General features: G+C 70.0%; 98 protein-coding genes, 3 tRNA genes and 3 pseudogenes (1 of these 104 only partly in view). 52 read left to right on the top strand and 52 right to left on the bottom strand.

Annotated features, from left to right (window positions below):
* The 4 genes from ACZ56E_RS27235 to ACZ56E_RS27220 all read right to left on the bottom strand — a co-directional run.
* Window positions 1-310, bottom strand: the 5' portion of a protein-coding gene (locus tag ACZ56E_RS27235) for an LppU/SCO3897 family protein (protein ID WP_471218117.1). Its footprint begins 185 nt before the window's first position; only the first 310 of its 495 coding nucleotides appear in the window; it begins with the start codon at window positions 308-310; the stop codon falls past the left edge of the window.
* Window positions 311-424: 114 nt separating this feature from the next.
* Window positions 425-1,681 carry an MFS transporter gene (locus ACZ56E_RS27230; RefSeq protein WP_471218115.1) on the bottom strand — a complete coding sequence of 419 codons (1,257 nt, stop codon included), beginning with the start codon at window positions 1,679-1,681 and terminating at the stop codon, window positions 425-427.
* Window positions 1,682-1,760: 79 nt separating this feature from the next.
* Entirely contained in the window at window positions 1,761-2,843 is a 1,083-nt protein-coding gene (locus ACZ56E_RS27225) for an inositol-3-phosphate synthase (protein ID WP_471218113.1), read from the bottom strand.
* 60 nt (window positions 2,844-2,903) lie between these two features.
* Window positions 2,904-3,590: a PadR family transcriptional regulator gene (locus ACZ56E_RS27220; protein WP_398301818.1), complete on the bottom strand. Its 687-nt coding sequence runs from the start codon at window positions 3,588-3,590 to the stop codon at window positions 2,904-2,906.
* A gap of 384 nt (window positions 3,591-3,974) precedes the next feature.
* On the opposite strand from ACZ56E_RS27220, the gene ACZ56E_RS27215 reads away from it, so the two are divergent.
* Both ACZ56E_RS27215 and ACZ56E_RS27210 read left to right on the top strand, forming a co-directional pair.
* Window positions 3,975-6,761, top strand: a complete 2,787-nt coding sequence (locus tag ACZ56E_RS27215; protein WP_471218111.1) for a transglycosylase domain-containing protein — start codon at window positions 3,975-3,977, stop codon at window positions 6,759-6,761.
* Window positions 6,762-6,862: 101 nt separating this feature from the next.
* Window positions 6,863-8,386 carry a glycosyltransferase family 87 protein gene (locus tag ACZ56E_RS27210; RefSeq protein ID WP_471218109.1) on the top strand — a complete coding sequence of 508 codons (1,524 nt, stop codon included), beginning with the start codon at window positions 6,863-6,865 and terminating at the stop codon, window positions 8,384-8,386.
* A gap of 149 nt (window positions 8,387-8,535) precedes the next feature.
* On the opposite strand, the gene ACZ56E_RS27205 is transcribed toward ACZ56E_RS27210, so the two are convergent.
* The 3 genes from ACZ56E_RS27205 to ACZ56E_RS27195 all read right to left on the bottom strand — a co-directional run bounded on the left by ACZ56E_RS27205 (window position 8,536) and on the right by ACZ56E_RS27195 (window position 11,219).
* On the bottom strand, window positions 8,536-9,567 hold the full coding sequence (locus tag ACZ56E_RS27205; protein WP_398301812.1) for an alanine racemase: 1,032 nt from the start codon (window positions 9,565-9,567) through the stop codon (window positions 8,536-8,538).
* Window positions 9,568-9,633: 66 nt separating this feature from the next.
* A complete protein-coding gene (locus ACZ56E_RS27200) occupies window positions 9,634-10,755 on the bottom strand; it encodes a lipid II:glycine glycyltransferase FemX (RefSeq protein ID WP_471218107.1) in 1,122 nt (373 codons plus the stop codon).
* Between the two features lie 149 nt (window positions 10,756-10,904).
* On the bottom strand, window positions 10,905-11,219 hold the full coding sequence (locus ACZ56E_RS27195) for a hypothetical protein (protein WP_471218105.1): 315 nt from the start codon (window positions 11,217-11,219) through the stop codon (window positions 10,905-10,907).
* Between the two features lie 265 nt (window positions 11,220-11,484).
* On the opposite strand from ACZ56E_RS27195, the gene rpsF reads away from it, so the two are divergent.
* From rpsF to rplI, 4 genes are all read left to right on the top strand, one after another.
* Window positions 11,485-11,775 (top strand): 30S ribosomal protein S6, encoded by a 291-nt coding sequence (rpsF, locus tag ACZ56E_RS27190; protein WP_016644628.1) that lies wholly within the window; start codon window positions 11,485-11,487, stop codon window positions 11,773-11,775.
* A gap of 78 nt (window positions 11,776-11,853) precedes the next feature.
* Window positions 11,854-12,450, top strand: a complete 597-nt coding sequence (locus ACZ56E_RS27185) for a single-stranded DNA-binding protein (protein ID WP_468607240.1) — start codon at window positions 11,854-11,856, stop codon at window positions 12,448-12,450.
* An 87-nt stretch (window positions 12,451-12,537) separates the two neighbouring features.
* Window positions 12,538-12,774: a 30S ribosomal protein S18 gene (gene rpsR / locus ACZ56E_RS27180; protein WP_003949403.1), complete on the top strand. Its 237-nt coding sequence runs from the start codon at window positions 12,538-12,540 to the stop codon at window positions 12,772-12,774.
* An 18-nt stretch (window positions 12,775-12,792) separates the two neighbouring features.
* Window positions 12,793-13,239 carry a 50S ribosomal protein L9 gene (rplI, locus tag ACZ56E_RS27175; RefSeq protein ID WP_150185080.1) on the top strand — a complete coding sequence of 149 codons (447 nt, stop codon included), beginning with the start codon at window positions 12,793-12,795 and terminating at the stop codon, window positions 13,237-13,239.
* A 162-nt stretch (window positions 13,240-13,401) separates the two neighbouring features.
* On the opposite strand, the gene ACZ56E_RS27170 is transcribed toward rplI, so the two are convergent.
* Window positions 13,402-14,748, bottom strand: coding sequence for an MATE family efflux transporter (locus ACZ56E_RS27170; protein ID WP_471218102.1), 1,347 nt, complete (start codon window positions 14,746-14,748; stop codon window positions 13,402-13,404).
* A gap of 451 nt (window positions 14,749-15,199) precedes the next feature.
* On the opposite strand from ACZ56E_RS27170, the gene dnaB reads away from it, so the two are divergent.
* The gene (dnaB, locus tag ACZ56E_RS27165; RefSeq protein WP_471218101.1) at window positions 15,200-16,675 is read left to right on the top strand and encodes a replicative DNA helicase; all 1,476 of its coding nucleotides are present in this window, start codon (window positions 15,200-15,202) and stop codon (window positions 16,673-16,675) included.
* A gap of 122 nt (window positions 16,676-16,797) precedes the next feature.
* On the opposite strand, the gene ACZ56E_RS27160 is transcribed toward dnaB, so the two are convergent.
* Window positions 16,798-17,640, bottom strand: a complete 843-nt coding sequence (locus tag ACZ56E_RS27160; RefSeq protein WP_471218099.1) for a MerR family transcriptional regulator — start codon at window positions 17,638-17,640, stop codon at window positions 16,798-16,800.
* 121 nt (window positions 17,641-17,761) lie between these two features.
* Between ACZ56E_RS27160 and ACZ56E_RS27155 the strand changes: the two genes are divergently transcribed.
* Window positions 17,762-18,370, top strand: coding sequence for a TetR/AcrR family transcriptional regulator (locus ACZ56E_RS27155; protein WP_471218096.1), 609 nt, complete (start codon window positions 17,762-17,764; stop codon window positions 18,368-18,370).
* Window positions 18,367-19,281, top strand: coding sequence for an alpha/beta fold hydrolase (locus ACZ56E_RS27150; protein ID WP_471218095.1), 915 nt, complete (start codon window positions 18,367-18,369; stop codon window positions 19,279-19,281). The genes ACZ56E_RS27155 and ACZ56E_RS27150 overlap by 4 nt, the downstream gene beginning before the upstream one ends.
* Window position 19,282: 1 nt before the next feature.
* On the opposite strand, the gene ACZ56E_RS27145 is transcribed toward ACZ56E_RS27150, so the two are convergent.
* Together ACZ56E_RS27145 and ACZ56E_RS27140 are read right to left on the bottom strand one after the other, a co-directional pair.
* Entirely contained in the window at window positions 19,283-20,026 is a 744-nt protein-coding gene (locus ACZ56E_RS27145; protein ID WP_471218093.1) for a dienelactone hydrolase family protein, read from the bottom strand.
* Between the two features lie 156 nt (window positions 20,027-20,182).
* Window positions 20,183-21,136 carry an SDR family NAD(P)-dependent oxidoreductase gene (locus ACZ56E_RS27140; protein WP_471218091.1) on the bottom strand — a complete coding sequence of 318 codons (954 nt, stop codon included), beginning with the start codon at window positions 21,134-21,136 and terminating at the stop codon, window positions 20,183-20,185.
* A gap of 90 nt (window positions 21,137-21,226) precedes the next feature.
* Here ACZ56E_RS27140 and ACZ56E_RS27135 point away from each other — a divergent pair, with 90 nt between their 5' ends.
* From ACZ56E_RS27135 to ACZ56E_RS27125, 3 genes are all read left to right on the top strand, one after another.
* A complete protein-coding gene (locus ACZ56E_RS27135) occupies window positions 21,227-21,772 on the top strand; it encodes a MerR family transcriptional regulator (RefSeq protein WP_471218089.1) in 546 nt (181 codons plus the stop codon).
* Window positions 21,773-21,835: 63 nt separating this feature from the next.
* Window positions 21,836-22,300, top strand: coding sequence for a carboxymuconolactone decarboxylase family protein (locus ACZ56E_RS27130; RefSeq protein WP_471218087.1), 465 nt, complete (start codon window positions 21,836-21,838; stop codon window positions 22,298-22,300).
* A 58-nt stretch (window positions 22,301-22,358) separates the two neighbouring features.
* Window positions 22,359-23,735: a serine hydrolase domain-containing protein gene (locus ACZ56E_RS27125; RefSeq protein ID WP_471218086.1), complete on the top strand. Its 1,377-nt coding sequence runs from the start codon at window positions 22,359-22,361 to the stop codon at window positions 23,733-23,735.
* A 56-nt stretch (window positions 23,736-23,791) separates the two neighbouring features.
* Here ACZ56E_RS27125 and ACZ56E_RS27120 read toward each other — a convergent pair whose 3' ends face one another.
* Together ACZ56E_RS27120 and ACZ56E_RS27115 are read right to left on the bottom strand one after the other, a co-directional pair.
* The gene (locus ACZ56E_RS27120) at window positions 23,792-24,244 is read right to left on the bottom strand and encodes a GNAT family N-acetyltransferase (protein WP_471218083.1); all 453 of its coding nucleotides are present in this window, start codon (window positions 24,242-24,244) and stop codon (window positions 23,792-23,794) included.
* 111 nt (window positions 24,245-24,355) lie between these two features.
* Window positions 24,356-24,814, bottom strand: a complete 459-nt coding sequence (locus ACZ56E_RS27115; RefSeq protein WP_468091678.1) for a MarR family winged helix-turn-helix transcriptional regulator — start codon at window positions 24,812-24,814, stop codon at window positions 24,356-24,358.
* Between the two features lie 139 nt (window positions 24,815-24,953).
* Here ACZ56E_RS27115 and ACZ56E_RS27110 point away from each other — a divergent pair, with 139 nt between their 5' ends.
* Both ACZ56E_RS27110 and ACZ56E_RS27105 read left to right on the top strand, forming a co-directional pair.
* Complete coding sequence (locus tag ACZ56E_RS27110; protein WP_471218081.1) at window positions 24,954-26,162, top strand: MFS transporter; 1,209 nt, start codon at window positions 24,954-24,956, stop codon at window positions 26,160-26,162.
* A 103-nt stretch (window positions 26,163-26,265) separates the two neighbouring features.
* A complete protein-coding gene (locus ACZ56E_RS27105) occupies window positions 26,266-26,697 on the top strand; it encodes a GlcG/HbpS family heme-binding protein (protein WP_471218079.1) in 432 nt (143 codons plus the stop codon).
* A gap of 87 nt (window positions 26,698-26,784) precedes the next feature.
* Here the strand turns inward: ACZ56E_RS27105 and ACZ56E_RS27100 are convergent, their stop codons facing one another.
* A complete protein-coding gene (locus ACZ56E_RS27100; protein ID WP_471218077.1) occupies window positions 26,785-27,654 on the bottom strand; it encodes a GNAT family N-acetyltransferase in 870 nt (289 codons plus the stop codon).
* A 212-nt stretch (window positions 27,655-27,866) separates the two neighbouring features.
* On the opposite strand from ACZ56E_RS27100, the gene ACZ56E_RS27095 reads away from it, so the two are divergent.
* Together ACZ56E_RS27095 and ACZ56E_RS27090 are read left to right on the top strand one after the other, a co-directional pair.
* Window positions 27,867-28,499 carry an HAD family hydrolase gene (locus ACZ56E_RS27095; RefSeq protein WP_471218075.1) on the top strand — a complete coding sequence of 211 codons (633 nt, stop codon included), beginning with the start codon at window positions 27,867-27,869 and terminating at the stop codon, window positions 28,497-28,499.
* A gap of 391 nt (window positions 28,500-28,890) precedes the next feature.
* A complete protein-coding gene (locus ACZ56E_RS27090) occupies window positions 28,891-30,360 on the top strand; it encodes a globin domain-containing protein (protein ID WP_471218074.1) in 1,470 nt (489 codons plus the stop codon).
* A gap of 7 nt (window positions 30,361-30,367) precedes the next feature.
* On the opposite strand, the gene ACZ56E_RS27085 is transcribed toward ACZ56E_RS27090, so the two are convergent.
* The 4 genes from ACZ56E_RS27085 to ACZ56E_RS27070 all read right to left on the bottom strand — a co-directional run bounded on the left by ACZ56E_RS27085 (window position 30,368) and on the right by ACZ56E_RS27070 (window position 33,722).
* Complete coding sequence (locus ACZ56E_RS27085; RefSeq protein WP_471218072.1) at window positions 30,368-30,847, bottom strand: NUDIX domain-containing protein; 480 nt, start codon at window positions 30,845-30,847, stop codon at window positions 30,368-30,370.
* 59 nt (window positions 30,848-30,906) lie between these two features.
* Window positions 30,907-31,812 (bottom strand): LysR family transcriptional regulator, encoded by a 906-nt coding sequence (locus ACZ56E_RS27080; protein WP_471218070.1) that lies wholly within the window; start codon window positions 31,810-31,812, stop codon window positions 30,907-30,909.
* 240 nt (window positions 31,813-32,052) lie between these two features.
* Window positions 32,053-33,183, bottom strand: a complete 1,131-nt coding sequence (locus tag ACZ56E_RS27075) for a cystathionine gamma-lyase (RefSeq protein WP_471218069.1) — start codon at window positions 33,181-33,183, stop codon at window positions 32,053-32,055.
* A 158-nt stretch (window positions 33,184-33,341) separates the two neighbouring features.
* Window positions 33,342-33,722 carry a phage holin family protein gene (locus ACZ56E_RS27070; RefSeq protein ID WP_468607200.1) on the bottom strand — a complete coding sequence of 127 codons (381 nt, stop codon included), beginning with the start codon at window positions 33,720-33,722 and terminating at the stop codon, window positions 33,342-33,344.
* Between the two features lie 64 nt (window positions 33,723-33,786).
* Between ACZ56E_RS27070 and ACZ56E_RS27065 the strand changes: the two genes are divergently transcribed.
* The 4 genes from ACZ56E_RS27065 to ACZ56E_RS27050 all read left to right on the top strand — a co-directional run bounded on the left by ACZ56E_RS27065 (window position 33,787) and on the right by ACZ56E_RS27050 (window position 36,200).
* Complete coding sequence (locus tag ACZ56E_RS27065; protein WP_471218066.1) at window positions 33,787-34,104, top strand: cupin domain-containing protein; 318 nt, start codon at window positions 33,787-33,789, stop codon at window positions 34,102-34,104.
* Between the two features lie 251 nt (window positions 34,105-34,355).
* Window positions 34,356-34,577, top strand: coding sequence for a DUF5326 family protein (locus tag ACZ56E_RS27060; RefSeq protein ID WP_361719010.1), 222 nt, complete (start codon window positions 34,356-34,358; stop codon window positions 34,575-34,577).
* 368 nt (window positions 34,578-34,945) lie between these two features.
* The gene (locus tag ACZ56E_RS27055; protein WP_468607685.1) at window positions 34,946-35,659 is read left to right on the top strand and encodes an IclR family transcriptional regulator; all 714 of its coding nucleotides are present in this window, start codon (window positions 34,946-34,948) and stop codon (window positions 35,657-35,659) included.
* Window positions 35,660-35,762: 103 nt separating this feature from the next.
* Window positions 35,763-36,200, top strand: coding sequence for an SsgA family sporulation/cell division regulator (locus ACZ56E_RS27050; RefSeq protein ID WP_471218065.1), 438 nt, complete (start codon window positions 35,763-35,765; stop codon window positions 36,198-36,200).
* Between the two features lie 84 nt (window positions 36,201-36,284).
* On the opposite strand, the gene ACZ56E_RS27045 is transcribed toward ACZ56E_RS27050, so the two are convergent.
* Window positions 36,285-37,793: a YibE/F family protein gene (locus tag ACZ56E_RS27045; RefSeq protein ID WP_471218063.1), complete on the bottom strand. Its 1,509-nt coding sequence runs from the start codon at window positions 37,791-37,793 to the stop codon at window positions 36,285-36,287.
* A 219-nt stretch (window positions 37,794-38,012) separates the two neighbouring features.
* Between ACZ56E_RS27045 and thiC the strand changes: the two genes are divergently transcribed.
* Window positions 38,013-39,821: a phosphomethylpyrimidine synthase ThiC gene (thiC, locus tag ACZ56E_RS27040; protein WP_468607194.1), complete on the top strand. Its 1,809-nt coding sequence runs from the start codon at window positions 38,013-38,015 to the stop codon at window positions 39,819-39,821.
* Between the two features lie 216 nt (window positions 39,822-40,037).
* Here the strand turns inward: thiC and ACZ56E_RS27035 are convergent, their stop codons facing one another.
* From ACZ56E_RS27035 to ACZ56E_RS27025, 3 genes are all read right to left on the bottom strand, one after another.
* The gene (locus ACZ56E_RS27035; RefSeq protein ID WP_468607192.1) at window positions 40,038-40,931 is read right to left on the bottom strand and encodes a hypothetical protein; all 894 of its coding nucleotides are present in this window, start codon (window positions 40,929-40,931) and stop codon (window positions 40,038-40,040) included.
* A 180-nt stretch (window positions 40,932-41,111) separates the two neighbouring features.
* Window positions 41,112-42,167 (bottom strand): metallophosphoesterase, encoded by a 1,056-nt coding sequence (locus ACZ56E_RS27030; RefSeq protein WP_468607190.1) that lies wholly within the window; start codon window positions 42,165-42,167, stop codon window positions 41,112-41,114.
* Window positions 42,168-42,409: 242 nt separating this feature from the next.
* Window positions 42,410-43,531: a LacI family DNA-binding transcriptional regulator gene (locus ACZ56E_RS27025; protein WP_362992161.1), complete on the bottom strand. Its 1,122-nt coding sequence runs from the start codon at window positions 43,529-43,531 to the stop codon at window positions 42,410-42,412.
* A 411-nt stretch (window positions 43,532-43,942) separates the two neighbouring features.
* Here ACZ56E_RS27025 and hisC point away from each other — a divergent pair, with 411 nt between their 5' ends.
* A complete protein-coding gene (gene hisC / locus ACZ56E_RS27020; RefSeq protein ID WP_471218060.1) occupies window positions 43,943-45,025 on the top strand; it encodes a histidinol-phosphate transaminase in 1,083 nt (360 codons plus the stop codon).
* Between the two features lie 53 nt (window positions 45,026-45,078).
* On the opposite strand, the gene ACZ56E_RS27015 is transcribed toward hisC, so the two are convergent.
* Window positions 45,079-45,453, bottom strand: coding sequence for a cyclophilin-like fold protein (locus tag ACZ56E_RS27015; RefSeq protein WP_471218058.1), 375 nt, complete (start codon window positions 45,451-45,453; stop codon window positions 45,079-45,081).
* A gap of 246 nt (window positions 45,454-45,699) precedes the next feature.
* Here ACZ56E_RS27015 and ACZ56E_RS27010 point away from each other — a divergent pair, with 246 nt between their 5' ends.
* The 5 genes from ACZ56E_RS27010 (at window position 45,700) to ACZ56E_RS26990 (ending at window position 54,895) form a co-directional block, all read left to right on the top strand.
* Complete coding sequence (locus tag ACZ56E_RS27010; RefSeq protein WP_471218056.1) at window positions 45,700-47,241, top strand: cytochrome ubiquinol oxidase subunit I; 1,542 nt, start codon at window positions 45,700-45,702, stop codon at window positions 47,239-47,241.
* Between the two features lie 19 nt (window positions 47,242-47,260).
* The gene (cydB, locus tag ACZ56E_RS27005; RefSeq protein WP_471218054.1) at window positions 47,261-48,265 is read left to right on the top strand and encodes a cytochrome d ubiquinol oxidase subunit II; all 1,005 of its coding nucleotides are present in this window, start codon (window positions 47,261-47,263) and stop codon (window positions 48,263-48,265) included.
* A gap of 64 nt (window positions 48,266-48,329) precedes the next feature.
* Window positions 48,330-51,860: a thiol reductant ABC exporter subunit CydD gene (gene cydD / locus ACZ56E_RS27000; protein WP_471218052.1), complete on the top strand. Its 3,531-nt coding sequence runs from the start codon at window positions 48,330-48,332 to the stop codon at window positions 51,858-51,860.
* Window positions 51,861-51,969: 109 nt separating this feature from the next.
* Window positions 51,970-53,706 carry a sensor histidine kinase gene (locus tag ACZ56E_RS26995; RefSeq protein WP_471218051.1) on the top strand — a complete coding sequence of 579 codons (1,737 nt, stop codon included), beginning with the start codon at window positions 51,970-51,972 and terminating at the stop codon, window positions 53,704-53,706.
* A gap of 115 nt (window positions 53,707-53,821) precedes the next feature.
* The gene (locus ACZ56E_RS26990; RefSeq protein ID WP_471218048.1) at window positions 53,822-54,895 is read left to right on the top strand and encodes a murein hydrolase activator EnvC family protein; all 1,074 of its coding nucleotides are present in this window, start codon (window positions 53,822-53,824) and stop codon (window positions 54,893-54,895) included.
* Window positions 54,896-54,926: 31 nt separating this feature from the next.
* Here the strand turns inward: ACZ56E_RS26990 and ACZ56E_RS26985 are convergent, their stop codons facing one another.
* Window positions 54,927-55,835, bottom strand: coding sequence for an HAD hydrolase family protein (locus ACZ56E_RS26985; protein ID WP_471218046.1), 909 nt, complete (start codon window positions 55,833-55,835; stop codon window positions 54,927-54,929).
* A gap of 128 nt (window positions 55,836-55,963) precedes the next feature.
* Here ACZ56E_RS26985 and ACZ56E_RS26980 point away from each other — a divergent pair, with 128 nt between their 5' ends.
* Entirely contained in the window at window positions 55,964-56,875 is a 912-nt protein-coding gene (locus ACZ56E_RS26980) for an LLM class flavin-dependent oxidoreductase (RefSeq protein WP_471218044.1), read from the top strand.
* A gap of 174 nt (window positions 56,876-57,049) precedes the next feature.
* On the opposite strand, the gene ACZ56E_RS26975 is transcribed toward ACZ56E_RS26980, so the two are convergent.
* From ACZ56E_RS26975 to ACZ56E_RS26960, 4 genes are read right to left on the bottom strand one after another with little or no spacing between them, the layout of a single operon-like run.
* Window positions 57,050-57,982, bottom strand: coding sequence for a MerR family transcriptional regulator (locus tag ACZ56E_RS26975; RefSeq protein WP_471218042.1), 933 nt, complete (start codon window positions 57,980-57,982; stop codon window positions 57,050-57,052).
* Window positions 57,983-58,028: 46 nt separating this feature from the next.
* Entirely contained in the window at window positions 58,029-58,937 is a 909-nt protein-coding gene (locus ACZ56E_RS26970; RefSeq protein WP_471218040.1) for a metal-dependent hydrolase, read from the bottom strand.
* The gene (locus tag ACZ56E_RS26965) at window positions 58,934-60,715 is read right to left on the bottom strand and encodes an SDR family oxidoreductase (protein WP_471218038.1); all 1,782 of its coding nucleotides are present in this window, start codon (window positions 60,713-60,715) and stop codon (window positions 58,934-58,936) included. Before ACZ56E_RS26965 ends, ACZ56E_RS26970 begins: the two co-directional genes overlap by 4 nt.
* Window positions 60,712-61,563 carry a M24 family metallopeptidase gene (locus tag ACZ56E_RS26960; protein WP_468607164.1) on the bottom strand — a complete coding sequence of 284 codons (852 nt, stop codon included), beginning with the start codon at window positions 61,561-61,563 and terminating at the stop codon, window positions 60,712-60,714. The genes ACZ56E_RS26965 and ACZ56E_RS26960 overlap by 4 nt, the downstream gene beginning before the upstream one ends.
* Window positions 61,564-61,823: 260 nt before the next feature.
* On the opposite strand from ACZ56E_RS26960, the gene ACZ56E_RS26955 reads away from it, so the two are divergent.
* The 4 genes from ACZ56E_RS26955 to ACZ56E_RS26940 are packed head-to-tail and all read left to right on the top strand — an operon-like array spanning window position 61,824 to window position 65,392.
* Entirely contained in the window at window positions 61,824-62,816 is a 993-nt protein-coding gene (locus ACZ56E_RS26955) for an ABC transporter ATP-binding protein (RefSeq protein WP_471218393.1), read from the top strand.
* Entirely contained in the window at window positions 62,806-63,753 is a 948-nt protein-coding gene (locus ACZ56E_RS26950) for an ABC transporter permease (protein ID WP_471218036.1), read from the top strand. The genes ACZ56E_RS26955 and ACZ56E_RS26950 overlap by 11 nt, the downstream gene beginning before the upstream one ends.
* Window positions 63,750-64,661 carry an ABC transporter ATP-binding protein gene (locus ACZ56E_RS26945; RefSeq protein WP_468607160.1) on the top strand — a complete coding sequence of 304 codons (912 nt, stop codon included), beginning with the start codon at window positions 63,750-63,752 and terminating at the stop codon, window positions 64,659-64,661. Before ACZ56E_RS26950 ends, ACZ56E_RS26945 begins: the two co-directional genes overlap by 4 nt.
* Window positions 64,662-64,672: 11 nt before the next feature.
* On the top strand, window positions 64,673-65,392 hold the full coding sequence (locus ACZ56E_RS26940; RefSeq protein ID WP_471218033.1) for an ABC transporter permease: 720 nt from the start codon (window positions 64,673-64,675) through the stop codon (window positions 65,390-65,392).
* Window positions 65,393-65,464: 72 nt separating this feature from the next.
* On the opposite strand, the gene ACZ56E_RS26935 is transcribed toward ACZ56E_RS26940, so the two are convergent.
* The 9 genes from ACZ56E_RS26935 to ACZ56E_RS26895 all read right to left on the bottom strand — a co-directional run bounded on the left by ACZ56E_RS26935 (window position 65,465) and on the right by ACZ56E_RS26895 (window position 75,454).
* Complete coding sequence (locus ACZ56E_RS26935; RefSeq protein WP_471218031.1) at window positions 65,465-66,289, bottom strand: HAD family hydrolase; 825 nt, start codon at window positions 66,287-66,289, stop codon at window positions 65,465-65,467.
* Entirely contained in the window at window positions 66,286-67,563 is a 1,278-nt protein-coding gene (gene serS, locus ACZ56E_RS26930) for a serine--tRNA ligase (RefSeq protein WP_471218030.1), read from the bottom strand. The genes ACZ56E_RS26935 and serS overlap by 4 nt, the downstream gene beginning before the upstream one ends.
* A 617-nt stretch (window positions 67,564-68,180) precedes the next feature.
* Window positions 68,181-69,116: a prephenate dehydratase gene (gene pheA, locus ACZ56E_RS26925; RefSeq protein ID WP_471218028.1), complete on the bottom strand. Its 936-nt coding sequence runs from the start codon at window positions 69,114-69,116 to the stop codon at window positions 68,181-68,183.
* Between the two features lie 57 nt (window positions 69,117-69,173).
* Window positions 69,174-70,418: an iron uptake transporter deferrochelatase/peroxidase subunit gene (gene efeB, locus ACZ56E_RS26920; protein ID WP_471218025.1), complete on the bottom strand. Its 1,245-nt coding sequence runs from the start codon at window positions 70,416-70,418 to the stop codon at window positions 69,174-69,176.
* A gap of 14 nt (window positions 70,419-70,432) precedes the next feature.
* A complete protein-coding gene (locus tag ACZ56E_RS26915) occupies window positions 70,433-72,400 on the bottom strand; it encodes a copper resistance CopC/CopD family protein (RefSeq protein WP_471218023.1) in 1,968 nt (655 codons plus the stop codon).
* A gap of 14 nt (window positions 72,401-72,414) precedes the next feature.
* Window positions 72,415-72,873: a copper chaperone PCu(A)C gene (locus ACZ56E_RS26910; RefSeq protein ID WP_471218391.1), complete on the bottom strand. Its 459-nt coding sequence runs from the start codon at window positions 72,871-72,873 to the stop codon at window positions 72,415-72,417.
* 41 nt (window positions 72,874-72,914) lie between these two features.
* Window positions 72,915-73,601 (bottom strand): SCO family protein, encoded by a 687-nt coding sequence (locus tag ACZ56E_RS26905; protein WP_468607146.1) that lies wholly within the window; start codon window positions 73,599-73,601, stop codon window positions 72,915-72,917.
* 90 nt (window positions 73,602-73,691) lie between these two features.
* Window positions 73,692-74,414, bottom strand: coding sequence for a YcnI family copper-binding membrane protein (locus ACZ56E_RS26900; protein WP_471218021.1), 723 nt, complete (start codon window positions 74,412-74,414; stop codon window positions 73,692-73,694).
* 143 nt (window positions 74,415-74,557) lie between these two features.
* Window positions 74,558-75,454, bottom strand: coding sequence for a hypothetical protein (locus tag ACZ56E_RS26895; protein ID WP_471218019.1), 897 nt, complete (start codon window positions 75,452-75,454; stop codon window positions 74,558-74,560).
* A 250-nt stretch (window positions 75,455-75,704) separates the two neighbouring features.
* On the opposite strand from ACZ56E_RS26895, the gene ACZ56E_RS26890 reads away from it, so the two are divergent.
* Window positions 75,705-76,166 (top strand): ATP-binding protein, encoded by a 462-nt coding sequence (locus ACZ56E_RS26890; protein WP_468607140.1) that lies wholly within the window; start codon window positions 75,705-75,707, stop codon window positions 76,164-76,166.
* Between the two features lie 40 nt (window positions 76,167-76,206).
* Here the strand turns inward: ACZ56E_RS26890 and pdxR are convergent, their stop codons facing one another.
* On the bottom strand, window positions 76,207-77,673 hold the full coding sequence (pdxR, locus tag ACZ56E_RS26885; protein WP_471218015.1) for a MocR-like pyridoxine biosynthesis transcription factor PdxR: 1,467 nt from the start codon (window positions 77,671-77,673) through the stop codon (window positions 76,207-76,209).
* Between the two features lie 47 nt (window positions 77,674-77,720).
* On the opposite strand from pdxR, the gene ACZ56E_RS26880 reads away from it, so the two are divergent.
* Window positions 77,721-78,260 carry a carboxymuconolactone decarboxylase family protein gene (locus tag ACZ56E_RS26880; protein ID WP_471218013.1) on the top strand — a complete coding sequence of 180 codons (540 nt, stop codon included), beginning with the start codon at window positions 77,721-77,723 and terminating at the stop codon, window positions 78,258-78,260.
* 57 nt (window positions 78,261-78,317) lie between these two features.
* On the opposite strand, the gene ACZ56E_RS26875 is transcribed toward ACZ56E_RS26880, so the two are convergent.
* Together ACZ56E_RS26875 and ACZ56E_RS26870 are read right to left on the bottom strand one after the other, a co-directional pair.
* Window positions 78,318-79,781 carry an aminopeptidase P family protein gene (locus tag ACZ56E_RS26875; RefSeq protein WP_471218012.1) on the bottom strand — a complete coding sequence of 488 codons (1,464 nt, stop codon included), beginning with the start codon at window positions 79,779-79,781 and terminating at the stop codon, window positions 78,318-78,320.
* A 100-nt stretch (window positions 79,782-79,881) separates the two neighbouring features.
* Entirely contained in the window at window positions 79,882-81,417 is a 1,536-nt protein-coding gene (locus tag ACZ56E_RS26870; RefSeq protein ID WP_471218010.1) for a PP2C family protein-serine/threonine phosphatase, read from the bottom strand.
* Between the two features lie 454 nt (window positions 81,418-81,871).
* On the opposite strand from ACZ56E_RS26870, the gene ACZ56E_RS26865 reads away from it, so the two are divergent.
* Together ACZ56E_RS26865 and ACZ56E_RS26860 are read left to right on the top strand one after the other, a co-directional pair.
* Window positions 81,872-82,549: a bifunctional DNA primase/polymerase gene (locus tag ACZ56E_RS26865; RefSeq protein ID WP_468607132.1), complete on the top strand. Its 678-nt coding sequence runs from the start codon at window positions 81,872-81,874 to the stop codon at window positions 82,547-82,549.
* A gap of 55 nt (window positions 82,550-82,604) precedes the next feature.
* Window positions 82,605-83,156 (top strand): hypothetical protein, encoded by a 552-nt coding sequence (locus ACZ56E_RS26860; protein ID WP_471218007.1) that lies wholly within the window; start codon window positions 82,605-82,607, stop codon window positions 83,154-83,156.
* Between the two features lie 240 nt (window positions 83,157-83,396).
* Here the strand turns inward: ACZ56E_RS26860 and ACZ56E_RS26855 are convergent, their stop codons facing one another.
* The 3 genes from ACZ56E_RS26855 to ACZ56E_RS26845 form a co-directional block, all read right to left on the bottom strand.
* Window positions 83,397-84,377 carry a DUF5926 family protein gene (locus tag ACZ56E_RS26855; protein WP_471218006.1) on the bottom strand — a complete coding sequence of 327 codons (981 nt, stop codon included), beginning with the start codon at window positions 84,375-84,377 and terminating at the stop codon, window positions 83,397-83,399.
* A gap of 61 nt (window positions 84,378-84,438) precedes the next feature.
* Entirely contained in the window at window positions 84,439-85,056 is a 618-nt protein-coding gene (locus tag ACZ56E_RS26850) for an ATP-binding protein (protein ID WP_468607126.1), read from the bottom strand.
* Between the two features lie 53 nt (window positions 85,057-85,109).
* Entirely contained in the window at window positions 85,110-85,943 is an 834-nt protein-coding gene (locus tag ACZ56E_RS26845; protein WP_471218004.1) for a glycerophosphodiester phosphodiesterase, read from the bottom strand.
* Between the two features lie 308 nt (window positions 85,944-86,251).
* Here ACZ56E_RS26845 and ACZ56E_RS26840 point away from each other — a divergent pair, with 308 nt between their 5' ends.
* Both ACZ56E_RS26840 and ACZ56E_RS26835 read left to right on the top strand, forming a co-directional pair.
* Window positions 86,252-87,808: a S1C family serine protease gene (locus tag ACZ56E_RS26840; RefSeq protein ID WP_471218002.1), complete on the top strand. Its 1,557-nt coding sequence runs from the start codon at window positions 86,252-86,254 to the stop codon at window positions 87,806-87,808.
* A 54-nt stretch (window positions 87,809-87,862) separates the two neighbouring features.
* Window positions 87,863-87,947, top strand: a tRNA-Ser gene (locus ACZ56E_RS26835).
* A 140-nt stretch (window positions 87,948-88,087) separates the two neighbouring features.
* On the opposite strand, the gene ACZ56E_RS26830 is transcribed toward ACZ56E_RS26835, so the two are convergent.
* The 5 genes and pseudogenes from ACZ56E_RS26830 to ACZ56E_RS26810 all read right to left on the bottom strand — a co-directional run bounded on the left by ACZ56E_RS26830 (window position 88,088) and on the right by ACZ56E_RS26810 (window position 93,117).
* Window positions 88,088-88,480, bottom strand: coding sequence for a hypothetical protein (locus ACZ56E_RS26830; protein WP_471218000.1), 393 nt, complete (start codon window positions 88,478-88,480; stop codon window positions 88,088-88,090).
* A 276-nt stretch (window positions 88,481-88,756) separates the two neighbouring features.
* Complete coding sequence (locus ACZ56E_RS26825) at window positions 88,757-89,122, bottom strand: hypothetical protein (protein ID WP_471217998.1); 366 nt, start codon at window positions 89,120-89,122, stop codon at window positions 88,757-88,759.
* 381 nt (window positions 89,123-89,503) lie between these two features.
* Window positions 89,504-89,704: pseudogene (locus tag ACZ56E_RS26820) on the bottom strand (bifunctional DNA primase/polymerase); the annotation flags it as partial.
* Window positions 89,705-89,835: 131 nt separating this feature from the next.
* Window positions 89,836-90,855, bottom strand: coding sequence for a hypothetical protein (locus tag ACZ56E_RS26815; protein WP_471217996.1), 1,020 nt, complete (start codon window positions 90,853-90,855; stop codon window positions 89,836-89,838).
* A 780-nt stretch (window positions 90,856-91,635) separates the two neighbouring features.
* Window positions 91,636-93,117: an MFS transporter gene (locus ACZ56E_RS26810; RefSeq protein WP_471217994.1), complete on the bottom strand. Its 1,482-nt coding sequence runs from the start codon at window positions 93,115-93,117 to the stop codon at window positions 91,636-91,638.
* A gap of 1,171 nt (window positions 93,118-94,288) precedes the next feature.
* Here ACZ56E_RS26810 and ACZ56E_RS26805 point away from each other — a divergent pair.
* Window positions 94,289-95,077, top strand: a complete 789-nt coding sequence (locus ACZ56E_RS26805; protein ID WP_471217992.1) for a hypothetical protein — start codon at window positions 94,289-94,291, stop codon at window positions 95,075-95,077.
* 35 nt (window positions 95,078-95,112) lie between these two features.
* Here ACZ56E_RS26805 and ACZ56E_RS26800 read toward each other — a convergent pair whose 3' ends face one another.
* Window positions 95,113-96,009: a bifunctional DNA primase/polymerase gene (locus ACZ56E_RS26800; protein ID WP_471217990.1), complete on the bottom strand. Its 897-nt coding sequence runs from the start codon at window positions 96,007-96,009 to the stop codon at window positions 95,113-95,115.
* A gap of 408 nt (window positions 96,010-96,417) precedes the next feature.
* On the opposite strand from ACZ56E_RS26800, the gene ACZ56E_RS26795 reads away from it, so the two are divergent.
* From ACZ56E_RS26795 to ACZ56E_RS26765, 7 genes and pseudogenes are all read left to right on the top strand, one after another.
* On the top strand, window positions 96,418-96,729 hold the full coding sequence (locus tag ACZ56E_RS26795) for a hypothetical protein (RefSeq protein ID WP_471217988.1): 312 nt from the start codon (window positions 96,418-96,420) through the stop codon (window positions 96,727-96,729).
* A 233-nt stretch (window positions 96,730-96,962) separates the two neighbouring features.
* Window positions 96,963-97,851 (top strand): annotated as a pseudogene (locus ACZ56E_RS26790) (bifunctional MaoC family dehydratase N-terminal/OB-fold nucleic acid binding domain-containing protein); the annotation flags it as partial.
* The gene (locus ACZ56E_RS26785) at window positions 97,830-98,363 is read left to right on the top strand and encodes a MaoC/PaaZ C-terminal domain-containing protein (protein WP_471218390.1); all 534 of its coding nucleotides are present in this window, start codon (window positions 97,830-97,832) and stop codon (window positions 98,361-98,363) included. The pseudogene ACZ56E_RS26790 and the gene ACZ56E_RS26785, both read left to right, overlap by 22 nt.
* Window positions 98,360-99,526, top strand: a complete 1,167-nt coding sequence (locus ACZ56E_RS26780; RefSeq protein WP_471217985.1) for a lipid-transfer protein — start codon at window positions 98,360-98,362, stop codon at window positions 99,524-99,526. Before ACZ56E_RS26785 ends, ACZ56E_RS26780 begins: the two co-directional genes overlap by 4 nt.
* A gap of 52 nt (window positions 99,527-99,578) precedes the next feature.
* Entirely contained in the window at window positions 99,579-100,415 is an 837-nt protein-coding gene (locus ACZ56E_RS26775; RefSeq protein ID WP_471217983.1) for a glycoside hydrolase domain-containing protein, read from the top strand.
* A 181-nt stretch (window positions 100,416-100,596) separates the two neighbouring features.
* Complete coding sequence (locus ACZ56E_RS26770) at window positions 100,597-101,178, top strand: SigE family RNA polymerase sigma factor (protein WP_471217981.1); 582 nt, start codon at window positions 100,597-100,599, stop codon at window positions 101,176-101,178.
* 117 nt (window positions 101,179-101,295) lie between these two features.
* Entirely contained in the window at window positions 101,296-102,966 is a 1,671-nt protein-coding gene (locus tag ACZ56E_RS26765) for a long-chain fatty acid--CoA ligase (RefSeq protein WP_471217979.1), read from the top strand.
* 35 nt (window positions 102,967-103,001) lie between these two features.
* Here ACZ56E_RS26765 and ACZ56E_RS26760 read toward each other — a convergent pair whose 3' ends face one another.
* The gene (locus tag ACZ56E_RS26760) at window positions 103,002-104,216 is read right to left on the bottom strand and encodes an MFS transporter (protein WP_471218388.1); all 1,215 of its coding nucleotides are present in this window, start codon (window positions 104,214-104,216) and stop codon (window positions 103,002-103,004) included.
* 264 nt (window positions 104,217-104,480) lie between these two features.
* Between ACZ56E_RS26760 and ACZ56E_RS26755 the strand changes: the two genes are divergently transcribed.
* The gene (locus ACZ56E_RS26755) at window positions 104,481-105,059 is read left to right on the top strand and encodes a TetR/AcrR family transcriptional regulator (RefSeq protein WP_468607092.1); all 579 of its coding nucleotides are present in this window, start codon (window positions 104,481-104,483) and stop codon (window positions 105,057-105,059) included.
* A 25-nt stretch (window positions 105,060-105,084) separates the two neighbouring features.
* Here ACZ56E_RS26755 and ACZ56E_RS26750 read toward each other — a convergent pair whose 3' ends face one another.
* Both ACZ56E_RS26750 and ACZ56E_RS26745 read right to left on the bottom strand, forming a co-directional pair.
* Window positions 105,085-109,632 (bottom strand): PAS domain-containing protein, encoded by a 4,548-nt coding sequence (locus tag ACZ56E_RS26750; RefSeq protein ID WP_471217977.1) that lies wholly within the window; start codon window positions 109,630-109,632, stop codon window positions 105,085-105,087.
* Between the two features lie 167 nt (window positions 109,633-109,799).
* Entirely contained in the window at window positions 109,800-110,243 is a 444-nt protein-coding gene (locus ACZ56E_RS26745) for an SSI family serine proteinase inhibitor (protein WP_471217974.1), read from the bottom strand.
* Between the two features lie 281 nt (window positions 110,244-110,524).
* Between ACZ56E_RS26745 and ACZ56E_RS26740 the strand changes: the two genes are divergently transcribed.
* From ACZ56E_RS26740 to ACZ56E_RS26720, 5 genes and pseudogenes are all read left to right on the top strand, one after another.
* Window positions 110,525-110,615: transfer RNA gene (locus tag ACZ56E_RS26740), tRNA-Ser, on the top strand.
* A gap of 204 nt (window positions 110,616-110,819) precedes the next feature.
* A tRNA-Arg gene (locus ACZ56E_RS26735) sits at window positions 110,820-110,892 on the top strand.
* Between the two features lie 71 nt (window positions 110,893-110,963).
* Window positions 110,964-111,857: a DUF2797 domain-containing protein gene (locus ACZ56E_RS26730; RefSeq protein WP_471217972.1), complete on the top strand. Its 894-nt coding sequence runs from the start codon at window positions 110,964-110,966 to the stop codon at window positions 111,855-111,857.
* 113 nt (window positions 111,858-111,970) lie between these two features.
* Window positions 111,971-112,315 carry an antibiotic biosynthesis monooxygenase family protein gene (locus ACZ56E_RS26725; protein WP_471217970.1) on the top strand — a complete coding sequence of 115 codons (345 nt, stop codon included), beginning with the start codon at window positions 111,971-111,973 and terminating at the stop codon, window positions 112,313-112,315.
* Window positions 112,296-113,209 (top strand): annotated as a pseudogene (locus tag ACZ56E_RS26720) (amidohydrolase family protein). Before ACZ56E_RS26725 ends, ACZ56E_RS26720 begins: the two are co-directional and overlap by 20 nt.
* Window positions 113,210-113,217 lie beyond the last annotated feature (8 nt).

The raw sequence follows: 113,217 nt of genomic DNA, 5'->3' as shown, positions 1-113,217 counted from the left end.
CTTCGTTGTGCATGCAGCTGCCGACCGCGGCGGACTCCGCGTCGCTCTTGCCGAGGTACCACTTGCCGACGGCTATGAGGATCGCGACCAGAGCGAAGCCGCCGATGCGCAGGAGCAGCTTCTTGCCGCGCCCGCGGGGAGCAGCCGGCGCCGGGGGAACGGGTCCACCCTGGTTGTAGGGCGTGTACGGCTGCGTCGCGCCGGGCTGACCCTGCTGGGGCGGATAGGGGACCGCCGGGGCCTGCTGGCCATAGGGGTTCTGGCCCTGGGGCGGGTACGGAGCCTGGCCCTGGGGCGGCGGTGTGGTCACTTTGGGGGTCCCCCTCGAACGAGAGCGCGATGGCGCGAATACGACGCCCGTAAGTTATCCGGGTGAGGTGGTATCTCTGAAGCCCAGAGGGGCTCTGTGGCATTGATGTGACACTTATTGCGCGTCAAAACGGGCCATAGCGCCAGCAATTGCTGCGTAGAGCAGGGCCACGCCGACGACCAGCGGAACCGACCGCCCGTCAGGCGGCAGCACCAGCGCGGCCACTCCCGCCGCGCCGACGAACGCGACGTTGAACAGGACGTCGTAGAGGGAGAAGATCCGGCCTCGGAAGCCGTCGGCCACCGCGGACTGCACCACCGTGTCCGTGGCGATCTTCGCGCCCTGGGTCGTCAGGCCGAGGACGAAGGCGGCGATGAGGAGCGGGACGGGCGCGAAGGTGAGGCCGAGGGCCGGTTCGAGGACCGCCGCCGCTCCCGCGCAGGCCACGATCCAGCCACCCGCCCCCAGCCGTCCCACCGCCGCGGGCGTCACCAGGGCCGCCACGAAGAACCCCGCGCCGGAGAACCCCACGGCCAGGCCGAGCAGTGCGAGCCCGTCGGACTCCGTCGACGACCAGGCGTACCGGCAGAGCATCAGGACCATGACCGTCAGCGCGCCGTAGCAGAACCGCAGCACCGTCATCGCGGCCAGCGCGCGGGCGGCCGCGGGACGTTGCAGCAGATGCCGTACCCCCGACCGCAGCCCGCGCGCCGTACCCGCGACGGCCGCCACGAGCCGTGGCTGCACCAGGTCGGGGTCCGGGCCGAGCAGTGCACGGGCCATGCGCAGCGAGGCGAGGGCCGCGCAGAGGTAGAGAACGGCCCCGAGAAGCACCACCGCCGCGTCCGAGTCAGGCCCCACCAGGCGTACGACGAAGGCGAGCCCGCCACCGAGAGTCGCGGCGAGCGTCCCCGCGGTCGGGGAGAGCGAGTTCGCGATGACCAGGCGGTCGGCGTCGACCACTCGCGGCAGCGCGGCCGAGAGCCCGGCCAGGACGAAGCGGTTCACGGCGGTGACGCAGAGGGCGGAGACGTAGAAGAGCCAGTCGGCGACGTCGCTCAGCATCAGCACGGCGGTCACGGACGCCAGGGCGGCCCGCAGGAGATTGCCGTACAGGAAGACCTGGCGGCGCTGCCAGCGGTCGAGGAGGACGCCTGCGAACGGGCCGATCAGTGAGTAGGGAAGGAGCAGCACCGCCATGGCGGAGGCGATCGCTCCAGGTGAGGCCTGCTTCTCCGGGGAGAAGACGACGTAGGTGGCGAGGGCGACCTGATAGACGCCGTCTGCGCCCTGAGAGATCAGCCGTACGGCGAGGAGTCGTCGGAAGTCCCGCAGTCGCAGCAGTATCCGCAGGTCACCGACGACAGCCATGGGGCTAAGCCTCACATACGAGGAGGGTCCCCGGGCGGAATGCCCGGGGACCCTCGACAAGCGACAAGGAGAGAGCTGTTTAGCGCTCGACCTCACCCTTGATGAACTTCTCGACGTTGTCGTAGGCCTCGTCGTCGAAGTACTGGACCGGCGGGGACTTCATGAAGTACGACGACGCGGAGAGGATCGGGCCGCCGATGCCGCGGTCCTTGGCAATCTTCGCGGCGCGCAGGGCGTCGATGATGACACCCGCCGAGTTCGGGGAGTCCCAGACCTCGAGCTTGTACTCCAGGTTCAGCGGGACGTCACCGAAGGCGCGGCCCTCGAGGCGGACGTATGCCCACTTGCGGTCGTCGAGCCACGCGACGTAGTCCGACGGGCCGATGTGGACGTTCTTCTCGCCCAGCTCGCGGTCGGGGATCTGCGAGGTGACGGCCTGCGTCTTCGAGATCTTCTTCGACTCGAGGCGGTCGCGCTCCAACATGTTCTTGAAGTCCATGTTGCCGCCGACGTTCAGCTGCATGGTGCGCTCGAGACGGACACCGCGGTCCTCGAACAGCTTCGCCATGACGCGGTGCGTGATGGTGGCGCCGACCTGCGACTTGATGTCGTCACCGACGATCGGGACGCCGGCCTCGGTGAACTTGTCCGCCCACTCCTTGGTGCCCGCGATGAAGACAGGCAGAGCGTTGACGAACGCGACCTTCGCGTCGATGGCGCACTGCGCGTAGAACTTCGCGGCGTCCTCGGAACCGACCGGCAGGTAGCAGACGAGGACGTCGACCTTGCGGTCCTTGAGGATCTGGACGACGTCGACCGGGGCCTCGGCGGACTCCTCGATGGTCTGGCGGTAGTACAGACCCAGGCCGTCGAGGGTGTGACCACGCTGAACCGTGACGCCCTTGTTCGGCACGTCGCAGATCTTGATGGTGTTGTTCTCGCTGGCACCGATGGCGTCCGAGAGGTCGAGGCCGACCTTCTTCGCGTCGACGTCGAAGGCGGCGACGAACTCGACGTCACCGACGTGATACTCGCCGAACTGGACGTGCATCAGGCCCGGGACCTTCGTGTCCGGGTCGGCGTCCTTGTAGTACTCGACGCCCTGGACCAGCGAGGCGGCGCAGTTGCCCACGCCGACGATGGCTACGCGAACCGAACCCATTCCGGTTGCTCCCTGTGTGATCTCGGTATTTCGGGATGAAACCCCGCGGAACGCTGGGTCTCACTTATTGGGGTCATCGGACGGATCCGGCGGCGGGTTGGTCTCCCGCCGCCGGGGCAGGCCCGTCGACTCCCCAGATGTGCTGTTCTGCTGAGCGGAGCTGCCGGGGGCGGACCGTTGCTGGTCCCGCCCCGCCCGCTCGCTCTCGATGAGCTCGTTCAGCCAGCGCACTTCGCGCTCCACGGACTCCATGCCGTGCCGCTGAAGTTCGAGCGTGTAGTCGTCCAGGCGCTCCCGGGTACGGGCCAGGGAGGCGCGCATCTTCTCCAAGCGCTCTTCGAGACGGCTGCGGCGGCCCTCGAGCACCCGCATCCGCACATCTCGCGAGGTCTGCCCGAAGAAGGCGAAGCGGGCGGCGAAGTGCTCGTCCTCGTACGCGTCGGGGCCGGTCTGCGAGAGCAGGTCCTCGAAGTGCTCCTTACCTTCCGCCGTCAACCGATAGACGATCTTGGCGCGACGCCCCGCGAGCGGAGCCGCCAGGGCGTCTTCGGAGCTGCCGCCCGACTCCTCGATCAACCAGCCGTTGGCGACCAGCGTCTTGAGGCAGGGGTAGAGCGTCCCGTAGCTGAAGGCGCGGAACACTCCCAGCGATGTATTGAGGCGTTTACGCAGCTCATAGCCGTGCATCGGGGACTCTCTGAGCAGCCCGAGGACGGCGAATTCCAGGATGCCGGAGCGCCTGCTCATCTTCGCCTCCCGTCTGCCACGGTCCCTCAGCGGTCCCTCAGTACGGCCTTTATGCCGAGCTGATGTATCGACTCGATACATCGAGACGATAGAACGGCGATCCGGTTGAGACAAGAGGGGGCACGGTGAACGGCGTCACATCACCGATTCGTAGGAAGTAACTTGCCTGTTTTGGGGTGAACTTCGGCTCTACGAGGGTTTTGACGGTGCGTAGTCTGTGCGCCATGCATGCCGCCGGGAACCAAGTGACGCATGAGAGCGTCGTCGTCCCCGGTGTAGTGCGGGTGGGTTCCGGAACGGACGCATCCGCATTTCGGGGGGACCGGAAACCAGCCGCCGTTTCCAGGCGTGGACAGCTGCGCCTGCCCGAGGAGTAATCGTTCGATGAGCGAGCACCGTCGCAAACCGCCGCAGCCGCAGGGCGGCGGACGCGCCGCGGCCAGGCGAGGCGCCCCAGGAGCGCCATCGGGCCGCCGCGCGGCCCCGCGGGGCGATACCGGAGCGCCCTCTTCTTCTTATGGGGCGTCCGGTCCTTCCCATGGGGCGACCGGTTCCGGGTCCCCCGACGAGGGGGGCCGGCCCTACGGCGGCCGCGCCGAGGCCCGGCGTGCCGCGCAGCGCAGCGGTTCCGTCGGCACGGGTGGCAGCCGCCGCAGGGCGCCCGACGGGGGTGGGCGCGGTGCCGGCGGTGGCCGCCGTGGCGGTGGCGGTGCCGGTGGCTCGGGCGGGGCAGGGCGCGGCAGGGGCCGCGGCGCCGAGCCGCCGGGCAAGAAGCGGTTCATCGACTACCCGCGCGCGGGCAAGAGCGGCGCCCGCCGCTGGGTCCCGTCGTGGCGTCTGGTCACCGGCATGTTCATCGGCTTCCTCGGCAGCCTGATGGCCGTCGCCGGCATCGCGTACGCCCTGGTGCAGGTGCCGGAGGTCGACAAGGCGGCCAAGGCCCAGAACAACGTCTACTACTGGGCCGACGGCAAGCAGATGGTCGCGACCGGTGGTGAGCGCAACCGCCAGATCATCGACTACGACGACATCCCGGCGGAGATGCGCTTCGCCGTCATGTCGGCGGAGAACAAGACGTTCGAGAAGGACAAGGGCGTCGACCCGATGGGCATCGCACGTGCCCTGGTCAACATGGCCAAGGGCGGGCAGACCCAGGGTGGCTCGACCATCACCCAGCAGTACGTGAAGAACGCGCGCCTCGGTGATCAGTCGCAGACGTTCAGCAGGAAGTTCAAAGAGCTCTTCATCTCCATAAAGGTCGGCCGCCAGGTCTCCAAGGAAGACATCATGGCGGGTTACCTCAACACCGCCTATTACGGGCGTGGGGCCTACGGCATCCAGGCCGCCGCGCGGGCGTACTTCGGCAAGGAAGCCAGCGAGCTGGACCCCAGCCAGTGCGCTCTCCTGGCGACGGTGCTCAAGGGCGCCACGTACTACGACCCGGCCGGCTATCCCGAGATCGACCCCGCCGCCAACAAGGACGACAACACCGCCCGCGCCAAGAAGCGCTGGAAGTGGATCCTCGACGAGGAGGTCAAGGACGGCCACCTGACCGAGGAGCGGCGGGCCAAGTACACGGCGTTCCCCAAGCTGCAGAACCCGCGCTCGAACGTGGACCTGGCAGGCCAGACCGGTTACCTCGTGGACCTGGCCAAGGCGTACGTCATCAGGAACACCAACATCACCGCCGAGCAGCTCCAGCAGGGTGGATACGAGATCCACACGACCTTCGACAGGACGAAGGTCAAGGAGCTCGAGAAGGCGGTGAACAAGGTCCGCAAGGACAAGATCAAGCCGAAGCTGCGTCCGGAGAAGGACACGCACGTCCAGTTCGGCGGCGCCTCCGTGGACCCGAAGGACGGCGCGATCAAGGCCATCTACGGCGGTGAGGACGCGACCAAGCACTTCACCAACAACGCGGACCAGACCGGTGCCCAGGTCGGTTCGACCTACAAGCCCTTCGTGCTGGCCGCCGCCTTCAAGTACGGCGTGCGCAATCCCGACGGCCCGGAGCAGCAGTCCGAGATCGAGCGCACCATCGTCAACCCGAAGAGCCTGTACAGCGGCAAGAACGAGCTCAAGATCCAGAAGTACAACGGGCAGGTCTGGACGGACCGCGACGGCAAGCAGTGGAACCAGAAGAACGACGGAAACCAGTCGTACAACCCTCCCAGCTACCAGATCGATCTCCGTGAGGCGATGAGGGAGTCGGTCAACTCGGCCTATGTGCAGCTCGGCATGGACGTCGGCCTGGAGAAGGTGAAGGAGGCCGCCATGGACGCCGGCCTCAAGGACGACAGCTCCATGGCCGGTGCCACCTACCCGTCCTTCTCGCTCGGCACCTCGTCGCCGAGCGCCATCCGGATGGCCGGGGCGTACTCCACCTTCGCGGCGAGCGGCAAGCAGAACGAGCCGTACTCGGTCACGGAGGTCGAGCACGAGGGCGACACGGTCTACCGGCACGAGAAGGAGACCAAGCAGGCCTTCGACGCGGAGGTCGCCGACAACGTCACCGACGTGCTGCGCACCGTCGTGGACAAGGGCACGGGTACCTCGGCCCAGCTCTCCGGCCGTCAGGTCGCCGGCAAGACCGGTACGACCGACGGCAACAAGTCGGCCTGGTTCGTCGGCTACACCCCGCAGCTGTCGACGGCGGTGAGCATGTACCGGCTCGACGACGACGAGACCAACAAGAAGCGCAAGTTCCTGGAGATGTTCGGCACGGGCGGCGAGAAGAAGATCCACGGAGCCTCGTTCCCCGCGCAGATCTGGCAGGACTACATGGAGCAGGCGCTCAAGGGCAAGCCCGTGCAGAACTTCCCGGTGCCCGGGCCGATCGGCAAGGTGGTAGGCGAGACTCCGCCCCCGCCGCCGTCCCCGACGGAGACCGAGGAGGAGCCGGAGAAGACGACGTCACCGACGCCCACGGAGTCCGAGTCCTCGAAGCCTCCGACGAAGTCGCCGGACCCCGAGGAGTCCTGTGATCCGCTGGACTGGGACTGCAACGAGGACGGCGGTCAGGAGAACGGTGGTGGTGGTGCCGCCGACGGCGGTGTCGACGGCGGTTCCGGTGGGGAGTCGCCACCGCCGACGGACGACCCGGCCGGTGGCGGAGCCAACCACGGCAACCAGAACGGTGGCGGTGGCTTCATCTCCGGCCCGAGGGGCTGAGCCGGTCCCGCAGGGATGTTTCACGTGAAACGAGGGCCGTCGCACCGATGGGTGCGGCGGCCCTCTCCGTGTTCTCAGTCGCGTACGGCAGGATGGCGGGCATGCCCAGTGCAGACCCCAGCGCAGAGACGCCGCGCACGAGCGCGTACGAGCCTGTGAGCCAGGAGCCGGAGCCGGTACGGCCCACGAGGGAGGACGAGGTCGCCCGGGCCGGCAGCGAGCTGATCGGCGGTCCGGTCGGCCGGAGAGTGCTGTTCGCGGCGACGTGGTGGACTCCCGTGCGCGTCATCGCACTCGTCGCGCTCGGGATGTTCGCACTCGGAATGATCCAGAAAATGCCGTGCTACAACGGCGCGTGGTTCTTCGGAGCGAGCTCGCAGTACACGCACGCGTGTTACTCCGACATCCCGCACCTCTACCAGGGACGCGGCTTCGCCGACGGTCTCGTGCCGTACTTCGACAAGCTGCCCGGCGACATGGAGTACCTCGAGTACCCGGTCCTCACCGGCGTGTTCATGGAAGTGGCCTCCTGGGTCACTCCCGGCAGCGGCTCCATCCAGCACCAGGAAAAGATCTACTGGATGGTCAACGCCGGGATACTGATGGCCTGCACCGCGGTCATCGCCGTGTGCGTCGCGCGCACCCATCGGCGCCGCCCCTGGGACGCGCTGCTCGTCGCTCTCGCCCCGGCCTTCGCGCTGACGGCCACCATCAACTGGGACCTCCTCGCCGTGGCTCTCACGGCCGCCGCGATGCTGATGTGGGCACGCGCGCGTGCGCTGGCTTTCGGTGTGCTCCTCGGCCTCGCGACGGCCGCCAAGCTGTATCCCGTGCTCATCCTCGGGCCGCTGCTCATCCTGTGCTGGCGGGCGGGCAGATGGCGGGCGTTCGGGACCGCGCTGCTCGGGACGGCGGGCGCCTGGCTGCTCGTGAACCTGCCGGTGATGCTGCTCGCGAGCGACGGCTGGTCGAAGTTCTACACGTTCAGCCAGGAGCGCGGCGTCGACTTCGGGTCCTTCTGGCTGATCCTCTCCCAGCGCATGGACTCTCCGCTGACCACCGACACGGTGAACACCCTGGCGGCAGTGATGATGCTCCTCGCCTGCCTGGGCATCGGCGCGCTCGGCCTCATGGCACCGCGTCGCCCGCGCTTCGCGCAGCTCGCCTTCCTGGTGGTCGCGGCCTTCATCCTCACCAACAAGGTCTACTCGCCGCAGTACGTCCTGTGGCTGATTCCCCTCGCCTCGCTCGCCCGGCCGCGCTGGCGCGACTTCCTGGTCTGGCAGGCGTGCGAGGTCGTGTACTTCCTCGGGATCTGGATGTACTTGGCGTACACGACGAGCGGAGACGCCCACAAGGGCCTGCCGACCGAGGGCTACCAACTGGCCATCGCCGTCCATCTCTTGGGAACGCTGTACCTGTGTGCCGTGGTCGTACGCGACATCCTGCTGCCGGAGCGGGACGTGGTGCGGCAGGCCGGTGACGACGACCCCTCAGGGGGTGTTCTGGACGGGGCTCGGGACGTCTTCGTCCTGGGGGCCGAGGGGCGTGCGGCACGGACCGCGATGCGCTCCGCCGATGCGCCCGTCGTGCGGTGGGGCTCGTCGACCGATCTCTCACGCTGAGGCTGTCGAAGGGCGCCCTGTGCGTCCGTTCGCCCTGAGCGAACACGTACGGACTCGGCATACGTCATACGGAAGGGCCGGTACGACTCGTCGTCGTACCGGCCCTTCCGCGTGCCGGATCGGTCCGCCTCAGCGGTCCACGGCGCCGCTCAGCGGTCGACCATGCGGTCGAACTGCGTGGTGGTGTGCCGCAGGTGGGCCACCAGTTCCTCACCGACCTTCGGCTCCGGCGCGTCGGAGGGGACGAAGAGGATCGAGACCTGCATGTGCGGCGGCTCCGCGAACCAGCGCTGCTTGCCCGCCCAGACGAACGGCGAGAGGTTGCGGTTGACCGTCGCGAGACCCGCGCGGGCCACACCCTTGGCGCGCGGCATCATGCCGTGCAGCGCCTTCGGCGCTTCCAGGCCGACACCGTGCGAGGTGCCGCCGGCGACCACGACCAGCCAGCCGTCGGACGCGGCCTTCTGCTGGCGGTAGCCGAAACGGTCCCCCTTCGCGACCGCGGTGACGTCGAGGACGGCACCGCGGTACTCGGTGGCCTCGTGGTCGCCCAGCCAGAGGTTCGTGCCGATGCGGGCACGGAAGCGCGTCTGCGGGAACTGCTGCTGCAGACGGGCGAGTTCATGAGCCTTGAGGTGGCTGACGAACATCGTGTGCAGCGGCAGCCGGGCCGCGCGCAGACGGTCCATCCAGCCGATGACCTCCTCGACGGCGTCCGAGCCGTCGGTGCGGTCCAGCGGCAGGTGGATCGCGAAGCCCTCGAGGCGTACGTCCTCGATGGCGGCGTGCAACTGCGGAAGCTCCTGCTCGCTGACGCCGTGCCGCTTCATCGAGGACATGACCTCGATGACGACGCGGGCGCCCACGAGGCCGTGCACGCCGTCGAGCGACGACACGGAGCGGATGACGCGGTCGGGCAGCGGCACCGGCTCCTCGCCCCGCCGGAACGGGGTCAGGACCAGCAGGTCGCCGCTGAACCAGTCCTTGATCCGAGCGGCTTCGTAGGTCGTGCCCACGGCGAGGATGTCGGAGCCGAAGCGCGTGGCTTCCTCGGCGAGGCGCTCATGACCGAAGCCGTAGCCGTTGCCCTTGCAGACCGGGACGATGCCCGGGAACTGCTCCAGCAGGTGCTTCTGGTGTGCCCGCCAGCGCGCGGTGTCGACATAGAGCGTGAGCGCCATGGCTGGATCCCGGAACCTTTCTCGTGCCTGCGGTGTATCAGAGTTGTGGAAGGAAATTGTGCGGGATCAGCGGCGCGACATGTAGATGTCGAGCGCCTTGTGCAGCAGCTTGTTGAGCGGGAAGTCCCACTCGCCGATGTACTCGGCGGCCTCGCCGCCGGTGCCGACCTTGAACTGGATCAGGCCGAAGAGGTGGTCGGTCTCGTCCAGCGAGTCGGAGATGCCGCGCAGGTCATAGACGGTGGCCCCCATGGCGTATGCGTCGCGGAGCATCCGCCACTGCATCGCGTTCGAGGGCCTGACCTCACGCCCGATGTTGTCCGACGCGCCGTAGGAGTACCAGACGTGCCCGCCGACGACCAGCATCGTCGCGGACGACAGATTCACGCCGTTGTGCCGCGCGAAGTACAGGCGCATGCGGTTGGGGTCCTCGGAGTTGAGGGCCTGCCACATCTGCTGGAAGTAGCCGAGGGGCCGCGGGCGGAACTTGTCGCGCACCGCGGTGATCTCATAGAGCCGCTGCCACTCGGGAAGGTCGTAGTAGCCGCCCTGGACGACCTCGACACCGGCCTTCTCGGCCTTCTTGATGTTGCGCCGCCACAGCTGGTTGAAGCCCTTCTGGACCTCGTCCAGGGAGCGGTTGGCCAGCGGCACCTGGAAGACGAAGCGGGGCTGCACGTCACCGAAGCCGGCGCCGCCGTCCTCACCCTGCTGCCACCCCATCCGGCGCAGCCGGTCGGAGACCTCGAAGGCCCGCGGCTCGATGTACGTCGCCTCGACGTCCCGCAGCCGCTTCACGTCCGGGTTCTGGATGCCGGCCTTGATCGCCGGAGCGTCCCAGCGGCGGATCACGACCGGCGGACCCATCTTCACGGAGAAGGCGCCCTGCTGCTTCAGATGCGCCAGCATCGGCTGCAGCCACTCATCGAGATTCGGGGCGTACCAGTTGATGACCGGCCCCTCGGGCAGGTACGCGAGATAGCGCTTCAGCTTGGGCAGCTGTCGGTAGAGCACCAGGCCGGCGCCGACCAGCTGACCGGTCCTGTCGTCGAACCAGCCCAGGTTCTCCGAGCGCCATTCGCTTTTCACGTCAGCCCATGCCGGGACCTGGCAATGACTCGCCGACGGCAGTGTCTGGATATACGCCAGATGCTGCTCGCGACTGATGGTCCTCAGGGTCAGACTCATTCGGGGCGCTCCTCGGGCTGGTGTGTCCCCATGGGTTCAGGGGCTCCGGCTCACGCGCCGAAGCCTACTGCGCCCTGGGAGCGCCCCGTCTGGGCGTACGGAACTCGGGCTCCCGGCCCGTCCGTGCGGGCCGGGGTGCCACGAGGTCGTCAGCCGACGATTCCGCCGAAGAGTCCGCCGTGTGCCATGCCCAGGAAGAAGCCGATCGCCGAAGCGCCGAGGCCCAGGATCAGACCGAAGCGCTCACGGGTCGTCGCCGAGATGAGCTGGCCGTACGCACCCGTGGCGATCCCGATCAGGCCGGCCCACGAGCTGATCAGATGGAGGTTGTGGAACATCGCCGTCACGAAGGCGATCGCTCCGAGCACCAGGGTCACGCCGAGCAGCGCGTCCTGGAGCGGATGGGGCTTGCCGTCCGTGGCGAAGAGGGAAGTGGCGGTGTTCGGTCGCATTACTTGTGCCATGTGAGGCACCTCCTGCGGAAGCGGCGCATCGTAGCGCCATACACACCCGATGTGTACAGATTCTGCCCGTCCCCCGCCGGATTTCAACCGGAAGCCTCGGTGCGGGTACTCTGTACCGTCTGCACCGGTGTCTGCCCTGGCCACAGCATGAGCCCCCGCTCGCGGGAGCCGATTGTCAGTGGCGGCCGATACCGTTGCGTACGCATCACGACCCTCCTGCCACGGAACGACCGTGGCCGCTGAGTCCAAAGGAGGTGGGTTCCACATGCGTCACTACGAAGTGATGGTCATCCTCGACCCCGATCTCGAGGAGCGCGCTGTCTCCCCGCTGATCGAGAACTTCCTCTCCGTCGTCCGTGAGGGCAACGGAAAGGTCGAGAAGGTCGACACCTGGGGCCGTCGTCGTCTGTCCTACGAGATCAAGAAGAAGCCCGAGGGCATCTACTCGGTCATCGACCTGCAGGCCGAGCCTGCGGTCGTCAAGGAGCTCGACCGACAGATGAACCTGAACGAGTCGGTCCTCCGGACCAAGGTCCTCCGTCCCGAGATGCACTGAGCTTTCTAGCTCAGCAGCACCCGGGAATCGAGTAGCAGCAACAAGCAGCCAGCAGCAAACCCGCCGAGAGGTTCCCCCATGGCAGGCGAGACCGTCATCACGGTCGTCGGCAATCTTGTCGACGACCCCGAGCTGCGCTTCACCCCCTCCGGTGCGGCGGTCGCGAAGTTCCGTGTCGCGTCCACCCCCCGCATCTTCGACAAGCAGACCAATGAGTGGAAGGACGGCGAAGGCCTGTTCCTGACCTGCTCGGTCTGGCGTCAGGCGGCGGAGAACGTCGCGGAGTCGCTCCAGCGAGGCATGCGCGTCATCGTGCAGGGCCGGCTGAAGCAGCGGTCCTACGAGGACCGTGAGGGCATCAAGCGCACGGTCTACGAGCTGGACGTCGAGGAAGTCGGCGCCAGCTTGAAGACCGCCACGGCCAAGGTCACCAAGACCACCGGTCGAGGCGGCCAGGGCGGTTACGGCGGCGGTGGCGGCGGCCAGCAGGGCGGCGGCTGGGGCGGTGGCTCCGGCGGCGGTCAGCAGCAGGGTGGCGGCGGTGCTCCCGCCGACGACCCCTGGGCGACCGGTGCGCCGGCCGGCGGCGGCCAGCAGCAGGGCGGCGGCGGTGGCGGCTGGGGCGGAAGCTCCGGCGGCTCCGGTGGCGGCTACTCGGACGAGCCCCCCTTCTAAGCCTCAGGGCCTGAGCCCCAGGGCTTTCAGGCCTCCGGGCCGAGGGTGGGCCGTAACCCCACTTCTTGATCACACAGGAGAAACACCATGGCGAAGCCGCCTGTGCGCAAGCCTAAGAAGAAGGTCTGCGCTTTCTGCAAGGACAAGGTCACGTACGTGGACTACAAGGACACGAACATGCTGCGGAAGTTCATTTCCGACCGCGGCAAGATCCGTGCCCGCCGCGTGACCGGCAACTGCACGCAGCACCAGCGTGACGTCGCCACGGCCGTGAAGAACAGCCGTGAGATGGCGCTGCTGCCCTACACGTCCACCGCGCGATAAGGGAAGGGTGACCGACTAATGAAGATCATCCTCACCCACGAGGTCTCCGGCCTCGGCGCCGCCGGCGAGGTCGTAGACGTCAAGGACGGCTACGCCCGCAACTACCTGATCCCGCGGAACTTCGCGATCCGCTGGACCAAGGGTGGCGAGAAGGACGTCGAGCAGATCCGTCGTGCTCGCAAGATCCACGAGATCGCGACCATCGAGCAGGCCAACGAGATCAAGGCCCAGCTCGAGGGCGTCAAGGTCCGCCTGGCCGTTCGCTCCGGCGACGCCGGTCGTCTCTTCGGTTCCGTCACCCCGGCCGACATCGCTTCGGCGATCGAGGCTGCCGGTGGTCCGAAGGTCGACAAGCGCCGTGTCGAGCTGGGCGCGCCGATCAAGACCCTGGGCGCCCACGCGACGTCCGTGCGTCTGCACCCCGAGGTTGCCGCGAAGGTTAACGTCGAGGTCGTCTCCGCCTAAGCACTGCGCTTGGCAGAGTTGAAGCAATCGTTGGGCCGTACCCCTCGGGGTGCGGCCCAACGTGTTTCTCACGAGCGGACGTGTTTCTCGTGCCCAGCGTGTTTCTCGAAGAGCCCTGTTTCACGTGAAACAGAACTCAGCGCTGTGCTCAGTGCTCAGCTCTCAGCGCGTGGCGCCCGTGACGATCCAGCGGCCGGAGCGGGAGCGCAGCCACAAGGTCACCATGCGCACCGCCATCATCAGGGTCATCGCTCCCCACAGCGCGGTCAGGCCGCCGCCGAAGGTGGGGACGAGCAGGGCGACGGGGGTGAAGAGCGCCAGCGTGACGATCATCGCCCAGGCGAGGTACGGTCCGTCGCCCGCGCCCATCAGGACGCCGTCGAGGACGAAGACGATGCCGCAGATCGGCTGAGCGAGGGCGACCACGACGAGGGCGGGCAACGCCGCGTCCTGGACGGTGCCGTCGCTGGTGAAGAGCGGGATGAACAGCGGCCGCGCGAGGACGACGAGCAGGCCGAGGACGACACCTGAGGCGATGCCCCACTGCACCATCCGACGGCAGACGGCGCGTGCGCCGTCCGGATCGTCGGCGCCCAGATAGCGTCCGATGATCGCCTGACCGGCGATGGCGATGGCGTCGAGCGCGAAGGCCAGCAAACTCCACAGGGACAGCACGATCTGGTGGGCGGCGATGTCGGAGTCGCCGAGGCGGGCCGCCACCGCGGTCGCGATCATCAGGATCGCCCGCAGCGAGAGCGTCCGGACGAGAAGCGGCGCACCGGCTTGGGCACAGGCCCGTATCCCGGCGGCGTCGGGCCGCAGCGAGGCGCCGTGCCGTTTGGCGCCGCGGACGACGACGAAGAGGTAGACGGCGGCCATGCCGCACTGGGCGATGACGGTGCCCCAGGCGGAGCCGGCGATGCCGAGGTCGGCGCCGTAGACCAGACCGACATTGAGGACGGCGTTGGCGACGAAGCCGCCGATCGCGACGTACAGCGGGGTCTTGGTGTCCTGGAGGCCGCGGAGCACACCGGTGGCGGCGAGCACGACGAGCATGGGCGGGATGCCGAGCGAGGAGATCCGCAGATAGGTGATGGCATAGGGGGCCGCGGTGTCGGACGCGCCGAACAGGTCCACCAGGGCGGGCGCGGTGGGCAGGACCACGGCGATGACCGCGGCCCCGAGGAGCAGGGCGAGCCAGATGCCGTCCATGCCCTGCCGGATGGCGGCCGGGAGATCGCCCGCACCGACTCTGCGGGCGACGGCGCCCGTCGTGGCGTACGCGAGGAAGACGAAGATGCTCACCGCGGTGGTGAGGAGCGCCGAGGCGACGCCGAGACCGGCGAGCTGGGCGGTGCCGAGGTGCCCGACGATGGCGCTGTCGGCGAGGACGAAGAGGGGCTCGGCGACGAGCGCGCCGAAGGCGGGTACGGCGAGGGCGATGATCTCTCGGTCATGCCGTCGCCGAGCGGCCTTGGGCGCCGCGGGAGCCTGTGTCATGGGCACCAATGTAATCTTCCACAGGTAAGAGATGCAACGTTCTTTAGACCCTTACCTGGGCTGTGGCTCGGCGCCCTGTGGGACGCCTTTTGCGACGATCTTGGTCCGAGCGGGAAAGTTTTTCTTCTGCACAGCCGGTGGATGGGAAAGGTGCAGGTCAGGAGGTGTTTCTCGAACTGGCTGAGTGCTTGTTCACAGGGCTGTCCACCGGCCCGTGCACAGGTTTGGCGGAGTTCTCCACAGCATCGGGCCCGTCATCCACACCGCCTGTGGATAACCAGATTGGCTGACGGTGCCCGCAGGCCTACCGTGGTCCGGCGCCCGCCTCGTCGTACGACCTCGGAAACCCCGTAAAACCGACGCGTCAGAACCGGAGTTGGGCCCCCTTATTTGTCAGTGTCGTGCCTTAGGAAAGAGGGGCACGGCGAGGTCCGCGCGGCGGACGGGAGGAGGTGGCCCGGTGAGTATCTCCGAGCCTTTGGACGACCCCTGGGCCGACAGCGGTCCCAGTGATCGTCTGCCCGTCTCCCGCCAGCGCCGCGACGGAGGCCGGGGCCGCGACGAGCAGCACGAGCGCGGTCGTGAGGGCGGCTGGGACGTCGGAGGCTCGTCGTTCGAGCGCGTCCCTCCGCAGGATCTCGACGCGGAGCAGTCGGTGCTCGGCGGCATGCTGCTCTCCAAGGACGCCATCGCCGATGTCGTCGAGGTCCTCAAGGGCCACGACTTCTACCGGCCCGCGCACGAGACGATCTACGCCTCGATCCTCGACCTGTACGCGAAGGGCGAGCCGGCCGACCCGATCACGGTCGCCGCCGAGCTCACCAAGCGCGGCGAGATCACCAAGGTCGGCGGCGCCTCCTATCTGCACACGCTGGTCCAGACGGTCCCGACGGCGGCGAACGCCGAGTACTACGCGGAGATCGTCCACGAGCGCGCGGTGCTGCGCCGACTCGTCGAGGCCGGCACCCGCATCACTCAGATGGGGTACGCGGCCGACGGTGACGTCGACGAGATCGTCAACAGCGCCCAGGCCGAGATCTACGCGGTCACCGAGCAGCGCACCACCGAGGACTACCTGCCGCTCGGCGACATCATGGAGGGCGCTCTCGACGAGATCGAGGCGATCGGCTCCCGTTCGGGGGAGATGACCGGTGTGCCCACCGGCTTCACCGACCTCGACCAGCTCACCAACGGCCTGCACCCCGGCCAGATGATCATCATCGCCGCCCGACCCGCCATGGGTAAGTCGACGCTGGCCCTGGACTTCGCACGCGCCTGTTCGATCAAGCACAACATGCCGAGCGTGATCTTCTCGCTCGAAATGGGGCGCAACGAAATCGCGATGCGCCTGCTGTCCGCCGAGGCCCGCGTGGCCCTGCACCACATGCGCTCCGGCACCATGACGGACGAGGACTGGACGCGCCTCGCCCGGCGCATGCCGGACGTCTCGGCCGCCCCCCTCTACATCGACGACTCCCCGAACCTGTCGATGATGGAGATCCGCGCCAAGTGCCGCCGCCTCAAGCAGCGCAACGACCTCAAGCTCGTCGTCATCGACTACCTCCAGCTGATGCAGTCCGGCGGTTCCAAGCGGGCCGAGAGCCGCCAGCAGGAAGTCTCGGACATGTCGCGAAACCTGAAGCTCCTGGCCAAGGAGCTGGAGCTGCCGGTGATCGCGCTCTCGCAGCTGAACCGTGGCCCCGAGCAGCGCACCGACAAGAAGCCCATGGTCTCCGACCTGCGTGAATCCGGCTCGATCGAGCAGGACGCGGACATGGTGATCCTGCTGCACCGCGAAGACGCGTACGAGAAGGAATCGCCTCGCGCGGGCGAGGCGGACATCATCGTCGGCAAGCACCGTAACGGCCCCACGGCGACGATCACCGTCGCCTTCCAGGGCCACTACTCGCGTTTCGTGGACATGGCACAGACCTGATCCGGCCCTGGCGTACCGCCTCATTTCGTGCCGTTGTACGGCGCAAGATTTACGGCCGAGGACTCCCCGTACCACTCGCTCTGGCGCCAACTCGGGATCCTCACGCGTGGCCACACCAGCGATCAGCTGTCTGCGGAGAGATCCTCGGCAAGGAGCTGTGCCGTGAGTTCCATGCACCGCGTCCGGGCCGCGGAGAAGCCGTAGGGCATCTTGGTCACCGCTTCGAAGGCGCTCATCTGGGCGTCTTCCTCGCCGCTCGCCTCGGCGTCGTAGATCTCGAAGAGCTTCTCCTCGGCCACGTCCAGTCCGTCCGCTTCAATGGCCCGGTGCAGGGCTTTGTGGTGGGCGCAGTGCTGCGCGGCGAGTTCCTCGACCCGCGGATCGTGGGGGTCGACGGTGTCGTCGAGGGCGGCGTCGGCCGCGTCGAGGCGGTCTGCCTCGGCCCGTAGGCCGGGATGGGTCGCCAGGGTGATGAACACGCTGGCCTGAATCGCGGCTCCCAGCGGCCCAAAGATCCGTTCCGTGACCAGCAGGGCGTCCAGGTCGGAGGGGCGCAGTGCGCCAGAAGGCAGGTGGCTGAGCCGGTCCGTGACCAGCGGGGAGAGCAAGCCCAGTGGGCTGCCCACGGCGCGCAGGCGCTGGACTGCCGCGCGCTGACGCTTGATGTCGGCCTCTTTGGCGGCCAGGGTCTCTTCCAGCCGGCCCAGGACGTCCTCGACGTCCCGGGCTGCGTCGAAGGCGGTCCGCATGTCGTCCAGGCCGATGCCGGCCTCGGACATCTTGCGGATCCACAGCAGGCGGATCATGTCGTCGTAACCGTAGCGGCGGCGTCCGTCTCCGCCTCGCTCGGGCTCCGGCAGCAGACCGATCTGGTGGTAGTGCCGAATGGCGCGCGGGGTGGTTCCCGCGAAGGCGGCGGCATCGCCGATCTTGACCTCGCGGGGAGGCGTGGCGGAGGGGTACATCGCAGACAGGGCCTTTCGTGCCGTGGTGCCCTCGACGACAGCACATGCCGCTATGGCATGTGCAAGTACCCTAGGGGCCCTAGGATAAAACTAGGGCCTCAAGGATCTAGGGAGGGTGTGCATGGCGCGGGCCGGGTTGACGGCGGAGCGGGTGACGGTTGTGGGGGCCGAGGTGGCGGACGACGTCGGGTTCGACCAGGTGTCCATGTCGCAGGTGGCGCGGCGGCTGGGCGTGAAGGACGCGAGCCTCTACACGCACGTCCGCGGTCTGGAGGATCTGCGCGGCCGGATCGCGCTGCTTGCGGCGGACGAGAAGACCATTCGCATCGCCGAGGCGACCGCCGGACTGGCGGGCAGGGACGCGCTGGTCGCGTACGCCGACGCCTGGCGGAAGTACGCCCACGAGCACCCGGGCCGCTACGCGGCTACGCAGGCCTCGATCCAGATCGACCCCCAACTGGCCGCGGAGGCGCCCGGATCGCGGCGCGCGGTCGGGCTGACCTACGGCATGCTGCGCGGTTACGGCCTGGCCGAGCCCGACCTGACCGACGCGGTCCGGTTGCTGCGCAGCACGTTCCACGGGTTCGTCGCCCTGGAGGCGGCGGGCGGGTTCGCGCACGAGCGTTCGCCGCAGCAGTCGTGGGTCCGCGCGCTCGACGCCCTGCACACTCTCCTGGAGCACTGGCCTCCGTCCGAAGAACCTACGTGCGGAGAAGGAGACTCCTCATGACCACGCCGACCACCGGCAACCTGCGCGTGAAGGGCGCGACCCTCCACTACGAAGTGCGCGGTCAGGGCCCGCTCCTGCTGCTGATCCCGGGTGGGACGGGCGGCGCGGCCTCCTTCGACGGCATCGTCGACGACCTGGCCACGGAGTACACCGTCGCGACCTATGACCCGCGCGGCATGTCCCGCAGTGTGCTGGACGACCCCGAGGCCGAGCAGCACGTCGCCGATCATGCCGATGACGCGTTCCGGATGCTGGAACTGCTGTCGCCTGCAGAGCCCGCTGAGCTTGGTGGCCCCGCCGGCCCCGCTCGCGTGCTCGGCGTCAGCTCGGGTGCGATCGTCGCCCTGCACCTGCTCACGACTCATCCCGAACGCATCGAACGCGTCGTGGCACACGAGCCGCCGATGGTGGAGGTCCTGCCGGACGCTCCCCGACACCGCGTGCTCCTCGCACGTGTGCAGGAGACCTTCCGCACGCAGGGCCTCATGCCGGCGATGGCCGTGTTCGTGGCCGGGTTGAAGGAGGACGACGACACCAGCGAGCCGAAGGGCGAGACGGGGAGCGAGCCGAAGGCCGAGAGGGAGGCCGAGGTGGAACTGCCGCCCCAGGCAGCGGCGCGGGCCGAGCAGACGATGGCCAACCTCCCGTACTTCGTCGGACGCATCGTGCCGAGCTTCATGTCCTACGTCCCGGACCTCCACCGGCTTGAGGCGCTGTCGGACCGCCTTGTGCTCGCCTGCGGTCAGGACTCACGCGGTGAGTTGCCGTACCGCCCGGCCGCCCTGCTGGCCGAGCGCTTCGGCACCGAACTTCAGCACTTCCCAGGTGGGCACACCGGTCTGACCACGCACCCCGCCGAGTTCGCCGTAAGCCTGCGGAAGGCCCTCCACACCTTCGCCGCCCGCCCCTGACTCACTCCGTCAGGGGCAGGCACTCGGCGAGCAGGCCGACGATGTCGTTCCAGGCCCGTTCCGCGTGCAGCGGGTGGTGACCGACGCCGGGGCGCACGGCCTGGTCCACCGGTGGGTGGTGGAAGGCGTGCAGGGCTCCGCCGTAGACCACGAGACGCCAGTCGACGCCCGCGGCCTGCATCTCGTCGGCGAAGGCGTCCCGCTGTTCGGGGGGCATGATCGGGTCCTCCGACCCGACCCCCGCCCACACGGGGCAACGGATGTGCGCCGCCTCGCCCGGACGGCCCGTGGTCAGTGCGTTGATCGTCCCGATCGCCCGCAGGTCGACGCCGTCGCGGCCGAGTTCCAGGACGATCGCACCCCCGGTGCCGTAGCCGATGCCGGCGATCCGGTCGGGGTCGGTCCGAGGTTCGGCACGCAGTACGTCGAGTGCCGCGTGGCCGATCTCCCGCATCCGGCCCGGGTCGGCGAGCAGGGGCAGCGCGTGCGCCAGCATCTCGTCCGGGTCGGTGAACCAGCGCCCGCCGTTGATGTCGAAGGCCAGCGCCACGTACCCCAGCTCGGCGAGGGCGTCGGCCCGGCGGCGCTGGAAATCGTTCAGACCCGTCCCTTCGGGACCGATCAGGACTGCCGGCCGGCGGTCGTCTCCGGCAGGGAGGGCGAGATGCCCGACCATCGTCCGACCGTCGGCCGGGTACTCGACCGTGCGCGTTGTGACCTTCGAAGCCGTTGAGACCGTCGTCATGGGAGGGGACTGTAGTGATCGTTGACGGCCGGTCGGGCCGATCTCTTCTGTTGGCAGAACCGTGTGGGTTTCGGCCCTGGGGCGGGCACCATGGAGGGCTTTGGTGCGGGATGCGGGATGCGGGATGCGGGATGCGGGATACGGGATCCTCACCGGTCAGAAGGCGTCGAGTCCGGTGAGTTCGCAGGACAGGTCCCAGAGCCTGGCTGCCGCGTCCGGGTCGACGGCCCAGGGCTTGACGCCCCCGATCAGCATGTCGTCGGTGGTGGCCGACTCGGCGATGTCGCAGTCCTGGCAGTACGCCCCGCCACGGCCCTCCAGCAGAGGTGAGGTCGCCGCCCACAGGGCTGTCGCCGCGCCCTGCTCGGGCGTCTTGAAGCCGGCGGCCGGTGTGCCGTCCGGAGTCACCCAGCCCTGTGCGAGCCACTCCTCGCGGGGGATGTGCCGTTGCAGCGGGGTGAGGATGCTGCCGGGGTGTACGGCGAAGGCATGCAGGCCGAGGTCGGAGCCGAGGCGGTCGAGGTGCAGGGCGAAGAGCGCGTTGGCGGTCTTGGACTGGGCGTAGGCCAGCCATCGGTCGTAGCCCGTGCGGAAGTGCGGGTCCGCCCAGCGGATGTCGGACAGGAAGTGGCCGGAGGAGGCGACAGCCACGACGCGGGCCCCGGCAGGCGCGAAGGCCGGGCGCAGGCGGTGGGCCAGCGCGAAGTGCCCGAGGTGGTTGACGGCGAAGTGCGCTTCCCAGCCAGGGCCGACGCCTGTCTCGGGGCAGGCCATGACGCCCGCGCCGTTGATGAGGAGGTCGAGGGAGCGGCCGGTTTCCAGGAAGCGTTCGGCGAAGACGCGGACACTCTCCAGGTCCGCGAGGTCGAGGGCGCGCACCTCCGTCCGGGGAGTGCCGCGCAGAGCGTCCTCAGCGGTTTCGGGGCGGCGGGCGGGGACGACGACGTGCGCGCCCGCGCGGACCAGTGCGTGCGTCGTCGCGAGGCCGAGGCCGGAGTATCCGCCGGTCACCAGAGCCGTGGTGCATGCCAGGTCCCTGCCCGCGAGGACGTCGTCGGCCGTGCTGCGGGCGCTGAATCCGGAGCCGATCTTCTGCTGTTCGGTGATCATGTCGGCGACGCTAGAACCTAGAGCGCGAGCTAGGTCAAGGCCACGAGGCAGGGGCCGGAACGGTCGGGGCATGCCAGATACGGTCGGGGCATGAGCGGGGACGTGGGCGATCCGCCCGGTGAGTGGCCTGATGAGAGACCCGACGCAGGGGTCCATGCATGGCTCGACGAGTCAGCGGTCCGACCGCCGGTGGACCGGGAGACGAATGGACTGTCCATCGGGAAGGTCGCAGAGGCGACCGGCCTGAGCGTGCACGCCCTGCGGTTCTTCGAGCGTGAAGGGCTCTTCCTGCGCGAGATCCCGCGCTCCAGCGGTGGCAGACGCGTCTATGAACAGGCGGATGTGGACTGGCTCCTGCTGTGCGGGCGGCTGCGGGACTCGGGCATGCCGATCGCCACGATCAGGAGGTTCGCGGCACTCGTGCGTTCGGGACCGGGCAACGAGCCGGACCGCCTCGCGCTGCTCCAGGAGCACGAGCGCGCCGTACGCGCGAAGATCGGCGACCTCGACGCCTGTCTGGAGGTCATCCACGGCAAGGTCGCCACCTACGAACAGCACCTGCGTGACGGGACGGCCGCCGGGCTCTGGTCGCCCGCGCCGCTCACATCCCCGCGTCGCGCTTCGTCGGTGCAGTGATGGACCACCACGACGCCACTGCGGCAGACAGCGGTGCCGGGCAGAAGCTTGAGGAGAACACTCATGCAGGCTCGTATGCAGAACCCCGCCCTGCTCATCCCTGAGGCCATGACGGCCTTGCTGTTCCTGTCGAAGGTCATCAGGAAGCAAGGTCTGCCCCAGGCGACCATCGAGCTGGTGCAGCTGCGCGTGAGCCAGATCAACGGAAGCAGCGTCTGCGTGGCCGGGAACGCACGCAGTGCCGCCGCGGCGGGTGCCACCGTCGAGCAGCGCTCAGCGGTGGCCGCCTGGCGGAGCACCCCCTGCTTCACCGATGCGGAACGCTCCGCCCTCGCCCTCGCGGAGGCCGCCACCCGCCTCGCCGACCGGCCTGACCCGGTGCCGACAGCGGTCTGGGACGAGGCCGCGAAGTACTTCACCGAGCAGGAGCTGGCGGCGCTCGTCCTCGCCATCGGAGTGGCCAACATGTTCAACCGCATCAACATCACGACACGACGGGTCGCCGGAGACCATTCCTGGGAGACCTGAGGGGCCGGCACCCTCGAATTCGCTCGACGCACGCGCGTCTCCCAGGTGAACTGGTCCCATGACGACACCCCATGAAGAGTTGCTCCCCTCCACCCGTCGAGCCCTGCTGCACCGCGTCGCCACCGCGCAGACGGAGGGCCGGACCCCGTCACTGGTCGCCGCGGTGGCCAGGGACGGCGCGTTGGTGTGGAGCGGCGGCCGCAGCATGGTGGACGGACACGAGCCGGACGAGAACGTGCAGTACCGCATCGGTTCGATCACCAAGACCTTTACCGCCGTGCTGGTCATGCGGTTGCGCGACGAGGGTGTGCTGGACCTCGGCGACCCGCTGGAGAAGCACCTGCCGGGCACCGGCGCGGGAGAGGCCACGATCGCCGAACTCCTCGCGCACACCGGCGGGCTGGCGGCCGAGACCCCCGGCGAGTGGTGGGAGCGCACCCCCGGAGCGACCCGCCCGGAGCTCGCCGATGTCCTGGGGGACGAGCCCTTCAAGCACCCCGTCGGCCGACGTTTCCACTACTCCAACCCCGGTTATACGTTGCTCGGTTCGCTGGTGGAGGCCGTGCGGGGCGCCCCGTGGGAGGAAGTGCTCCGCCGCGAGGTGCTGGAGCCGCTCGGGCTGAACCGCACGAGTGCTCAGCCGCAGGAACCGCACGCCGGCGGCTGGGCCGTGCATCCCTGGGCGGACGTGATGATGCCGGAGCCCGTCGAGGACCTGGGGCTGATGGCTCCGGCCGGTCAGCTGTGGTCCACGACGGCGGATCTGGTGCGCTTCGGGTCTTTCCTGGTGACGGGCGACGACCGGGTTCTCAGCGCGGATTCCGTACGGGAGATGCGGACGCCGTCGGCTCCGCTGCCGACGGGGGAATGGGACAGGGCGTACGGCCTGGGTGTGGATCTGCTGCGGTGGGAGAGGGGCAGCCTGGCCGGGCACGGAGGGTCGCTGCCCGGCTTTCTCGCCGCCCTGTGGGTGAGCGAGGCGGACGGTATCGCCGCGGTCGCGCTCGCCAACTGCACGTCGGGGCCGCCGGTGGCGGCGCTGGCCGTGGACCTGGTGAAGATCGTGGCCGACGCGGAGCCGCGCATCCCGGAGCCGTGGCGGCCGCTCCCCGAAGTCGATGAGAACGTACTGGAGTTGGCGGGCCCTTGGTACTGGGGGACTCAGGTGCTCGTACTTCGCCTGACGGCCGGCGGCGGAGTGGAGCTCGGGCCACTGTCCGGGGCGGGGCGCCAGGCCCGGTTCCGGCCCAACGGCGACGGCACGTGGACGGGGCTCAACGGGTACTACGCCGGAGAGCTGTTGCGGGCGGTACGGCGGCCGGACGGCTCGGTGAGCCACCTCGACCTGGGTTCGTTCGTCTTCACACGCAAGCCGTACGACGAGGGGGCGCCGGTGCCGGGCGGCGTGGACCCGCAAGGGTGGCGCGGCTTCTAGTTCTTGGGTCTGTTTCACGTGAAACAGTGAGCCGCTGTTTCACGTGAAACAGCGGCTCAGAGCTGCAGCTTGAAGCCCACGTGCGACGCCGAGAAACCGAGCCGCTCGTAGAAACGGTGGGCGTCGGTGCGCGTGGCGTCAGAGGTCAGCTGCACCAACTGGCAGCCCTGGCGCCGGGATTCATCGACGGCCCACTCGATGAACCGCGTGCCGAGGCCGCTGCCGCGCTCGTCGGCGTGGACGCGCACCCCCTCGATGATCGAGCGGGTGGCCCCCTTGCGCGAGAGCCCCGGAACGATCGTGAGCTGGAGTGTGCCGACGACGCGCCCCTGGCGCTCGGCGACGACCAGGTGCTGGTTCGGGTCGCCTGCCAGCCGCTCGAACGCCGTCATGTACGGGGTCAAGTCGTCCGGCGACTCGCGCGCGGCGCCCAGGGGGTCATCGGCGAGCATGCCCACGATGGCGGGCAGATCCGCGGCGACAGCAGGGCGTATCTCAAGATCTCCCATGGCCACAGCCTATTCACACGGCCTCAGCTATTCGCATGGCCTCAGCCAATTCCTACGGGCGCGGCCCCTGCGCGGCCCCTGCAGGCTGTGCCAAGGTCATGGTCCGCGGCCTCATGCCGGTACGCGCAGTGTCTCGACGGCCTTGACCAGTGGAGCGAGCTCGGGATTGCGGGCGGCCTCGTCGAGCGCCTCCCGCAGGGCGGCGTCATTGGTGGGTCGTGCCTCGGCGAGCAGCGCGGCGCCGGCCTCGCTGACGTCCGTGTAGATGCCGCGCCGGTCGGTGGGGCACAGATAGCGGGCCAGCAGGCCGCGCTCCTCGAGCCGGGTCACCAGGCGGGTGGTCGCGCTCTGGCTGAGCACCACGGCATCGGCGACCTGCTTCATCTGCAGATGGCCGCCTTCGCCGTCGTGCTGGCGGTTGAGGACGTCGAGAAGGCTGTACTCCCGCACGCTGAGGCCGTGCTTGGTCTGGAGGGCGCGCTCGACGTGGGCCTCGATCTTCCCGTGGAGCAAGGAGAGGGCGCACCAGCTTTGGGCGAGCGCGGTGAGTGCGGGGTCGGTCGCTGTCATGGCTCTTGTTCCTCCGTCCCGGAGCGGCTGTGCCCAGGGTAGTCCACCGGTGCAATATCCAGCGGTTGCAAGTATCCCGCGTCTGCAACTATTGTGGACGCACGTTAAGCGCACCTGCAATCGTTTGGAAGGTAGATCCATGCCTCTCGCGCTTCTGGCCCTCGCGATCGGGGCCTTCGGAATCGGGACCACCGAGTTCGTGATCATGGGGCTGCTTCCCGAGGTCGCGGGTGACTTCGGTGTCTCCATCCCCACCGCCGGCTTCCTCGTGACCGGCTACGCCCTCGGCGTCGTGCTCGGCGCTCCCCTGATGACCGCCCTCGGCACCCGCATCCCGCGCAAGCGGATGCTGATGTTGCTGATGGGCCTCTTCGTCGTCGGCAATCTGCTCTCCGCCGTGGCCCCCGTCTTCGGCGTGATGCTGGCCGGCCGCGTCGTCGCCTCTCTCGCCCACGGTGCCTTCTTCGGCATCGGCTCGGTCGTCGCCGCCGAACTGGTCGCCCCCGAAAAGAAGGCGGGCGCGATCGCCATGATGTTCTCGGGTCTCACCGTGGCCAACGTGGTCGGTGTCCCGCTCGGCACGCTCGTCGGCCAGGCCATCGGCTGGCGCGTCACCTTCGTGATCGTCGCCGCCCTCGGTGTCATCGGCCTCTTCGGCATCGCCAAGCTCGTGCCGGACCTGCCCAAGCCCGAAGGCGCGCGGCTGCGCGACGAGCTGGGCGCCTTCCGCAACGTACAGGTGTTGCTCGCCATGGCGATGACGGTCCTGGGCTTCGGCGGTGTCTTCGCGGCCATCACCTACATCACGCCGATGATGACGGACGTCGCCGGTTACGCCGACTCGTCCGTCACCTGGCTGCTCGTCCTCTTCGGGCTCGGCATGGTCGGCGGCAACCTCGTCGGAGGACGGTTCGCGGATCGTGCGCTGATGCCGATGTTGTACGTGGCACTCGGCTCCCTGGCCCTCGTGCTCGGCCTGTTCACACTCACCGCGCACAACAAGCTCGCGGCCGCCGTGACCGTCCTGCTGATCGGCGCGCTGGGCTTCGCGACCGTGCCGCCCCTGCAGAAGCGGGTCCTGGACTACGCGTCGGGCGCCCCGACGCTCGCCTCCGCGGTCAACATCGGCGCCTTCAACCTGGGCAACGCGCTGTCGGCCTGGCTCGGTGGCCTCGTCATCTCCGCGGGCCTCGGCTACACCGCCCCGAACTGGGTCGGCGCGGCGCTCGCTGCTTCCGCCCTCGTCCTGGCTCTCGTCTCGGCCGCCCTGGAGCGTCGCTCCGGAGGCCCGAGCCTGATCGTGACGGGCGCGGCACCGGCAGAGCAGCGCACGCCGGTCCACCACTGACCCGCCCCCGGCCCCCGGCCACTCCTCACCCCAGCCACTCCTCCCGCCCCCAGTCACTCCTCCCTCCCCCCTCCAGCACCACCCGCAAGGAGAAAGACCCCTCATGAGCACCACCAGGACCACCACCGCTGTCGCCCCGCTCACCATCGAGGACGCCGAGGCGCTCGTCACCACGGCCCGCCGTGCGGCCGAGGAAGCCGGTGTCGCGGTCAGCGTCACCGTCCTCGACGCGGGAGGCCACCTCCTCGCCTTCCGGCGTGACGACCGGGCTGTGCTGATCTCCGGTGAGACCAGCACCCGCAAGGCGTACACCGCACTCCAGCTGGACGCCCCCACTGCCGACCTCGTCGACGCGGTCCAGCCGGGTGGCCTCTTCCACACCCTGCCCACGGCCCTCGACCGTCCGCTGCTCTTCATCGCGGGAGGGGTGCCGGTCCACCGTGACGGTCGCCTGATCGGCGCCATCGGCGTGGGCGGCGGCGCCCCGCAGCAGGACCACGGCTTCGCCACGGCGGCCGTCGAGGCTCTCGTGTAACGCGTGTGTGGCGCGTACGTGCAACTTCTCTACGGAAAGGCCCGCCCCGGGCGAACCCGGGGCGGGCCTTTCCGCGTTGCTCGGGAATCAGCCCGCTGCGACCGTCAGCGGTGCGAAGCGGCGCGTCCAGTCGCCGGGCAGTTCCGGCGTGCCGTACGCCATCACGGCGTTGAAGGCGATGGGCTCGAGGCCGTTCTCCTTCACCCACTCCAGAAGTTCGGTGTGCCGTACGTCGATGTCGGTGCGCAGAGGGCGGTCGGTACCGGCGCCGAGCGAGGCGATGAGGGCCTTCGCGGTCTCGGTGTCCCGGGCGACGAGCGGGCCCACGACATGGGTGTCCATGTTGGGCCAGGCCCCCGCGTAGCCGATGATCTCGCCGCCGGCCTCCGCGACCCGCAGCTGGTCGGTGAAGGCGGGGAGCCGCGTGATCACATGCATGCGGTCATGGCCGAACACCTCGGTGTCGAGCCGGAGGATGGCGCTGAGGTCCTCCGCGGTGGCCGGTCTGGTGGCGACGTCGGGCAGGGCTCCCACCGCGGTGAAGCGTCCCATGACCATCTCGGCCCGGCCGATCACCTTGAAGCCGAGCTGCTCGTAGAGCGGGCGGCCGGTCGGTGTCGCGTGGAGCGTCAGCGGTGTGGTGGCCGCCTCGTCGATGGCGTACTGCATGAGTCGACGGCCGATGCCCCGGCGGGCGTACCGCTCGGCGACGAGCACCATGCCGATCGCCGCGAGGGCGGGACGGTGGAGAGGGCCGTACTGGGTCACTACATAGGCACCGATGAGGCTGTCGCTGTCGGGGTCGTCGATGCCGTAACCCGTTCCGGCCGACAGCAGCAGACCCCACTTGTGTTCTTCACGGGGCCAGCCCCGGTCCTCGGACAGATCGGCGCAGGCCTTGAGGTCGCGGGGGGTCAGTCGGCGGATGGGCAGTGCGGAGAGGGAAGGTGTCGACACGCGGGTCAGGCTGTCTGACGTACAACCTCGGCGTCCACCCGTTTGTGGGCAGAAGCACGTTGCTTTTGGACACCTTGTCGTCGGCCACGGTGGCGAGACCCTGGAGGAAGCGGCAGGAAGGGCGGCGAGGTTTCACGTGAAACATGGTGCCGAGCAGAGCATCGAGGGGCACCCGAGGGCAGAACCAGCCATGGGTACTAGCCTCGGCCCACATGGCACGCCTACACCTCTTCGACCTGGACGGGACGCTGCTGCACGGCACGGCGGCCCCGGTGGAGATATCGCGACAGCTCGGCCTGGACGCCGAGATCGCCGAGCTGGAGCGGGAGTTCGTGGCGGGGCACATCGGCTCGCCGGAGTACGCGGTGCGCGTGCACGCGTTGTGGGCGGAGCTCACGGAGGCACAGGTGTCGGCGGCCTTCGACGGGGCGCCCTGGCTCTCCGGCATCCAGGAGACCTGGGCCGAGATCAGGGAGGGCGGTGACTACTGCGCGGTGGTCTCCCTCTCGCCGTCGTTCTTCGTGGAGCGGCTCATCGGGTGGGGCGCGCATGCCGCGCACGGTTCGCGTTTTCCCGCTGTTCCGTTCAGTCAGCCCGTCGATCCGACGGGCATTCTCAACGCGGCGGCCAAGGTGGAGATCGCGGACCGGCTCTGTGAAGAGTTCGGGGTGGGCCGGAGCGACTGCGTCGCGTACGGCGACTCGCTTTCCGATCTGGAGTTGTTCGGCGCGGTTCCTGTTTCTGTGGCGATCAATGCGGATCAGCGGCTGGTGAACCTCGCCACCCACTCGTATGTCGGACGGGATCTGCGTAAGGCGTACGAATTGGTCCGGCACGGCCGATAAATGAGGCAATTGGCAGGCAGATCCGCTGAATTCCAGTACCAAGGGGAGAGGCACTTGTGCGTCCGCCCGCTGCCGGTATGGTCGATCAAGGTTCGTGCCGGTGCGTCTCTGCGCACTCCGGGGGGTACGCGCGCAGGTAAATGAAGCCTAACGGGGCAGAGAGATCGAGAGCCCGTACTTCCTGTTATGCGGCCTGCGCGGTGACGGGGAATGGGATGCTGCGGTGAGGCGGCTGCGGGCAATGTCACATTCTCGACCTACTTGTCCGTAGGGTCCGGGTGTACGGGGTTCAATGTGGCCGTATCGGCCATCGAGGCAGAGCGGGGAAACCAGGCAGCTTCCGGCAGGAAGTGCGCAGACCGACCGAGAGATGTTCGAGGCGAGGCACAGCATGGACGCTCCGACCACCGCGTCGGCGGATGACGGTACTTCCGAGGCCGAGGGGGGTTGGTTCACCCCGCGCAGGCCGTCGCAGCGGCCGGAGGACGAGGACAGGCAGCCTTCCGGCACCTCTGCGTCGCCCGTCACGGAGCCGGCGGACGAGCGAATACCCGCGGCCCAGGCCGCCTCAGGCGCCTCCGCGGTCTCCGCCGCCCCACCGGCGCGACAGGCCCCGGCTCCCCAGGCTCGAATCTCGAAGGCGTCGACTCCGGAAGCCCTGACTTCCCAGGCGCCGACCTCGGAGACCCCAGCCCCCCAGGCCCAGCACACCGCACCCCCGGTCTCCGCCTCGAAGACGAAGCCGCCGCAGGCCGCATCCCCCGACGCCGTCCTGGTGCAGCGCACGATGGCCGAAATAGGCCCCGTCGCCGACAAGGTCACCTCGTACTTCTACGCGCTCCTCTTCACCCGGCACCCCGACCTCCGCGCTCTCTTCCCCGCGGCGATGGACGTCCAGCGGGACCGGATCCTCAAGGCACTGCTGACCGCGGCCGAGCACATCGACCACACCGACGTCCTCGTCGCGTATCTGAAGAATCTCGGGCGCGGACACCGCAAGTACGGCACCCGGCCCGAGCACTATCCGGCGGTCGGCGAGTGCCTGATCGGCGCGCTGAGCCGGTACGCGAGCGTCAGCTGGGACGACGAGACCGAGGCCGCCTGGGTCCGGACGTACACGACGATCTCCCAGGTCATGATCGACGCGGCCGCGGAGGACGAACTGCGCGCCCCCGCCTGGTGGTTCGGCGAGGTCGTGTCGCACGACCTCAGAACCCCGGACATCGCGGTCGTCACCGTCCGGCCCGACAAGCCGTACCCCTTCCTCGCCGGGCAGTACGCCAGCCTGGAGACGCCCTGGTGGCCGCGGGTCTGGCGGCACTACTCCTTCGCGTCGGCCCCTCGTTCCGACGGGCTGCTGTCCTTCCACGTCAAGGCCGTCCCGGCCGGCTGGGTGTCCAACGCCCTCGTGCACCACGCCCGCCCCGGTGACATCCTGCGGCTCGGCCCGCCCACCGGCTCGATGACCGTCGACCACACCACCGACAGCGGTCTGCTCTGTCTGGGCGGCGGCACGGGCATCGCGCCCATCAAGGCGCTCGTCGAGGACGTCGCCGAGCACGGCAGACGGCGCCCCGTCGAGGTCTTCTACGGCGCACGCACCGATCACGACCTGTACGACATCGACACGATGCTGCGGCTGCAGCAGTCCCACCCCTGGCTGGCCGTCCGCCCGGTCGTCGACCAGCGGGCGCAACTGCCGGATGCCGTGCGCGAGTACGGTCCGTGGAACGAGTACGACGCGTATCTCTCGGGTCCGCCCGGCATGATCCGCAACGGCGTGGACGCCCTGCGGGACATCGGCATCCCGGAGGGCCGGATCCGCCACGACTCCGTCGAGGAACTGGTGGCGTCGGAATAGACGGGCGTCAGCCCAGATCGGGGGCGTGCATCGCGCGCACGCCCTCGATGTTGCCGTCCAGATAGTGCCGCAGGGACAGCGGTACGAGATGGACCGAGGCGATGCCGACGCGGGTGAAGGGCACGTGCACGATCTCGTACTCGCCGCACGGCTCCTCGACCTCGGGGCCATGCCGCTGCGCAGGGTCCATGGACTCCAGACGGCAGACGAAGAAGTGCTGCACCTTCACGCCGGCCGCACCGTCCTCGGCGATGTGTTCCACGGTGTCGACGAAACAGGGCACGACATCGGTGATCTTGGCGCCGAGCTCTTCATGGACCTCACGATGGAGCGCGTCGACGACGGAAGCGTCATCCGCCTCCACGCCGCCGCCCGGGGTGAGCCAGTACGGGTCGACACCGGGTTTGGTGCGCTTGATCAGGATCAGGTCGTCGCCGTCCAGCAGGACGGCGCGTGCGGTGCGCTTGACCACGGGTCGGACGGTCATGGGGGAAATGTGGCCCGGACTGTTCCACGTGAAACATCGTGAACCAGCCGCGCCCCCCATCAAGCCCAGTCGGCGGCAGCGCGCGACAGCCCCTCGTGCGCCCGCGCGATGTGCGGCATGGCGAGTGTCCCGGTGCGCACCGCCAAGAAGTAGGTGCGCAAAGGGGGCACCGCAGGGTCGAGGAGCGCCACGATGTCGCCGCGTTCCAGGGCCCGGGTGCACAGGTAGCGGGGCAGCACGGCGAGGCCCGCGCCCGAGACCACACAGGAGAGGACGGCGCGCAGGTCCGGCACGATGACGGTGCCCGACGCCAGGGGGCGGCAGTCGAAGACAGCGGCCCAGTAGCGGGAGACGAATGGCAGCGACTCATGGACCTCGACCACAGGAAGGTCTTCCAGCGGCAGCGCTGCCCGGCGGTGCGGCCTGTCGGGTCCGAGCCGGGCCGCCCAGCGCTTCCCCGCGACCAGGACGTGCTCCTCGTCGCAGAGCGGCGTCGCGGTGAGCAGGGGGCCGCGTGGCCGGGCCGTGGTGATGGCCAGGTCGTGGTGCCCGGCGGAGAGCCCCTCCAGCACCTCATCGGCGTTGCCGAACGAAACGCGCAGGGCATGGCTCCGGTCCTCTTGGTCGCTCAGGGCGGTGAGCGCGGGCAGGGCGCCTTCCGCGGTGAACTCGGGTGGCCCGGCGAGGTGCAGGGTGCGGACCGGCGATTCCTCGTCCAGCCCGGCCTCGGCGATCTCCATGAGGGCGTCCAGATGGGGCGCGGCCTTGTGGGCGAGCTCGTCGCCGATGGTCGTGGGGGTCACGCCACGGGCCTGGCGCAGGAAGAGCGGCCGCCCCAACTGCCTTTCCAGCGTCCGGATCTGGGAGGTGACGGCGGGCTGGGAGAGCCCGAGCAATGCCGCCGCCCGCGTGAAGGACCCGGCCCGGTGCACCGTCACGAAGGTGCGCAGCAGGGCCAGGTCCATGGTGATGTTCCTCCCCTTCGTACCCCCAGGGCCCGCCAACTATAAATATGTCGATAGGAATCTGTCGCTACTGTGATTGGACACTGACACACAGTCAACTAGCCTTGTTGACGCGGTTCCTCGCGCGCGGAACCGGAACGGTCCGAGCCAAGAGGGGGGAGGCTCGGACCGTTCGTTGTACGTAGCCGGTGTGCGGCCTGGTGTACGAGAGGCGTGCTGCGGGGTCCGTGGCGGGCGCGGTCAGCCCGTCGAACCGGCCGACTCGTCCAGCGCGCGCAGCACATCCGCCACAAGGTCGTCGGTGTCCTCGGCGCCCGCGGAGAAGCGAATGAAACCCTCCGGAACGGCGTCCCCGCCCCACCGGCCGCGGCGCTCAGCAGTGGACCGCACACCGCCGAAGCTCGTCGCGTCGTCGACCAGGCGCAGCGCTTCGAGAAAACGCTCGGCACGCGCGCGTGTGGGCAGCGTGAAGGAGACCACGCACCCGAAGCGCCGCATCTGCCGCGAGGCGATCTTGTACGACGGGTCGTCGACCAGCCCGGGATAGCGCAGCCCCGACACCTCGGCGCGGCCCCGCAGGGCTTCGGCGAGAGCCAGGGCGTTCGCGTTCTGCCGGTCGGCGCGCAGTTGCAGTGTGGCCAGCGAGCGGTGCGCGAGCCAGGCCTCCATCGGCCCGGGGATCGCCCCGACGATCTTGCGCCAGCGCCGTACCGAAGCGATCAGCTCCGCGTCGCGGCAGGCCACGTACCCAAGGAGGATGTCGCCGTGGCCCGTGAGCATCTTGGTGCCGCTGGCCACCGCGAAGTCGGCGCCGAGTTCGAGGGGCCGCTGGCCGAGCGGTGTCGCCAGGGTGTTGTCGACCGCCACCAGCACGCCACGCGCGTGGGCCTCGTCGGCGAGCCGCCGGACGTCGCACACGTCGAGCCCGGGGTTGGACGGCGTCTCGATCCACAGCAGCTTCGCACCGTCCAGGACGTCGAGCTGGGCATCTCCGCCGGTCGGAGCGGTGCGCACCTCGATGCCGTACGCCGTGAGCTGTTCGCGGACGAGAGGGAGGACCTGGTAGCCGTCATCCGGCAGGACGACCGCGTCGCCGGCACGCAGCTGCGAGAACAGCACCGCCGAGATCGCGGCCATGCCGGAGGCGAAGACCAGCGTTTCGACGTCCGTTGCGGAGTCCGGCGCCTCGAGCTCGCCGATCGCCCGCTCCAGATGCGTCCAGGTGGGGTTCTCGTCGCGGCCGTAGGCGTAGCCGCCCGTCGGGTCGCCCGGCAGGTGGAAGTGCGCGGCGAACACCGGGCCGGGCAGCGTCGGCTCGTGCTTCACCGGCTCGGGCAACCCGACCCGGACCGCGCGGGTGCCGTCGCCCATAGGGCGGCCCGCCGTTCCGTCCGCAGGTCCTTCTGCAGACCCGCCTATAGGTCCCGATTCCGTCATGCCGCCCGCCTTTCTACTGCTACGCGTACAGCGCCGAGCAGGGCCTTCGCCCGCCGCCCCCACCATTCTCGGCCACGCCCGGAAACCCTCGGTCAGTCCTTGTCGTCGGGGAGCACGACGTTCATGGCCCAGGACACGATCGAGATGATCAGGCCACCCAGGACGGCGGTCCAGAAGCCCTCGACGTGGAAGCTGACGTCGAACTTGTCGGCCAGCCACGAGGTGAGCAGCAGCATCAGGGCGTTGACCACGAGGGTGATCAGGCCCAGCGTCAGGATGAACAACGGGAAGGTGAGGACCTTCACCACCGGCTTGACCAGGAAGTTCACCAGCCCGAAGAGCAGGGCGACGACGATGAGCGTGCCCACTTTCTTGCCCGTGCTGTCACCGGTCAGGGTGATCTTGTCGAGCACCCACACGGCGACGGCCAGGGCCGCGGCGTTGGCGATCGTCTTGACTAGGAAATTCTTCATGTGTCTGATCGTGGCAGACATGGGCCGGGAGGGTCGGCTCACAGGCGAGGGGTGTACGAGGGCGATGAAGGCATTCCGACTGGACGAGCTGGAGGCGGAGCGCGCCGCCAACGACGGCGCCTACCTGCAGTTCCTGCGTGAGCGGAACATGTCGGTCGGGCTGTACGCGCTCGATGCCGGGGAGGCCGACCCGCAGCAGCCGCACGGGCAGGACGAGGTCTACATGGTCGTCAGCGGCCGGGCCTCGATCACCGTCGGCATGGAGACCACGCAGGTGGCACGGGGCAGCGTCGTCTATGTGCCGGCCGGTGTCGCCCACAAGTTCCACCACATCAGCGAGGACCTGCGCGTGCTCGTCGTCTTCTCTCCCCCGGAGGCCTGACGTCCCCCGATACCTGGCTTCCTCGGCTCCGGCCGACGGGCTGACTCCCTCCGGAGGCTGACCTCTTCAGGGCTGCGACCTCGGGGTTCTCTCAGGGTCGGATCAGGGGAGGACAAGGGCTCCGAGTCCCCCGCGGAGCCCTTCGGCGCCCTAGCATCGAATGCGAGAAGCCAGGAACCTGCAGAGTTTTCAGGAACCGCACCGATGCGAAGAGCGCGGAAGTGCGGACAGAGCGGAGAGAGGTAAGGACGATGGCAGCGAAGGAGATCTTTGCGGGAATGCCGTGGTGGGTGAAGTGGGTGGCCGTGCCGGTCATCGCACTCGTCGTGTTCGGCAGCGTGATAGCGACCGTTGTCGGATTCGTGGTCGGACTGCTCTTCAAGGCGCTGCTATTCGTAGCACTGGTCGGTGGACTCATCTACGTCGTACGGAAGTTCATATCCGGCTCCTCGTCATCGCGCACCGACTGGTGACTTTCCGCAACGGTTCCCCCGGCCGGGGGAAGTTTCCCGGTGGGACGGCATAGGGCGATGGCCGAGGATTAGAGTCCGGAATCCGACGCGGGGGTCGATCTCCGCGGAACGGGCGCACGCTTAGGGAGCGAACCTTGGCCGCGGTCGACCCCACCACTTCACCGGTTGACGACTCCACCACCCCCGCAGAACCGTCAGCCTGCACCGATCCCGCAGAACCGCCGGCCCCCATGGACACACCGGATAGCGCAGACGCCACAGGCAGCGCAGACGCCACAGGCAGCGCAGAGACCCCAGGCGGACCCGAGGGCACGGAGACAGTCCCCGGCACCGTCGGGCCGACCCTCATCGGCTCCGTGCAGCGGGCGATGAGACTGCTGGAAGCCGCCGCCTCACACCGAAACGGCGCTCCGGCCAAGCAGTTGGCACGCGAGGCCGGGCTCGCACTTCCCACCGCGTATCACCTGCTGCGCACCCTGACCCACGAGGGCTATCTGCGCAGGGAGAAGGGGCTGTTCGTCCTGGGCGAGGCCGCCGAGCGGCTGAGCGGCAGCGGAGCCCAGCAGAACCGGCGCGGAAGGATCGACGATTCCCTGGCGCACTGGCGCGACACCATCGGCGTCCCCGTGTATTTCGCCGTCTACCGGGAGGGAGAGATCGAAGTCGTGGCCGTCGCGGACACCCCGGGCAATCCCGCTGTGGAGGAGTGGGCGGACTTCCGGGAGACAGGCCATGCGCACGCGATCGGCCAATGCCTCCTCGGTCAGCTCGACGACGAGGCGCGTCAGGACCACCTCGACCGCTACCCGGTCCAGTCGATCACGCGCTACTCGGTCCGGGACGACCGCACGTTCATGCGGCGGCTCGAATCGATGGAGCGGATGCGGCCCGTAGTGGAGCGTCAGGAGTACGCGCTCGGGACGGTCTGCGCGGCGATTCCGATCACAGCGGGTGACACCGCGGCGACCATGGCCATTTCTGTTCCCTCCAGCCAGGCCGACCGGCTGATGCCCGCAGCCCAGAAGTTGCAACGGGAGATCGGAAAGCTACTAGGGACACTCGCCTTCTCTATCAGCATCTGAAAACTCACTCCTTGTGATCTGATGCGTACGTTAAGCAAGATGCCAGTGGTGCCAGGGAGTTGGTCCCTGGCCAGTCGATGGAGAAGCGACGGGGTAGCACGCGATGGGTGAGACGGTGCAGGCAGAGGTCATGATGAGCTTCCTCGTTTCCGAGGAGCTGTCGTTCCGTATCCCGGTGGAGCTGCGCTACGAGGTCGACGATCCCTATGCCGTGCGGCTGACGTTCCACCTGCCGGGGGACACGCCGGTGACCTGGGCCTTCGGGCGGGAGCTGCTGATCGACGGGGTGGGCAGGCCGTGCGGGGACGGGGACGTGCGGGTCGAGCCCACCGATTCGGACCTGCTCGACGAGGCCCTGATCAGGCTTCAGGTCGGCGCGGACCGGGCGCTGTTCCGGGTGGGCATTCCGCCGCTGCTCGCCTTCCTCGACCGGACGGACAAGTTGGTGCCGCTCGGGCAGGAGCGGGCGCTCGCCGACTTCGAGACGCATCTCGACGAGGCGCTCGACCGGATCCTCGCGGAGGAGCAGAACGCGGGCTGACTCGGGGCGGACAACGGACGGAGGCCATAGGCACTTTGGTGCATTTGGCGGTATCGAGCGCAGCCGGGGCCGTCGGCATCGCGGTCAGCGCTTGCGGCGGCGCCCCTTCCCGCCGCGGGAAGGCCGAGCCCCACTCCCACGGCCCTCGGCACCGGAACCGGCACCAGCGCCGGCACCCATACCGCCACCGCCACCGACACCGGCACCAACCGCACCCCGTCCGTCCCCGGACGTGCGGTCCGCCGAGACGACCAGGGCGGCCAGCGCGGTCGTCACCGGTACCGAGGCGACCAGGCCGATCGAGCCGATGAGGGTGCGCACGATCTCCTCGGCGACCAACTCGCTGTTGGCCACCGTGCCCACGCTGGACTGCGCGATCGAGAAGAGCAGCAGCAGGGGCAGCGCGGCGCCCGCGTAGGCGAGGACGAGGGTGTTGACGACCGAGGCGATGTGGTCGCGGCCGATGCGGATGCCCGCGCGGTACAGGCCGCGCCAGCCCATCGTCGGGTTGGCCTGGTGCAGTTCCCAGACCGCGGAGGTCTGGGTGACCGTGACGTCGTCGAGTACGCCGAGCGAGCCGATGATGACGCCCGCGAGCAGGAGGCCGCTCATGTCGATGGACGGGTACAGGCCGTGGATGAGGCCGGTGTTGTCGTCCGTGTTGCCGGTGAGAGCGGCCCAGCCGATGAAGAGCGAGCCGAGCAGCCCGATCAGCAGGAGGGAGATGAGCGTGCCGAGCACCGCGACCGAGGTGCGGGCCGTGAGGCCATGGCAGAGATAGAGCGCGATCAGCATGATGGCGCTCGCCCCGATCACCGCCACCACCAGCGGATTCGAGCCCTGCAGGATCGCCGGCAGGATGAAGAACGTGAGCACCATGAAGCTGATGGCGAGCGCGACCAGGGCCATCACGCCGCGCAGCCGTCCCACCACGACGACGGCGAGGGCGAAGATGCCGGCGAGCAGCGCCATTGGGATCTTGCGGTTCACATCGGTGACCGAGTACTGAAGCCCTTCGGGCGCCTTGGGCTCGTAGGCGACCACCACTTCCTGGCCCTGGCGCAGTTGCCGGGGCGAGTCCGGCTGGATGATCTCGGTGAAGGTGCGGCCCTTGTCCTTGCCGCTGCTCACCTCGATCGTCGCCTTCTTGCAGGTGCCCGTGGCCCGGGACTGCGCCGACTGGCCCTCCGGGGTGGAGGTGTCGCCGGTCGGTGGGGGTTGTGAGGGGCTGAGCTCCTTGCAGGGCAGCTCCTGCACCTTCGTCACCTTCGCCGACTGCGTCTGCCGGTCGAAACCGACACCGGTCCGCTCGTGCGAGGGCGTGCCGCCGGGCCAGAGCACCATGAGCCCCACGACGACCGCGGTGGCGAAGGGGATCAGGACCGCGGCGATGACCTTGCGCAGATGCTTGGAGACGGGCGCGGCCGGACCGTGGCTGTGGGAATGCCCGTGCCCGGACCCGTTTCCGTGCCCGTGCCCGGACCCGTTTCCATGCCCGGACCCATGTCCGGACCCGTGTCCAGGCCCCTCCGGAGGCATGCCGGAGGAGGGCGGCTGCGGGGGCGGCGGAGGCGGCGGCTCTGTGGTGGTCACTGACCGATCATCGCAAGAACGGAGGGGGCCCTCTGTTCAGCGCGGCCGAGATGACGCTAGCGTGGAGCCACCTTTGCAATCGCGGGAGCTCGGAGCACCGGGCTGAGAGGGCGCTGACCTCCGTACGAAACGGCACGAAGAGTGCACGAAACGTACGGGATTCGCTGCGTCGACCGCCGAACCTGTTACCGGGTAATGCCGGCGTAGGGAGTAGGTCTCATGACCACATCGGACGCACGCACGCCTGCCTCCAGCAGCGACGAGCACGTCGAGAACACCGTCGCGGCTGACGGGGCCGGGAAGTCCATCGGCTGGCACAAGGCGTATGTCGAGGGTTCGCGCCCCGACCTGCGGGTGCCGGTCCGCCAGGTGCACCTCACCAACGGCAAGGCCGTGACCCTGTACGACACTTCGGGCCCGTACACCGACCCGTCGGCCGAGACCGACGTCCGCCGCGGCCTGCCGCCGCTGCGGGAGAACTGGATCATCGCCCGCGGCGACACCGAGGAGTACGTGGGCCGGCCGCCCCGTCCCGAGGACGACGGCATCAAGCACACCTCGCCCCGCGGTGGGCTCAAGAACCTCGACGCGGTCTTCCCCGGCCGCCCCCGTCAGCCGCGTCGCGGCCGCCAGGGTCAGGCGGTGACGCAGCTGGCGTACGCCCGCCGCGGCGAGATCACGCCCGAGATGGAGTTCATCGGGATCCGCGAGAACATGGACCCCGAGATCGTCCGGGAGGAGGTCGCCGCGGGGCGCGCGGTGATCCCCGCCAACGTCAACCACCCGGAGATCGAGCCGATGATCATCGGCAAGAAGTTCCTGGTGAAGGTGAACGCCAACATCGGCAACTCCGCGGTCACCTCCTCCATCGAGGAGGAGGTGGACAAGATGACCTGGGCGACCCAGTGGGGCGCCGACACGGTCATGGACCTGTCCACCGGCCGCAACATCCACACGACCCGCGAGTGGGTCCTGCGCAACTCCCCCGTGCCGATCGGCACCGTGCCGCTCTACCAGGCCCTGGAGAAGGTCGACGGCAAGGCCGAGGAGCTGTCCTGGGAGATCTACAAGGACACGGTCATCGAACAGGCCGAGCAGGGCGTGGACTACATGACGGTGCACGCGGGCGTACGACTGCCGTACGTTCCGCTCACCGCGCGCCGCAAGACCGGCATCGTCTCGCGCGGCGGTTCGATCATGGCCGCCTGGTGCCTCGCGCACCATAAGGAGAGCTTCCTCTACGAGCACTTTGAGGAGCTCTGCGAGATCCTCGCGGCGTACGACGTGACGTACTCGCTCGGCGACGGCCTGCGGCCCGGTTCGATCGCGGACGCCAACGACGAGGCGCAGTTCGCCGAGCTGCGGACCCTCGGGGAACTCAACACGATCGCCAAGCGTCATAACGTACAGACGATGATCGAGGGCCCCGGTCACGTCCCGATGCACAAGATCAAGGAGAACATCGACCTCCAGCAGGAGATCTGCGAGGAGGCGCCGTTCTACACGCTCGGTCCGCTGACCACCGACATCGCGCCCGCCTACGACCACATCACCTCCGGCATCGGCGCCGCGATGATCGGCTGGTGGGGCACGGCCATGCTCTGCTACGTCACGCCCAAGGAGCACCTGGGCCTGCCCAACCGCGACGACGTGAAGACCGGTGTCATCACGTACAAGATCGCGGCGCACGCGGCGGACCTGGCCAAGGGGCACCCCGGTGCCCAGGACTGGGACGACGCGCTCTCGGACGCCCGCTTCGAGTTCCGCTGGGAGGACCAGTTCAATCTCGCCCTGGACCCGGTCACGGCACGGGAGTTCCACGACGAGACGCTGCCGGCCGAGCCCGCGAAGACGGCACACTTCTGCTCGATGTGCGGGCCGAAGTTCTGCTCGATGAAGATCTCCCAGGACATCCGTCGCCAGCACGGCGGTGATCTGGACTCGGACGACATCGCGGCGGGCATGGAGCAGAAGTCCAAGGAGTTCGCGGCCGCGGGCAACCGGGTCTACCTGCCGATCGCCGACTGAGTCCCGTCCGTCCCGACCCACGCGCACCGTCACGCGGGAGCGGGCAGCACACCGGCATCCGGCCGGTCACTGCCCTGCTCCCGTGCGTGCGGGGTGGTCGCGGACATGACGGGACCACCCACCTGTCGGTACGCCTCCGGCCTGCGCCGCCGCTCGCCGACAGCGGCGCGCCGGGGCGGTGTCGAGCCTCACGGCCCGTCCTCGGCCCCGGCCCCGTTACTCCGGCTTGTGGTCGGGCCCGCCGAAATCGGGGCTGGAGAAGTCGGGGCTCGAGAAGCTCGGACGCGGCCCCGCGGTCGGGCCGCCGTCCGGACTGCTGAACCCCGGCCGGTGATAGCCGAGTTGAGGCATGCGGCCGCTCGCCCCGGAGACCCCTGAGCTCGTCGACGGCGTGCGGGCCGCGGAGGCCCCGCCCGGTTCCGTCAGAGCCTCCCGGAGGAACGGCACGACGCCCCGCTCGAGAAGCGCCCGGCTCCAGTCTTCCCTGGCGCGGGTCAACTCCTCGTGCCGCTCGCCGTGCAGTCCTGCCTGGAGCGAGGTGGAGCCATTGCGCAGGGCGGTCAGCAGGAGACCGACCGCGGCGACCAGGATGCCCCCCGCGGTGAGCGCGCCGAACAGCCATCCCGCGGTGAGCAGGGTGTCCGCGAAGGCGGGCTCGGGGGTGAGCATCTTCAGGATGTAGCCGACGAGCAGGAATATCGCGGCCGCCGCCCCCGCGAGGACGGGTGCGAGGACCGCGACGACGGCGATCGCCCCGGCTCCCGCTGCCGCTGGTTCGGCGACCTCGCCCATCGTGGTGGCGAGGCTGACGCCGCCGGAGCCCGACTCCGCGGCGCTCTGTCCATTCCCTTCGCGGATCGACGTGGACGACGGTCGAGGTTCGCGCAACTCCTCGCGAACCTTCACGTAGTGCGCGTACTCGGCCGCGGCTGCGGCCGTGATCAGTGCTGTCGCGTTCAGGGCCATGGTGCGCAGTTGTTCGGTGTTGAGCCGCTGGCCCACTGCGGCGAGTTCGGGACGGTCAGGTGCGGTGCGCAGCGCCTCGTCGAGGATCCGCTCGTACTCGGGGCGGTCCTCATTGAGCAGGTGTGGAGCGCTGTTCATGTGCATCCCCCGATGCTCCGTAGGGCTGAGGCTCGCATGGCTACGAGCCGTTGGGCAGAAACGGAGGGGAGCCTGCTACGGATAAGCCGATGGTAGAGCCGTGACGGCACGCGGTGACAGGGGGTTTCCGGAAATTGCCCCCCTGGCCAGCGTGATCCTGTAGAGGGGCGCCTGCCCGGAGAACGCTCAGATACCCAGGGGGAGTTGCTGGACCAGCAGCTTTCCGGCCATGGTCACTCCGCCGTCCATGGCGATGGCGAGGCCGTCGGCGTAGACATGCGGGCCCTCGATGACCGGACCGCCGCCGTCCGACTCGTCCTCGGAGCCGACGTCACCCAGGAGGTAGGGGATGGGGCTGTGGCCGTGGACGATGCGTGTGCCGCCGTACATGTCGAGAAGTTCCCGGACGGCCGAGGGGCCCGACTCGTCGCGGAAGGCGAAGCGCTTGGTGAATTTGCGGAAGAGGTCCCAGCATTCGTCCGCGTCGTTGCGCGTGAGGGTCTCCCGGATGGTGTCGTTCACTGCCTCGATCGAGTCGCCGTAATCCAGATAGGCGGTTGTGTCCGAGTGCACGAGCAGGTGGCCGTCGGCCTCCTCCATCGCGTCGAGGCGGGCCATCCACTGCAAGTGGTGGTCCTCCAGGCGCTCCATGTCGGTCTTCTGCCCGCCGTTCAGCAGCCAGGCGGCCTGGAAGGTGGCGGTGCCCGCGCCGGAGTTCACGGGCGTGTCGCCGAAGCGCTTGGCGCCGAGCAGGAGCAGCTCGTGGTTGCCCATGAGCGCCTTGCAGTAGCCGCCGGCGGCGGCGGCCTCGGCGGACAGCCGCATCACGAGGTCGATGACGCCGATGCCGTCTGGCCCCCGGTCGGTGAAGTCACCGAGGAACCACAGGCGCGCGTTCCCCGCGGACCAGTTGCCCTCGGCGTCGACGAGGCCCTGCTCCTGGAGGGCCGCGACGAGCTCGTCCAGATAGCCGTGGACATCGCCGACGACGTACAGCGGGCCGTGCTCGTCGCTCGCCCGCGGCTGCGGGGGCTCCGGCATGACCTGCACCTGGACGGTGTCACCGCGGTTGATGACCGGCAGGTCGCGCTGCGTGGGGGTGTACCCCTCGTCCGGCGCCGCGCCCGGCGATCCAGGACCTCCCGCGGCGGGGCCGGTCGTCTCATGGATGTACGCGGGTACGCGGAAGTCGCGCAGCGTCGCCGTCCGCACATCGGGTCCCTGACCGGCCCCCTGAGTCATCGACCCCTCCACCACCATTGCGCCGCATCTGCACCGAGATCGGACTGCTTGGTCGCTGCGGCCCGCGGTGTCGTCCGCCCATCATAGGAATGCGGCTCCCGCTGTGTGGTGCACCAGGGGTGGTGAATCGGTGCCGGACCCTGGTTCATTGCGGATTTCTCCCGAATTGGGCAGAGGTTTCCCCGCTGGTGGCGGGGAAGAAGCCGACCTCTGCCCAGGTCCGCGTACGAGAGCGGGGGCGGTCAGCCGGAGCCGGACGAGCGTGGCGGACTGACCGTCGTGCGTGGCGGACGTCGCTCGGACGAGGTGCGCACGATCAGTTCGGTCGGTATCACCTGCTCGACGGGCCGGCCCGTGTCGAGGCCCTCGATGGCGTCGATGAGGAGCTGCACGACGGCCGTGCCGATGCGGCGCGGTTTGAGGGAGAGCGTGGTGATGGGCGGTTCCGTGGTGGCGTACACCGTGGACTCGCTGCAGCAGACGAGCAGCAGGTCGTCGGGGACGCGCAGGCCGTACCGCCGGGCGGCGGCGAGCAGGTCGGTGCCGTTGGGGTCGAAGAGGCCGTACACGGCGTCGGGCCGGTCGGGCCGGGCGAGCAGCCGGTCGGCGGCGACGGCGCCCGCGCACGGGTCGTGGGCGGGATAGGACTCGTAGACCGGGTCCTGCCCGACGCGTTCGCACCAGCGCAGGTAGGCGGTCGTGGACAGATGGGTGTACGTGTCCGTGGTGGTGCCGGTGAGGAGGCCGATCCGGCGGGCGCCGGCGGCGGCGAGGTGGTCGAGGATCTCCAGGACCGCGGCCTCGTGGTCGTTGTCGACCCAGGCGGTGACCGGGAGCGATCCTGCCGGGCGCCCGTCGGAGACGACCGGCAGGCCCTGCCGGACCAGCTCGCTGACCACCGGGTCGTGGTCGGAGGGGTCGACGACGACGGTGCCGTCGAGCGCCACGTTCGACCACACGTCGACGGGGCTGCGGCGCGAGGTGGCGGGCAGGATCACCAGGGCGTAGCCCCGGGCGAGTGCGGCCGATGTGGCGGCTCTGGCCATCTCGGCGAAGTAGGCGAATTCGGTGAAGGTGAAAGGTTCATCCCCGTATGTCGTCACGGTCAGGCCGATGAGGCCCGACTTGCCGGTACGGAGGGTGCGGGCCGCCGCGGAGGGGCGGTAGCCCAACCGCTCTGCGACCTCGCGGACGTGGCGTCGGGTGGCGTCGGGAAGCCGACCCTTGCCGTTGAGGGCATCGGAGACAGTCGTGATGGAGACACCGGCGGCGGCGGCGACGTCTCTGATCCCCGCTCGACTCTGCCGGTTGCCCCGGCGCGCGGTCTCCGCTCGGCTCACCTGGTGCTTCCCTGCTGCTGTCATGGCGAGCCGATAGTAGGGCTCATGGGGGTGGGTAGCAGGGGCGCATATGCACGCGTTGACAGGCACGTTTCTGCATGGCGCCACGCGCCCAATGACCTTGGAACCAAAGGTAGTTGGAGAGATCCACAAGCAGCTGCACCTGATCGTCGCGCGCGGGCCTGGCGAATGAGTCAGGTCTCGAAGAGGTCTCAACTCACCTTCACGGGGGATGCGCGCCACGGAGCGAGCCACCGGCGCGAGGCGGAGCAGGGGGCGCTCCCCCTGCTCCGCGCGCCTGCGCGGTGCGGTGCGGAACCCTCCGTATACCGATGCCGGAAGACCATTCGCAGCGGCGCCGAATCCTCATAAGGTAAGCAGCATTCGAACTGGTGTGACCGGCTGAGAGTGTGACCAGCCAAGAGGAGGACTGCGGTGAGCGAGACGAATCCGAGGCTGCGCGCCGAGCTGGAGGGCATCCCCACCTACAAGCCGGGCAAGCCCGCGGCGGCGGCCGACGGTCCCGCGGCCTACAAGCTGTCCTCGAACGAGAACCCCTACCCGCCGCTCCCGGGCGTCATGGAGAGCGCGCTCGCCGCCGCCGGGTCCTTCAACCGCTACCCCGACATGGCGTGCACGGCCCTGATGAGCGAGCTGGCCGACCGCTTCGGGGTGCCCGCGTCGCACATCGCCACCGGCACCGGTTCCGTCGGCGTCGCCCAGCAGCTGCTGCAGTCCACATCGGGCCCGGGGGACGAGGTCATCTACGCGTGGCGGTCCTTCGAGGCGTACCCGATCATCACGCAGGTCAGTGGTGCCACGTCGGTGCGGGTTCCGTTGACGGAGGGCGAGGTGCACGACCTCGACGCGATGGCCGACGCCATCACCGACCGCACTCGCCTCATCTTTGTCTGCAACCCCAACAATCCCACGGGCACCGTCGTCCGCAGGGCAGAGCTGGAGCGGTTCCTCGACCGGGTGCCGGGCGATGTCCTGGTCGTGCTCGACGAGGCGTACCGGGAGTTCATCCGGGACCCCGAGGTGCCGGACGGCATCGAGATCTACCGCGACCGCCCGAACGTCTGTGTGCTTCGGACGTTCTCCAAGGCTTACGGCCTCGCGGGGCTGCGCGTCGGCTTCGCGGTGGCCCATGAGCCGGTGGCCGCCGCGCTGCGCAAGACGGCGGTGCCCTTCGGTGTGAGCCAGCTGGCGCAGGACGCGGCGGTGGCGTCGCTGCGTGCCGAGGACGAGCTGATGGGGCGGGTCGGCGCGCTGGTCGCGGAGCGCACGCGGGTGGTCGAGGCGCTGCGGGGCCAGGGCTGGACGGTGCCCGAGACGCAGGCGAACTTCGTGTGGCTGCGGCTCGGCGACCGTACGGCGGACTTCGCGGCGGCGTGCGAGAAGGCCGGCGTGGTCGTGCGGCCGTTCGCGGGCGAGGGGATGCGGGCCACGATCGGCGAGACCGAGGCCAACGACATCTTCTTGCAGGCGGCGGAGGCTTTCCGCAAGGAGCTCTAGCTCTTGGGCGCGCGTGGGTGCCCGTAGGCGTCCGTAGGCGTGCGCGGCGGCCGTCAGTCGGTCGCGAGTTCGACGCGGACCGGATCTCCGGAGCGGACGGTGGCCAGCAGGCGCGGGTCGCCGTCGAGCCGGCCCAGGAGGTTGCACGGGCTCGCGAGGCGGCACTCGTCGCCTCGCGAGATCGGCGTCGGCCCGTAGGGGAGCGCGAGGGCGTCACCGTCGGTCCAGAAGGCGACCGTGCCGGGTTCGACGACCTCCTGCGCGTCGGCCTCGCGCGGCACGCTGACGCCCGTGTCGAAGTAGACCTCTTCGCCCCAGGTGTGGGCGGTGGCGGAGAGCGGCAGGACCGTGCCGAGGGCCTGGCTGGTCGGGGTCTCGTCGAGGGTCGCGGTGAGGTGGCCGGCTGGCCACGAGATCCGTATCTGCATGGCGCGGATTCAACAATATGTTGAAGTTCTTGGGAAGGCCTCGGGCGTAGCGCTCGGGGCCTTTTTCCCGTGCCCGCGGCGTTTCCCTCGGTAAGAGGGACCCCCCTTTTGGGTTCCGACCACCAGTACGACATAATTGCTTGTGAATGTGAACGCGTTCACAAGCGTGCCCCGTTTCGTCCCGAGATCGGTGGGACAAAAGGGGCGACCGGATCGCTGTGGGCACGGTGAGTGAGGAGAGACGCAGTGGACCTGGCTCTGGCGCCGGAAACCCTGGCGCGATGGCAGTTCGGCATCACGACCGTCTACCACTTCCTGTTCGTCCCCCTGACGATCTCCCTCGCCGCCCTCACGGCGATCCTCGAGACGGCATGGGTGCGGACGGGCAAGGAGCACTACCTCAGGGCGACCAAGTTCTGGGGCAAGCTGTTCCTGATCAACATCGCGATGGGTGTCGTCACCGGCATCGTGCAGGAGTTCCAGTTCGGCATGAACTGGTCCGACTACTCCCGCTTCGTCGGTGACGTCTTCGGGGCGCCGCTCGCCTTCGAGGCGCTGATCGCCTTCTTCTTCGAGTCGACCTTCATCGGCCTGTGGATCTTCGGCTGGGACAAGCTGCCGAAGAGGCTGCACTGCGCCACGATCTGGATCGTCTCCATCGGCACCGTCCTGTCGGCGTACTTCATCATCGCCGCCAACGCCTTTATGCAGCACCCGGTCGGCTACAAGATCGTGGAGCGGGACGGCACCAAGCGCGCGGAGCTCACCGACTTCTCGAAGGTGCTCTTCCAGGAGACGACGCTCGTCAACTTCTTCCACGTCATCTCGGCGGCCATCCTGGTCGGCGGCGCCTTCATGACCGGCATCGCCATCTTTCACCTGCGCAAGAAGCAGCACATCCGCACCATGCGGATGTCGATGCGGCTCGGCCTGGTCACCGCGTTCGTCGGCACGCTGCTCACCGTCGTCAGCGCCGACACGCTCGGGAAGGTCATGTACGAGCAGCAGCCGATGAAGATGTCGGCGGCCGAGGCGCTGTGGGAGACCGAGAAGCCGGCACCGTTCTCGCTCTTCGCGTACGGCGATGTCGCCGAGGGCCACAACAAGGTCGCCATCGAGGTCCCCGGCGTGCTGTCCTTCCTCGCCAAGAACAACTTCAGCGCCGAGATCCCCGGCATCAACGACCTCAACAAGGAAGCGCAGGAGAAGTACGGGCCCGGTGACTACCGGCCCAACATCCCCACCGCCTACTGGTCGTACCGCTGGATGATCGGCTTCGGCGGGGTCTCGATGGCGCTGTGCACCGCGGGCCTCTGGCTGACGCGGAAGAAGTTCTGGCTCGCGCCGGAGCACCGCACCGGCGCGGACGAGATACCCAAGCTGATGCTCACCAAGAACAAGGAGCTCGCGCCGAAGCTCGGCACGTGGTGGTGGCGGCTCTCGCAGTGGACGCTGATCTTCCCGCTCATCGGCACCGCCTGGGGCTGGATCTTCACCGAGACGGGGCGACAGCCCTGGGTGGTCTACGGAGTCCTCCGCACGAAGGACGCCGTCTCGCCCGGGGTCTCCCAGGGTGAGGTGCTCACCTCGCTGATCGGGTTCACGCTCATCTACGCGATCCTCGCCGTGATCGAGGTGAAGCTGCTGCTCAAGTACGTCAGGTCGGGCCCGCCCGAGCTGACCGAGGCGGACCTCAACCCGCCCACCAAGATCAGCGGACCCGGGTCGGGCAAGGGCTCCGATTCCGACTCCGACGATTCCGACCGGCCCATGGCCTTCTCGTACTGAAGGAAGGAGTACAGCGGACATGGAACTTCACGACGTCTGGTTCGTACTGATCGCGGTCCTGTGGATCGGCTACTTCTTCCTGGAGGGCTTCGACTTCGGGATCGGTGTGCTGACCAAGCTGCTCGCCCGCGACCGGGTCGAGAAGCGGGTCCTCATCAACACCATCGGCCCCGTCTGGGACGGCAACGAAGTGTGGCTGCTCACGGCGGGCGGTGCGACCTTCGCCGCTTTCCCCGAGTGGTACGCGACCCTCTTCTCCGGCTTCTACCTGCCGCTCCTGATCATCCTGATCTGCCTGATCGTCCGCGGTGTCGCCTTCGAGTACCGCGCCAAGCGGCCCGAGGAGCGCTGGCAGACCAACTGGGAGCACGCGATCTTCTGGACCTCGCTGATCCCGGCGCTGCTGTGGGGTGTCGCCTTCGGCAACATCGTGCGCGGCGTGAAGATCGACGCCCACAAGGAGTACGTGGGTGGCTTCGTGGACCTGCTCAACCCGTACGCGCTCCTCGGCGGTCTGGTCACCCTGACGCTGTTCACCTTCCACGGCGCGGTGTTCGCCTCGCTCAAGACGGTGGGCGACATCCGGATGCGGGCGCGGAAGACGGCGCTGGGCCTGGGACTCGTCACGGCCGTGCTCGCGCTCGGGTTCCTGCTCTGGACGCAGGCCGACAAGGGCGACGGCAAGAGCCTGATCGCGATGGTCGTGGCCGTGGTCGCGCTGGTCGGCGCCATCGCGGCCATCAAGATCGGACGCGAGGGATGGTCGTTCGCGCTGTCCGGGATCACGATCGCGGCGGCCGTCGCGATGCTCTTCCTGACGCTCTTCCCGAACGTCATGCCGTCGTCGCTGAACGACGAGTGGAGCCTCACGGTCACCAACGCCTCGTCGAGTCCGTACACCCTGAAGATCATGACGTGGTGCGCGGGCATCGCGACGCCTGTCGTGCTGCTCTACCAGTCCTGGACGTACTGGGTGTTCCGCAAGCGGATCGGGACGCAGCACATCGCGGATGCCGCGCACTGAGCCGCTCTCCAGGGTCCGTTCTCCAGTGCCTGTTCTCCAGAGTCCGTCGGAGGGTGTGTTTCACGTGAAACCGATCGACCCGCGCCTGCTTCGGTACGCCCGTGCCACTCGCTTCTTCCTTGTCGCGGTCGTGGTCCTGGGGCTGGCCGGGGCGGGCCTGGTCGTCGGCCAGGCGATGCTCATCGCCGAGATCGTGGTGGGCGCCTTCCAAGAGGGCCTCTCCGTGGGCGATCTCAGTACTCCGCTGGTGTTGCTCGCCGTGGTCGCTGCGGGGCGGGGTCTGGTCTCCTGGCTGACCGAGCTCGCCGCGCACCGGGCGAGCGCGGCGGTCAAGTCCGAACTGCGGGGGCGGCTGCTGGAACGGGCGGGCGCGCTCGGGCCCGAGTGGCTCGGAGGCCAGCGCACAGGGTCGCTGATCTCTCTCGCCACCCGCGGCGTGGACGCGCTTGACGACTACTTCTCGCGCTATCTGCCGCAGTTGGGGCTCGCGGTGGTGGTGCCGGTGGCGGTGCTGGCCCGCATCGTCACCGAGGACTGGGTGTCGGCGGCCATCATCGTCGTGACGCTCCCCCTGATCCCGGTCTTCATGATCCTGATCGGCTGGGCCACACAGAACCGCATGGACCGCCAATGGCGTCTCCTCTCGCGCCTCTCGGGCCACTTCCTCGACGTGGTGGCGGGCCTCCCGACGCTGAAGGTGTTCGGCCGCGCCAAGGCGCAGGCCGAGTCGATACGCAAGATCACCGGCGAGTACCGGCAGGCCACGATGCGGACGCTGCGCATCGCCTTCCTCTCGTCGTTCGCCCTTGAGCTGCTCGCGACGATCTCGGTCGCGCTGGTCGCGGTGACCATCGGCATGCGGCTCGTCCACGGCGAGATGGAGTTGTACGACGGTCTCGTCGTCCTCGTCCTCGCACCCGAGGCCTACCTTCCGCTGCGGCAGGTCGGCGCGCAGTACCACGCGGCGGCGGAGGGGCTCTCGGCCGCCGAGGAGATCTTCGAGGTCCTGGAGACCCCGGTGCCGGCCGCCGGGACGGGGGCGGCGCCTTCGGGTGTCCTGAGCGTGGAGGGCGTGACGGTCCGGTACCCGGGGCGGACGTCGGACGCCGTCTCGCGGGCGTCCTTCGAGGTGGCGCCCGGGGAGACCGTGGCGCTCGTCGGACCGAGCGGGGCCGGCAAGTCGACGCTGCTCAATGTGGTGCTCGGGTTCGTCCGGCCCACCGAGGGGCGGGTGCGGGTCGGGGGTGTCGACCTGGCGGAGGTCTCGCCGGAGCGCTGGCGCGAGCGGATCGCGTGGGTGCCGCAGCGGCCGCACCTCTTCGCCGGGACCATCGCGGAGAACGTACGGCTCGCGCGGCCGGAGGCGGACGACGCGCAACTGCGAGGGGCCCTCGGTGAGGCGGGTGCCCTGGAGTTCGTGGACGCGCTGCCCGCCGGGGCGGAGACCGTGCTGGGGGAGGACGGTGCCGGGCTCTCCGCCGGGCAGCGGCAGCGCCTCGCCCTGGCGCGGGCGTTCCTCGCCGACCGGCCCGTGGTGCTGCTCGACGAGCCGACGGCGGCGCTGGACGGCGGCACCGAGGCGGAGGTCGTCGAGGCGGTTCGCCGGCTCGCCGTCGGCAGGACCGTGCTGCTGGTCGTGCACCGGCCGGCGCTGCTGGCCGTCGCCGACCGCGTCGTACGGCTGGACGCCGCCGAGGCTTCCCAGTGCCGGGACGTGTCTCCGGTCGCCGCTCACAGGGAGGGGGGCGCGGCTGCCCCTGCCGGGAGCGATGGCGATGTGGCCGGTGGTCCGGTGGTGCCGGGGCCCCTGGAAGAGAGTGTCCGCCCGGGGCTCCGGCTTGCGGGCGGAGTGCTGGGCCGGGTCCGGGACGCGGCGCAGGCCCGGCGAGGGCAGTTGGCGCTGGCGCTGCTCCTGGGCAGCCTCGCGCTCGCCAGCGCCGTCGGGCTCATGGCCACGTCCGGGTGGCTCATATCGCGGGCCTCGGAGCAGCCCCCGGTGATGTACCTGATGATCGCCGTGACGGCGACCCGCGCCTTCGGCATCGGCCGCGCCGTCTTCCGGTACGCCGAGCGGCTCGTCTCGCACGACGCCGTGCTGCGGATGCTCGCCGACACCCGGGTCGCCGTCTACCGGCGCCTGGAGCGACTCTCCCCCGCCGGGCTGCGCGGGGCCCGGCGCGGCGACCTCCTCTCACGTCTCGTCGCCGACGTCGACGCCCTGCAGGACTACTGGCTGCGCTGGCTGCTCCCCGCGTCCGCCGCGGCCGTCGTGGGCGCGGGAGCCGTCGGCTTCACCGCGTGGCTGCTGCCCGAGGCGGGCGCCGTGCTCGCCGCGGGGCTGCTCGCGGCGGGGGTCGGCGTGCCGCTCGTGAGCGGCGCCGTGGCCCGGCGCGCGGAGCGGAAGCTGGCTCCCGCGCGCGGGGTGCTCGCCACCCGCGTGGCCGATCTCCTCACCGGCACCGCCGAGTTGACCGTCGCCGGCGCGCTGAAGCGGCGTACGGCCAAGGCCGCCGAGGCCGACGCCGAGCTGACCCGGATCGCCTCCCGGGGCGCCACCGCCACCGCGCTCGGCGACGGCCTCGGGGCCCTCGTCACCGGGCTCACCGTGGCCGGGGCCGCGCTCGTCGGCGTGCAGGCGGTCCACGACGGGCGGCTCAGCGGCGTGGCCCTCGCCGCGGTCGTCCTCACACCGCTGGCCGCCTTCGAGGCGGTGATGGGGCTGCCGCTCGCCGTGCAGTACCGCCAGCGGGTCAGGAAGAGCGCCGAGCGGGTCTACGAAGTCCTCGACGCACCCGTGCCGGTCCCCGAGCCCGCCGTGCCCGCAGAGGCCCCTCGTACGCCTTTCCCGCTGCGCGTCGAAGGACTGCGCGCCCGCTACGAAGGGCAGCCCGCCGACGCGCCCGCGCTCGCCGGCGTCGACCTGACGCTGGACCGGGGGCGGCGGATCGCCGTGGTCGGCCCTTCCGGGTCCGGCAAGACGACGCTCGCACAGGTGCTGCTGCGGTTCCTCGGGGCGGCCGAAGGGACGTACACGCTCGGCGGCACGGACGCGGCCGCGCTGGACGGCGACACCGTGCGCGGCATGGTCGGGCTGTGCGCCCAGGACGCCCACATCTTCGACAGCTCGGTGCGCGAGAACCTGCTGCTCGCGAAGAAGGACGCCACCGACGCCGAACTGCGTGACGCACTGGAGCGTGCGCGGCTCGACGGCTGGGTCGCCTCCCTGCCCGACGGGCTCGACACGCTCGTCGGCGAGCACGGGGCCCGCCTCTCCGGAGGACAGCGACAGCGCCTGGCACTGGCCCGCGCGCTGCTCGCCGACTTCCCCGTCCTCGTCCTGGACGAGCCCGCCGAACACCTGGACCTGCCGACCGCCGACGCCCTCACCGCCGACCTGCTGACCGCGACCGAGGGGCGCACGACGCTGCTCATCACGCACCGCCTCGCCGGGCTCGACGCCGTGGACGAGGTGCTCGTGCTGGACGGCGGGCGGGTGGCGCAGCGCGGCACGTACGCGGAGCTCGCGGCAGAGGAGGGGCCGCTGCGGCGGATGCTGGAGGTGGAGCGGGCGGCGGACCTGTTGGTGGCGGGGTGAGGGCGGCCTCGGCGGGGTGAGGGCGGCCTCGGCGGTGGGCGGGTGACCTCGGCGGTGGGCGGGTGGCCTCGACTTTCCCCTGCAAATAGGACTTACTAGGCTCAAAGTCATGTCAGTACCCTCGGCCTCCGCCGACTCCCCGCTCCCCGACGGCACACCGGACTCGGTGCGGGCGGCGGCGCGGGCGACCCACACCCTCCAAGGGCTCTCGACCGAGCTGACGTCCCGGGTGCCGCAACTGCTCGAAGCCATGCGGTCGGTCGGCACCGGACTCGAACTGCACACCACTCTGGACCGCATCTGCGAGACCGCCGCCGAGCTCGCCGACGCCCGCTACGCCGCGATCGGTGTCGTCGCCGAGGACGGCAAGGGACTCTCCGACTTCGTCTTCCACGGCATCGACGAGGAGACCGCCGCGAGGATCGGGCACCTGCCCGACGGCCACAAAGGGCTGCTGGGCGCGCTCATCCACCAGCCGAGGACGCTGCGCCTGCCCGACCTCTCCGAAGACCCGCGTTCCTGCGGCTTCCCGCGTCACCACCCGCCGATGCGGACCTTCCTCGGCGTCCCCATCCGCGTCCAGGGCGAGATCTTCGGCAACCTCTATCTGACGGAGAAGCGGGACGGGGCCGAGTTCAACGACTACGACGTGCACATGGTCCGCGTACTCGCGACGGAGGCCGGCATCGCCATCGGGAACGCACGCCTCTACGAAGCCGCCAAGCAGCGCGAACGCTGGATCGACGGCTCCGTGGCGGTCACCACCGCCCTGCTGGCGGGCAGCGACGCCGAGGAGGCGCTCGCGGTCGTCGCGGAGCAGGCCAGGCACCTCGCGGACTCCGCCGCGGGCATCGTGCTGCTGCCCGACGAGGAGGGCGGCATGGAGATCGTCGCGGTCTCCTCGGACGAACCGACCGGGGCGCTCGGCATGATCGTCCCTCCGGAGAGCCGCATCGTCGCCGAACTCCTCGAAGGGGAGCCCGTGTTCCTCGACGACGCGGCGAGCGACCCGCGCGTCATGACCGAGCTCGCCCGCGCCTACGGCCCCGTCATGATGCTGCCGCTGCAGAGCGACGGCCGGGTCCTCGGGACGCTCGTGACGCCCCGCGCGCGTGGGGCACGCCCTTTCAGCGAGGCCGAGCGGACCCTCGCCACCCAGTTCGCCTCGCAGGCCGCGCTCGCGCTGATGATGGCCGAGGCCCAGCGGGACCGGGAGCGGCTCGCGGTGTACGAGGACCGCGACCGGATCGCCAGGGACCTGCACGACCTCGTCATCCAGCGCCTGTTCGCCACCGGGATGATGCTGGAGAGCGCCCAGCGCAGGTCGGTCGTCCCGGAGGTGCAGGTCGGTGTCGGCAGGGCGGTCGACGAACTGGACGTGACGATCCAGGAGATCCGCACGGCGATCTTCGCGCTCCAGCAGGGGCCCGCCGAGGCCCCTTCGGGGCTGCGCACCCGCGTCCTGCGCGAGATCAACATGGCCGCCGTCCCCCTCGGCTTCAAGCCCTCGCACCGCTTCGTGGGACCGGTCGACACGGTGGTCGGCGAACTGACCGGAAAGAACCTCATCGCGGCGCTGCGGGAGGCGCTGTCCAACGCGTTCCGGCACGCGCACGCGGCCCGCATCGACGTCGTGGTCGACTCGACGGTGGTCCTCCCGGACGGGCAGCAGGGCGTACGCCTGACCGTCGCCGACGACGGCGTGGGCATCGCGGAGGGCGGGCGGCGCAGCGGCCTGAAGAACCTCAAGCGGCGCGCGGAGTCGCTCGGCGGCGACAGCTGGTACGGGGCCGGGATCGGTGAGGACGGCGGCGGTACGACGGTGGTGTGGGAGGCACCGTACTGACCGCGCGAAAGGGGTCTGTTCGGCGGTATGCGGCTGGTCCGTACGGGGCATCGCGCCCCCCGAGTGCCCGAGTTGCGCAGGATCCGCGCCCTCGTGGCGGGCAACGATCCGTGACATGTGTTCGAGCCGTCGCCATCGCCGTCGCGTGCGCCGTCGCCGCCTGCCGCACCCGCTCCTGCGGGTGCTGGTGCCGGTGCTGCTGTGCGCGCTGCTCGGGCCCGTGCCGCCTGCCGCGGCCGCCGAGGGACCGAGCACGAGCGCCGACGTGGCACGGCTCTACGAAGAGGCCTCCGCCGCGACCGCCCGCTACGAAGAGGGCCGTCGGGCAGCCGGCATCCAAAAGGCGAAGGTCCGGAAACTGAACCGACTCCTCGCCAAGGAGCGGCGCCACGTGGCGGTGCTCCATGACGACCTCGGCAGGATGGCCAGCGCCCAGTACCGCACCGGCGGAGGCCTCCCCTACACGGCGCAGCTGCTCCTCGCCGACAGTCCCGACGCCGTGATGCGCGGCAGACGTGCCCTGTGGCATGCCGACCTGGCTGTCAACGGTGCCGTCACCAAGACCCGGCGGGCGGTGGCGGATCTCGCCGCCGCCAAGGACAGGGCGGACCGTGCCAGGCGCTCGCTGGTGCGGCGCACCGCACGCCTGGCGAAGCTGAAGCGCGGCATCGAGCGGAAGCTGGAGACGGCGCAGTGGATCCTCCAGGGCGAGGCCGACCGGTCGGTCGCGGCGGGGAAGTGCCGCGGTGCCGTACGCCTGCACCAGCGGAAAACACCTGCCACGCGCGCGTGGGTCACGCCCGTGGAGACGTACGAACTCTCCGCGGGCTTCGACAGCGTCGGCGGCCGCTGGTCCGGCCGTCACACCGGGCAGGACTTCGCGGTCGACATCGGGGCGCCCGTGCGGTCGGTGGGGGCGGGCCGGGTGGAGAGCGTGTCGTGCGGCGGAGGCTTCGGCATCGAGGTCGTGGTGCGGCACAAGGGCGGGTACTTCACGCAGTACGCGCACCTCGCGGCCGTCACCGTCGACCAGGGGGACCGCGTGCGCCCCGGCCAGTGGGTCGGTCAGGCCGGCACCACCGGCAATTCGACCGGGCCGCACCTGCACTTCGAGACACGGCTCACGCCGCACCTGGGCTCGGGCGTCGACCCACGGAAGTGGCTGGCCAGGCGAGGCGTCAGGCTCTAGCGATCCACCGGGCTCCAGTGGCCCCCGGGCTCTAGCGACCGGCCAGGATCTGCTCGATCACGACCGCGACGCCGTCGTCGTTGTTGGCGACCGTGCGCCCGGAGGCCGCGGCGATGACGTCCGGGTGGGCGTTGCCCATCGCGTACGACGTACCCGCCCAGGCGAGCATCTCGATGTCGTTGGGCATGTCTCCGAAGGCGACGACTTCCGCCGGGGTGATGCCGCGCTCGGCACAGCACAGCTCCAGGGTGCTGGCCTTGGAGACGCCGGGGCCGCTGATCTCCAGGAGGGCGCTGGGGCTGGAACGCGTGACCGTGGCCCGGTCGCCGATGGTCGCCCGGGCGAGCACCAGGAACTCGTCGGGGGCGAGCCCGGGGTGGAAGGCGAGGACCTTCAGGACGGGCTGCACGGCGACAGCGGAGTCCGCGAGGGTCTCGGCCAGCAGCTTCTCGGCAGGCGCGACGCTCTCACCCGGCTCCATGTGCAGCGGCGGGTACGTGTCCTCGTGGTGGAGCCCCCCGGTCCGCTCGATCGCGAAGGACGTGCCCGGCGCCGCGGCGCGCAGCCTGCGGACGACATCGAGAGCGCACTCCCGTGCCAGCTCGCGGATCTTGACGAAGCTGTGGGTGCCCGGGCCGCCGTGCAGGTCGACCACCGCGGCGCCGTTGCCGCAGATGGCCAGGCCGTGACCGTGGACGTGGGCGCTGACGACGTCCATCCAGCGGGCCGGGCGGCCGGTCACGAAGAAGACCTCGATGCCCGCCTCCTCGGCGGCCGCGAGCGCGGCGACCGTACGGTCCGAGACCGTCTTGTCGTCGCGCAGCAGGGTGCCGTCCAGGTCCGTCGCGATCAGCCGGGGCCGTGGTCGCGGCGCGGCCGGGCCGCTGGCTGCCGGTGCGGTGGAGGCCGGGATACGGGGGCCCGGGGTAGCTGAGGTCACGCCGTCGATTGTCCCGCATATGCGTGCACGGCCGTGCGGTGGGGCGCACATTTGAGTGCGGCTCACCCACGTCCGAGTGCAGCTCATCCCACGTCCCGCCCCATCAGCCCCGCCGTAAGCTCTGAGACATGAGTTTGCGCCTGAGCACCGTGATTCTTCCCGTACGACGCTGGCAGGAGGGGGGCCGCGACCAGTGGCTGCGGGCCGAGGAGCTCGGTTTCCACACCGCGTACACGTACGACCACCTGGCCTGGCGCACTTTCCGTGACGGCCCGTGGTTCGGCGCGATACCCACGCTGACCGCCGCCGCGACGGCCACCGAGCGGCTGCGCCTGGGGACGCTCGTCACGTCGCCCAACTTCCGGCACCCGGTGACGCTCGCCAAGGAACTCATCTCGCTCGACGACATCTCCGGCGGCCGGATCACCCTCGGCATCGGCGCCGGCGGCAACGGTTTCGACGCCACGACGCTGCTGAGGAGCGGTGAGGAGCCCTGGACGCCGCGGGAGCGCGCCGACAGGTTCGGCGAGTTCGTACCGCTGCTCGACCGGCTGCTGACCGAGGACTCGGTGACGTACGAGGGGACCTTCTACTCGGCGCTGGAGGCCCGCAATATCCCGGGCTGCGTGCAGCGGCCGAGGCTGCCCTTCGCCGTCGCCGCCACCGGCCCGCGCGGTCTGAAGCTCGCGGCCCGGCACGGGCAGGCGTGGGTGACCACGGGGGACCCGAAGCTCTTCGAGGCCGGCACCCCCGAGCAGTCCCGAGAGGCGATCCGGAACCAGGTCGACAAGCTCGGCAAGGCCTGTGCGGACATCGGCCGGGACGTGGCCGAGCTGGACAAGATCCTGCTGACCGGCTTCACCCCTGACCGGAACCGTCCGCTGGAGTCCCTCGACGCCTTCGTGGACTTCGCAGGCCGCCACCAGGAGCTCGGCTTCACCGAGCTCGCGATCCACTGGCCGATCCCCGGCTCCGGCTTCGCCGCGGACCAGACCGTGTTCGAGCAGATCGCCACGGAGGCCCTCCGTCAGCTCGGCTGACAGCCGTCGGCGGTGCGCGGCCTCGCCGATCGGTTTCCCGCGCACTCGCCGACCAGTTTTCCGCGCGCTTGAGCTCCGGTCATCCGCTTTTCATCGACAAATGTGGGCTCGAAGGTTTGATCCACAGCCAAGTCAAGTTATCCACAGGCTAGTTGACAATTCTGTGGACAACTCCTAGGCGATAGGCGGCATTTGACCAACTTGCCCAGCTTGTCCGCTGGTTGAGGCAAGAGCGTCCAACGTCCGTTTCTGCACCTCCCTTTCAGTGGCCGCCGCGATGAACGCCGCCGCGTTCTCCTCGCCAACCAGGGCCTGGACGGCCCGCATTGTGGAACCGGGCATCGCCACCACTTGAGGCTCATCCGCCCTCGGTGTCGGCTCGCCGGTCTCGAGGTGCTGTCGAAGGTGCCGGGTCGCGAACAGGCGCATCGCGCGCGCGAGTTCGGCGTCGACCGACTGCTGGGCGAGCGGCCTGAGTCTGCGCACGAGCTCCGCAGCCTCGGCCGCGTCCGCCTCGGTCGGCGGGTGAGGACCGAGATAGCGGGCGAAGACGTGCTCCGTCGTGAACTCCAGGAAACGGGACGCTATGTGCTCGACCTGGCCCCTCAACTCCCGCAAATGGCCTGAAATCGCCGACAACGGGACGCCCGCGGCGTACAACTCGACTGCGACCGCGAGCTCTTGGGGGCTCGGCACCAGGAACTCGTCCTCGCGCCCCGGCATCGGTTCGAGCACGCCGAGGGCGACCGCGTCGGCCACCGCCGCCTCGTCCGACGTACCGCCGAAGGCCGCGTCGAGCTCCTCGCGAGTGATCCGGTCGGCCTTCTCGTCCGTCCACGGGCCGTCGACCTCCGCGGCGAGGCCGAGCACCCCGCCGAGACCCCTGCCCGCGTCCCAGGCCTCCAGGAGCTCCTTGATGGAGGCCAGGGTGTACCCGCGGTCGAGCAGGTCCGCGATCTGCCGCAGCCGTGCCAGGTGCGCGTCCCCGTACACATTGGACCGGCCTCGCCGCTCCGGGCGGGGCAGCAGCCCCCGGTCCTGATAGGCGCGGATCGTGCGGACCGTCGCGCCGCTGTGGTGCGCCAGGTCCTCGATGCGGTACTCCACGCTGCCCGTCCTCCGTGATGACTTGCCGGGACCCGCGCCGGGGCCCCTAGGCAGTGGCTGCCCGGCCGATCGCGCCCGCCGCCGCCCGTGCCGCGGGCGACAGCGCCAGATACTCGACGGCCTTGCGCAACGAGCCTTCCTGCGAGGGATGGTACGACCGCCGCAGATAGCGGGGTATGGCCGTGCCGATCTCGCGCCAGGTGGGCAGCAGGCCCTTGCGGACCGCCCTGTTGTGCTCGGCCAGGGAGTACCGCAGGCGGCCCGCGAGTCGGGGGTCGTGGCGGATCAGATAGGCCGTGCCCCAGATCCACAGGTACAGCATCACGGGCGCCGTGACCGTCATGCCCGCGACCCGGCGGGCATACCGGGGCAGGCCCTGCCCACCGCAGTGCTGGAACATGTCGAAGGCGACCGCGCGGTGCTCCACCTCCTCCGCGCCGTGCCAGCGCAGCAGGTCGAGCATCACCTCGTCGGACCCGGCGCGGTCGAGGCCCTCCGCGTGCAGGACCCAGTTCCCCAGGACCGCCGTGAACTGCTCGATCGCGGCGATGATCGACAGCCGGAATCGCAGCCACTCCGGAGTCGACACCGGCAGCCCCAACGGCGGCTTCTCACCGAGGAGTTTCTCGAAGAGGAAGTCCACGTACCGAGTGAAGTCGGCGGTGTCGAGGTGCTGCGCCGCCAGGTGGTCGAGCACATGCGCGTGCTGCACGCTGTGCGTGGCCTCCTGGCCCATGAATCCCTTGACGTCGCCCCGCAGCACCGGGTCGGTGATCAGGGGCAGGCCTTCCTTGAAGACCTTCACGAACCACCGCTCCCCGGCGGGGAGAAGCAGATGCAGGACGTTGATGACGTGGGTGGCGGTCGGCTCGTCCGGTATCCAGTGCAGCGGTGTCCTGTCCCAGTCGAACGAGACCCGGCGCGGAACGATCGCGTAGTGCTCTCCCGTGCTCACAGCGGCGGCTCCAATCGGGCTATCGCACGCAGGGCCTTGGGGCTGAAGCGGGACAAGAAGCGGGCACCCCGGGCCTCGGGAGTGACCGGGACCACCGCCTGGTTCTTGACTACGGCGTGCAGGACCGCGTCGGCGACCTTCTCCGGGGGGTAGTTGCGCAGGCCGTACAACCGGGCGGACCTCTTCTGGCGGCGCTTCTCCTCCTCGGCGCCGACACCGACGAAACGGGACGTCGCCGTGATGTTCGTGTTCACGAAGCCCGGGCAGATCGCGGAGACGCCGATGCCCTGGTCCGCGAGCTCCGCGCGCAGGCACTCGCTGAGCATCAGGACCGCCGCCTTGGAGGTGCTGTAGGCCGGCAGGGTCTTGGAGGGCTGATACGCGGCCGCCGAAGCGGTGTTGACGATGTGGCCGCCCTGGCCGCGCTCGGCCATCTGCTTGCCGAAGAGCCGGCAGCCGTGGATCACCCCCCACAGATTGACGTCGAGGACCTTCTTCCAGTCCTCGCCCGTGGTGTCGAGGAAGGAGCCGGCGAGACCGATGCCCGCGTTGTTCACCAGGACGTCCACCACGCCGTACTCCGTGGCGACGCGCTCGGCGAGCTTCTCCATGGCCTGCTCGTCGGAGACGTCGACCGTCTCCCCCCAGGCATCCGGGGCGCCGATCAGGCGGGACATCTCCGCCGTACGGGCCGCGCTCTCCGCGTCCCGGTCGACGGCCACCACGCGCGCCCCCGCCTCGGCGAACGCGAAGGCGGTGGCCCGCCCGATGCCGCTGCCCGCTCCGGTGACCAGGACGAGCCGGCCGGCGAACCGGTCGGCGTACTTCCCGGTGGCCGCGCTGCCCTTGGTGGGCAGGCCGTCCTCGTTCGCCGCGACGAAGTCGCTGATCCACGCCGACAGTTGGTCGGGGCGGGTGCGCGGCACCCAGTGCTTGGCCGTCAGGGTGCGGCGGACCAGCTGCGGGGCCCACAGCTCGAGATCGTCGTAGAGCCGCTCGGAGAGGAAGGCGTCCTCGGAGGGCGTGATGAGCTGCACGGGCGCGTGCGCGTACGCATCGGAGCGGGGCCTGCGGAGCCTCGCGCGGATGTTGTCGCGGTAGAGCCAGGCGCCGTGAGCGGCGTCCTGGGGCAGCGACGGCGTCGGGTAGTCGCCCGCAGGGACCTTCTCGACGCGCTGGAGAATCTTCGGCCACTGCTTGCCGAGCGGGCCGCGCCAGGCGAGCTCGGGGAGCGCGGGGGTGTGCAGCATGTACACATACCAGGACTTGGCGCCCTGGCCGAGCAGCTGGCCGACCTTGCGGGGTGTGGGCCTGGACATGCGGTGCTTGATCCAGTGGCCGAAGTGGTCGAGCGACGGGCCCGACATCGACGTGAACGACGCGATGCGGCCCTCTGTCCGCTTGACCGTGACGAACTCCCAGGACTGCACCGAACCCCAGTCGTGCCCGACCACGTGCACCGGCTTGTCCGGGCTGACCGCGTCGACGACCGCCACGAAGTCGTCGGTCAGCTTCTCCAGGGTGAAGCCCCCGCGCAGCGGCCGCGGCGCGGTCGACCTGCCGTGCCCCCGGACGTCGTACAGCACGACGTGAAAGCGGCCCGCTAGGCGCTCGGCGACCTCGGACCACACCTCCTTGGAGTCCGGATAGCCGTGCACCAGGAGGACCGTGGGCCGGTCGGTGTCGCCGAGCTCGGCGACGCACAGCTCCACCCCGCCCGTGCGCACCCAGCGCTCGCGCGCGTCCTTCAGCTTCGCGGGGACTGCTCCGGTCGTCATGCGGCGGCCCTCTCCTCAGCCCAGCGCCGCACATGCGGCAGGTCGTCGTCCAGCCAGAACGCGCTCTGTTCGGGATCCTTGGAGTCGGTGACGACCAGGATCTCCTCGAACTTCGCGCCCGTACCCCGGAAACCGAGGTGCGGTTCGACCGCCCAGAGCCCCTCCCGGGGCGGGTGGTCGGAGAATTTGTAGGGCGACCACAGCGGGGACCAGCCGTCCCGGTGGCCGCGGAGGGCGTCGCTCGCCAGCCCCTTCAAAGACTGTGTGCCGAAACCGAAGAGGTGCGGGGTCAGCCGGCGCTCCTTGACCCGGTCGACCTTGTGCGCGATGACGCCGAAGGGATAGGCCCGATGGCGGTTGGCATAGCCCTGGCGGACCATGAGCCGGTCCACGTCCTCATAGATCTCCCGCAGCGTGCGGCGCTCGCGCACCTCGCGCAGGATCAGCTCGCGGTGCGCCTCCAGATCGGCGAGGAGCTTGTCGTGCACGGGGTTGAGACCGAGGCAGCCGGAATAGCCGATGTCAGCCGTGAACCCCTTGTACACCGGGGCCATGTCGAGGATGAAGGGCATCCCCGGCTCCAGCTTGCGATGGGTCGGGAAGAACTGCAGCGGCACCCGGAAGTTCACGAACGCCGTGCGGTCCCCGAACCAGGCGAACGGCAGGTGGAACCAGTCCCGCACACCTCGCTCGCGCAGCCACTCGCGCTGCATCCGCGCGGCCTCGCGCTCCGTCACACCCGGCTTGAGCTGTGCCGCGACCGCCTCCGCGCAGGCATACGCGAGGGTCTGCACTTCTCTGAACCCCCGCAGTTCCGCGGAGAGTTCACCTGCCACTGCTGAGGTCATGCCACCGTCCGTCCCGAGTCCGGTCCACCCGTGTCCGGTCCATCGCCGTACGCGGTCGTAACTTGACACTGATGAATGTGACAATGCCCGGCGGCTACGTCAATAGTTCTGCCCGACCCTGCGGGACAGGTCCGGGAGATCCCCCAGGGGGCGACTTCCGGACGACCCCTACGGGCCCGTAATACTCCAGAGTGAGGGCAGGGCAGGCCCATGGTCTGACGCGCCGGTGTGGTCTGCGCCACTACCGTCGAAACGTGACTGTGATCGCGACCGAAAGCCTGAGCAAGCGGTTCCCGAGGGTGACCGCGCTTGACCGGCTCTCCATGGATATCGGGCCCGGTGTGACCGGACTCGTCGGAGCCAATGGAGCCGGCAAGTCCACACTGATCAAGATCCTGCTGGGTCTGTCCCCCGCCACGGAGGGCCGGGCCGCCGTGCTCGGCCTCGACGTCGCCACCCGCGGCGGCGAGATCCGCGAGAGCGTCGGGTACATGCCGGAGCACGACTGTCTGCCGCCCGACGTCTCGGCCACCGAGTTCGTCGTCCACATGGCGCGCATGTCGGGCCTCCCGCCCACCGCGGCCCGCGAGCGCACCGCCGACACCCTGCGCCACGTCGGGCTCTACGAAGAGCGGTACCGCCCCATGGGCGGCTACTCGACCGGCATGAAGCAGCGGGTCAAGCTCGCCCAGGCCCTCGTCCACGACCCCCGACTGGTCTTCCTGGACGAGCCGACGAACGGCCTCGACCCGGTCGGACGCGACGAGATGCTCGGCCTGATCCGCCGCGTCCACACCGACTTCGGCATCTCGGTCCTGGTGACCTCGCACCTGCTCGGCGAGCTGGAGCGAACCTGTGACCACGTCGTCGTCATCGACGGCGGCAAGCTCCTGCGGTCCAGCTCCACCACCGACTTCACGCAGACCACCACGACGCTCGCCGTCGAGGTCACGGACAGCGACCGACACCCGGACGGCACCCGGGCGTTGCGCGACGCGCTGCGGGCGCGCGACATCGCCACGGAGACCGGCGGCGAACTGCCCGGCGCGGGACACACGATCCTGCTCACCGCGGAGGGCGAGGAGACGTACGACGTCGTGCGCGACCTCGTCGCCGACCTCGGCCTCGGCCTGGTCCGGATGGAACAGCGCAGGCACCACATCGCGGAGGTCTTCAAGGACCAGGACGCGTCCCGGCCGGAGCCCGTCGCCGCGGCCGCACAGCAGACAGGAGGCCGGCGCGATGAGCACTGAGTCCACCCGCATTCCCGATCCCGCCCGGACCGATCCCGCCCGGACCGATCCCGCCCGGACCCCCGAGTCCACCCGGATCCACAACATCGGCTACCGGAACTACGAAGGACCGCGCCTCGGCCGTGCCTACGCCCGCCGCTCGCTCTTCTCCCAGAGCCTGCGCGGCGCGTACGGCCTCGGCCGCTCCGCCAAGTCCAAGGTCCTGCCGATGATCCTCTTCGCGGTGATGTGCCTGCCCGCGGCGATCATGGTGGCGGTCGCCGTGGCCACCAAGGCCAAGGACCTCCCCCTCGACTACACGCGCTACGCGATCGTGCTGCAGGCCGTCATCAGCCTCTTCCTCGCCGCGCAGGCCCCGCAGACCGTCTCCCGCGACCTGCGCTTCAAGACCGTGCCGCTCTACTTCTCCCGGCCCATCGAGCGCGGTGACTACGTAGTGGCGAAGTTCGCCGCGATGACCTCGGCCCTCTTCGTCCTCACGGCCGCCCCCCTCCTCGTGCTCTACGTAGGGGCGCTGCTCGCCAAGCTCGACTTCGCCGACCAGACCAAGGGGTTCGGCCAGGGGCTCGTCTCCGTGGCGCTGCTCTCCCTGCTCTTCTCCGGCATCGCACTCGTCATCTCGGCGATCACTCCCCGACGCGGCTTCGGCATCGCCGCCGTGATCGCCGTCCTGACCATCACCTACGGAGCGGTGTCCACCGTCCAGGCGATCGCCCACGAACAGGGCAGCACCGACGCCATCGCCTGGCTCGGACTCTTCTCGCCGATCACGCTCATCGACGGCGTGCAGACCGCCTTCCTCGGCGCGACCTCCGCCTTCCCCGGACAGGAAGGCCCTTCGTCCGGCGTCGGCGTCGTCTACGTACTGGTCGTCCTCGGCCTCATCGCGGGCTGCTACGGCGCACTGTCGCGCCGCTACCGAAAGGTCGGGCTGTGAGCACGATCAACATCGACCACACCTCCCGCTGGTTCGGGAACGTGGTGGCGGTCAACGACATCACCATGAACATCGGCCCCGGCGTCACCGGGCTCCTCGGCCCGAACGGCGCGGGAAAGTCGACCCTCATCAACATGATGGGCGGCTTCCTCGCACCCTCCACGGGCAGCGTCACCCTCGACGACCAGCCGATCTGGCGGAACGAACAGATCTACAAGAACATCGGCATCGTCCCCGAGCGCGAGGCCATGTACGACTTCCTCACGGGCCGCGAGTTCGTCGTCGCCAACGCCGAACTGCACGGCCTCGACGAGCGGGCCGCCAAGAAGGCGCTGGCCACGGTCGAGATGGAGTACGCGCAGGACCGCAAGATCTCCACGTACTCCAAAGGCATGCGACAGCGCGTGAAGATGGCCTCCGCCCTCGTCCACGACCCGGCCGTACTGCTGCTCGACGAGCCCTTCAACGGCATGGACCCGCGCCAGCGCATGCAGCTGATGGAGCTCCTGCGGACCATGGGGGACCAGGGCCGCACGGTCCTGTTCTCCTCGCACATCCTCGAAGAGGTCGAGCAACTGGCCTCGCACATCGAGGTGATCGTCGCCGGACGGCACGCGGCGAGCGGCGACTTCCGCAGGATCCGCCGCCTGATGACCGACCGGCCCCACCGCTATCTGATCCGCTCCAGCGACGACCGTGCGCTGGCCGCCGCGCTGATCGCCGACCCCTCGACGGCCGGCATCGAAGTCGACCTCAAGGAGGGCGCGTTGCGCATTCAGGCGGTCGACTTCGGCCGGTTCACGACGCTGCTGCCCCGGGTCGCCCGCGAGCACGGCATCCGGCTCCTGACGGTCTCGCCCTCGGACGAGTCCCTCGAGTCGGTCTTCTCCTACCTCGTCGCGGCCTGAAGGGAGCCATCGTGTACAACCCCACCGTCGCCCGGCTCACCTACCGGGCCCTGCTCGGCCGTCGCCGGGCTCTGATCCTCTTCGCCCTGCCCGTCCTGCTGATCGCCATCTCCGCCGCCGTACGCGGCTTCAGCGGCGCCGACGACCAAGTGGCCGTAGACGTCCTGGGCGGCTTCGCGCTCGCCACCATGGTGCCGATCATCGGCGTCATCGCGGGCACGGGCGCCATCGGCCCGGAGATCGACGACGGCTCGGTCGTCTATCTGCTGTCCAAGCCGGTGAAGCGCCCCACGATCATCTTCACCAAGTTGATCGTCGCCATCGCCGTGACCATGGCCTTCTCCGCCATCCCCACCTTCGTCTCGGGGATGATCCTGAACGGCAACGGCCAGCAGATCGCCATCGCCTACACCATCGCGGCGCTGGTCGCCTCGATCACGTACGCCGCGATCTTCCTGCTGCTCGGCACGGTCACCCGGCACGCCGTGGTCTTCGGGCTCGTCTACGCCCTGGTGTGGGAGGCCCTCTTCGGGTCGCTGGTCTCCGGGGCCCGCACGCTCAGCGTGCAGCAGTGGTCCCTCGCCGTGGCCCAGAAGGTCGGCGAGGGCGACCTGATCACCTCGGACGTGGGCCTGCCGGCCGCGACGGTCCTGCTGGTCGCGGTCACCGCACTCGCCACCTGGTACGCGGGACAGAAGCTCAGGACGCTGAAGCTCGCCGGGGAGGAGTAGGCACGGCGGAGTGGGCACGGAGGAGTAGGCGCGCGCCCCGGACCGGTCCGGGGCGCGGCCGCGTGCCTCGGGTCAGCCGAGGAGGCGCTCCAGCACCACCGCGATGCCGTCCGCCTCGTTCGACGTCGTCACCTCGTCGGCCACCGCCTTGAGTTCGTCATGGGCGTTGGCCATGGCGACGCCGTGTGCGGACCAGGCGAACATCGGGATGTCGTTCGGCATGTCGCCGAAGGCGATCGTGTCCACGGCCTTCGCGCCCAGTCGGCGGGCCGCCAGGGAGAGGCCCGTGGCCTTGGAGAGGCCGAGGGGCAGGAGTTCGACTATGCCCTCGCCCGCCATGGTCACGCCGACCAGATCGCCCGCGACCTTGCGCGCCACATCGGCGAGCGTGTCGTCGCTCAGGCCGGGGTGCTGGATGTAGACCTTGTTCAGCGGGGCGGCCCACAGGTCGGCGGGGTCCGTGAAGGGGACGGCCGGGAGCGGGCCGTCCTGGACCGCGTAGCCCGGGCCGACCAGGACCTCGCCGTCGAGGCCGTCGCGGCTCGCCGCGAGGGCGAGCGGCCCGATCTCCGCCTCGATCTTGGCGAGCGCCAGACCGGCGAGCTGCCGGTCGAGCGTCACCGAGGTGAGCAGCCGATGCTCTCCCGCGTGGTAGACCTGCGCGCCCTGGCCGCACACCGCGAGGCCGTCGTAGCCGAGGTCGTCGAGGATGTGGCGGGTCCAGGGCACCGCACGGCCGGTGACGATGATGTGCGCCGCGCCCGCCGCGGTGGCCGCGGTGAGCGCCTGGCGCGTCCGTTCCGAAACCGTGTCGTCGGGGCGCAGCAGCGTCCCGTCGAGGTCGGTCGCGACCAGCTTGTACGGAAAGGTGGGCGTGACCGGAACAGGGTGGCTCACTTGGCGATGGGCTCCAGGATCTCTCGGCCCCCGAGGTACGGACGGAGCATCTCGGGCACCACCACGGAGCCGTCGGCCTGCTGGTGGTTCTCCAGGAGGGCCACGATCGTGCGCGGGACGGCGCACAGCGTGCCGTTCAGCGTCGCGAGCGGCTGGATCTTCTTGCCGTCACGCATGCGCACCGAGAGGCGGCGGGCCTGGAAGCCGTCGCAGTTGGAGGCCGAGGTCAGCTCGCGGTACTTGCCCTGGGTGGGGATCCAGGCCTCGCAGTCGAACTTGCGGGAGGCCGAGGCGCCGAGGTCGCCCGTCGCCACGTCGATCACCTGGAAGGGCAGGCCGAGGCCGGTCAGCCACTGCTTCTCCCACTCCAGGAGGCGCTTGTGCTCGTTCTCCGCGTCGTCCGGGTCGACGTACGAGAACATCTCGACCTTGTCGAACTGGTGGACGCGGAAGATGCCGCGGGTGTCCTTGCCGTACGTGCCGGCCTCGCGGCGGAAGCAGGGCGAGAAGCCCGCGTACCGCAGGGGCAGCTTGTCGGCGTCGATGATCTCGTCCATGTGGTACCCGGCGAGCGCGACCTCGGAGGTGCCGACCAAGTAGTAGTCGTCCTTCTCCAGGTGGTACACGTTCTCCGCGGCCTGGCCGAGGAAGCCGGTGCCCTCCATGGCGCGCGGGCGGACCAGCGCGGGCGTCAGCATCGGGATGAAGCCGGCCTCGGTGGCCTGCGCGATCGCGGCGTTCACCAGGGCGAGCTCCAGCAGGGCGCCGACACCGGTGAGGTAGTAGAAGCGCGAGCCGGAGACCTTCGCGCCGCGCTCGACGTCGATGGCGCCGAGCGCCTCGCCGAGCTCCAGGTGGTCCTTCGGCTCGAAGCCCTCGGCCGCGAAGTCGCGGGGGGTGCCGATCGTGTCGAGGACGACGAAGTCCTCTTCACCGCCGACCGGGACGTCCGGGTGGACGAGATTGCCCAGCTGCTTGAGGAGGCGCTGAGTCTCCTCGTCGGCCTCGTCCTGGGCGGCGTCGGCGGCCTTGACCGCGGCGGAGAGCTCGCCCGCCTTCTTCAGGAGCTCCTGCTTCTCCTCGGGCGCGGCCTTGGGGATCAGCTTGCCGAGCGCCTTCTGCTCGGAGCGGAGCTCGTCGAAGCGGAGGCCGGACGACCTGCGGCGCTCGTCGGCGGAGAGCAGGGCGTCGACAAGCGCGACGTCCTCTCCACGGGCGCGCTGGGAGGCGCGAACACGGTCGGGGTCCTCACGGAGCAGGCGAAGGTCAATCACCCCTCAAGGCTACCGTCGCGCGCTTCCGGCCAACGACTCCATATTCCATTGTGTACGTTATGCCCGGTTTGCCGGAATGTGAATTTCCGGTTCGGGGCGGCCGGAAAAGCTCCGTCCCGAGCGGTCCGGCCTCCGGTCAATAAAAAGGGCACTATTCCCCGAAAGGGGGCAGAGTGCGTCCGCCGCCTTGACCGGAACGCCTTGTGGGAGACGGGACTTGGGCGGTCCGTCCACTGTGGTTGTCCACAGGAACCAGCGCCTCCGGACGGTTATCCACAGGGTGTGCGAAAGATCTGTGGATGTCGGAACGGGCCGTTTCCAAAGCTCCTCACACGCACGGGGAATCCCTTCCCAAACCACCCGCACACCCTCTTTCGAGTGGAAATGCCTCGCTCTAAAGAGTTGATCAATAGAAAAGAGTGGACGAGGGGTGACGTGCGGACCTGTGGACGGACTTGGGGGCTGTGAGCCGATTTGTCGACCATGTCGCGCTTCGTTGTCGACTTGTCCCCAGGTCGAGACACGCGCCTGTGGATAACTTCTGTGGACAACGTAAATCTGCAGGTAGGACCGCAGGAATGGGCGCGGAGACGGCCCGGAGGCCGGCGCGGGGCTGGCTAGAAACGGCCGTCCTGGCAGTGCGCCAGCCAGTCCGACGCCGCGATGAACTCGCTGTCCGTCGTGCCGGGCCGCAGCGCCCTGACGTCCTCAGTCGACACTCCGGCCCGCGGATACGAGCCGAGGAAGCGCACCTGCGGGCAGATCCGCTTGAGCCCCATCAGGGCCTCGCCCACGCGGCGGTCCGTGATGTGCCCCTCGGCGTCCACCGAGAAGCAGTAGTTGCCGATGCCCTGGCCCGTCGGCCGTGACTCGATGCGCATGAGGTTGACGCCCCGCACGGCGAACTCCTGGAGGAGTTCGAGCAGGGCGCCGGGGTGGTCGTCGCCCAGCCAGATGACGACCGAGGTCTTGTCGGCCCCCGTCGGCGCGGCGGGGCGGGCCGGACGGCCGACCAGCACGAAGCGGGTCTCGGCGTTCGCCGCGTCGTGGATCTCGCTGACCAGCGCTTCGAGGCCGTACGTCGCCGCGGCGAACTCACCCGCGAAGGCCGCGTCGAAGCGGCCCTCCTGGACCAGCCGGGCGCCGTCCGCGTTCGACGCCGCCGACTCCCACAGGGCGTCGGGCAGGTGCGCGGCCAGCCAGTTGCGGACTTGCGGCTGGGCCACCGGGTGGCCCGTCACCGTCTTGATGTCCTTGAGCTTCGTGCCGGGGCGGACCAGCAGCGCGAAGGCGATCGGCAGCACGACCTCGCGGTAGATCATCAGGGGGTCGCCCTTGGCGAGTTCGTCGACGGTGGTGGTGACGCCGCCCTCGACCGAGTTCTCGATCGGTACCAGCGCCGCCGCCGCCTCGCCGCCCCGGACCGCGTCCAGCGCGGCGGGCACGGAGACCATCGGGACGAGTTCCCGGGCGGCCGCCTCGGGCAGTGTGCGGAGAGCCGCCTCGGTGAAAGTGCCTTCGGGGCCCAGGTACGTATAGCGCGTCGCCGACATACCGTCACCCTAATGGGCCCGACGTGGCACGGCTCACGCGTCTCACAGAGCGGCGCCCTACGCCTCCAGCAACCGCTGCCCCACGTACTCGCCCTTCGCCGCCCCGCCCGGCACCGCGTAGAGGCCGCTCGCCTCGTGCCGGATGAACTCCGACAGGGCGTCGCCCCGGTCGAGCTTGCGCTGCACCGGGACGAAGCCGCGCATCGGGTCCGCCTGCCAGCAGACGAAGAGCAGCCCCGCGTCGGGCTCCCCCTTGCCGTCGAAGCCGTCGTGGTACGAGAACGGGCGGCGCAGCATCGCGGCGCCGCCGTTCTGGTCGGGCCGGGTGATGCGGGCGTGCGCGTCGAGCGGGATGACGACCTTGCCGTCCGGGCCCGTCTCGTCGAGCTTCGGCTCGGTCGTCTCCGTACCGCCGGTGAGCGGTGAGCCGTCCGACTTGTGCCGCCCTATCACCGCCTCCTGCGCCTTCAGACCCAGCTTCTCCCAGTCGTCGAGGAGCATCCGGATACGGCGTACGACTACGTAGGAGCCGCCCGCCATCCAGGAGGGGTTGCCGTCGCCCGGCACGAAGATCCGCTCGTCGAAGTCCTTCTCCGTCGGCTTGGGGTTGTTCGTGCCGTCGACCTGACCCATCAGGTTGCGGGTCGTCATCGGCCGCGCGGTGGCGCCCGGCGAGCGGTTGAAGCCGTTCATCTGCCAGCGCACGCGCGCGGTCCCGGCCGCCCCCCGCTGGATCGCGCGCAGCGCGTGGAAGGCGACGAGCGAGTCGTTGGCGCCGATCTGCACCCACAGGTCGCCGTTGCTGCGCGCCTTGTCGAGGTGGTCCGAGGAGAAGTCGGGCAGCGGGGCGAGGGCGGCCGGGCGCTGCTTCTCCAGGCCCGTGCGGGAGAAGAAGGAGGCGCCGAAGCCGAACGTGACGGACAGCGAGGAAGGGCCCGCGTCCCGGGCGACCGCCGTGTCCGCCCCGCCGACGGGCTCGCCCGCCATCAGCCGCTCGGCCGTCGCCGACCAGCGGCGCAGCAGGGCCGCCGCCTCCTTGCGGCCCGTGCCCGCCGCCAGGTCGAAGGCGACCAGGTGGCCACGGGCCTGGAGGGGCGTGGTGATGCCGGGCTGATGTTTCCCGTGAAACATCACCTGTTCGGCGCCCACGGAGGCGAGCTCCGTCCGCGTCGCGCCGGCAGAGTCCGCCGAGGCGTCCGGGGCCGCCGCGTACCCGACGGCGCCGCCCGCCGCGCCGAGCGCGAGGCCCGTCGCGCCGGCGGTGCCGAGCAGCCGCCGCCTGGAAATCCCGTTGTCCGCCATGGTGGTTGTTCCGTTCAGCCGATCTGCGCGTTCTTCTTCACGGTGACCTGGTCGATGTCGGAGGTCCGCACCGTCACCGCGATCTTCCACTTGCCTGCCATCGGGATCTGCACGCCGTTCGCGGTCCAGTGTCCGGTGGCGATGCGGTCCGGGGAGACGGGCAGCGGGCCGACGTCCTTCGATTCGAGGGTGAAGGACACCTTCACCTCGGGGACGTCGAAGGCGCTGCCGTTGGGCCGCTTCACATACAGGTGCAGGGTGTTGCTGCCGCCGCGGCCGGGGTCGAGGTCCAGCTGGACGGCGCCCTTGCCGTCGGTGCCGCCCGTGTCGAAGGGCACCTTCAGCTTGAGCGGCCCCGAGCGCTGCGACGCCGCCGCGGCGGTGGCGTTGGCGGCCTCCTCCTCGGTGCGCCCCGGCTCGGTGGCGGTGAGGATGGTCGTCACGGCCAGCAGGACGACGGCGATGCCGGCTTCGGTGAGCACCGAGCGGCGCAGGCCCGAGCGGTGCGGGTCGGCGTCGCGGATGCGCTTCTCGCGGGCGCTGTCCATGGCGGCCTGCTGGCGCGCCAGCTGGGCGGAGCGCTTGGGGTCGTCGCCCGCGTCTCCGGAGGAGGCCGGTACCGTGACCGGCTTCTTCTGGGGCTGCTTCGAAGACTGCTTCGACGACTGCCTCGCGCGCTGCTCGACGACCACGGCGGCCGCGCTCTCCGGAGCCATGCCGCCCACCTCGGCGGTGATCCGTCCGGTCCACCGCCGCGAGACGGATGCGACGCCCACCAGGACGACGACCAGGCCGATCTTGACGAGGAGCAGCTGACCGTACGACGTGCCGGTCAGCGCCGACCACGAGCCGACCTGCCGCCACGACTGGTAGGTGCCGGTCGCCGCCAGCACGACGACGCTGGTGAACGCCACGGTCGAGAACCGCTGCACGGCCGACGCGTCCACCGCGGTCGTCCGGAAGAGCGCGACGAGCAGCGACGCGAGCCCGCCGAGCCAGGCGGAGACGGCCAGCAGGTGCAGCACGTCGACGGGCATCGCGATGCCCGCCTGGATGCCGGTCGAGGCGTGCTCGGCCATCGCCCACGTCGCCGCGATGCCGATGGCGACGACGGTGCCGCCGATGGCGAGCCCGAAGGTGAGGTCCTTCTTCTCCTTCGGGTCCTCGCGCTTCTCGTACGCGCCGAAGAGCACCGCGATGAACAGCGCGGCGGCGGCGAGCAGCAGCAGCCGGGAGACCAGGGCGGCGCCCGTCTTGGTGTTGAGCACGTCGCCGAGCTTGCCCATGTCGAAGGCGTCGGCGAGCTTCCCGGAGCCGGTGTAGGGGGCGCGCAGGAGCAGCAGGACGAGAGTGGAGGCGGTCAGCGCGACCCAGCCGGACGTCACGATCCGCTGCACTGGCCGCGCCCCCGCGCCCCGCGGCCAGCAGCCGAGGACGAAGGCGGCACCGCCGACGAGCAGGATGAACCCGGCGTACGAGAAGTAGCGCACGATGTCGTAGAGCGTGCCGACCAGGCCGCCGCCGACCTCCTGGTCGGGCAGCGCGACCTTGGTGTCGGAGGGCGCGCCGATGGAGAAGGTGAAGGCACCGGCGACGGGGTGGCTGTCGGCGGAGACCACTTGGTAGGCGACGGTGAAGGTGCCGTCGGGCAGGCCAGGACGCAGCTTCACGCCGTACGTGTTGGCGCCCAGGTCCGTCGTCTTCTTGGTGTCGGCCCGCTTGCCGGACGGGTCGAGCACCCGCACCGAGCCGTCCGACATGGCCACCTTCTCCGAGAAGGTGAGCTTGACCTGGTCGGGGGCCTTGTCGACCACCGCTCCCTGCTTCGGGTCGCTGCTGGTCAGCGCGGCATGCGCGGACGTGGGCCCGGCACCGGCGAGGAAGACGCCGGTCGCGGCGAGAAGCACCAGAAGAAGCCGCCAGAGGCGGGGAGCTGAACCGGCCCGGGCAACGACCCTGGAGCGGGGAGCGATGGTCTGCATCAACGATCCGTCCCTCAGTGCGACTTGTGCTGCTTGGGGCTGTACGTCGCTTCCTTGACCGGAACCTCGACGGTGATCGGGTCCGACTTCTGGAAGTGCAGGGTCATGGCGATCTTCTCGCCCTGCTTCGGCTTGCGCTTGAGCTTTTCGAGCATCAGGTGGTTGCCGCCGCTCGCGAAGTCGAGCTCGCCGTTCGCGGGCACGTCGAAGGACTTCTCCTCCTTCATCGCGCCGCCCTTGGTGCTGTGCAGCGTGACGGAGCCCGCGATGTCGCTGGTGGCGGAGGTGAGCCGGTCGGCGCTGCCCTTGTTCGTCAGCGTGAAGAAGCCCGCCGCCATGTCGTCCATGGTGGGCTCGGGGACATAGGCCCCGCTGACCTTCAGCTCGGGCTTCTTCGCGGTGTCCCCGGAGCCGGAGCCGGAGCCCGAGTCGTCACCGCAGCCCGCGAGGGCCAGCGCGGCGGTCAGCGCCATGGCCCCGGTGGCGAGCGTGCGGTGCTTGGTGGTGCGGTGGTTCACGGGGTCTGTCCCTTGACGATCTTGGGCAGGTCCTTGGTGTAGTCGCCTGCGGTGGCCTTCTCGCTGTACAGGACGTATCCCGCGTCGTTCTTCGGGGAGAAGGCGAAGACCTGCGTGCCGTGCATCGAGACGATCTTGCCCTTCTTGTCCTTCTTGGACGGCTCGATGCTGATGGCGAGCTGGCGGGCCCCGGCCTGGATGGTGTCGAAGTCGCCCGTCAGGCCGATGAAGTCGGCGTCCACGCCCTTGAGCCACTTGCCGAGCTCGGCGGGGGTGTCGCGCTCGGGGTCGGTGGTCACGAAGACGACCTTCAGCTTGTCCTGGTCGGCCTTGGGCAGGGCCTTCTTGGCGACCGCGATGTTGTTCATCGTCAGCGGGCAGACGTCGGGGCAGTGCGTGTAGCCGAAGTAGATGAGCGTCGGCTGCCCCTTGGTCTCCTCGCGCAGGTCGTACTTCTTGCCGTGCGTGTCGGTGAGGACGAGGTCCGGCTTCTTGTACGGCTTGTCCAGGACCGTGGCGGCCTTGCCCGAGTCGGACTCCACGGAGACCTCGGCGACCGGCTTCTTGTTGTCGTCACCACCGCCGCAGGCGGTCAGGGTGAGGGCGGCCACGGCCAGCAGGGCAGCGGCGGCGAGCTTCTTGTCGGTGCTCTTCGCATAGCTCTTCGAGCTCTTGGTGCGCATACGAAAATGTCCCAGATGTGAGGGGGCCGGGGCGCACCGGGGCGGCTGTACGCCGCGTCGGTGCGCCCCGCGGGTGGCTCGGCCGGCGGCTCAGCCGTTGACGCGACGACGGCTCGCGAGCACGCCGAACGCGAGGCCCGCGGCGCCGACGACGATGCCGACGATGCCGAGGACGCGGGCGGTGGTGTCGCTGCTGTCGGAGTCGGACGACGCGCTCTCCGTGTCGTGCGACTTGTCGTCCGACTTCGCGGTGTCGGCGCCACCGCCGTGGCCGTCGGACGCGGCGGTCAGCGGGAGGGCGGGAGCCGGGTGCTCCGGCTCCTCCTGGCCCTTCTGCTGCGGCTCGATCCAACGGACGACTTCCTTGTTGTCGTACGTCTGGACGGCCTTGAAGACGAGTTCGTCGGTGTCCTCGGGCAGCTGGCCCATGGAGACCGGGAACTTCTGGAAGGTGCCGGGCTGGATGCCCTTGCCGTCGGCGGTCCAGGTGACCTTGGTGACGGCCTCGTCGATCTTCTCGCCGTGGATCTCCAGCGGCTTGTCGAGCTTGCTCTTGGTGACCTTCGCGGTCCAGCCGGGGACGGGCTGCGTCATCACGGAGGCGAGCGGGTGGTCGGCCGGGAAGGAGACCTCGAGCTTGGTGGTCGAGGCGTCGTCCATCTCGTTCGGCACCTTGAAGTTGACCGTGGCGTAACCGCCCTTGGCGGCCTGGCCCTCCGGGGAGACGCTGACGTGCGCGAAGGCGGGCGCCGAGAGGACGAGAACGGCGGAAGCGGCGACGGTGCCGGCAGCGGCGATACGGGACATCTTCATGAAAGGAACACTCCACTTTCGTCAGTGGTGATCAGTACGGGGGGTGGGCGCGGCCGCGTCGGGCACGCGCGCGTGCGCGCCGAGCGACCCCTCCGTACTGCGGCGTGGAGTGTTCTCCGTACAGCGGTGTGGAGTGTGTCGCGTCAGGCGGCGAGTTCGACGTCGGGGGACCCGGCCGGGGGCCCGCGCCTGATCACCGCGTCCTCCAGAGCGACCGTGCGCGGCTTCGGCGACGCGAGCAGCGCGGTGCGCGGAGGCCGCGGACCGGCCGTCTCGGGCGCGCCGGGCAGACCTGCCCGCAGGGCGCGTACGAGAGTGAGAGCCGAGCGCAGGGAGCGTACGAGCGCCCCTTCCGCGACACCGTGCGCTCCGTTGGCGAGCCGGACGAGGCGGAGCAGCGCGAGGTCGCCGCTGCGGAGCAGCCAGCCGGCGGCGAGCGCCGCGAGGATGTGGGCGACGAGCATGGGCAGGGACGGCACGAGCGCCATCGCACCCGTCGACCCCATGCCACCGGTGTGCGACGCGGCGGTTGCGACCGAGTCCAGCGCGGTGTCCGCGGCCGCGGCGGCGGACCCGCCGTGCTGATGCCCGGCGGACTGGCCCGCTCCGGAAGCGCCCGCGCCGCCGGGGCCGAGCCCGGCGGTGGTGAGGATCCGGTGGGCCTGCGCGGGCGTGATCGTCGCGGCGCCCGCACCGCAGACAAGCCGTGCGGCCCGCTCCACGAGGGACGCGTCGCCGTTCATGGTGGTCGCCGCTCCCATGCCGTGCTGGCCGAGGCCGAACAGGGCGTGCAGAGCGAGCTGTCCCACCGCGAGCAGCGCGGCGATGCCGGGCAGCGAGCGGGCCCGCCCGGCCAGCGGCAGTGCGACCACGAGGACGACGAGGAAGCCCGCGCCGAGCGTCCACAGCGGGACGGCGACACAGGAAGCGAGCACATGGCCCCCGGCGGACAGCACGACGCAGACCGCGGCGAACGTCGCGGCCCTGAGCAGCCGGAGGTCGGCTCCGTCGCGCGGCAGGCGCTGGTGGGGGGCAGTCATGGCCGGGCCATCATCGCACTGGGCCCACCCCATGCGTACGGCAGGTCCGGAAGGTCCTGTTCCAGGTGATGGGTGCGGCTCTGGTGGGCCTGGGGCGGTGCGAGCGCCGCGTTCCGTCCCGCCTTCCTACACCGGCTGACGGGGGGCGCGCGTCCGCCGTATGGGCGGTCTCACGTCCTTCGGGCGCTTATTCGGGGGCGCGTGCGGCAATACGTATCGGTATGTCGAGCCGCAGCCAGGAGGCTGGAGCATGAGCATCTGGTGGTCTCTCCATTTGCGGCGCGAGGCCGCGAGCGTTCCGCTCGCCCGCCGGCTGCTGATCGGCACGATGGAGACGGCGGGCGTGGACCCCGACGTCTCCTACGACCTGTCGGTCGCCCTCAGCGAAGCGTGTGCCAACGCCGTCGAGCACGGCGGCGCGGGCGCGCCCGGAGCCGCCCCGGGCGGATACCGCGTCACGGCCTACCTGGACGGCGAGAAGTGCCGCATCGAGGTGGACGACTCGGGACCCGGTTTTCCCGGCACGGCGCGCGGCTGTCCCGCGCCCCGGCCGCCCGCCGCGGAGACGGACGAGCACGGCCGGGGCCTGTGCCTGATCAGAGAACTCGCCGACCACGTCCATCTCGGCAACAAGCCGGGCAGGACCGGTGCGGTGATCAGCTTCGACAAGATCCTCAAGTGGCGGGACGACGCGCCGTTGATGACGGCGTGAGGAAGCGCAGGCCTGTGCGCCGGCTCTTCACCAGGCCGGCCTACGTACCGGCTTCTTCACCGGCTTCCCCGTCGGCCGGCGGCAGCGCCCGCAGCAGCGCCTCCACCGCGGCCCCGTACGCGTGCTCCGTCGGCGTCGAGTACCCGACGACGAGACCGTCCCCGGCCGGCGTCGTCGCCCCCGGGTGCCGGAACGCGGCGAGCCCGTCCAGCGCGATCCCCTGCCAGGCCGCCGCCTTGACCGCGGACGCCTCCGTCCCCGGCGGCAGCTGCAGCACCGCGTGCAGACCCGCCGCGATGCCGGTGGCCGTGATGTGCGGGGCGCGCTCGGCGAGAGCGGTGACGAGCCGGTCGCGCCGGTGCCGGTAGCGCTGCCGCATCCGGCGGATGTGCCGGTCGTACTGTCCGGAGGCGATGAACTCGGCGAGCGTGAGCTGATCGAGGACGCTCGCCCACGCCTCCCGCTCCCCCTTGGCGGCGAGCACACCGTCGACGAGCTGCTCGGGCAGCACCATCCAGCCGATGCGCACCGCGGGGGAGAGGCTCTTGCTGACCGAGCCGAGGTAGACGACCCGTTCGGAATCCAAACCCTGTAGGGCGCCGACCGGCTCACGGTCGTAGCGGAACTCGCCGTCGTAGTCGTCCTCAAGGATGAGACCGCCGCTGCTACGGGCCCAGTCGACGACCGCCGCGCGCCGGGCGGGGTGGAGCGGGCCGCCGGTCGGGAACTGGTGTGCGGGCGTGAGCAGTACGCCACGGACCCGCGGACCGTCGGCCAACTCCTCGACCCTGGCGCCCTGTTCGTCCAGGCCGAGCGGCACGGTCCGCACACCCGCGCCCGCCAGGATCTCCCGGTGGAACCCGAGCCCGTACGACTCCATGGCGAAGGGCCCCCGCAGCACCGCGCCGCCCGCCCCGCGCGACCCCGCGAACAGCAGCCGGAGGGCGTGCGCGAACCCGGAGCAGACCACGATCCGTTCGGGGTCGGCGCGCACCCCGCGGGCCCGCGTCAGGTAGTCGGCGAGCGCCCGGCGCAGCTCGACGCGGCCGCGCGGATCGCCGGGCCCGAAGGCCTCGTTGGGCGCGGCGGCCAGTGCGCGCCGGGCGGCCGCGAGCCAGGCGGTGCGCGGGAAGGAGGCGGCGTCCGGTGTGCCCTGACGCAGGTTGTACGCGGGTGCGGCGGGGCGCGCAGGAGCGGGCTTCGGCTTGCGCGGGGGCTTGGGCGGCGCGGCCCGCTCGGCCACCCGCGTCCCCGACCCCTGCCGCGCCGTCAGCCAGCCCTCGGCCACCAGTTCCGCATAGGCGTCGGCGACCGTGTTGCGGGCCAGGCCGAGGTCGGCGGCGAGCGAGCGGTAGGGCGGCAGCCGGGTGCCAGGGGGGAGCCGGCCCTCGCGCACGGCGTCCCGCAGCGCACGGGTGAGGACCGCGCGGCGGCTGCCGGGACCGGAGAGGTCCACGTGCAGGTCACTGCCGATGCGCTCCGCCAAATTGACCCATGATTCCGGCATGGAAATGCACCCTACTCGAGGTCTTTCCGGCCCCTAGATTCGTAGTCATGACGAACAACGCGAACGCCATGCAGACCGCCACCGCCCCCGCCACGCAGACCGCCACCAGCACGTCCGCCGCCCCCGCCGCCACCCCCCGCCTCAACTTCGCCAAGGCCGCCCCCAAGGCCTTCAAGGCCCTCATCGGCTTCGACGCCGCCGCCCGCGATGGCCTTGACCCGGCCCTGGTCGAACTGATCCAGATCCGCGCCTCGCTCCTCAACGGCTGCGCCTACTGCCTCCACATGCACACCTCCGACGCCCGCAAGGCCGGCGAGGACGAGGCACGCCTTCACATGGTCGGCGTGTGGCGCGAGGCCCGGAACTTCTTCACCGCCAAGGAGCAGGCGGCCCTCGCCCTGACCGAGTCGGTCACGCTCGTCTCCCAGGGCGGCGTCCCGGACGATGTCTACGTAGAGGCCACTCAGCACTTCGACGAAACCGAACTGGCCCGCGTCCTCGCCCTGATCTTCACCATCAACACCTGGAACCGCATCGCCCTGAGCACCGCCAAGGTCGCGGGCGAGGACGAGCGGGTGGCCCACTGAGGCACGCCGAAGGGCCGGCCCCCGGAGGGAACCGGCCCTTCGTCACGCGTGTGCGGATCAGCCCTTGAGCCGCGCCATCCACGCCTCGACCTCGTCGGACGTGCGCGGCAGAGCGGCCGACAGGTTCTTGTTGCCGTCCTCCGTGACGAGGATGTCGTCCTCGATCCGGACGCCGATGCCGCGGTACTCCTCCGGCACGGTCAGGTCGTCCGCCTGGAAGTACAGACCGGGCTCGACCGTCAGGCACATGCCGGGCTCCAGCGTGCCGTCCACGTACGTCTCGGTGCGCGCGGCGGCGCAGTCGTGGACGTCCATGCCGAGCATGTGGCCGGTGCCGTGCAGCGTCCAGCGGCGCTGCAGCCCCAGCTCCAGGACGCGCTCGACGGGCCCCTCGACGAGGCCCCACTCGACGAGCTTCTCGGCGAGCACGCGCTGCGCCGCGTCGTGGAAGTCGCGGTACTTGGCGCCCGGCTTCACCGCCGCGATGCCGGCCTCCTGGGCCTCGTACACGGCGTCGTAGATCTTCTTCTGCAGCTCGGTGTACCGGCCGTTGATCGGCAGGGTCCGCGTGATGTCCGCCGTGTAGTACGTGTGCGTCTCCACACCGGCGTCGAGCAGGAGCAGGTCGCCCGAGCGGACGGGGCCGTCGTTGCGCACCCAGTGCAGCGTGGTCGCGTGCGGGCCCGCGGCACAGATGGAGCCGTAGCCGATGTCGTTGCCCTCGACGCGGGCGCGCAGGAAGAACGTGCCCTCGATGTAGCGCTCGCTGGTGGCCTCGGCCTTGTCGAGGACCTTCACGACGTCCTCGAAGCCGCGGGCGGTCGAGTCGCACGCCTTCTGCAGCTCGCCGACCTCGAACTCGTCCTTGACCAGCCGGGCCTCGGAGAGGAAGACGCGCAGCTCCTCGTCGCGCTCGGCGGTGACCTTGTCGGTCAGGGCCGCCTCGATGCCGGCGTCGTAACCGCGCACGACGCGGACGGGTCCGGTCGCCTCGCCCAGCTTGCCGGCCAGCTCGCGCACGTCGGAGGCGGGGATGCCGTACAGCTTCTCGGCCTCGGTGAGGGAGTGCCGGCGGCCGACCCAGAGCTCGCCCTGCCCGTCCAGCCAGAACTCGCCGTTCTCGCGGTCGGAGCGCGGCAGGAGGTAGATGGTCGCGTCGTGGCCGCCCTCGCTCTTCGGCTCCAGGACGAGGACGCCGTCCTCGGTCTGGTTGCCCGACAGGTACGCGTACTCGACGGAGGCGCGGAAGGCGTACTCGGTGTCGTTCGAACGGGTCTTGAGGTTGCCCGCGGGGATCACCAGGCGCTCGCCCGGGAAGCGCGCGGAGAGCGCGGCACGGCGGGCGGCGGTGTGCTCGGCCTGGGCGATCGGCCGCAGGTCGTGCAGCTCGGTGTCGGCCCAGCCGGACTTCATGTTCTTGGCGAGCTCATCGGAAACGCCCGGGTACAGGCCGTTCTTGCGCTGCTTGATCGGCTCTTCTTCGGTCTCTTCCGGGTTCGCCGGGTTGAGCGCCTCCGACACGATCTGCCTCCTATGTACGACACTGGGCCGTCCTCCATCGTACGGGCGTACGGAAGGGGTCCCAGGGCCGGAAGGCCACTTACCTACAGTGCCCGCGGCCTCACTCGAAGCGGGCGGCGAGCAGCACCACGTCCTCCTCGCTGTCCACGGCGTCGAGCCCGTCGGGCAGCACGGTGTGCAGCACGTGGTCGGCGATCGCACCGGGGTCGCCCCTGATGGCTCTCGGCACGCTCGCCGCCGCCGCGTGCAGCCGCGCGAAGGCCCGGTCCATCGGGTCGCCGGTGCGGTGCAGCAGGCCGTCGGTGTAGAGAAGCACCGTTTCTCCCGGCTCGGGGCTGAGCTCCACGCTCGGCGCCTCCCAGCAGGCGAGCATGCCGAGCGGCGCGGACAGGGAGGTCTCCACGAACTCCGTGCGGCGCTCCCCGATGATCAGCGGCGGGCTGTGTCCGGCCCCGGCGAGCACCACCTTGCGCAGGGCGGGCTCGCAGTACGCGAAGAGAGCGGTCGCCGACCGCGCGGGCTCGGTCAGCCGCAGCAGCAGCTCCAGGTCGGAGAGGACCGCGACGGGGTCCTCGCCCTCCATCACGGCGTACGCCCGCAGGGACGCCCGCAGCCGGCCCATCGCGGCCACCGCGCTCGGCCCCGACCCGGTCACGGAGCCCACCGCGAGGCCGAGCGCCGCGTCGGGCAGCGGCAGCGCGTCGTGCCAGTCGCCGCCGCCGCGCGGTCCCGTGCGGTGCCGGGCGGCGAGCTGCACCCCGGCGACCCGGGGCAGCCGCGACGGCATGAGCTCCTCGCGCAGGGTGGCGTCGGTCGTGCGGGCCCGGTCCAGTTCGAGCAGGCGCGCCACGTGCTCGCCGGCCTGCCGGGCGTAGAGCCCGACGAGGTGGCGTCTGCGCTCGTCCGGCTCGGCGGGCTCGTCGTACAGCCAGGCGGCGGCGCCGATCCGGCCCGCCGTCCCGGTGGCGAGGGGGAGTGCGTAACTGGCGGCGAAGCCGAGGCGGTGGGCGACCTCGCGGTGGAGCGGGTCGAGTTCTTCCTCGGCGAGCAGGTCGGGCTGCGCGATCTCCTCCGGCACGGCACCCGGGCGGCCCTCGGGGGCGTCCAGGATCCTGCCGTACGAGGTGGCGGCGCGCGGCACCGTCTCGATGTGCCCGAGGTCGGCGCGGGCCAGGCCGAGGCCGACGGTGGTGTCGGGACCGAGGCCGTCGGCCGGTTCGACGACGGCGAGTCCGCGGCGAGCGCCCACCAGGGCGGCACCGGCGCGCAGGAGCTCGTGCAACGCCTCGTCGAGGGTGCTCGTGCGGGCGAGCCGCTCGGTGAGTTCGTGCAGCGTGGTGAGGTCGGAGACCCAGCCGGCGAGCCGGTCCTGGAGCACGGCGCCGGGCGCGCTCGGCAGCGGAGTGCCCTCCGGGGTTGCTGCGGCGGGCGTGGCCTGCGCGCCGGGCGCGACAGTGTGGGCCGGTGGCGGAACTGTTGAATCGATTCCGGCCACTTTCGGGAGGTGCGGGGCGTTCATGGCTGACGGCTTTCCGGCCGGTGCGTAATGCTCGATAGCATCGCAAACCCCCATGTCATTATGCGCCGCTAGCAATGTCTCCAGATGTACACGCCCTGGTGAGGGGATGTCCAGCATTGTCCTGCGGGGATTCCTGGTGTCCGAGGTATTCGCGGGAACTGAAAAAGATCTTGTTAAGTTGGCTGAAAACAGCGCCGGGTTAGGGCATATTAGGGTCGACTGACGTTGTTCGGTAGAGCGTTGCAGTGGTCGCGCTGGGTACGTACTCAGTGATGGCCAGGGGCAGTTGGGGTCCGTCCGGAACCTGACCAAGGACCCGGGCGTCCTATATTCACGACGACCGTGCCCCATCCTCCCGTGGCGGAGGCGGCAAGCAATATCGCGGGACGGCAAACGCCAGGCGCCGCCACCCCACGCCACGTCAACGCTCGGTTCAGAGTGGTTCCCCATGCCGCAGGCTGGGGTCGGATGTGCCAGCTCGTACGTACAGCGAAGAGATCCACACATGGTGTGATGTGGCCCGCAGTCTCCCCGGCTAACGCCGGCGTGCAACGGAAAGGAACGAGCGCTCATGCGCGAGATCCTCGGAAGGCGACGCAGGCTCCTGTCCTGGCGAATCGGAAGGAAGCCCGGCCGGAGTGCCGGACAGCTCGGCGCGGCTCTGACCTTCGCGACCGCATGGCGGTGGCCCGTACTGCCCGGAGTCGGTCTCGACCGGCGCGACGGCAGCCGGTGCGCCTGCCCCGACCCCGACTGCGCGGTACCGGGCGCGCATCCCCTCGACCCCGGCCTCCTCGCCGCCACCACCGACGAGCGGATGGTCCGCTGGTGGTGGACCAACCGACCCGGCGCACCCGTCGTACTCGCCACCGGAGGCCGCGCCCCGTGCGCCGTGAGCCTCCCCCTGGACGCGGGTGTACGCGCCCTCGCCGCACTCGACGAGGCCGGCATCAGGCTCGGCCCGGTGGTCGCCACCGAGGCCAGACTCCATCTGCTCGTCGCGCCGTACTCCATGGCCCAGTTGGGCGAGCTCCTCTATGCCAAGGACTGTGTCCCGGGCTCGCTCCGCTTCCACGGCGAGGGCGGCTATCTCGCCCTGCCGCCCTCCGACACGGGGCAGGGCCGGGTGCGCTGGGAGCGTGCCCCGCTGCCCGGCTCCGCCGCCCCCTGGGTGCCGGACGTCGAAGCGGTGGTGGACGCCGTGGTGGACGCGCTCACTCGTACGGGTGTGAGCGCCCCCGAGTTGTAGGGGAATCGGGCGCGCGGCGAGCAGGCCGCGCGCCCGCGGTCGTTATCTTCGGCTCATGCAACCCCGCCTGCTCGTGCTCCTGGGCGTCGTGGCCGTCACGGCCCTCCTGCCGCTCGCGGGCGCGTCCGCGGGACCGGTGGGCGACGGTGACGCGAAGTCGCCCCTCCCCTCCCCCTCACCCCCTCCCTCGAACGCCTCTTCGGGGCAGCGCCGGGCGGCGGAGGCAGGCTCGGACTCCTCGTTGCTCACGGGCCTCGGGGCGACCACCGCCGCGCGGTGCGGCCCCGAACTCTCCTCGCCCGACGGCCTCGAAGCGCAGACCTGTGTCCTCACGTTGGGCCGCGACACCTGGGCGCGTACCTATTACCGCAATGCCACCGGCGAGGAGCTGACCGCGGTCCTGACCCTGATGGGCCCGGACGCGCGCACCGTACAGCTGTACTGCGAGGTGGCGACGGGGGACGAACCGGCAGCGTGCGAGACCCCGCGCGAGCGCTCGGCGGGCGATGCGACGGCGTACTCGGCGGTGGCGGAGTACGCGGCGGGCGAGACGGAGGGGCTGCTGCTGCGGGCCGGGAGCAACTCGGCATCGCCGCAGGACAGTTGAGCCCTGAACCGGTCTGCGGGCGCAAAAGGGCCCGGTTGCTGGCGACGGGGGATGCACCAGCAACCGGGCTACCTGAACGGTAACAAGAGATCGGCTCCTGGCAAATTCGATCCCAGTTATCCGGACAGGGATTTATCCGTGACTCCCGGGAGCCGTGACAGGAGCCACGCATTCCACTTCGTGTCGTACCGACTGACTGGTGGGTCAGTCGGTACGACACGGTCGGTCGTGCTTCCTGCTTCAGCTGAGCGTCACCTGGCGGTTGGTGAGGCCGCCGCGCGCCCGGCGCTCGTCCGGGGTCAGCGGGGCGTCCGAGGCGAGCGCCGCCGACAGCCGCTCCGCGAACTCCGCGGCGGGCTTCTCGACGTCCGCGGCGGAGACTCCGGTCGGCAGGTCCCACACCGGCACGGTCAGCCCGTGCGCCCGGAAGGAGCCGACCAGGCGCGTGCCCTCGCCGAGGCTCGACGTGCCGGCCGCGTGCAGCCGGGCCAGCGCGTCAAGGAGCTTCTCCTCGGGGTGCGGCATGACCCAGCGGAGGTGGTTCTTCTCCGGGGTCTCGCACCAGTACGCGGCGTCGACACCGGTCAGCTTCGCCGTCGGGATGGCGGCGTCGTTCGCCCGCTCCAGGGACGCGGCCACCTCCGGCGTGGCGTTGTCCGCGTCGGGCACCCAGAACTCGAAGCCGGGGTGCACGACCGGCTCGAACGCGCCCTCCGGGTCGAGCAGATCCTGCAGCCGGGGACCGTCGGCCGGCGCGCGGCGGCCCTTCACCGGCGTGCCGGGCTCGGCATCGAGGGCGCGCTGCAGAGTGTCGGCGAGGTCGCGGCTGATGTCACCGGACGCGGTGTCGTTCTGCAGGCCGATCAGGACCGAGCCGTCGTCGCGGCGCAGCGCGGGCCAGGCCATCGGCAGCACGGTGGCGAGGGAGACCGAGGGGATGCCCTCGGGGAGGCCGCCCTTGAGCGTCAGCTCGACCGTGGCGGCGGGGACCAGCTCGCGCAGGGCGACCCAGTCGCACTCGCCGGGCAGGCCTTCGAAGGGGCGCTGCACCAGCTCGGTCACCGCGTGCGCGGCGGCCCGGCCGTGACAGGCCTTGTAACGGCGGCCCGAACCGCAGGGGCAGGGTTCACGGGCGCCGACGACGGGAATCTCCCCGTCTCCGGGGCCGCCCTTGAGCTGCGACTGCTGCTTGCCCTTGGGCTGGGGGCGCTTCTTGGCCATCTTGGGTGTCTCCCGGCTGCGGCTCTCTTGCGTACGGGCGCGAGCCTAGCCGTTCCCGGAATCAGTCCAACTCGTCGAAGGGGTCCACGAGGGCGAGGTCGGATATCGCGGCCGCCGACGGGGCGGCGACGCGCGTAGCGAAATCCTCGCGGTGGTGCGCGGCTTGCACGACGGCCCACACGGTGACCTCGCCGTGCACGTCGTCTCGGACTCCCCAGGCGTCGGCGAGCGCCGTGATGATGTTGAGCCCGCGGCCGCCGTGCGCCGTGACCGACGGGGTGGCCGGGGCCGGGCGGGTCGGACCGCCGCCGTCCGTCACCTCGACCGTCAGCCGGCCCGCCTTGTCGACGTGCCAGGCCGCCCGCACGTCCCCGTCCCCGACCATCCCGCGGCCCAGCGGCCTGCCGTGCCGGCAGGCATTGCTGAGCAACTCCGACAGGATCAGTACGGCATCGTCGACGACCGACTCCGAGACCCCGCTCATGCGCAGCTGATCACGCATACGGTGTCTTGCTTCCCCCACGCCCGCAGGGCCATGGGGTACGGCCATGCTCGACGACGTGGGCACCTCCCGTGCCACCACCAACGCCACCCCCGAGACCTCCTTCGCCCCACGCCACGGTGTGGATGCCCCAATGGACTGGACCGGAAACCGGCCAACCCCCGCCCGGTGACGCACTCGTAACGATCGAATACGCACCGAACGCGCCGGTGCACTCCCTGTAACGGGAGTTACCGGAGTCCCAGCCGGTCCAGTTGAGTCAGAACTTGTTTGGGGCGGTTGGTGATGATCGCGTCGACGCCCAGTTCGGCACAGAGTTCGACATCCCCCGGCTCGTTCACGGTCCACACGTGCACCTCGTGTCCCGCGCGTTTCAGCTTCGCCACGTACGAGGGGTGGTTGCGCACGATCCGCATGGCGGGGCCTGCGATGCGCACCCCCTGCGGGAGGCGGCCGTCGCGGTGGCGCGGCGAGACGAACTGCATCAGATAGACGGTCGGCAGCGTCGGCGAAGCGGCCCGGACGCGGTGCAGTGAACGGGCGGAGAAGCTCATGACCCGTACCGGCGAAGGGCCCTCGGCGGGCGGCGTGTCGAGGCCGAAGCGCTTGAGCAGGAGCAGCAGGCGCTCCTCCACCTGGCCCGCCCAGCGGGTGGGGTGCTTGGTCTCGATGGCAAGCCGCACCCGTCGCCCCGACGCATTACTTTCGGCCACCAGCTCCAGCAGGCGCTCCAGAGTCAGCACGGAGGTGTCCTCGGCGGAGCCCTCCCAGTCCGGGTCCTCCTCGGCCTCGCCGTGATGTCTCTTCCAGGAGCCGAAGTCCAGGGCGGCGAGGTCGGCGAGCTCGAGGGCGGAGACGGCCCCGCGGCCGTTCGACGTGCGGTTCACGCGGCGGTCGTGGACGCACACGAGATGGCCGTCGGCGGTCAGCCGTACATCGCATTCGAGGGCGTCGGCACCGTCCTCGACCGCCTTCTTGTAGGCGGCCAGCGTGTGCTCGGGGGCATCCTCGGAGGCTCCGCGGTGGGCGATGACCTGAATCTGGTGCTGTCGTGCGAGGGTCACCGCGTCATGGTGCCATCACGGGGTACCCGTCGGCTCGCCGGACGACACTCCGCCGACGACACCCCACCGGACGACACCTCGCCGGACGACACCCCGCCGGGACGCCGAACACACAGGATCGGCTTATGGTGCCCTGACAGCCCATGGGAAAAGCTGACAGCAGACAAAAATGACGGGTGCCAGATGAACAGGCGGACGACAGTCACTGACGCCCGCTGACAGACGCCCGCTGACAACTGCACAGTCGGCACACCCCTGGCCGTGACCGAGAACGTACGTAACGACAGCATGGACCGAGGAGAAGAGCTGTGAGCACCGAGAACGAGGGCAACGAGGTACCCCAGGCCCCGTCCGCGCCCCCCGCGCCGGTGGACGCTCCCGCTGTTCCCGCCGACTCCAGTGCAGCCGGGGCCGGTGCGCCGGGCGGGCAGCCGGGGCACGAGGGCGCGTACTCAGCTCCCGCGCACGCCGCCCCCTCGCACGCCGCGCCCTCACACGCGCCCGGGCATGCCCCCGCCCACGCCTCCGCGGGCGCCCCGCAGGGTGCTGGGCAGGGCACCCCGCAAGGCGCTCCGCAAAGCGCCCCGCAAAGTGCTCCGCAAGGCGCCTCTCAGAGCGCTTCCGGTGCTGCGGACTGGCCGCCTCCGCAGCCGCCCGCCACGCCGTCGTACGCCACGGGCGGCGGCTCCGGGTCCGGTTGGGGCGCTTCGTACCACCCGCAGGAGCCCAAGCCCGGCGGCCGGCGCGGCGGCCTGGTCGCCGCGGTGCTCGCGGCCGCCCTGCTCGCGGGCGGCATCGGCGGCGGCGTCGGCTACTGGGCCGCCGAGCGGAACGACAGCGACACGAGCTCGACCACGGTGTCCGCCCCCGACACCCCCGCCGACCTCAAGCGCGAGCCCGGTTCGGTCGCCGACATCGCGAACAAGGCGCTGCCGAGCGTCGTCACCATCGAGGCGCAGAGCGGCGGCGGCGAGGGCGGCACGGGCACCGGCTTCGTCTACGACACGCAGGGCCACATCCTCACCAACAACCACGTGGTGGCGTCGGCGGCGGAGGGCGGCAAGCTCCAGGTGACGTTCTCGAACGGCAAGAAGTACGCCGCCGAGGTCGTCGGCCGCGCCGAGGGTTACGACGTGGCGGTCATCAAGCTCAAGAGCGCCCCCGACGGTCTGCGGCCGCTCAAGCTCGGCAACTCCGACCGCGTGGCCGTCGGCGACTCGACCATCGCGATCGGTGCCCCCTTCGGCCTGTCGAACACGGTCACCACCGGCATCATCAGTGCCAAGAACCGCCCGGTGACCTCCAGCGACGGCGGGCAGAGCGGCAAGAGCTCGTACATGAGCGCACTGCAGACCGACGCCTCCATCAACCCGGGCAACTCCGGCGGCCCGCTGCTCGACTCGCGCGGCGCGGTCATCGGCATCAACTCCGCGATCAAGCCGGCCGAGAGCGGCGGCGGCCTCGGCGGCTCCGGCCAGTCCGGCTCCATCGGCCTGGGCTTCGCGATCCCGGTGAACCAGGCGAAGCAGGTCGCCCAGCAGCTGATCAAGACCGGCCAGCCCGTCTACCCGGTGATCGGCGCCTCGGTCTCCCTCCAGCAGGAGGGTACGAACGGCGCGACGATCTCCCAGGAGGCCACGGGTGGTTCGGAGCCCGTCACCCCGAACGGCCCGGCGGACAAGGCGGGCCTCAAGCCCGGCGACGTCATCACGAAGCTGGACGACACGGTGATCGACAGCGGCCCGACCCTGATCGGCCAGATCTGGACCCACAAGCCGGGCGACACGGTCAAGATCACATACGAGCGCGACGGCAAGGAGCACACGGTCGACGTGACCCTGGGCCAACGCAAGGGCGACAGCTGACCCGCTAGTCTTGTCCCCGCGCGGTCCTAATTCCGTTACCGGCGGACGGCGCGGGGTGGGTTGCCCGAGCGGCCTAAGGGAACGGTCTTGAAAACCGTCGTGGTTCACGCCACCGTGGGTTCAAATCCCACACCCACCGCTTGCAGGTCAGAGAAGTAGCAGGTCAGAACGGGTGTCCCTCACTGAGGGGCGCCCGTTCTACGTTCAGCTTGCCTCACCCTAAGTCGCCCGTATCCCGCCTTTGACCAGTACGCATGGGCCATCTGTGGGCCAGGCTGCCTACACGTCGTCTGTCTTGGGGGCAGGGCCGCGCTGGATGTCCCGCGCCACCAAAAGAATGAGCGAGACGTGCAGTCGGGTAGCAGCTGTAAAGTGCCCACGAAGTTCCTGGACGGGGAGGTTCGGCGGCCGCAGGCCCCTCAAGGTGCGGTGCGTCTCCCTGACCTCCTCCACATACTGCTGGAAGCAGTTCAGAACCTCCCCCGCTGCCACAGTGGCTAAGGGTGCTATGCGTTTGATGAGCTGCACCTGCCCTGTCAGGACAGCTTCCTGAGCCTCCAGAGCTTCTAACCGATTTCCTTCCTCGTCGCTCTGATGTTCAGCGCGAGCGACCAGCGTCGCCAAGCTGGCCAGGAAAGATTCCACATCTTGCAGCATGTCTGTGTAGGCCACCCTGCGTTCTTGGAGCAGCCAATGCACATGCTGGTCTTGAGCTTGTTGAGCGGCCTGTTCTAATGCGGCGCGGGCCGCCCGCTCCGCTCCCTCTCGTGCTCCACGGATTGCGGCGTAGGCTCCGGTTAGGGACCCGACAAGAGCGCCTATTAGCCCTACTGCTGCAGCCAAGACAGCAGCCCACCCTTGGTCCACGAGGCCTCCTCAGCTCCGGCGATCTAACGGCAGTGTGCGGGTTGTGCGGCCGACTCTGATATGGAACCGGAGCTGGCACCCTCAATCCTCTTCTTCAGCATCGAGTCCTTGCTGAATCAGGCGGTTGGCGTGTTCCGATCCGCCTTTGAGGATCTTTGCGTAGAAGCGGTAGAGCACCGCCACGCTGTGGCCCGCCCGGTAGGCGACCTCCACAGGGTCCACACCGCGCTTGATCCACAGAGAGATTGCGGCATGGCGCAGGCAGTACGTCACTTCGGCCAACCTCGACTTGAGGTCCGCAGGGCTCAGAACGGCTGCTCGGGCTGCCTCCCAGACTGCGCAGTACTCGTTCGACGCGAGGCGCCCGCCCTGCGCGGCTCGGAAGAGCCGGCCGTCTGGGGCGGTGCCGAAGCGCTTGATGCGTGAGCGCACCATCCGGAAGTACACAGGCGGAGTGGGCACAGCTCGAACCGCGTTGCGTGCGCGGTGCTTGAGGCCGCGCACGTCGTGGGACTTGCCGCTGTCGGTCCACCCCGAGCCGACTTCAGGATGACTCTCCGAGACCAGCCCCTCGCCCCACGAGTCCGGCTCGCTCTCGGGGGAGAAGGACGAAGCCGTCTTCCCGCAGCGCTACGGCCTCGCCCGGACGGTTAGCCCCTTGTTGGCCACGGCCGCTAGCAGCTCGCGGACAAGCGCGGGGCCAGGGACGTACCGGAAGTCGACTTCGTCTGACGTGGCCGGCGCGGACCGTTCGACGACGGCCGGGAAGGGATGGCGAGACAACGGCTCGCTCTTCCACCGTGTACCGGAATGCGTTGCTCAGAACCAGGCGTCGGTGAGGCAGCCACACCGGCCGCGCGTAGAGAGCACGGCCAGGAAGGTGCGGTACACGGAGTGGTGCACGCCGCTGGTGGCCTGGGTGATGCGCTGCTCCGCCATGGCCAGGCCACGAGCCAGGAAAGCCGGCGTGCGATGAGGGCCCGCCCCGCCCCCGGTCGGTGTGGGCACGGCGAGCGCCCGCGGTGCGGGCCAGGCTCCAGAACCACCGACTGCGCCGACGATTCACGGGATAGGGCCTATGGCGCACACTCTCGGCCTAAAAAAGAAGGGCCCATAGTCCATGTCTAGGTTACGGAAATCATCCCATTTTCCGATGATGCCTAGAAGGGGGGTTCTTCCGCTATACGCAAAACTATTTTTCTAAATTCTTCTTGTTCGCTTCCTTTGAAGTGGTTGGCAACTTCTTCGAGTTTCAAATAGTTGATTCCGCGTGCAACCTTTTCAAGGTCCTCTGTGGGCGCCCCCTGTCCCCTGCTTTCGCCCACGAATAAGTATATCTGGTGGGGGGTGCAATTCCCTCCGACAGCGCTCAAGATCGCATCCGCATCGCCTGGCGAGCCGATAGATCGAAAAAATGTTACGACTTCGAAAATTCGACCGGAAGGGCGCTGCGCAACCGCGCTGATTACGTCATTGGCATCCCTGTTTAGTGATGCTGATCTTAGATGATTTACGGCCTTGGCGATTGAGTCTGCCAGGAACCATGTTCCGATTCTTGACAGGAAGTCAGGGACGTAAACGGGCAGACTTGCGCGCCTCAGGCCCACCACGATGGCTGGTGCAGCGTCGGCTCCATGCCGCTTGGCAGCAAAATTTACCAGGTGTCCAACTGTCATTATATTTCTACTGCTCCGAGCCGCCTCCCACCCTTCATTCCACGCGTCGCGTTCTGCATAAGGAAACGCCTTATCGAGAGATGCCAGCGTCTGAACCACTCCGTGAGGCGTGTCTTCCGCGGCTTGTTCTAGAAGTGGAGCGGTAGCCATCTCTGCTTGTAGCATGGCGCTCATTACGTGCGGCAGCCAGGTGGAAACTGGATTAAGCTTGTTTTGGTGGAAAAATTCCACCACGTCATCCATTTGGGCTTCCAGGAGCGGCCTGATCTCCCACTCAATGCTGGCCAGTGTAGACGGGGCACCATTCGCCTTGGGGGTGAGTGTCTGACCTCTCGAAGTGGCGACCACCCTTTCCTGCCAGACTGTCCTGTCGAGTTCAGAATTCGGCAAAGGGTTCCCGTTGCTCTGAGCATATTCGGCTAGAGCGTCGACAATGGAAAGCGCCTGAATTAGGTTGATTTTGCTGTTTCCAGACAGCTTTTCTTGAATGGTTGAGCGCGCCATTTTCTGGGGCGTCCTCTGTCGAGCGATCAGTCGTTCAAGTGCTCGATATGAGGGGTCGCCGGCCCGTGCCCGTAACTCCCGAAGTTGACTCGCTAGGTCTGCTGCTGTCACCTGATCTCCACCCGAGCGTGCACACGTCCGAACCTGTCTGGTGACGTCCGGTCCTGTCCTGACATCGCCGAGGGATTCTATGCCAACTGGGCTTATGCCGTCCGGGAGTTGCCGGATCGTGCCGCAGCGATCGGTGCCCGTGGAGCGGACAGGTTTCATAGTGCTCACGAAGAAGCCCTGCTCACTCACAGGGGAGGAGCAGGGCGTGGTGCACGGGCCTACGGCGGCTACCTGGCGGCCTGTGCAGATTGGAGAACGGACAGCATGGAAGCCGAACGCCCTCCGGAGGATGAGTCTAGTGAAGCTGGCTCCGGATGGGGCGGCCGTCTCTTGATTGCTTTGACACCCGCGGCGACGCTCATCGGAGCGGTTGCAGCACTGATCACCGCGCTGCGCTCGTAGACCAGGCGCGGCCTGCCAGAGCTCTTTGTTCTCGGTGATGTTGCTACCTCAGCCGCAAGCTCGTGGGTCATGTGTGGCGCAGAGTTCGCTTTGCGACAAGCTTCGACCATGTAGCAGCGGGTCAACGCTTGTGTGGACGGGGTGAGTGGGACGGCCTTGAGGACCGTCGTGGTTCACGCCACCGTGGGTTCAAATCCCACACCCACCGCTTGCATGTCAGAGAAGTAGCAGTGCAGAAGGGTGTCTCCCGCTGGGAGACACCCTTTTTCAGCAGTCGGTCGGGGTGGTCGACCGCTTGGGTAGGCAGAACATCAGGGCCCACAGGAGGGCCAGGAGGCTGCCGGTCCACCACAGCACGGTGGTGAACGCGTCGCGGTTGAGTCCGGCGTCGGGCGAGCCGTCAGTGGTGGTGAAGAACACCAGGGCTGTCAGTGCGGTGCCGAGGGCGATGCCCAGGTGCATGACGGTGTTGAACAGGCCCGAGGCCGACCCGGCGTCGTCGTGCGGGACCCGTGCCAGCGACATGTCGGCGAGCGGGCCGCCGACCATGCCGAGGCCGAAGCCGATCAGTACCACCGGAGCGGTCATCGCCGGCAGGGTCAGACTTGCCTGGCCCGCGTCGACCTGGAGTCCGTAGGCGGCCATCGAGGCGAGCGCGACGAGAGCTCCCGTCTGCGGCAGCCGGCGGGCGAAGCGCCCGCCGCTCTTCGCCACGACCGTCGCGCCGGCCAGCTCTCCGAGGGAGAGCAGCACGAAGGCCAGGGCCGCGTGGAAGGGGCTCATGCCCAGTCCGCGCTGGAGGTAGAGCGTCCAGGTCATGAAGAACAGCCCGCACAGCAGGCCGTGCATCAGCTGAGCGGCCATGCCGCCGGAGAACTGCCGGCTCCGGAAGAGGGAGAGGGCCACGAGGGGTGCGTCGCCCTGCTTGCGCTGCTGGTGGTGAAGGAAGATGCCGAGGACGAGAACGCCCGTGGCGAGCAGGGCGAAGCACCACAGCGGCCAGTGATGCAGGTGCCCCTCGGTGAGCGGGAAGACGATCAGGACGATGGCCAGCGCGGACAGCAGCATGCCGGTGAGGTCGAGCCGGTCGGCCTTCTGCACGGTCGACTCGGGGATGAACCTGCGTCCCAGGAGGAGCACGGCGAGGCCGACGGGCACGTTGACCAGGAAGATCGGCCGCCAGGACAGCCCGAACAGGTCCGCCTCGGTCAGCAGACCGCCCACCACCGGGCCCAGCACATTGGCGAGCGACATGACGGCCCCGTACAGGCCGAACACCTTGCTGCGGTTCTGTCCCTCGAAGGTGACATGAAGGGTGGCCAGGATCTGCGGGATCATCACGGCCACTCCCACGCCCTGGAGCGCGCGGGCGCCGATCAGCACGCCCGGTCCGGCAGCGAGGCCGCACAGGAGTGAGGCCGCGGTGAACACGACGGTGCCGATGAGGAGCATCCTGCGCCGGCCGTAGAGGTCGCCGAGGCGTCCGCCGGTGATCAGGCCGACGGCGATGGGCAGGGAGTAGCCGGTGGTCAGCCACTGCACTGTGTCCGGTCCTGCGCCGGTGGACTCCTGGATCGCGGGCAGGGCGGTGAGGACGACCGACTGGTCGATCATGTCCATCAGCTCGGCGCCCAGGAGCACCAAGAGGGCGATCCAGGCGGCCAGGCCCATCTTCGACAAGCCGGGTGCTGGGCGGGCTGGGGACTGGGTGGCGTGCTGCGGCTCGTTGTCGAGCGCGGAGGAAGACACGACGGGAACTCCTGATCCAAAGGAAGAATCGGGGAGCTTTGCCGAAAGCCGCACCGGGGCCGGAGAAACCAGAAACCCGGGGCAGACGGCAGAGCTGCACCCGGGGGGAAGACGGAAAACTGCGGGGGTGACGCAACTCAGGCCAGCGCGACGTCCGCCCCGCACACGTGCGACAAAACAGCACGTGGGGAACGCGGACGGCTACATGGCCTGGTTAATAGGACGTCACCTCAAGATCGACGCAGAAGGAACAGGAACTCCGGCCGCTGCTGCCGAGATCTCCGGAGCAGAAGCCTGACCATGCTATGACAACTCGGGATCCTTCGTACAGCAGATTATGAGGCGCCGATACGCTGCGGAACGTAGCGGCCCCGTGCGTCAACCTTCGTAGTTCGGGCTCAACAGGCCCGCATGACCTGCACACAGTGAGAATCTCTGGTTGCACATCGTGACTAGCAGGCGCCAGGGGCACACATGCAGCGATCTCGGATGGCGGCGGTCGGCGCTGCACTCGTCTTGACGACGGTTACGGGTCTGGGGATCAGTGCATGTCGTTTTTCGGGGGAGCCGTCTGGCGGAGCCTCCACAGGTGTTCCCACAGGTATTGCCACAGTGCAGGGGAGCGATGCGCCCGGAGAATCAACTCCTGGTCACGACGGTCGAAATGGGACTCCTGGTGGGTGGCACGAACCAGGTGCGCCGGGTGCGAGTAGTAGAGGTGAAGCGAGAAGCTCGTCAGGCGGGCAGGAGGGCAGCCCTTCCGACGGGCGGGAAGCCGACGGGGACGATACGACTCCCGGGCCGCCTGGTGGCCAGCAGGACGACGTGGGGAGTGGTGATCGCGGCATCCCACCCTTGGGGCCGGAGCCGAGGGACCCCGGCTCCTACGACACGAAAGGTCCTGGTCTCGTCGGAGATCCGCCGTCGACTCCGCCTCCCAACCCTTGCTGGCCGACGCCGCCGCCCGACGCCACGTGTTCTGCCCCGCCGGACAGCCAGCGTCGCGACAGTCCCGATGGCTAGCAGGTCGGGTGCCGTGCGTAACCGACGGCTCGCGGGCTCTCCCGCCTCCTCGCGCGAGTCGAACCGATTGCTGCGGCACCGCCGAGAGCCTGCTCCAGCAGAGGACAGCGGCCCCAACCTGGAACTCTTCAACTCTGCCGTGGGGACCGTGGCATTCATCGGCGTGCTGATGCTGTACACGGGTTACATCTACACCAACGCATACTTCGGGTACTTTCATCTGGACAACTTCGCCCTGGGATTAAGTCCCGACGAGTTGGTGATCCGCAGCCTCCGGCTCGCCACTATGCCTGCCCTCGAGATTCTGGCCGTGGCGCTTCTGCTGCCGGCGGTTCCGCGACTTTTGCGTTATCTGCGGGTTCCCGAACGGTATTTGGGCAAGATGGCGGCGGTGGGGCACGCGGCGGCGAAATCCCACTATGTATTCATCGCCGCCGGAGCGCTGTTAATGGTGCTCTGGTCTCGGATTCAGCCATTCGCGTGGGCGGCCCCACTCCTCGTGGCAACCGGAGTGCTACTGGGTCGCGTTCGCTCGGTGAATCCTCCAGGTCAACCGCGGGAACCGGTCTGGAGGTTCGCGGCGTCCCTCATGATCGCCGGCCTCTGCCTGGTCTGGGTGGCGGCCCTGGGGGCTGCGGACTTGGGGCGCAAGGACGCTCGTCAGGACACACAACACTTGGTTCGGCGAGTCAGCGTCATTCTGCTGAGTGCCGAACAGTTGAGCTTTGCCCCACCAGGCCCTCGCGTCGAAGACCTGGGGGAAGGCGCACACTTCCGCTATCGGTACACCAATCTTCGACTGCTGATCGAGCGTGATCACCGGTATTACCTGCTGCCTCTCGGATGGAGGCGGGAGAACTCGACGTATGTCATCAAGGAGAGCGACGACATGCGTATTGAGATCAGATCGGGAACCTCTTCCCCGACGAAAGGTTAGAGCCCATGTGCAGGGCCCCTGGGGGCCGGTTTGGGTCACGCGTTGCCTGTGAGGCGGGCTGCCGAGGCGATCGTCGAGTGGGCTTCGCGTTCGGTGAGGCCTACGCGGAGTGCGGCGTCCGTGAGTTGTGGGGCCAGGGTTTCGCCGATGCCGTTCTCGTAGGCCCGGCAGGCGGCCCAGAAGAGGCGGGTGTTGCGCTGGCCCTCGTGTGCCGCGAGTACGAACTGCACCAGTCCCTGGCCGCGTTGGGGTAACGCGTCGGGGTGTCCGGCCGGTGAGCTGTCGGCCGGGCGGGGTGCGTGCTGGTGCGTGCGGGGTGGGGGCGTGAGCAGGCGCAACAGTGCCGGAGGGCAGTGCGCTGGGGGCAGCTGGGCGGTGCCGGGCGCGGTGCTGTAGAGGCCGTGCTCGGTGCGGGAGCCGGGACCGACGAGATAGCCGCCGGCGCCCCGGACGTCGATGCCGGGGGCGAGCCGGCCCGCCGAGTTGGGGATCACGGTGTCCGGTGGTCCGGTGAGCCAGATGTGGCGGCCGCCGCTGGGTGTGATCACGACGACGGTGTCGGGGATCGTGAAGAGGTGGCGCAGCGCCAGTTCGCGCAGGGCCGCCGAGGCGTCCGTACCGGCCTTGGTGTCCAGGTCGATGCCGATCAGATGGTGTGGCGGCAGCCCGCAGGCGATGCCGTAGCCGGTGGCCCAGGGGGCGGCCGCGAAGAGTTCGCGGATGCGCCGGGGGTCGGTCGTCGCGTCGTACACGCCGTGCCCGAGGCGTCCGCATTCGCCGTGGCAGAGGGCGGGCCTGGGGTCTCCGTGGTGGGGGGAGCGCAGGGCCGGGAGCTTCGTGCGGGACAGCGGGATCACCGCGAGGCCGCGTTCGGCGGCCGACAGGGCGTGGGCGAGCGCGAGGGTGGTGGCATGGCGGTCGGTGGTGGCCATGCCCTCATTTTCGTACGCATGTTCGAAGAAGGGAAGAGGGAGCGGGCCGACAATGGGCCGGACGGGGTGATCAGGGAGGGGGCGCCGCCCCCCTGCGCGCCCTCCGGGAGGAAGGCTGCCGTAACGCTTCACCTCGTGCGATGCCCGGCCCGGGCCGCAATTCGGGTGGGGGCCCTCGGGCCTCTGAGCAGACCGGAGGGGCGCGAGGAGCGTTTATCGATATGTCCTCACGCTTGCGGGGGAATCACGGCTTCCGGGGTGGTTCGCCGGGGATTCGGTGGGCAACTCTGGACCCGCGACGTCGTGCAGCACACTCCGGGGCGGTCGGCCAACTGCCTTGGATCCAGCCGTACTTCAGGTACGCCGGGCCTCGGCCGGGACGTACCTCCTGCTCTGGAGGAAACAGACATGGCAAGTATCCGTAGCGCCCGCCTCATCGCCGCCGCAGCAGCCGTGCCGCTGGCCGCCGCGCTCTTCTCGGGCGTCGCGATGGCGGACAACGGAGCCTTCGCGAACAACGGATCCAACGCGGGTGTGGCGACTGTGAACGGCAGTGGCGTGGGTGATGACAACGGGGGCAACTCGACCACCACGCAGCAGCAGGCCATCGGCAACGGGGCCTCCAACCAGAACAACACCGCCCAGGCGAACGGCCCCGGCTTCACGACGATCGACCAGTCGAACGACAACGTCGCGGTCAACTTCGACCAGCTCTGGTGAGCCGGTGCCTCCTGGAGCCGCTCGGGACGGCTCCAAGGGGCGTGAATGGTGGGGTGTGACGCTTCTTGTGCGGCGGTACTTCGGTGCCGCCGCACAGGCGTGTTCGGGGGGCGGGGGCGTGTCGGGGGGCGCCTCCGCCGTGCAGTCGGTGGCGGGTGCTCCCTTGACACCCGACACGTACCTGACGGACAGTCAGAAACCCTTGCCGGGGTCAACACGCGGAGGGGACGGCGGTGAAGGAGATCGCGTACGAGGAGTTACGGGCGTTCGAGGGCAGGCCGGCGGCGGAGGCGGGCCTGGGCAAGGACCCGGTCAATGAACCCATGATCAGGCACTGGTGCGAGGCGATGGGCGACACGCACCCCGCGTACAGGGGCGCGGACCCGGTGGCGCCCCCGACGATGCTCCAGGTCTGGACGATGGGAGGGCTCTCCGGCCACGAGGGCCGCTCGGAGGCGTACGACGAGCTGTTCGCCCTGCTCGACGGGGCCGGGTACACCTCGGTGGTCGCCACGGACTGCGAGCAGGAGTACCTGCGGGCGCTGCGGCCCGGTGACGAGATCACCTTCGACGCGGTGATCGAGTCGGTGTCGGAGCGCAAGACGACCAAGCTGGGCACGGGGCACTTCGTCACGACACGGATGGACGTCCGCGCGGGCGGCCGGCTCGCGGGCACCCACCGGTTCCGCATCCTCAAGTACGCCCCGGCGAAGCGGAAACCGCAGGGCAAGCGCCCCCGCCCGGTCGTGAACCGGGACAACGCCGGCTTCTGGGAGGGCGTCGCCGCGCACCGCCTGCTGATCCAGCGCTGCGGCGGCTGCGGCGCGCTCCGCTTCCCCTGGCTCCCCGGCTGCAACGCCTGCGGTTCGCCCGAGTGGGACACGGTCGAGGCGAGCGGCGAGGGCACGGTCTATTCGTACGTCGTCATGCACCACCCGCCCTTCCCCGCCTTCGACCCGCCGTACGCCGTGGCGCTCGTCGAGCTGGCGGAGGGCGTGCGCATCGTCAGCAACGTGACCGGGGTGCCGTACGACGAGGTGCGGATCGGGATGCCGGTGCGGCTCGTGTTCCAGCGGGTGGACGCGGAGCTGGAGCTGCCGGTGTTCCGGGCCGTCGAGGGCGTGAGGACAGCCCCCGGTGGGCGACTTGATCGCAAAGGGGGAGCTGTGACGAAGGGCTTCGGTGTGACGAAGGGCATCGGTGTGACGAAGGGTGAGGCGCTGCCGCCGCTGGAGGTTCCCATCACCCGGACGCTCATCGTCGCCGGGGCCATCGCGTCCCGCGACTACCAGGACGTGCACCACGACGCGGAGCTCGCGCGGGCGAAGGGCTCCCCCGACGTCTTCATGAACATCCTCACGACCAACGGCCTGGTCGGGCGGTACATCACCGACCACTTCGGCCCCGCCGCCGTGCTGCGCAAGGTGGCGATACGCCTCGGAGCACCCAACTACCCGGGGGACACGATGGTGCTGACCGGAACCGTCGAGGACGTCGAGGACGTCGAGGCCGCGCCCGACGGCGACACGGCCGTCGTCACAGCTGTCGTCGCGGTCGTCGGGGCCAACGGCCTCGGCAAGCACGTGACCGGCACGGTCACGGTCACGGTCCCCGCCGCGGGAGGCACCGCATGAGTGTCCGTACGCGCGACAGCCTCGGCGGGAAGGCTGCGATCGTCGGCATCGGGGCCACGGAGTTCTCCAAGGATTCGGGGCGCAGCGAGCTCAAGCTGGCCGTGGAGGCGGTGGGCGCCGCGCTCGACGACGCCGGGCTCACCCCGGCCGACATCGACGGCATGGTCACCTTCACCATGGACACCAGCCCCGAGATCACGGTCGCGCAGGCGGCCGGAATCGGGGAGCTGTCCTTCTTCTCCCGGGTCCACTACGGCGGCGGGGCGGCCTGCGCCACCGTCCAGCAGGCGGCCCTCGCGGTGGCGTCCGGGGTGGCGGAGGCCGTCGTCTGCTACCGCGCGTTCAACGAACGGTCGGGGCGCAGATTCGGCTCCGGGGTGCAGCGGCGCGAACCGTCCGCCGAGGGAGCCGCGCTCGGCTGGGCCCTGCCGTTCGGACTGCTGACGCCCGCCTCCTGGGTGGCGATGGCGGCCCAGCGCTATCTCCATGCGTACGGTCTGACGCCGGAGGCCTTCGGTCATGTGGCCGTCATGGACCGGAAGTACGCGGCCACCAACCCCGCGGCGTACTTCCACGGAAAGCCGATCACGCTCGCGGACCACGCCGCGTCGCGCTGGATCGTCGAGCCCCTGCGGCTCCTCGACTGCTGCCAGGAGACGGACGGCGGCCAGGCGGTCGTCGTCACGAGTGTGGAGCGGGCCCGCGACCTCCCGCGCCCACCGGCCGTGATCGCGGCGGCGGCCCAGGGCGCGGGCCGGGCGCAGGAGCAGATGACCAGCTTCTACCGCGACGACCTGAGAGGGCTGCCCGAGATGGGCGTCGTGGCGAAGCAGCTGTGGCGCACCTCGGGGCTGGCGCCGGGGGACATCGACGTCGGGGTGCTCTACGACCACTTCACACCGTTCGTGCTGATGCAGCTGGAGGAGTTCGGTTTCTGCCCGCCGGGCGAGGCCGCGGGCTTCGTCGCCGAGGAGCGGCTGCCCCTGAACACGCACGGCGGACAGCTGGGAGAGGCGTACCTCCACGGGATGAACGGCATAGCGGAGGCCGTCCGGCAGGTGCGCGGCACCTCGGTGAACCAGATACCGGGCGCCGCGCGCACTCTGGTCACGGCGGGCACGGGCGTTCCCACATCGGGGTTGATTCTGCGGTCGGACGGCTGAACGCGGCGCGTGTCCCTGCCGCGGATCGGGCCCGGACGCTTTCACTCGGCGTATGCGTCTTCGAACGATGATCATTGGATTCGTCCTCGTCCTGACGGCCCTGGCCGCGGACCTGACCGCCTCACCACCGGGTGCCGCCTCCGACCACACCGACCGTCGGGCGGCCGCGAAGGTGTCGACCTTCCGCGGCTGGGCCTTCGACACCTGCCTCACCCGGTCCACGGACACCATGCGGCGCTGGCGGCAGTCCAAGTACGGCGCCGTCGGCGTGTACTTCGGAGGCCGCGGCCGGGCCTGCAAGCGGCAGCCGCAGCTCAACCACGCCTGGATGCGCGCGGTGACGGGGATGGGCTGGCGAGTCCTTCCGCTGTACGTCGGGTCGCAGTCGCCGTGCGTCGTGGCGAAGAACAAGAAGAACGTACGCATCGGACGCAACCCCTGGAGTCAGGGGACGCAGGAAGGGCGTGACGCGGTACGCGCGGCGAAGGCCGTCGGCATCCGGCAGGACAGCCCGCTCTACCTGGACATGGAGGCGTACGCCTACCGCAACAAGAGCTGCGCGAACACCACGCTCTCCTTCGTCCGCTCCTGGGACCGCGAAGTGCGCAGACAGGGTTACGTCCCCGGTTTCTACAGCAGTGCCGACTCCGGCGTGCGGCACATGGAGGCGGCACGGCGTGCGGGCGTGCGCGACCTGCCGTCGGTGATGTGGTTCGCGCGCTGGCGCACCAAGCCGCACCTGTACGGGGAGCCCGCGCTGAGCGACAACGCGTGGCGCCCGGCGCGGCGCATCCACCAGTACGCGGGGAACGTGAAGGAGCGGCACGGCGGGCGCACGCTGGTGATCGACCGCAACATGGTGCACGCTCCCGTGGCGCGCATCAGCTAGCCGGACGGCCGCCCGGGCGGTCGGCGCCCGGGCGGCTCTCAGGGGCGAACCCTCAGAGACGTGCTCCGTCTCCTCCACCTGTAGGAGGTGTAGACAACACCCCTCGTACAACCTGAGGCGGACACGGCTTCGGGACCTCCGGCCGATCCGCTGAAGTAGGGGGCGCTTCTAGCGTGGAGCCATGACCGCATCCATGGTGTCCGTGTGCACCAGCGCTTCCACGGCCGCGACGCCGGGCACGGGTCCGACGCGGGCCACCGGGCCCTCCACGTACCCGTCGTTCGCGTCCTACGTGCGGGCCCGCCAGCCCGTACTGCTGCGCACCGCCCGCTCGCTGACCGCGAATCCGAGCGATGCCGAAGACCTGCTGCAGACCGCTCTGACCAAGACGTATGTGGCGTGGGACCGGATCGAGGACCATCGCGCGCTCGACGGTTATGTGCGCCGGGCCCTGCTGAACACGCGCACGTCGCAGTGGCGCAAGCGGAAGGTCGACGAGTTCGCGTGCGACGAGCTGCCGGAGCCGGATGTGACGCCGGGCGGGGACCCGGCCGAGCAGCAGGTGCTCCGCGACGCGATGTGGCGCGCGATCATGAAGCTGCCGGCGCGGCAGCGGGCGATGGTCGTCCTCAGGTATTACGAGGACCTGAGCGAGGTGCAGACCGCCGAGGTGCTCGGGGTGTCCGTCGGCACCGTCAAGAGCGCGGTGTCCCGCGCGCTCGGCAAGCTCCGCGAGGACCCGGAACTCACGCCGGTCCGCTGAGCGGGCGGGTCGGGGCGGATGATCGATCATCCCCTGGAGTAGTGACATACCAAGTGGTATGCGCGCAGAATCAGCGCCATCCCTTACTGCCGCGCAGCCCTTGACGGCGCGCAGGCGATGTCGCCCCAGGAGGACGCCGTGCTGAGCACGATGCAGGACGTACCGCTGACTGTCACCCGCATCCTCCGGCACGGCATGACCGTGCACGGGACATCACAGGTCACGACCTGGACCGGCGAGGGCGACCCGCAGCGCCGCAGCTACCGCGAGATCGGCGAGCGCACGGCCCAGCTCGCCCACGCCCTGCGCGAGGACCTCGGCGTCACGGACGACGAGCGCGTCGCCACCTTCATGTGGAACAACGCGGAGCACGTCGAGGCCTACTTCGCGGTGCCCTGCATGGGCGCCATCCTGCACACCCTCAACCTGCGGCTGCCCGCCGACCAGCTGGTGTGGATCGTCAACCACGCCGCCGACCGCGTCATCATCGTCAACGGCTCCCTCCTCGGCCTGCTCGCACCGCTCCTCCCCCAGCTGACGAGCGTCGAGCACCTGGTGGTGTCGGGCCCGGGCGACCGCTCCCTGCTCGAGGGCTCGCACGCGCAGGTGCACGAGTACGAGGAACTGCTCGCGGGCAAGCCCACCGCCTACGACTGGCCCGAGCTCGACGAGCGTGCCGCCGCAGCCATGTGCTACACCTCCGGCACCACCGGCGACCCCAAGGGCGTCGTCTACTCCCACCGCTCCATCTACCTGCACTCGATGCAGGTCAACATGGCGCAGTCGATGGGCCTGACGGACGCCGACACGACGCTGGTCGTCGTCCCGCAGTTCCACGTCAACGCGTGGGGACTGCCGCACGCCACCCTCATGACCGGCGTGAACATGCTGATGCCGGACCGCTTCCTGCAACCCGCCCCGCTCGCCGAGATGATCGAGTCCGAGCGGCCCACACACGCGGCCGCCGTCCCCACCATCTGGCAGGGCCTCCTCGCCGAACTCACCGCGAAGCCGCGTGACGTCAGCTCGCTGGGCCAGGTCACCATCGGCGGCTCGGCCTGTCCGCCCGCCCTGATGGAGGCCTTCGACCAGTTCGGGATGCGGGTCTGTCACGCCTGGGGCATGACGGAGACGTCCCCGCTCGGTACGGTCGCCCGCCCGCCGGCCCACGCCATCGGCACCGACGAGGAGTTCGGCTACCGGCTCACGCAGGGCCGCTTCCCCGCCGGCGTCGAGGGCCGCCTGGTCGGCCCCGGCGGCGAACACCTGCCGTGGGACGGCGAGTCCGCCGGTGAGCTGGAGGTGCGCGGCCCCTGGATCGCGGGTGCCTACTACGGCGGCGCGGGCGGCGAGATGCACCGGCCCGAGGACAAGTTCAGCGAGGACGGCTGGCTGAAGACCGGCGATGTCGGCGTGATCTCCGCGGACGGCTTCCTGACCCTCACCGACCGCGCCAAGGACGTCATCAAGTCGGGCGGCGAGTGGATCTCGTCGGTCGAGCTGGAGAACGCCCTCATGTCCCACCCGGAGGTCGCCGAGGCCGCGGTCGTGGCCGTCCCCGACGAGAAGTGGGGCGAACGCCCCCTCGCCACCGTGGTCCTGAAGGAGCACGCGACCGCCGACTACGCCGCCCTCCGCGACTTCCTCGCGGAGCACATCGCCAAGTGGCAACTGCCGGAGCGCTGGGCGGTCATCCCCGCGGTCCCGAAGACGAGCGTCGGCAAGTTCGACAAGAAGGTGCTGCGCAGGCAGTACGCGGACGGCGAGCTGGACGTCACGCGGCTCTGACGCCACACATGCCGCTCACGCTGCTCCCGGGCTGCTCACGCGGCTCCGGCGCGGCGGGGGTGGCGGGGGCGGCGGGGGCGGCGGACCGGTATCGCGGTCGTCGCCCAGCCGAGGGTGAGCCAGAGTGCGGCGACCGCGCACACGCCGGTCCACCCCCAGTGGGTGAAAGCGGTGCCCGCGAGAGCGGAGGCGATCGCGCCGCCCGCGAAACCGGCCACCACATAGGCGGTGTTGGCGACCGCGGGGGTGGAGGTCGTCGTCAGCGCGAGCGTCTGGTTGGCGATGTGGTTGGCGACCAACGCCATGTGGAGGACGACCGCCGCCGCGCACAGGGCCCAGAGTGCCCCGCCGCCCAGCCAGAACAGCGGCACCGACACAGCCGCTGTGCCGTATGCGGACGAGACCACCTTGGCCGCGCCGAAGCGGTCGACCAGGCCGCCCGCGAGCGGTGCCACGACAGCCGCGGCGAGACCGAAGAGGCCGAAGAGGCCGGCGGTGGCGGTCGACATGCCGTAACCGTCGCTGCCACTGCCACTGCCGCCGCCGGTGCCGGTGAGCAGCAGGGCCAGTGAGGTCCACAGTGCGCTCCACGCCCCGTACATCCCGCCCTGGCGTATGCAGGCGCGCCGCAGCTCGGCGGAGCCCCGCACCACGGCGGGCAGTTGGGCGAGACCGGCGAAGAGCGGTCCGCTCCGCCGACGGTGCTCGGCGGGCAGCACGGCGGCGGAGGCCAGGCCGAGCAGTGCTGTGAGGACGGCGGCGCCCACGAAGACGTAACGCCAGCCGAAGGCCTGGCCGGCGAGGCCGCCGAGGACGCGGGCCGCGACGATGCCCGTGAAGAGGCCGGCTATGAGCGCCGCGACATGGCTGGCCCGCCGGTGCGCGGGCGCCCGCTCGGCGACCAGCGGCACGAGCAGCTGCGGCACGACCGTCGCGGCGGACGCAACCAGGACGGCGGCGGCGAGCGCGGTGGCCCCCGAGGCTGCCGCGCCCAGGCCGAGCGCCACGGCCGTGACGACGGAGAGCACCGCGACGAGCCTGCGGCGGTCGACCCGGTCGCCGAGCGGGGCGAAGAACAGCAGCCCCGCCGCGTACCCGAACTGGGCCACCGAGGCGATCCACGCGACGGCCGACGGGGTCGACCCGAAGTCGCGGGCGATGAGGGGGAGCAGCGGCGCGGCTATGTAGATGTTGGCGGCCGTCACCGCGGTGCAGACGGCGATCAGGACGAGGAAGGCGGTGGGTGGGATGGGGAGGGGAGTGGGGGGTGCGGTGGCGAGGGGGGATGTCGGTGTGGAAGTGGAAGTGGAAGTGGAGGTGGAGGTCGCTGATGAGGGCACGGGCGGGGACTCCTCCCGGAACGGGGACAGGGACGGGAACGGGCAAGGGGGTGTGGCTGGACCGTAGTAACTAACTAGTTGGTTGGGTCGTGAGAAAAGTCTGCGCCCGTCGAAACCGCCCTGTCAAGCAACCAAACAGTTGGTTACCTGAACGGGTTCGCCTAACCTGTGCTCATGGCAGTGAGAGACCCCGAGGCCACCAAGGCGCGCATCTTCGATGCGGCGGTCGCCGAGTTCGCCCGGTTCGGCATCGCGGGCGCCCGCATCGACCGCATCGCGAGCGAGGCGAAGGCCAACAAGCAGCTCATCTACGCCTATTTCGGCAACAAGGCGGAGCTGTTCGCGCAGGTCCTGGAGAAGCGCATGCTGGACATGGCCGTCGCCAACCCGGTCGACGCGGACGACATGGACGGCTGGCTGGACCGGCTCATGGACTACCACGCCGCCCATCCCGAGCTGCTGCGCCTGCTCTTCTGGGAAGGCATCGAGTACGGCACGGAGGAGCTGCCCGACGAGCGGGAGCGCCAGGACCACTACGACCGCAAGGTCGCCGTCCTCGCCGACGCCCAGGCACGGGGCGTCATCAGCGACGAGATCCCCGCGTCCCACCTGCTCTTCATGGTGGTCGCGCTGGCCGGCTGGTCCACGGCCGTGCCGCAGATGCGGCGGATTCTCGTCGGTGACGAGGACGCCGAGCGCGAGCGGCTGCGCGCCTCCATCAAGGCGGCGGTACGGCGCATCACGGCCGCGTGATGCCGCCCGTGCTCCGGCCGACCCGCTAGTTCGTGCCGATCTTCGCCAGCAGGTCCACGATCCGGCTCTGCACCTCGGTGCTGGTGGAGCGCTCCGCCAGGAACAGCACGGACTCGCCCGCTGCGAGCTTCGGGAGCTCCGTCTCGTCGACGGCAGCGGTGTAGACGACCAGCGGAGTGCGGTTCAACTGGCCGTTCGCGCGCAGCCAGTCGACGATCCCCGCCCTGCGGCGACGTACCTGCAGCAGGTCCATCACCACGAGGTTCGGCCGCATCTGTGCCGCGAGCGTCACCGCGTCCGCGTCGCTCTCGGCCCGCGCGACGTGCATGCCGCGCCGCTCCAGAGTGGCGGTCAGAGCGAGCGCGATCTCCTCGTGCTCCTCGATGAGCAGGACGCGTGACGGGTGCTGTTCGCTGTCGCGCGGCGCGAGGGCCTTCAGGAGTACGGCGGGGTCGGCGCCGTACGCCGCCTCGCGCGTCGCCTGACCGAGGCCCGCCGTCACGAGCACGGGCACCTCGGCGGCCACGGCGGCCTGACGCAGCGACTGCAGCGCCGTGCGCGTGATCGGGCCGGTCAGCGGATCCACGAAGAGAGCCGCGGGGAACGCCGCGATCTGCGCGTCGACCTCCTCGCGCGAGTGCACGATCACCGGGCGGTAGCCGCGGTCGCTGAGCGCCTGCTGGGTGGTGGCGTCGGGCGCGGGCCACACCAGGAGACGGCGCGGGTTGTCCAGCGGCTCCGGGGGCAGCTCGTCGTCCATCGGCTGCGGCTGGGGCCGGTTCGCGACCTCGACGGCGCCGCCGGGTCCGTCCAGCGGCTCAGGCCCCTCGTCGGCGTCCTCGTCCGGGGCACCGATCGCGTACGAACGACCGGCTCCTTCCGTGGTGGACCCGATACGGGACTGGGGGTGCGCCGGAGCCGACGGCTGCGGCTGCGGGTGCGGGCGCGCCGAGGCCTCGGGGCGCCCGTCCGCCGCCGGCTCGGGCGGCGTGGCCAGCCTGCGCCTGCGCCCGGAGCCGCCGAGCGTGTGCGACTGCGCGGCAGCAGCCTGGGGCTGGGCGGGTGCCTGTCCAGGTGTCCGGGCGGCTTGCTGCGGGTCGGCGGGCGAGGCCTCCGGGCCCTGGGGTGCAGGCATCGGGCCCGCGCCCGTCGCCGGTGTGGGCGCCGCCGTCGGCTGACCGGACTGGGGCGTCGGAGGTTGCGGAGGCGTCTGGGGTGCCTGCGGTGCTTGGGGCGGCAGCGGGGGCTGCGGCGACTCGGGGATGCGGGCGTTCCGCGACGGCTGCTGGCCCTGGCCGGGTACGACCGGGCCACCGCCCTGCGGTCCACCCTGAGGACCGTGCTGCAGTCCACCCTGCGGTCCGCGCTGCTGCTCCCCGATCTTTTGGCCGAACGGCACGCCTTGACCGAGGGTGCGCACGCTGATCGCGCGCCCCTGCGTCGAGTTGGGGTCACCGGGCGCGGCGGGCGCGGCCTCGGCGGGCAGCGGCTGCGCGGCCCTGGCCTGCGCGCCGCGCTCGGGCGGAAGCGCGGCCCCGTGCGCCGGCGTCGGAATGCCCTGCGCCGGAGTGGTGCCGTCCGGCCACGGCTGCGGCGCGGGCAGCGGTCCGGGCTCGGCGACGGCGCCCCGGCCGCCCTGCTGCGGGCCCCTCGGACCCTGACCACCCTGACCACCCTGAGACGGCACCCCGTGAGCGGGCGTTCCGTGGGCGGGCGTTCCCTGAGCCGGTGCCCCCGGAGCAGGCATCCCCTGAGCAGGCACCACCCCGCCAGGAACGGCACCGGGAGCCTGTCCGGCGCCCGGAGTACCCGGAGTACCGGGAGCACCCGGAGCCACCGGAGCCCCCGGCACCGCAGGACCCCCCGGAGCCGCCGGTCGGGCACGACGTCCTGTCGGCGCCTGCGTCGGGTGAGGCTGCGGCGGGGTGTGGTCGTCCCCCCCGCGTACGGCCGCGGCATGGTGCCCGGTGTCGCCCTCGACAGCCGCGTACTCCTGGCCCGCGGGGTTCTGGCCCGCCGCTTCCGGGCCGGGCGCGCGGTCGGCCGTGGCGGGCGGCAGCGCGAAGACGCGGCCGTTGTTCGCCTCCTCGGCGGCGGCACGCTCCCTGGCGGCGGCCAGCGCACGCCGCGCCCGCCGCCCCGTCGGCCGCGCGGCGTCACCGTGTCCGGCCTCCACCGCGGCGAGCTCGGTACCCGGGACGGCTCCGGCGGCCCCGGAAGTCTCGGCGGGCCCCGAGGCCAGCGCGGGCAGCGCGTGCTGCTCACCGGCACGCCGGGCGCGGCGGCCCGTCGGACCGTCGGGAACGGGCACGCCCTGCGGCGGCACCGTCTCGCCCAGCGCGGCGGACCCGGCCGCGTGTTCGGCCGCCGTCATCACGGCACCTTCGGTGCCCTCTGCGGCACTCGGCCGACCGCGTCGCCGTCCGGTACCGCCACTGGCCGCCTCCGCAGCCTGCGTCCCCGTGCCGGGGCCGCTCACCAGCTCCGTGGCCACCGCTCCGCCGAGCGTCTCCGGAGAAGAGGCCTCCGCCGCACGCCGACCCCTGCGCCGCCCCGTACCGCCGCTCGGCGCGGCACCCTGCGCACCAGCAACACCGGAGCCATCGGTATCGGTTTCCGCCCCGGCCCCACCGGAAGAGCCCGCGGCTCCCGGCACAGCACTCGAACTCGAACTCGCACTCTCCAGGAAGGAGTCCACCGAGGGCCGCCGAGCCCGTCGGCGCCCGCCACCGGAAGCGGCCGACGCCTGCTCGGGCACCACCACCGCACTACCCGGAGCGGCACCCCCGGAAGGCACTGCGGAACCCGAGGAACCCGAGGAACCCGAAGAAGACACGCTCTCCGCAGACGCGGCTCCGGAACCAACACTCTCCGTAGACCCGGCCCCGGAACTCACACTCTCCGTAGACCCCGCCCCGATCGGCACCTCAAGGACATACGCGCTGCCGCCCATGCCCGGCACCTCATGCGTCTGGAGGACGCCTCCGTGGGCCCGCACGATGCCCCGCACGATCGGCTCGTGCACCGGGTCTCCCCCGCTGTACGGGCCCCGCACCTCGATGCGGACGACCTCGCCTCGCTGCGCCGCGGCCACGACGACGGTCGAGTCCACATAGCCGCCCGCATAGCCACCCGCGCGCGAGTTGCCGGTCGCGTCGATCCCCACCACGTCCGCGACGAGGTGGGCGACCGCCGTGGCGAGCCGCTCCGCGTCGGCCACCAGCTCGATCGGCGGCGCGTGCACCGCGAACTGGGCGCGCCCGGGACCGATCAGTTCGACCGCGCCCTCCACGCCGGCGGCGACGACCGCGTCGAGCATGACCGTCGTACGGGACAGCTGTTCGGCGCCCGCGTCGAGCCGCTGGAAGCCGAGGACGTTGTCGACGAGCGTCGTCATCCGGGCGTACCCGGCCGACAGGTGGTGCAGGACCTGGTTGGCCTCGGGCCACAGCTGTCCCGCGTCGTCCGAGGCGAGCGCGGCGAGTTCGCGGCGCAGTTCGTCGAGGGGGCCGCGCAGGGACGAGCCGAGCACGGCGAGCAGCTGCTCGTGGCGTGCGGCCAGCGCGTCGTACCGCGCCTTCTCGCGTTCGGCCAGCTCTTCGAAGCGGTCCTTCTCGCGCTCGGCGAGCGCCGCGTACCGCTCCTGTTCGGCGGCGAGGGCCTCGGCGCGCTGCTCCTCCGCGGCCTTGATCTCGGCGGCGCGTTCCTCCGCGGCGGCGGTGAGTTCCTCCGCGTGCCGGGCGAGGGCGGCCTCGTACTTCTCGTTCAGCTCGTCGTAGGGCCTGCGGTCGGTGAACGTCATCACCGCGCCGACCAGTTGGTCCCCGTCCCGCACCGGCGACGTCGTGAGGTCGACCGGCACCTTGGCGCCGCTCTTGGACCACAGGACCTGCCCGCGCACGCGGTGCTTGCGTCCGGAGCGCAGGGTGTCGGCGAGCGGGGACTCCTCGTACGGGAACGGCTCGCCGTCGGCGCGCGAGTGCAGGACCAGCGGGTGCAGCTCCTGCCCGCCGAGGTCGCTCGCCCGGAAGCCCAGTATCTGGGCGGCGGCCGGGTTGACGAGGACGACCCGGCCGTCGGTGTCCGTGCCGACGACGCCCTCGGCCGCGGCCCGCAGGATCATCTCGGTCTGCCGCTGCGAACGCGCCAGCTCGGCCTCGGTGTCCACGGTGCCCGACAGGTCCCGCACGACGAGCATCAGGAGCTCGTCGCCGGTGTACCCGTACTGGTCGTACGCGTCCCTGCCGTCCTCCAGCGGGGAGCTGGTGACCTCGACGGGGAACTCGCTGCCGTCCGTGCGCCGGGCGGTCATCCGCGTCGGCTTGGTGCGCCCGCGCTCGTCGATCGTGTCCGGACGCCGCATGGACCCGGGGATGAGCCGGGAGTCGAACTCCGGCAGCAGATCGAGCAGACCGCGCCCCACGAGCGCGGTGCCGGGAGTCTCGAACGCCTCCAGCGCGATGGCGTTGGCGTTCACGACCGTGCCGTTGGCGTTGACGAGGACGAGCGCGTCAGGGAGCGCGTCGAGTATGGCTGCGAGGCGAGCAGCGCCTCGGGATGGCCTGCTGCTCACGACGACGCTTCCTCCCTGGTTACCGCTGCTTGCCGACTCGCTCAGGCCATTTTGCCCCTCGGCCCGTGGCGTGTCACGGGAGGGAGTCTACGGGGAGTGGTTGTGCGCGCGACGCCGGATGAGAGGGAGGTCGCACGCAGAAGATGTGAGTTTTCGGTACTGCCTGGTCACGCGGAGGTCGCGGGCAGCACCGGTACGAGGGCGTTCCACCGCCCGATCTCGCAGCCGTTGCTGCGGTCGTACGTGGCGTTGACGGGCCGTCCGTGCCAGGTGCCCGTGATGCGGGCGGTGGCGGGGCCGCCGTACTGCATCGTGCACATCGTGCCGGGCGGTACGGGGGCGAAAAGGTCCCTTCCGTAGACGCTGATCTCGTCGAGCCGCGCGCACGCTTCCTTCGCCTGCGGGTGCGTGCCGCCGGCCGGGTGGCAGTTCAGCCGGTACGTTCCGTCACTTCCGCCGCCCGCGTCGCTCACCGTCACGGTGAGCCGGTCGATCGGGGTCGTGGGGTGCGACGAGGCGTCGGCCGAGGCGTGGGCCGTGGCGGGCAGGGCGGACAGCGCGGCGGCGGAGGCGGCGGCGGTGAGGGCGAGACGGCGCAGCATTGCGGGCATTGCGGGCTCCTCTGCATAGGGCGGCCGGAGTCCGACGCGGGACGGTCGGAGTCCGACGGGACGGGTGGCTCTACCGCTCTAACGCCGTACGCCGCGCTTCGTTGCGGTGTCGTGCGGGGTCGCGTGGTGTCGCGTGGTGTCGTGAGGGATCTTGTGGCACGGCGAAACGCTTTGCTCTGTGGGCCGCGCGACTAGTACCTTGGAGTCCGCGATTGGTGACAGGCCGCTCGGCTGTGTCATCATCTGCACGCACCCCCCGCGCTCGCGCAGGTGTGCAAGCTGGAGGCGTCGCCTAGTCCGGTCTATGGCGCCGCACTGCTAATGCGGTTTGGGCCTTAAAGCCCATCGAGGGTTCAAATCCCTCCGCCTCCGCAGCATGATCCGAAGCCCCGGTCCCTGAGGACCGGGGCTTCGGCGCGTCATGGCCCTGCCGCCGTGCTGAGGGACGTTTCCGCAGCTCACAAGGGGTCCGGGGAACGGATTTCACATGGCGGCGGCAGTCATGTAATGTTCTTCCTGTCGCCGCGAACGGGCCGAAGGGCCGGGGAGCGAAGGCAGAAACAAAAGAAAAAACAAGCACTCGTAGCTTAACGGATAGAGCATCTGACTACGGATCAGAAGGTTGCAGGTTCGAATCCTGCCGAGTGCACACAGTCGAAAGGCCCCCGGAGATGATCCGGGGGCCTTTCGCGTTGTCGGGGTTGATGAGGGAGTCGCGGGATGGAGTGGCGGTGCGCGGGGCTCGGGTGGCCGGAAGGGAAACCCGTGCTGCGGTGGGAGGGCGGCCGGCGCAGTGCCCTCTCGTACGGGAGCGACATCGGGTTCCGGGCCGTGGGGGAGCGGCGGTGTGTGGGGGCGCGGGGGAACGCGTGTCCGATGCGGGCCGTCGTGCCGGGTCGGGCCACGCAGGCGCGGTGCCCGGAGTGTGCGCGGCTCGACCGGGCGTTCTCGGTGGCGGCGGACGGCGTGCCCGACGATCCGCGGACGTACCGGGTGTATCTCGCGTGGTTCGGGGCCGGGCTGGTCAAGGTCGGGATCACGGCGGAGGAGCGGGGGGCCGTGCGGCTCCTGGAGCAGGGTGCGGTGGCGTTCTGCTGGTTGGGGCGCGGGCCGCTGATGGCGGCGCGGCGTACGGAGGAGCTGCTGCGGGCGGCGCTCGGGGTGCCTGACCGGGTGGCGTACGCCCGCAAGCGCGGGGTGCGGGCGGAGCTTCCCGGCTGGCCGGAGCGCGTGCGGGAGCTGGACGAGCTGTACCGGCGGGCCGTGGCGCTCGACGGGTGGGCCGAGACGCTGGAACGGGTGGCCTTCGAGGCCGTGGACCACTCGGGGGCCTTCGGGCTCGGCCCGCGCGGTGGGCCCGCGCCGGGGGGCGGGGTCGTGCGGGAGCTGGTCGACGGTGGGGCGGTCGCGGGGCGGCTCGTCGCCGCGGCCGGGCCCGACCTGTATCTGGAGATCGCGGACGGCGGCGCGCTGGTCGTCGATACGCGCGTCCTCGTGGGGTGGGAGCTGGTGGCGGCCGACGCGGGGGCGGGCGTCACGGTGCCGGTGCGGGCGGTGGAGGCCGCGGGTGGCGGTAGCGGCGGTGGTGGCGTCGAGCAGGACGGGCTCTTCTGAGAGCCCCGGCCGCTGCGTTCTCGCTGACCGAATGGTCAATTCCTGCTGACCGTTGGGCAAGAGACGGTGGAAAGGGGTGGACGGGCACGGGGGGCGGGCCCGAATGTGGCGCCATGAGTGATCACGCCAGAGGTCCCGCCGGGCCTTTCGAACCGCCGTACTACGCCGTCGTCTTCTCCTCCGTGCGCACCGCGGGCGACAACGGCTACGGGAAGACCGCCGACCGCATGGACGAGCTGGTCGCCGAGGTGCCGGGGTTCCTCGGCGTCGACGGGGCCCGCGACCCGGAAGGCCTCGGCATCACCGTCGCGTACTTCCGCGACGAGGAGGCCATCAAGGCCTGGCGGAGCGATCTCGAGCACCGTGCGGCCCAGCGGCGCGGGCGCGAGGACTGGTACGAGTCGTACGTCCTCCATGTCGCCAAGGTCGAGCGGAGTCATGGCTTTGTGCGGGAGTAGCAGTGGCAGTGGTGGTGGGGACGGGGACGCCGTACGGCGGTTTCTGGAGCGGGTCGGGGTTCCCGGTCTCGTCGACGTGCACACGCACTTCATGCCGGAGCGGGTGCTGAGGAAGGTCTGGGCGTACTTCGACTCCTATGACGCGACCGGCGTGGTGCGGTGGCCCATCACCTACCGGCACGAGGAGGAGCGGCGGGTCGAGCTTCTCCGGGAGTTCGGGGTGCGGGCCTTCACCTCGATGGTCTATCCGCACAAGGCGGGCATGGCGGAGTGGCTCAACGGATGGGCCGCCGACTTCGCGCGGCGCACGCCGGGCTGTCTGCACACGGCGACGTTCTTCCCGGAGCCCGGCGTGGACCGGTATGTGCGGGAGGCCGTCGAGGCGGGCGCGCGCGGGTCTTCAAGTCGCATGTGCAGGTGGGCGGCTACGACCCCAACGACGCGCTGCTCGACCCGGTGTGGGGCCTGCTCGCCGAGGCCGGGGTGCCGGTGGTCATGCACTGCGGCTCCGGCCCGGAGCCAGGCAAGCACACCGGACCCGAGCCGGTCGCCCGGCTCCTCGCGCGCCATCCGCGGCTGCCGGTCGTCGTCGCGCACATGGGGATGCCCGAGTACGCCGAGTTCCTCACCCTCGCGGAGCGGTACGAGGAGGTGCGCCTCGACACGACCATGGCGTTCACCGACTTCAGCGAGCGGCTCATGCCGTTCCCGAAGGAGGAGTCGGCGCGCCTGGCGGATCTGGGCGGGAAGGTGCTGCTGGGCAGCGACTTCCCCAACATCCCGTACGCGTACGTCCATCAGCTGGAGTCCCTGGAGCGGCTCGGGCTCGGGGACGCCTGGCTGCGGGGGGTGCTGCACGGGAACGGCGCCCGGTTGTTCGGGCTCGATCCCTGAGTGCGACC

Source organism: Streptomyces sp. NPDC039480 (genome assembly GCF_055597165.1).
The sequence above is the reverse complement of the archived record's forward strand: the minus strand, read 5'-3'. Positions and strand labels throughout refer to the sequence as shown.

Bases quoted from the DNA above. Each gene is read 5' to 3' on its own strand.
- ACZ56E_RS27070 (WP_468607200.1), bottom strand. From the start codon at position 33,722: ATGAAGAATTTCCTAGTCAAGACGATCGCCAACGCCGCGGCCCTGGCC.
- ACZ56E_RS26965 (WP_471218038.1), bottom strand. From the start codon at position 60,715: ATGACGACCGGAGCAGTCCCCGCGAAGCTGAAGGACGCGCGCGAGCGC.
- rplI (WP_150185080.1), top strand. From the start codon at position 12,793: ATGAAGATCATCCTCACCCACGAGGTCTCCGGCCTCGGCGCCGCCGGC.
- ACZ56E_RS26745 (WP_471217974.1), bottom strand. From the start codon at position 110,243: ATGCCCGCAATGCTGCGCCGTCTCGCCCTCACCGCCGCCGCCTCCGCC.
- rpsR (WP_003949403.1), top strand. From the start codon at position 12,538: ATGGCGAAGCCGCCTGTGCGCAAGCCTAAGAAGAAGGTCTGCGCTTTC.
- ACZ56E_RS27095 (WP_471218075.1), top strand. From the start codon at position 27,867: ATGGCACGCCTACACCTCTTCGACCTGGACGGGACGCTGCTGCACGGC.
- ACZ56E_RS27200 (WP_471218107.1), bottom strand. From the start codon at position 10,755: ATGAGTCTGACCCTGAGGACCATCAGTCGCGAGCAGCATCTGGCGTAT.
- ACZ56E_RS27030 (WP_468607190.1), bottom strand. From the start codon at position 42,167: ATGACTCAGGGGGCCGGTCAGGGACCCGATGTGCGGACGGCGACGCTG.
- ACZ56E_RS26855 (WP_471218006.1), bottom strand. From the start codon at position 84,377: ATGGCCAAGAAGCGCCCCCAGCCCAAGGGCAAGCAGCAGTCGCAGCTC.
- ACZ56E_RS26800 (WP_471217990.1), bottom strand. From the start codon at position 96,009: ATGGCCACCACCGACCGCCATGCCACCACCCTCGCGCTCGCCCACGCC.
- pheA (WP_471218028.1), bottom strand. From the start codon at position 69,116: ATGTCGGCGACGCGCTATACGTACCTGGGCCCCGAAGGCACTTTCACC.
- rpsF (WP_016644628.1), top strand. From the start codon at position 11,485: ATGCGTCACTACGAAGTGATGGTCATCCTCGACCCCGATCTCGAGGAG.
- ACZ56E_RS27110 (WP_471218081.1), top strand. From the start codon at position 24,954: ATGCCTCTCGCGCTTCTGGCCCTCGCGATCGGGGCCTTCGGAATCGGG.
- ACZ56E_RS27155 (WP_471218096.1), top strand. From the start codon at position 17,762: ATGGCGCGGGCCGGGTTGACGGCGGAGCGGGTGACGGTTGTGGGGGCC.
- ACZ56E_RS26905 (WP_468607146.1), bottom strand. From the start codon at position 73,601: ATGCGCACCAAGAGCTCGAAGAGCTATGCGAAGAGCACCGACAAGAAG.
- ACZ56E_RS26765 (WP_471217979.1), top strand. From the start codon at position 101,296: ATGTCGCCCCAGGAGGACGCCGTGCTGAGCACGATGCAGGACGTACCG.
- ACZ56E_RS26725 (WP_471217970.1), top strand. From the start codon at position 111,971: ATGAGTGATCACGCCAGAGGTCCCGCCGGGCCTTTCGAACCGCCGTAC.
- ACZ56E_RS27060 (WP_361719010.1), top strand. From the start codon at position 34,356: ATGGCAGCGAAGGAGATCTTTGCGGGAATGCCGTGGTGGGTGAAGTGG.
- ACZ56E_RS27215 (WP_471218111.1), top strand. From the start codon at position 3,975: ATGAGCGAGCACCGTCGCAAACCGCCGCAGCCGCAGGGCGGCGGACGC.
- ACZ56E_RS26910 (WP_471218391.1), bottom strand. From the start codon at position 72,873: ATGGCGCTGACCGCCGCGCTGGCCCTCGCGGGCTGCGGTGACGACTCG.
- ACZ56E_RS26895 (WP_471218019.1), bottom strand. From the start codon at position 75,454: ATGACTGCCCCCCACCAGCGCCTGCCGCGCGACGGAGCCGACCTCCGG.
- ACZ56E_RS26980 (WP_471218044.1), top strand. From the start codon at position 55,964: ATGAGTTTGCGCCTGAGCACCGTGATTCTTCCCGTACGACGCTGGCAG.
- ACZ56E_RS27220 (WP_398301818.1), bottom strand. From the start codon at position 3,590: ATGAGCAGGCGCTCCGGCATCCTGGAATTCGCCGTCCTCGGGCTGCTC.
- ACZ56E_RS27160 (WP_471218099.1), bottom strand. From the start codon at position 17,640: ATGTACCCCTCCGCCACGCCTCCCCGCGAGGTCAAGATCGGCGATGCC.
- ACZ56E_RS26865 (WP_468607132.1), top strand. From the start codon at position 81,872: ATGCGCGAGATCCTCGGAAGGCGACGCAGGCTCCTGTCCTGGCGAATC.
- ACZ56E_RS27185 (WP_468607240.1), top strand. From the start codon at position 11,854: ATGGCAGGCGAGACCGTCATCACGGTCGTCGGCAATCTTGTCGACGAC.
- ACZ56E_RS27210 (WP_471218109.1), top strand. From the start codon at position 6,863: ATGCCCAGTGCAGACCCCAGCGCAGAGACGCCGCGCACGAGCGCGTAC.
- ACZ56E_RS26795 (WP_471217988.1), top strand. From the start codon at position 96,418: ATGGCAAGTATCCGTAGCGCCCGCCTCATCGCCGCCGCAGCAGCCGTG.
- ACZ56E_RS26990 (WP_471218048.1), top strand. From the start codon at position 53,822: ATGTGTTCGAGCCGTCGCCATCGCCGTCGCGTGCGCCGTCGCCGCCTG.
- cydB (WP_471218054.1), top strand. From the start codon at position 47,261: ATGGAACTTCACGACGTCTGGTTCGTACTGATCGCGGTCCTGTGGATC.
- ACZ56E_RS27090 (WP_471218074.1), top strand. From the start codon at position 28,891: ATGGACGCTCCGACCACCGCGTCGGCGGATGACGGTACTTCCGAGGCC.
- ACZ56E_RS26950 (WP_471218036.1), top strand. From the start codon at position 62,806: ATGAGCACTGAGTCCACCCGCATTCCCGATCCCGCCCGGACCGATCCC.
- ACZ56E_RS27025 (WP_362992161.1), bottom strand. From the start codon at position 43,531: ATGACAGCAGCAGGGAAGCACCAGGTGAGCCGAGCGGAGACCGCGCGC.
- ACZ56E_RS26775 (WP_471217983.1), top strand. From the start codon at position 99,579: ATGCGTCTTCGAACGATGATCATTGGATTCGTCCTCGTCCTGACGGCC.
- ACZ56E_RS27035 (WP_468607192.1), bottom strand. From the start codon at position 40,931: ATGCACATGAACAGCGCTCCACACCTGCTCAATGAGGACCGCCCCGAG.
- ACZ56E_RS27015 (WP_471218058.1), bottom strand. From the start codon at position 45,453: ATGCAGATACGGATCTCGTGGCCAGCCGGCCACCTCACCGCGACCCTC.
- ACZ56E_RS27205 (WP_398301812.1), bottom strand. From the start codon at position 9,567: ATGGCGCTCACGCTCTATGTCGACACCGCGCGCTGGCGGGCACACCAG.
- ACZ56E_RS27115 (WP_468091678.1), bottom strand. From the start codon at position 24,814: ATGACAGCGACCGACCCCGCACTCACCGCGCTCGCCCAAAGCTGGTGC.
- ACZ56E_RS26730 (WP_471217972.1), top strand. From the start codon at position 110,964: ATGGAGTGGCGGTGCGCGGGGCTCGGGTGGCCGGAAGGGAAACCCGTG.
- ACZ56E_RS27105 (WP_471218079.1), top strand. From the start codon at position 26,266: ATGAGCACCACCAGGACCACCACCGCTGTCGCCCCGCTCACCATCGAG.
- ACZ56E_RS26880 (WP_471218013.1), top strand. From the start codon at position 77,721: ATGACGAACAACGCGAACGCCATGCAGACCGCCACCGCCCCCGCCACG.
- ACZ56E_RS27075 (WP_471218069.1), bottom strand. From the start codon at position 33,183: ATGGGCGACGGCACCCGCGCGGTCCGGGTCGGGTTGCCCGAGCCGGTG.
- ACZ56E_RS26860 (WP_471218007.1), top strand. From the start codon at position 82,605: ATGCAACCCCGCCTGCTCGTGCTCCTGGGCGTCGTGGCCGTCACGGCC.
- ACZ56E_RS26755 (WP_468607092.1), top strand. From the start codon at position 104,481: ATGGCAGTGAGAGACCCCGAGGCCACCAAGGCGCGCATCTTCGATGCG.
- ACZ56E_RS26995 (WP_471218051.1), top strand. From the start codon at position 51,970: ATGTCAGTACCCTCGGCCTCCGCCGACTCCCCGCTCCCCGACGGCACA.
- ACZ56E_RS27080 (WP_471218070.1), bottom strand. From the start codon at position 31,812: ATGGACCTGGCCCTGCTGCGCACCTTCGTGACGGTGCACCGGGCCGGG.
- ACZ56E_RS27135 (WP_471218089.1), top strand. From the start codon at position 21,227: ATGAGCGGGGACGTGGGCGATCCGCCCGGTGAGTGGCCTGATGAGAGA.
- ACZ56E_RS26815 (WP_471217996.1), bottom strand. From the start codon at position 90,855: ATGGCGCGCTCAACCATTCAAGAAAAGCTGTCTGGAAACAGCAAAATC.
- ACZ56E_RS26960 (WP_468607164.1), bottom strand. From the start codon at position 61,563: ATGACCTCAGCAGTGGCAGGTGAACTCTCCGCGGAACTGCGGGGGTTC.
- ACZ56E_RS26770 (WP_471217981.1), top strand. From the start codon at position 100,597: ATGACCGCATCCATGGTGTCCGTGTGCACCAGCGCTTCCACGGCCGCG.
- efeB (WP_471218025.1), bottom strand. From the start codon at position 70,418: ATGGCGGACAACGGGATTTCCAGGCGGCGGCTGCTCGGCACCGCCGGC.
- ACZ56E_RS26870 (WP_471218010.1), bottom strand. From the start codon at position 81,417: ATGCTGGACATCCCCTCACCAGGGCGTGTACATCTGGAGACATTGCTA.
- ACZ56E_RS27130 (WP_471218087.1), top strand. From the start codon at position 21,836: ATGCAGGCTCGTATGCAGAACCCCGCCCTGCTCATCCCTGAGGCCATG.
- ACZ56E_RS27230 (WP_471218115.1), bottom strand. From the start codon at position 1,681: ATGGCTGTCGTCGGTGACCTGCGGATACTGCTGCGACTGCGGGACTTC.
- pdxR (WP_471218015.1), bottom strand. From the start codon at position 77,673: ATGCCGGAATCATGGGTCAATTTGGCGGAGCGCATCGGCAGTGACCTG.
- thiC (WP_468607194.1), top strand. From the start codon at position 38,013: ATGACCACATCGGACGCACGCACGCCTGCCTCCAGCAGCGACGAGCAC.
- ACZ56E_RS27085 (WP_471218072.1), bottom strand. From the start codon at position 30,847: ATGACCGTCCGACCCGTGGTCAAGCGCACCGCACGCGCCGTCCTGCTG.
- ACZ56E_RS26780 (WP_471217985.1), top strand. From the start codon at position 98,360: ATGAGTGTCCGTACGCGCGACAGCCTCGGCGGGAAGGCTGCGATCGTC.
- ACZ56E_RS27225 (WP_471218113.1), bottom strand. From the start codon at position 2,843: ATGGGTTCGGTTCGCGTAGCCATCGTCGGCGTGGGCAACTGCGCCGCC.
- ACZ56E_RS27150 (WP_471218095.1), top strand. From the start codon at position 18,367: ATGACCACGCCGACCACCGGCAACCTGCGCGTGAAGGGCGCGACCCTC.
- ACZ56E_RS26890 (WP_468607140.1), top strand. From the start codon at position 75,705: ATGAGCATCTGGTGGTCTCTCCATTTGCGGCGCGAGGCCGCGAGCGTT.
- ACZ56E_RS27055 (WP_468607685.1), top strand. From the start codon at position 34,946: ATGAGACTGCTGGAAGCCGCCGCCTCACACCGAAACGGCGCTCCGGCC.
- ACZ56E_RS27065 (WP_471218066.1), top strand. From the start codon at position 33,787: ATGAAGGCATTCCGACTGGACGAGCTGGAGGCGGAGCGCGCCGCCAAC.
- ACZ56E_RS27125 (WP_471218086.1), top strand. From the start codon at position 22,359: ATGACGACACCCCATGAAGAGTTGCTCCCCTCCACCCGTCGAGCCCTG.
- ACZ56E_RS26915 (WP_471218023.1), bottom strand. From the start codon at position 72,400: ATGCAGACCATCGCTCCCCGCTCCAGGGTCGTTGCCCGGGCCGGTTCA.
- ACZ56E_RS27120 (WP_471218083.1), bottom strand. From the start codon at position 24,244: ATGGGAGATCTTGAGATACGCCCTGCTGTCGCCGCGGATCTGCCCGCC.
- ACZ56E_RS27140 (WP_471218091.1), bottom strand. From the start codon at position 21,136: ATGATCACCGAACAGCAGAAGATCGGCTCCGGATTCAGCGCCCGCAGC.
- ACZ56E_RS27195 (WP_471218105.1), bottom strand. From the start codon at position 11,219: ATGGCACAAGTAATGCGACCGAACACCGCCACTTCCCTCTTCGCCACG.
- ACZ56E_RS27145 (WP_471218093.1), bottom strand. From the start codon at position 20,026: ATGACGACGGTCTCAACGGCTTCGAAGGTCACAACGCGCACGGTCGAG.
- ACZ56E_RS27050 (WP_471218065.1), top strand. From the start codon at position 35,763: ATGGGTGAGACGGTGCAGGCAGAGGTCATGATGAGCTTCCTCGTTTCC.
- ACZ56E_RS26900 (WP_471218021.1), bottom strand. From the start codon at position 74,414: ATGAAGATGTCCCGTATCGCCGCTGCCGGCACCGTCGCCGCTTCCGCC.